Annotated in this window: 104 protein-coding genes (2 of these 104 cut by a window edge); 49 read left to right on the plus strand and 55 right to left on the minus strand. The window is 65.6% G+C overall.

What is annotated here, in order from left to right:
* Together CFB34_RS35150 and CFB34_RS35155 are read right to left on the minus strand one after the other, a co-directional pair.
* On the minus strand, positions 1–919 hold the 5' end (the start) of the coding sequence (locus tag CFB34_RS35150; protein WP_242808755.1) for an EAL domain-containing protein. 1,181 nt of this gene lie to the left of the window's left edge; only the first 919 of its 2,100 coding nucleotides appear in the window; the start codon lies at positions 917–919; its stop codon lies off the left edge, out of view.
* A gap of 388 nt (positions 920–1,307) precedes the next feature.
* On the minus strand, positions 1,308–3,005 hold the full coding sequence (locus tag CFB34_RS35155) for a M4 family metallopeptidase (protein WP_089444286.1): 1,698 nt from the start codon (positions 3,003–3,005) through the stop codon (positions 1,308–1,310).
* A gap of 647 nt (positions 3,006–3,652) precedes the next feature.
* On the opposite strand from CFB34_RS35155, the gene CFB34_RS35160 reads away from it, so the two are divergent.
* Positions 3,653–4,183, plus strand: a complete 531-nt coding sequence (locus tag CFB34_RS35160) for a toxin (protein WP_089444287.1) — start codon at positions 3,653–3,655, stop codon at positions 4,181–4,183.
* Positions 4,184–4,201: 18 nt separating this feature from the next.
* On the opposite strand, the gene CFB34_RS35165 is transcribed toward CFB34_RS35160, so the two are convergent.
* Entirely contained in the window at positions 4,202–4,951 is a 750-nt protein-coding gene (locus tag CFB34_RS35165; RefSeq protein WP_089444288.1) for an SDR family oxidoreductase, read from the minus strand.
* Between the two features lie 338 nt (positions 4,952–5,289).
* Positions 5,290–9,609 (minus strand): YadA-like family protein, encoded by a 4,320-nt coding sequence (locus CFB34_RS35170; RefSeq protein ID WP_242808804.1) that lies wholly within the window; start codon positions 9,607–9,609, stop codon positions 5,290–5,292.
* A gap of 840 nt (positions 9,610–10,449) precedes the next feature.
* Between CFB34_RS35170 and CFB34_RS35175 the strand changes: the two genes are divergently transcribed.
* Both CFB34_RS35175 and CFB34_RS35180 read left to right on the plus strand, forming a co-directional pair.
* A complete protein-coding gene (locus CFB34_RS35175) occupies positions 10,450–10,716 on the plus strand; it encodes a hypothetical protein (protein ID WP_143329560.1) in 267 nt (88 codons plus the stop codon).
* A gap of 61 nt (positions 10,717–10,777) precedes the next feature.
* Positions 10,778–11,584, plus strand: a complete 807-nt coding sequence (locus CFB34_RS35180; protein WP_089444552.1) for a response regulator — start codon at positions 10,778–10,780, stop codon at positions 11,582–11,584.
* 21 nt (positions 11,585–11,605) lie between these two features.
* On the opposite strand, the gene CFB34_RS35185 is transcribed toward CFB34_RS35180, so the two are convergent.
* A complete protein-coding gene (locus tag CFB34_RS35185) occupies positions 11,606–13,798 on the minus strand; it encodes a TonB-dependent siderophore receptor (protein ID WP_089444290.1) in 2,193 nt (730 codons plus the stop codon).
* A 397-nt stretch (positions 13,799–14,195) separates the two neighbouring features.
* Between CFB34_RS35185 and CFB34_RS35190 the strand changes: the two genes are divergently transcribed.
* Both CFB34_RS35190 and CFB34_RS35195 read left to right on the plus strand, forming a co-directional pair.
* Positions 14,196–15,152, plus strand: a complete 957-nt coding sequence (locus CFB34_RS35190) for a mannuronate-specific alginate lyase (RefSeq protein ID WP_089444291.1) — start codon at positions 14,196–14,198, stop codon at positions 15,150–15,152.
* Positions 15,153–15,273: 121 nt separating this feature from the next.
* Positions 15,274–16,266: an IS5-like element ISBmu2 family transposase gene (locus tag CFB34_RS35195; RefSeq protein WP_006412423.1), complete on the plus strand. Its 993-nt coding sequence runs from the start codon at positions 15,274–15,276 to the stop codon at positions 16,264–16,266.
* Between the two features lie 331 nt (positions 16,267–16,597).
* Here the strand turns inward: CFB34_RS35195 and CFB34_RS35200 are convergent, their stop codons facing one another.
* Positions 16,598–17,623, minus strand: coding sequence for an AraC family transcriptional regulator (locus CFB34_RS35200; RefSeq protein WP_089444292.1), 1,026 nt, complete (start codon positions 17,621–17,623; stop codon positions 16,598–16,600).
* A 353-nt stretch (positions 17,624–17,976) separates the two neighbouring features.
* On the opposite strand from CFB34_RS35200, the gene CFB34_RS35205 reads away from it, so the two are divergent.
* From CFB34_RS35205 to CFB34_RS35225, 5 genes are all read left to right on the plus strand, one after another.
* Positions 17,977–19,224 carry a dienelactone hydrolase family protein gene (locus tag CFB34_RS35205; protein ID WP_089444293.1) on the plus strand — a complete coding sequence of 416 codons (1,248 nt, stop codon included), beginning with the start codon at positions 17,977–17,979 and terminating at the stop codon, positions 19,222–19,224.
* A 40-nt stretch (positions 19,225–19,264) separates the two neighbouring features.
* Complete coding sequence (locus CFB34_RS35210) at positions 19,265–20,053, plus strand: SDR family oxidoreductase (protein ID WP_089444294.1); 789 nt, start codon at positions 19,265–19,267, stop codon at positions 20,051–20,053.
* Positions 20,054–20,123: 70 nt separating this feature from the next.
* Entirely contained in the window at positions 20,124–21,362 is a 1,239-nt protein-coding gene (locus CFB34_RS35215) for a styrene monooxygenase/indole monooxygenase family protein (RefSeq protein ID WP_089444295.1), read from the plus strand.
* Between the two features lie 5 nt (positions 21,363–21,367).
* On the plus strand, positions 21,368–21,895 hold the full coding sequence (locus CFB34_RS35220; protein WP_089444296.1) for a flavin reductase family protein: 528 nt from the start codon (positions 21,368–21,370) through the stop codon (positions 21,893–21,895).
* A 37-nt stretch (positions 21,896–21,932) separates the two neighbouring features.
* Positions 21,933–22,889 carry a transporter gene (locus CFB34_RS35225; RefSeq protein WP_089444297.1) on the plus strand — a complete coding sequence of 319 codons (957 nt, stop codon included), beginning with the start codon at positions 21,933–21,935 and terminating at the stop codon, positions 22,887–22,889.
* A gap of 36 nt (positions 22,890–22,925) precedes the next feature.
* On the opposite strand, the gene CFB34_RS35230 is transcribed toward CFB34_RS35225, so the two are convergent.
* The 23 genes from CFB34_RS35230 to CFB34_RS35340 form a co-directional block, all read right to left on the minus strand.
* A complete protein-coding gene (locus tag CFB34_RS35230; RefSeq protein ID WP_089444298.1) occupies positions 22,926–24,869 on the minus strand; it encodes a cation-translocating P-type ATPase in 1,944 nt (647 codons plus the stop codon).
* Entirely contained in the window at positions 24,866–25,909 is a 1,044-nt protein-coding gene (locus tag CFB34_RS35235; RefSeq protein WP_089444299.1) for a protease modulator HflK, read from the minus strand. The genes CFB34_RS35230 and CFB34_RS35235 overlap by 4 nt, the downstream gene beginning before the upstream one ends.
* Positions 25,906–26,949 carry a protease modulator HflC gene (locus tag CFB34_RS35240; protein WP_089444300.1) on the minus strand — a complete coding sequence of 348 codons (1,044 nt, stop codon included), beginning with the start codon at positions 26,947–26,949 and terminating at the stop codon, positions 25,906–25,908. Before CFB34_RS35240 ends, CFB34_RS35235 begins: the two co-directional genes overlap by 4 nt.
* Positions 26,950–27,042: 93 nt before the next feature.
* Positions 27,043–28,938: a protease modulator HflK gene (locus CFB34_RS35245; RefSeq protein ID WP_089444301.1), complete on the minus strand. Its 1,896-nt coding sequence runs from the start codon at positions 28,936–28,938 to the stop codon at positions 27,043–27,045.
* Positions 28,939–29,216: 278 nt separating this feature from the next.
* The gene (locus tag CFB34_RS35250; protein WP_089444302.1) at positions 29,217–30,191 is read right to left on the minus strand and encodes a hypothetical protein; all 975 of its coding nucleotides are present in this window, start codon (positions 30,189–30,191) and stop codon (positions 29,217–29,219) included.
* Positions 30,188–30,706 carry a (2Fe-2S)-binding protein gene (locus CFB34_RS35255; protein WP_089444303.1) on the minus strand — a complete coding sequence of 173 codons (519 nt, stop codon included), beginning with the start codon at positions 30,704–30,706 and terminating at the stop codon, positions 30,188–30,190. The genes CFB34_RS35250 and CFB34_RS35255 overlap by 4 nt, the downstream gene beginning before the upstream one ends.
* Positions 30,703–33,438: a molybdopterin cofactor-binding domain-containing protein gene (locus CFB34_RS35260; RefSeq protein WP_089444304.1), complete on the minus strand. Its 2,736-nt coding sequence runs from the start codon at positions 33,436–33,438 to the stop codon at positions 30,703–30,705. Before CFB34_RS35260 ends, CFB34_RS35255 begins: the two co-directional genes overlap by 4 nt.
* 861 nt (positions 33,439–34,299) lie before the next feature.
* Complete coding sequence (locus CFB34_RS35265) at positions 34,300–35,268, minus strand: type II secretion system F family protein (RefSeq protein WP_089444305.1); 969 nt, start codon at positions 35,266–35,268, stop codon at positions 34,300–34,302.
* 36 nt (positions 35,269–35,304) lie between these two features.
* Positions 35,305–36,282, minus strand: coding sequence for a type II secretion system F family protein (locus tag CFB34_RS35270; RefSeq protein ID WP_089444306.1), 978 nt, complete (start codon positions 36,280–36,282; stop codon positions 35,305–35,307).
* Positions 36,283–36,311: 29 nt separating this feature from the next.
* Complete coding sequence (locus CFB34_RS35275) at positions 36,312–37,682, minus strand: CpaF family protein (protein WP_089444307.1); 1,371 nt, start codon at positions 37,680–37,682, stop codon at positions 36,312–36,314.
* A gap of 18 nt (positions 37,683–37,700) precedes the next feature.
* Complete coding sequence (locus tag CFB34_RS35280) at positions 37,701–38,909, minus strand: AAA family ATPase (RefSeq protein ID WP_089444308.1); 1,209 nt, start codon at positions 38,907–38,909, stop codon at positions 37,701–37,703.
* A 22-nt stretch (positions 38,910–38,931) separates the two neighbouring features.
* Positions 38,932–39,375 carry a TadE family protein gene (locus CFB34_RS35285; protein ID WP_089444309.1) on the minus strand — a complete coding sequence of 148 codons (444 nt, stop codon included), beginning with the start codon at positions 39,373–39,375 and terminating at the stop codon, positions 38,932–38,934.
* The gene (locus tag CFB34_RS35290; protein WP_089444310.1) at positions 39,372–39,905 is read right to left on the minus strand and encodes a TadE/TadG family type IV pilus assembly protein; all 534 of its coding nucleotides are present in this window, start codon (positions 39,903–39,905) and stop codon (positions 39,372–39,374) included. The genes CFB34_RS35285 and CFB34_RS35290 overlap by 4 nt, the downstream gene beginning before the upstream one ends.
* A 13-nt stretch (positions 39,906–39,918) precedes the next feature.
* Positions 39,919–41,190: a TadE/TadG family type IV pilus assembly protein gene (locus CFB34_RS35295; RefSeq protein WP_089444311.1), complete on the minus strand. Its 1,272-nt coding sequence runs from the start codon at positions 41,188–41,190 to the stop codon at positions 39,919–39,921.
* 25 nt (positions 41,191–41,215) lie between these two features.
* Positions 41,216–41,512 (minus strand): hypothetical protein, encoded by a 297-nt coding sequence (locus CFB34_RS35300; RefSeq protein ID WP_089444312.1) that lies wholly within the window; start codon positions 41,510–41,512, stop codon positions 41,216–41,218.
* Positions 41,513–41,533: 21 nt separating this feature from the next.
* On the minus strand, positions 41,534–43,465 hold the full coding sequence (locus CFB34_RS35305; protein WP_089444313.1) for a type II and III secretion system protein family protein: 1,932 nt from the start codon (positions 43,463–43,465) through the stop codon (positions 41,534–41,536).
* A 104-nt stretch (positions 43,466–43,569) separates the two neighbouring features.
* Entirely contained in the window at positions 43,570–44,409 is an 840-nt protein-coding gene (gene cpaB, locus CFB34_RS35310; protein ID WP_089444314.1) for a Flp pilus assembly protein CpaB, read from the minus strand.
* A 35-nt stretch (positions 44,410–44,444) separates the two neighbouring features.
* Entirely contained in the window at positions 44,445–45,845 is a 1,401-nt protein-coding gene (locus CFB34_RS35315; protein ID WP_089444315.1) for an ATPase, read from the minus strand.
* Between the two features lie 32 nt (positions 45,846–45,877).
* Entirely contained in the window at positions 45,878–46,417 is a 540-nt protein-coding gene (locus CFB34_RS35320) for a prepilin peptidase (protein WP_089444316.1), read from the minus strand.
* A gap of 28 nt (positions 46,418–46,445) precedes the next feature.
* A complete protein-coding gene (locus CFB34_RS35325; RefSeq protein ID WP_089444317.1) occupies positions 46,446–46,652 on the minus strand; it encodes a Flp family type IVb pilin in 207 nt (68 codons plus the stop codon).
* 91 nt (positions 46,653–46,743) lie between these two features.
* Positions 46,744–46,926 carry a Flp family type IVb pilin gene (locus CFB34_RS35330; protein WP_089444318.1) on the minus strand — a complete coding sequence of 61 codons (183 nt, stop codon included), beginning with the start codon at positions 46,924–46,926 and terminating at the stop codon, positions 46,744–46,746.
* 140 nt (positions 46,927–47,066) lie between these two features.
* Complete coding sequence (locus CFB34_RS35335; RefSeq protein WP_089444319.1) at positions 47,067–47,258, minus strand: Flp family type IVb pilin; 192 nt, start codon at positions 47,256–47,258, stop codon at positions 47,067–47,069.
* A gap of 553 nt (positions 47,259–47,811) precedes the next feature.
* Entirely contained in the window at positions 47,812–48,108 is a 297-nt protein-coding gene (locus CFB34_RS35340; RefSeq protein WP_143329561.1) for a hypothetical protein, read from the minus strand.
* A 203-nt stretch (positions 48,109–48,311) separates the two neighbouring features.
* Here CFB34_RS35340 and CFB34_RS35345 point away from each other — a divergent pair, with 203 nt between their 5' ends.
* The 6 genes from CFB34_RS35345 to CFB34_RS35370 all read left to right on the plus strand — a co-directional run bounded on the left by CFB34_RS35345 (position 48,312) and on the right by CFB34_RS35370 (position 54,159).
* Complete coding sequence (locus tag CFB34_RS35345; protein ID WP_089444320.1) at positions 48,312–49,553, plus strand: glycosyltransferase family 87 protein; 1,242 nt, start codon at positions 48,312–48,314, stop codon at positions 49,551–49,553.
* Complete coding sequence (locus CFB34_RS35350; protein ID WP_089444321.1) at positions 49,550–50,929, plus strand: glycosyltransferase family 87 protein; 1,380 nt, start codon at positions 49,550–49,552, stop codon at positions 50,927–50,929. The genes CFB34_RS35345 and CFB34_RS35350 overlap by 4 nt, the downstream gene beginning before the upstream one ends.
* A gap of 24 nt (positions 50,930–50,953) precedes the next feature.
* The gene (locus tag CFB34_RS35355; protein WP_089444322.1) at positions 50,954–51,997 is read left to right on the plus strand and encodes a glycosyltransferase family 2 protein; all 1,044 of its coding nucleotides are present in this window, start codon (positions 50,954–50,956) and stop codon (positions 51,995–51,997) included.
* A 15-nt stretch (positions 51,998–52,012) separates the two neighbouring features.
* Complete coding sequence (locus CFB34_RS35360) at positions 52,013–52,396, plus strand: GtrA family protein (protein ID WP_089444553.1); 384 nt, start codon at positions 52,013–52,015, stop codon at positions 52,394–52,396.
* A gap of 303 nt (positions 52,397–52,699) precedes the next feature.
* Positions 52,700–53,203 (plus strand): inclusion body family protein, encoded by a 504-nt coding sequence (locus CFB34_RS35365; protein ID WP_011349899.1) that lies wholly within the window; start codon positions 52,700–52,702, stop codon positions 53,201–53,203.
* 65 nt (positions 53,204–53,268) lie between these two features.
* Entirely contained in the window at positions 53,269–54,159 is an 891-nt protein-coding gene (locus tag CFB34_RS35370) for an AidA/PixA family protein (RefSeq protein ID WP_089444323.1), read from the plus strand.
* Positions 54,160–54,187: 28 nt separating this feature from the next.
* On the opposite strand, the gene CFB34_RS35375 is transcribed toward CFB34_RS35370, so the two are convergent.
* A complete protein-coding gene (locus CFB34_RS35375; RefSeq protein ID WP_089444324.1) occupies positions 54,188–55,126 on the minus strand; it encodes an ABC transporter substrate-binding protein in 939 nt (312 codons plus the stop codon).
* Between the two features lie 99 nt (positions 55,127–55,225).
* The gene (locus CFB34_RS35380; protein ID WP_089444325.1) at positions 55,226–56,344 is read right to left on the minus strand and encodes a TauD/TfdA family dioxygenase; all 1,119 of its coding nucleotides are present in this window, start codon (positions 56,342–56,344) and stop codon (positions 55,226–55,228) included.
* A 435-nt stretch (positions 56,345–56,779) separates the two neighbouring features.
* Here CFB34_RS35380 and CFB34_RS35385 point away from each other — a divergent pair, with 435 nt between their 5' ends.
* Both CFB34_RS35385 and CFB34_RS35390 read left to right on the plus strand, forming a co-directional pair.
* Complete coding sequence (locus CFB34_RS35385; RefSeq protein ID WP_089444326.1) at positions 56,780–58,225, plus strand: MFS transporter; 1,446 nt, start codon at positions 56,780–56,782, stop codon at positions 58,223–58,225.
* Between the two features lie 44 nt (positions 58,226–58,269).
* Positions 58,270–59,538 carry an ATP-grasp domain-containing protein gene (locus tag CFB34_RS35390; RefSeq protein WP_089444327.1) on the plus strand — a complete coding sequence of 423 codons (1,269 nt, stop codon included), beginning with the start codon at positions 58,270–58,272 and terminating at the stop codon, positions 59,536–59,538.
* A gap of 52 nt (positions 59,539–59,590) precedes the next feature.
* On the opposite strand, the gene CFB34_RS35395 is transcribed toward CFB34_RS35390, so the two are convergent.
* Complete coding sequence (locus tag CFB34_RS35395) at positions 59,591–60,466, minus strand: LysR family transcriptional regulator (RefSeq protein WP_089444328.1); 876 nt, start codon at positions 60,464–60,466, stop codon at positions 59,591–59,593.
* 167 nt (positions 60,467–60,633) lie between these two features.
* Here CFB34_RS35395 and CFB34_RS35400 point away from each other — a divergent pair, with 167 nt between their 5' ends.
* Both CFB34_RS35400 and CFB34_RS35405 read left to right on the plus strand, forming a co-directional pair.
* Positions 60,634–61,578: a hypothetical protein gene (locus CFB34_RS35400; RefSeq protein ID WP_089444554.1), complete on the plus strand. Its 945-nt coding sequence runs from the start codon at positions 60,634–60,636 to the stop codon at positions 61,576–61,578.
* 49 nt (positions 61,579–61,627) lie between these two features.
* Positions 61,628–62,851, plus strand: coding sequence for an ATP-grasp domain-containing protein (locus CFB34_RS35405; protein WP_089444329.1), 1,224 nt, complete (start codon positions 61,628–61,630; stop codon positions 62,849–62,851).
* A gap of 70 nt (positions 62,852–62,921) precedes the next feature.
* Here CFB34_RS35405 and CFB34_RS35410 read toward each other — a convergent pair whose 3' ends face one another.
* Positions 62,922–63,431 carry a GNAT family N-acetyltransferase gene (locus CFB34_RS35410; RefSeq protein ID WP_242808757.1) on the minus strand — a complete coding sequence of 170 codons (510 nt, stop codon included), beginning with the start codon at positions 63,429–63,431 and terminating at the stop codon, positions 62,922–62,924.
* A 515-nt stretch (positions 63,432–63,946) separates the two neighbouring features.
* Here CFB34_RS35410 and CFB34_RS35415 point away from each other — a divergent pair.
* The 3 genes from CFB34_RS35415 (at position 63,947) to CFB34_RS35425 (ending at position 68,233) form a co-directional block, all read left to right on the plus strand.
* Positions 63,947–65,149, plus strand: a complete 1,203-nt coding sequence (locus CFB34_RS35415; RefSeq protein WP_089444330.1) for an AAA family ATPase — start codon at positions 63,947–63,949, stop codon at positions 65,147–65,149.
* 4 nt (positions 65,150–65,153) lie between these two features.
* Positions 65,154–66,866, plus strand: coding sequence for a cobalamin biosynthesis protein CobT (locus CFB34_RS35420; RefSeq protein ID WP_089444331.1), 1,713 nt, complete (start codon positions 65,154–65,156; stop codon positions 66,864–66,866).
* A gap of 257 nt (positions 66,867–67,123) precedes the next feature.
* Positions 67,124–68,233: an alpha/beta fold hydrolase gene (locus tag CFB34_RS35425; RefSeq protein ID WP_089444332.1), complete on the plus strand. Its 1,110-nt coding sequence runs from the start codon at positions 67,124–67,126 to the stop codon at positions 68,231–68,233.
* A gap of 28 nt (positions 68,234–68,261) precedes the next feature.
* Here the strand turns inward: CFB34_RS35425 and CFB34_RS35430 are convergent, their stop codons facing one another.
* The 4 genes from CFB34_RS35430 to CFB34_RS35445 form a co-directional block, all read right to left on the minus strand.
* On the minus strand, positions 68,262–70,031 hold the full coding sequence (locus CFB34_RS35430) for a histidine kinase (RefSeq protein ID WP_089444333.1): 1,770 nt from the start codon (positions 70,029–70,031) through the stop codon (positions 68,262–68,264).
* A gap of 80 nt (positions 70,032–70,111) precedes the next feature.
* A complete protein-coding gene (locus tag CFB34_RS35435; protein ID WP_089444334.1) occupies positions 70,112–71,533 on the minus strand; it encodes an HD domain-containing phosphohydrolase in 1,422 nt (473 codons plus the stop codon).
* A 111-nt stretch (positions 71,534–71,644) separates the two neighbouring features.
* Positions 71,645–72,094: a GNAT family N-acetyltransferase gene (locus CFB34_RS35440; protein ID WP_089444335.1), complete on the minus strand. Its 450-nt coding sequence runs from the start codon at positions 72,092–72,094 to the stop codon at positions 71,645–71,647.
* Positions 72,095–72,196: 102 nt separating this feature from the next.
* Complete coding sequence (locus CFB34_RS35445; protein WP_089444556.1) at positions 72,197–72,634, minus strand: hypothetical protein; 438 nt, start codon at positions 72,632–72,634, stop codon at positions 72,197–72,199.
* 386 nt (positions 72,635–73,020) lie between these two features.
* On the opposite strand from CFB34_RS35445, the gene CFB34_RS35450 reads away from it, so the two are divergent.
* Positions 73,021–73,512, plus strand: a complete 492-nt coding sequence (locus CFB34_RS35450) for a hypothetical protein (protein WP_089444336.1) — start codon at positions 73,021–73,023, stop codon at positions 73,510–73,512.
* Between the two features lie 172 nt (positions 73,513–73,684).
* The gene (locus tag CFB34_RS35455) at positions 73,685–74,308 is read left to right on the plus strand and encodes an ATP-binding cassette domain-containing protein (RefSeq protein ID WP_089444337.1); all 624 of its coding nucleotides are present in this window, start codon (positions 73,685–73,687) and stop codon (positions 74,306–74,308) included.
* 244 nt (positions 74,309–74,552) lie between these two features.
* Here CFB34_RS35455 and pntB read toward each other — a convergent pair whose 3' ends face one another.
* The 6 genes from pntB to CFB34_RS35485 form a co-directional block, all read right to left on the minus strand.
* Positions 74,553–75,965 (minus strand): Re/Si-specific NAD(P)(+) transhydrogenase subunit beta, encoded by a 1,413-nt coding sequence (gene pntB / locus CFB34_RS35460; RefSeq protein WP_089444338.1) that lies wholly within the window; start codon positions 75,963–75,965, stop codon positions 74,553–74,555.
* A 13-nt stretch (positions 75,966–75,978) separates the two neighbouring features.
* Entirely contained in the window at positions 75,979–77,571 is a 1,593-nt protein-coding gene (locus CFB34_RS35465) for a Re/Si-specific NAD(P)(+) transhydrogenase subunit alpha (protein WP_089444339.1), read from the minus strand.
* A gap of 521 nt (positions 77,572–78,092) precedes the next feature.
* The gene (locus CFB34_RS35470) at positions 78,093–78,401 is read right to left on the minus strand and encodes a pyridoxal-phosphate dependent enzyme (protein ID WP_089444340.1); all 309 of its coding nucleotides are present in this window, start codon (positions 78,399–78,401) and stop codon (positions 78,093–78,095) included.
* Positions 78,398–79,105, minus strand: a complete 708-nt coding sequence (locus tag CFB34_RS35475) for a PAS domain-containing protein (protein WP_089444341.1) — start codon at positions 79,103–79,105, stop codon at positions 78,398–78,400. The genes CFB34_RS35470 and CFB34_RS35475 overlap by 4 nt, the downstream gene beginning before the upstream one ends.
* A 52-nt stretch (positions 79,106–79,157) precedes the next feature.
* Positions 79,158–79,952 (minus strand): ABC transporter substrate-binding protein, encoded by a 795-nt coding sequence (locus tag CFB34_RS35480; RefSeq protein ID WP_089444342.1) that lies wholly within the window; start codon positions 79,950–79,952, stop codon positions 79,158–79,160.
* Between the two features lie 196 nt (positions 79,953–80,148).
* The gene (locus CFB34_RS35485; RefSeq protein WP_242808758.1) at positions 80,149–81,423 is read right to left on the minus strand and encodes an aminotransferase; all 1,275 of its coding nucleotides are present in this window, start codon (positions 81,421–81,423) and stop codon (positions 80,149–80,151) included.
* 172 nt (positions 81,424–81,595) lie between these two features.
* Between CFB34_RS35485 and CFB34_RS35490 the strand changes: the two genes are divergently transcribed.
* Together CFB34_RS35490 and CFB34_RS35495 are read left to right on the plus strand one after the other, a co-directional pair.
* The gene (locus tag CFB34_RS35490; RefSeq protein ID WP_089444344.1) at positions 81,596–82,741 is read left to right on the plus strand and encodes a succinylglutamate desuccinylase/aspartoacylase family protein; all 1,146 of its coding nucleotides are present in this window, start codon (positions 81,596–81,598) and stop codon (positions 82,739–82,741) included.
* A gap of 45 nt (positions 82,742–82,786) precedes the next feature.
* Entirely contained in the window at positions 82,787–83,911 is a 1,125-nt protein-coding gene (locus tag CFB34_RS35495) for a succinylglutamate desuccinylase/aspartoacylase family protein (RefSeq protein WP_089444345.1), read from the plus strand.
* A gap of 126 nt (positions 83,912–84,037) precedes the next feature.
* Here CFB34_RS35495 and CFB34_RS35500 read toward each other — a convergent pair whose 3' ends face one another.
* Positions 84,038–84,943 (minus strand): LysR substrate-binding domain-containing protein, encoded by a 906-nt coding sequence (locus tag CFB34_RS35500; RefSeq protein ID WP_089444346.1) that lies wholly within the window; start codon positions 84,941–84,943, stop codon positions 84,038–84,040.
* Positions 84,944–85,109: 166 nt separating this feature from the next.
* On the opposite strand from CFB34_RS35500, the gene CFB34_RS35505 reads away from it, so the two are divergent.
* From CFB34_RS35505 to CFB34_RS35530, 6 genes are all read left to right on the plus strand, one after another.
* Positions 85,110–85,652, plus strand: a complete 543-nt coding sequence (locus CFB34_RS35505) for a sugar ABC transporter (protein ID WP_089444347.1) — start codon at positions 85,110–85,112, stop codon at positions 85,650–85,652.
* A gap of 6 nt (positions 85,653–85,658) precedes the next feature.
* On the plus strand, positions 85,659–85,985 hold the full coding sequence (locus CFB34_RS35510) for a hypothetical protein (protein WP_089444348.1): 327 nt from the start codon (positions 85,659–85,661) through the stop codon (positions 85,983–85,985).
* Between the two features lie 18 nt (positions 85,986–86,003).
* Entirely contained in the window at positions 86,004–86,849 is an 846-nt protein-coding gene (locus CFB34_RS35515) for an MBL fold metallo-hydrolase (RefSeq protein ID WP_089444349.1), read from the plus strand.
* A 215-nt stretch (positions 86,850–87,064) separates the two neighbouring features.
* Complete coding sequence (locus tag CFB34_RS35520; RefSeq protein WP_089444350.1) at positions 87,065–87,811, plus strand: SDR family oxidoreductase; 747 nt, start codon at positions 87,065–87,067, stop codon at positions 87,809–87,811.
* A gap of 153 nt (positions 87,812–87,964) precedes the next feature.
* A complete protein-coding gene (locus tag CFB34_RS35525) occupies positions 87,965–88,819 on the plus strand; it encodes a DJ-1/PfpI family protein (protein WP_089444351.1) in 855 nt (284 codons plus the stop codon).
* A gap of 125 nt (positions 88,820–88,944) precedes the next feature.
* Positions 88,945–89,427, plus strand: coding sequence for a nuclear transport factor 2 family protein (locus CFB34_RS35530; protein WP_089444352.1), 483 nt, complete (start codon positions 88,945–88,947; stop codon positions 89,425–89,427).
* A 99-nt stretch (positions 89,428–89,526) separates the two neighbouring features.
* Here CFB34_RS35530 and CFB34_RS35535 read toward each other — a convergent pair whose 3' ends face one another.
* Positions 89,527–90,474 (minus strand): GlxA family transcriptional regulator, encoded by a 948-nt coding sequence (locus CFB34_RS35535; protein ID WP_089444353.1) that lies wholly within the window; start codon positions 90,472–90,474, stop codon positions 89,527–89,529.
* Between the two features lie 165 nt (positions 90,475–90,639).
* Positions 90,640–91,665, minus strand: a complete 1,026-nt coding sequence (locus CFB34_RS35540) for an AraC family transcriptional regulator (RefSeq protein ID WP_143329562.1) — start codon at positions 91,663–91,665, stop codon at positions 90,640–90,642.
* A 164-nt stretch (positions 91,666–91,829) separates the two neighbouring features.
* Here CFB34_RS35540 and CFB34_RS35545 point away from each other — a divergent pair, with 164 nt between their 5' ends.
* On the plus strand, positions 91,830–92,666 hold the full coding sequence (locus tag CFB34_RS35545; RefSeq protein ID WP_089444355.1) for an alpha/beta hydrolase: 837 nt from the start codon (positions 91,830–91,832) through the stop codon (positions 92,664–92,666).
* Between the two features lie 243 nt (positions 92,667–92,909).
* Here the strand turns inward: CFB34_RS35545 and CFB34_RS35550 are convergent, their stop codons facing one another.
* Both CFB34_RS35550 and CFB34_RS35555 read right to left on the minus strand, forming a co-directional pair.
* The gene (locus tag CFB34_RS35550) at positions 92,910–93,458 is read right to left on the minus strand and encodes a glutathione peroxidase (RefSeq protein WP_089444356.1); all 549 of its coding nucleotides are present in this window, start codon (positions 93,456–93,458) and stop codon (positions 92,910–92,912) included.
* Between the two features lie 304 nt (positions 93,459–93,762).
* Entirely contained in the window at positions 93,763–94,089 is a 327-nt protein-coding gene (locus CFB34_RS35555; RefSeq protein ID WP_089444557.1) for an EthD family reductase, read from the minus strand.
* A gap of 358 nt (positions 94,090–94,447) precedes the next feature.
* Between CFB34_RS35555 and CFB34_RS35560 the strand changes: the two genes are divergently transcribed.
* Positions 94,448–96,355, plus strand: coding sequence for a DUF3857 domain-containing protein (locus CFB34_RS35560; protein ID WP_089444357.1), 1,908 nt, complete (start codon positions 94,448–94,450; stop codon positions 96,353–96,355).
* Positions 96,356–96,485: 130 nt separating this feature from the next.
* On the opposite strand, the gene CFB34_RS35565 is transcribed toward CFB34_RS35560, so the two are convergent.
* Positions 96,486–96,950: a GNAT family N-acetyltransferase gene (locus CFB34_RS35565; protein WP_089444358.1), complete on the minus strand. Its 465-nt coding sequence runs from the start codon at positions 96,948–96,950 to the stop codon at positions 96,486–96,488.
* A gap of 150 nt (positions 96,951–97,100) precedes the next feature.
* Here CFB34_RS35565 and CFB34_RS35570 point away from each other — a divergent pair, with 150 nt between their 5' ends.
* The 3 genes from CFB34_RS35570 to CFB34_RS35580 all read left to right on the plus strand — a co-directional run bounded on the left by CFB34_RS35570 (position 97,101) and on the right by CFB34_RS35580 (position 99,532).
* A complete protein-coding gene (locus tag CFB34_RS35570; RefSeq protein WP_089444359.1) occupies positions 97,101–97,763 on the plus strand; it encodes a GntR family transcriptional regulator in 663 nt (220 codons plus the stop codon).
* Positions 97,747–98,988 carry a dicarboxylate/amino acid:cation symporter gene (locus tag CFB34_RS35575; protein ID WP_089444360.1) on the plus strand — a complete coding sequence of 414 codons (1,242 nt, stop codon included), beginning with the start codon at positions 97,747–97,749 and terminating at the stop codon, positions 98,986–98,988. The genes CFB34_RS35570 and CFB34_RS35575 overlap by 17 nt, the downstream gene beginning before the upstream one ends.
* A 139-nt stretch (positions 98,989–99,127) precedes the next feature.
* On the plus strand, positions 99,128–99,532 hold the full coding sequence (locus CFB34_RS35580; RefSeq protein ID WP_089444361.1) for a hypothetical protein: 405 nt from the start codon (positions 99,128–99,130) through the stop codon (positions 99,530–99,532).
* Between the two features lie 398 nt (positions 99,533–99,930).
* Here CFB34_RS35580 and CFB34_RS35585 read toward each other — a convergent pair whose 3' ends face one another.
* Complete coding sequence (locus tag CFB34_RS35585; protein WP_089444362.1) at positions 99,931–100,245, minus strand: hypothetical protein; 315 nt, start codon at positions 100,243–100,245, stop codon at positions 99,931–99,933.
* 90 nt (positions 100,246–100,335) lie between these two features.
* On the opposite strand from CFB34_RS35585, the gene CFB34_RS35590 reads away from it, so the two are divergent.
* From CFB34_RS35590 to CFB34_RS35600, 3 genes are all read left to right on the plus strand, one after another.
* On the plus strand, positions 100,336–100,662 hold the full coding sequence (locus CFB34_RS35590; RefSeq protein WP_242808759.1) for a hypothetical protein: 327 nt from the start codon (positions 100,336–100,338) through the stop codon (positions 100,660–100,662).
* 412 nt (positions 100,663–101,074) lie between these two features.
* On the plus strand, positions 101,075–102,100 hold the full coding sequence (gene pstS / locus CFB34_RS35595; protein WP_089444363.1) for a phosphate ABC transporter substrate-binding protein PstS: 1,026 nt from the start codon (positions 101,075–101,077) through the stop codon (positions 102,098–102,100).
* Between the two features lie 272 nt (positions 102,101–102,372).
* Complete coding sequence (locus CFB34_RS35600; protein WP_143329563.1) at positions 102,373–102,717, plus strand: hypothetical protein; 345 nt, start codon at positions 102,373–102,375, stop codon at positions 102,715–102,717.
* Here CFB34_RS35600 and CFB34_RS35605 read toward each other — a convergent pair.
* The 3 genes from CFB34_RS35605 to CFB34_RS35615 all read right to left on the minus strand — a co-directional run bounded on the left by CFB34_RS35605 (position 102,698) and on the right by CFB34_RS35615 (position 104,703).
* Positions 102,698–103,297, minus strand: a complete 600-nt coding sequence (locus tag CFB34_RS35605; protein WP_046547014.1) for a DJ-1/PfpI family protein — start codon at positions 103,295–103,297, stop codon at positions 102,698–102,700. The genes CFB34_RS35600 and CFB34_RS35605 overlap by 20 nt on opposite strands.
* A 408-nt stretch (positions 103,298–103,705) precedes the next feature.
* Entirely contained in the window at positions 103,706–104,152 is a 447-nt protein-coding gene (locus tag CFB34_RS35610; RefSeq protein ID WP_089444364.1) for a hypothetical protein, read from the minus strand.
* A gap of 14 nt (positions 104,153–104,166) precedes the next feature.
* On the minus strand, positions 104,167–104,703 hold the full coding sequence (locus CFB34_RS35615; protein WP_089444365.1) for a Tautomerase enzyme: 537 nt from the start codon (positions 104,701–104,703) through the stop codon (positions 104,167–104,169).
* A gap of 105 nt (positions 104,704–104,808) precedes the next feature.
* On the opposite strand from CFB34_RS35615, the gene CFB34_RS35620 reads away from it, so the two are divergent.
* From CFB34_RS35620 to CFB34_RS35650, 7 genes are all read left to right on the plus strand, one after another.
* A complete protein-coding gene (locus CFB34_RS35620) occupies positions 104,809–105,846 on the plus strand; it encodes a helix-turn-helix domain-containing protein (RefSeq protein ID WP_089444366.1) in 1,038 nt (345 codons plus the stop codon).
* A gap of 217 nt (positions 105,847–106,063) precedes the next feature.
* Positions 106,064–106,546 carry a MarR family winged helix-turn-helix transcriptional regulator gene (locus CFB34_RS35625; protein ID WP_089444367.1) on the plus strand — a complete coding sequence of 161 codons (483 nt, stop codon included), beginning with the start codon at positions 106,064–106,066 and terminating at the stop codon, positions 106,544–106,546.
* 74 nt (positions 106,547–106,620) lie between these two features.
* Positions 106,621–107,613: a carbon-nitrogen hydrolase family protein gene (locus CFB34_RS35630; RefSeq protein WP_089444368.1), complete on the plus strand. Its 993-nt coding sequence runs from the start codon at positions 106,621–106,623 to the stop codon at positions 107,611–107,613.
* Positions 107,614–107,664: 51 nt separating this feature from the next.
* Positions 107,665–108,702 carry an alpha/beta hydrolase gene (locus tag CFB34_RS35635; RefSeq protein ID WP_242808806.1) on the plus strand — a complete coding sequence of 346 codons (1,038 nt, stop codon included), beginning with the start codon at positions 107,665–107,667 and terminating at the stop codon, positions 108,700–108,702.
* Between the two features lie 106 nt (positions 108,703–108,808).
* Complete coding sequence (locus tag CFB34_RS35640) at positions 108,809–109,741, plus strand: NAD(P)H-binding protein (RefSeq protein WP_089444369.1); 933 nt, start codon at positions 108,809–108,811, stop codon at positions 109,739–109,741.
* 22 nt (positions 109,742–109,763) lie between these two features.
* Positions 109,764–111,116, plus strand: coding sequence for an epoxide hydrolase (locus CFB34_RS35645; protein ID WP_089444370.1), 1,353 nt, complete (start codon positions 109,764–109,766; stop codon positions 111,114–111,116).
* 201 nt (positions 111,117–111,317) lie between these two features.
* Positions 111,318–111,791, plus strand: a complete 474-nt coding sequence (locus tag CFB34_RS35650) for a DUF6130 family protein (protein ID WP_089444371.1) — start codon at positions 111,318–111,320, stop codon at positions 111,789–111,791.
* Positions 111,792–112,012: 221 nt separating this feature from the next.
* Here the strand turns inward: CFB34_RS35650 and CFB34_RS35655 are convergent, their stop codons facing one another.
* Entirely contained in the window at positions 112,013–112,396 is a 384-nt protein-coding gene (locus tag CFB34_RS35655; protein ID WP_089444372.1) for an ATP-dependent protease, read from the minus strand.
* Positions 112,397–112,528: 132 nt separating this feature from the next.
* Here CFB34_RS35655 and CFB34_RS35660 point away from each other — a divergent pair, with 132 nt between their 5' ends.
* Positions 112,529–112,948, plus strand: coding sequence for a hypothetical protein (locus CFB34_RS35660; RefSeq protein WP_081421337.1), 420 nt, complete (start codon positions 112,529–112,531; stop codon positions 112,946–112,948).
* A 371-nt stretch (positions 112,949–113,319) separates the two neighbouring features.
* On the opposite strand, the gene CFB34_RS35665 is transcribed toward CFB34_RS35660, so the two are convergent.
* Positions 113,320–114,347, minus strand: partial view of a DEAD/DEAH box helicase gene (locus CFB34_RS35665; protein WP_179243787.1) — the 3' portion only. Its footprint extends 418 nt past the window's final position; only the last 1,028 of its 1,446 coding nucleotides appear in the window; the start codon falls outside the window, past its right edge; it ends in the stop codon at positions 113,320–113,322.

Below are 114,347 nucleotides of genomic sequence, written 5' to 3' on the forward strand. Positions count from 1 at the left end.
CGTCGCCGGCGTGGTGGCCGCGCAGGTCGTTGATTTCCTTGAAGCGGTTCAGGTCGATGCCGATCAGCGCGAGCTTCGTGCGTTGTTCCTGCGCAAGCGCGATCTCGAGGTCGAGCCGCTCGTTGAAGCTGGCCCGGTTGGGCAGGCCGGTCAGCATGTCGCTCAGCGCCAGCCGGCGCAGGTGTTCGAGCGATTCGGCCCGCACGTTGCTGTCGATCACGTAGCTCACGAGCCCCGTGCAGACGATCACGAGCGACGTGCCCGCGACCGCCAGCGCGAGCGGACGCATCTCGCTCATGTCGGTCCAGTTGCCGTCGAGCGTCAGCGGCGTGATGCGCAGCGCGGACATCCCGGTGAAATGCAGCGCGAGGATCGCGAGCGACAGCACGCCGGCCATCTGGTTGACAGCGTGCGGCGACGGCCGCATCGCGAGGTGCAGCGCGAGCGCGGCGAGCGTCATCGCCAGGACCACCGACGCGATCAGGTAGCCGACGTCCCACGACACGATCCCCTCGACCCGCCACGCGAGCATGCCGGTGTAGTGCATCAGCACGATCGCGACGCCGACGATCGCGCCGCCGAGCGCGGGCGCGACCTTGACGATGCGACAGGTCGTCAGCGCGAAGCCGAGCGTGCTGCCCACGACCGCGATGAGCAGCGACACGAGCGTGAGCGGCAGGTTGAAGTGGACGGGCGCGCCGGCGTCGAAGCCGAGCATCGCGATGAAGTGCGTGCACCAGATCGCCACGCCGGCCGAAATGGCCGTCAGCACCTGCCAGCCGATCCGCTGCGTGCCGGAGGTGTTCACCGTGCGCTGGAACAGGCGCGCGGTGACCCACGAGCCGCCTGCGCACAGCAGTGCGGCAAGCAACACCAGCCAGTGGTTGTGCCGATGAACGATGCACCCGAAAACTGTCACCAAAACCTTTCTTCCCCTATCCGTCGCATGGGCCGATGCCATGCCCGATCGACGCGGCGGCGGCAAGCCGCCTCGATCGGGCGCGCCTTCACGATATCGGCATGCGATGAATAAACTGAACGCCGCGCGGCCGGGCGCAAACGATTGCACGGCAGATATTTTTTGGAAAAAAGTGCCGGAACGCGGAGGGATGGGGGAACGGGGGTTTGGGCGGCGGGTGGAATGAAAACCGGATGCTAAAAATCGACCGCCTGCAATCGCAGGCGGTCGATCAACGGCTGCCCTTTATTCGCCCGGGCATCGGGTGGCTTCGACTGGTTCGCACTACTCCGAAGCGAAGGGTCTGCCACGCGCGTTTCGGGCGTTCAACGCACTCACACGGACACTATCAATTCACCCCGACCGCACTCCACGCACGAGCGACCGCGGCGCTTTCGGCCGAGTTCGCGCCATACAGGTCGTTCGCCGCCTGGATCGACGCACGACGCGCGCTCGGGTAGCTGGAGTTGGCGTTCAGATACACGGTCAGCGTCCGGTACCAGATCTTCCCGGCCTTCTCGCGGCCCACGCCGCTGAAGGTCGTGTCGCCGTTGCAGACCAACTGCGCCTTCGTCAGGCCGGTATCGGTCGACGGCACCGTCGGGCCTTCCGCGAGCAGGTAGAACAGGCGGTTGCCGACGCCCGACGTGAAATGCGGATCGTGGCGCGGATTCGACCACGAGAATCCGCCGGACGGGTAACAGCTGAACGACCGGCCGTCGAGATCCTGCTTGTACATCTTGCGCAGGCCGCCGCTCACCACGCGCGCGCCGATCACGTAGTTGCCGGGATCGTTCGGGTTGTTGGCGTAGTACTTCACGAGCGTGCCGAAGATGTCGGACGTCGACTCGTTCAGGCCGCCCGCGTCGCCCGAGTAGTTCAGGTTGGCCGTGGCCTCGGTCACGCCGTGGCTCATCTCGTGTCCGGCGACGTCCACCGACACGACCGGTTTCGGCAGGCTGGTGCCGGGCTGGCCGTCTCCGTACACCATCACATGCGAATCCAGCCATGCCGCATTCGCGCCGGTCGTGCCGCTGCCCGTGTTGAACACCACGTGTGCATAGCTCTTCACGCCGCGGCCGTCATTGAAGATGCCGTTGCGGTTGTGCGCCGTCTTGTAGTAGTCCCAAGTCAGCGCGAGACCATAGTCGATGTCGGCGGCGACCGTCTGCCGGTCGGTGGTCGTATTGTTGCCCCACACGTTCGTGCTGCTCGTGAAGATCGGCAGGTCGGTCGCCTGCTCGACGTCGTCCGAGGTCAGCCCGCGGCCGTCGTAGACCGAGCCGGAGCCGCGGCTCGGATCGAGCATCCGGTACGCGTTCGTGCCTGTCTGGTCGGTGGTGAGCGTCAGGTTGCCGTAGTACAGCGAGCGGCCGGTGCCGGTCGCGGCGGCCGTCTTGATCAGGTCCTGCGCGTCGAGCACGGTGCCGGTGCGCGCATCGACGTAGTACAGCACCGCGTCGCCATGCACGTCGGTCGCCTTGCCGTAGACGCGCACCGCGTAGGCCAGCGTCGGCGCGACGTCGCGTGCGAACACGACGAGTTCCGCGTCCTCGACGCGGCGCACGTCCGAGTTGAAACGCGCGGCCGCGATGCGCTTGACCCGCGCAGCGCCGATGTCGGGTGCGTTGCGTACCACGGCGCGGTTTCCGACCTTGCCGATCGTGCCGGTGAGATTGATCGGCGCGAGCTGGGTCACGCTCGCCTGCTTCAACTGGCCGTTGCGCGAATGGACGACCACGTCGCCGCCGATCACGGGCAGGCCCGCGTAGAAGCGGTCGAAACGCACGTGCTCGGTGCCGTCGGGGTCGACGATCACGTCGCGCACCTGGAACTGATCGCCATCCGCCGGCGCGCTCGCCTGCGGCCCGGCGAACTTCAACGTGCGTGCTGCGCCGCCGGCTGCGAGGCTGAAGGCGGACGGGTTCTGCTGGATCAGTTGCAGTGCCTTGTCGACCGTAGCCGACGGGTCGCCGGCCTGGGCAAAAGCACTGAGACTCGCGACGGTAATCGCGGAGATGGACAGCAGACGAGACAGTTTCTTCATGTAATCCCCCGGCTTATAAGTGGGTGATGTTCGAGGAATGCATCAAGTACAGACTTTTGATGTAAGACGTGTCACGAACCGCAGAGGGATGCTAGAAGGACATTTTTATAATTACAAGATATTTTCTGACAGTTTAATTTTTTCTGTCATCGGTGTTAATCGAGTCAAGGTTTGGTGAGAAATTTGAAATGATCTCGTTGGTCGCGATGGCGGGATCGACAAGGTTGCATCGGGGGAATGTGTCGGAGAGGCTCGTGCTGTCTTGGCGAGGCGGCACGCGGCACGCGTCGGGGAGGACGGATGAGGCGAAGCCGGGATAAAGCGGCAGACACTCCTTGCTTTATTAAATATTTATTTGGATTGTTGCCATTGCCGGCGTGCCAATGAAAATTCCAACGGCTCTTCGCTTATCGCTTTAGACGACGATGCCTTTAAATTCGTAGTCAATGGCGGCCGAGCGGCGCACGAGATAATGCTTTCTACGAATCGTTCGTTCGAGTGGCGCGGCGCGGCGCAATCCATCGCATGTGGACGTCACACTGTCTTTTGCATCGGAAGGCTCATGCTCGGTCATCGGTGGCGCACGCGGTTGTCGCCCAGGCATGAGGCACAATACGCGGCTTCAACAATCAACCGCGGTCAAACCCATGCGCGTCGTCGTCGTTGGAACCAGCGGAGCGGGGAAATCCACTTTCTCCAGCGCACTGGCGGCAGCAACCGGCTGCCCTTACATCGAGCTGGATCGCCTCTACTGGGGCCCCAAGTGGACAGCCGTGCCGCCGGCGCAGTTCGAGAACGCCGTGCGGGCCGCGACGGCCGGCGAGCGCTGGGTCGCCGACGGGAACTACAGCGCCGTGCGCGACGTGCTCTGGTCGAGCGCCACGCACGTGGTCTGGCTCAACTTCGGACGCCGGACGGTATTCTCGCGGGTACTCTGGCGCACGTTGAGCCGCGGGCTCATGCGCACCGAGCTTTCGCACGGCAACCGCGAATCGCTGCGGATGGCGTTCTCCCGGGAGTCGGTGCTGCTGTGGTCGTACACCACGTTCGCCAGGAATCGCATCAAGTTCGCCGCCCTGCGGGACGACCCGGCCTTCGCGCATCTGCACTGGACGGAAATCACGCGGCCTTCGGACACCCGCGCGGTCATCGACAGGCTGGCCCGCGCCGGCGGATGAGCGAGCGCCATCGGGACGTCACTTCACGGCCGCATTGCCGCCGTCGGCGAACAGGGCCGAGCCGGTCACGAAACTGGCCATCGGGCTGGCCAGGAACAGCGCCGCGGATGCGATCTCGTCGGGGTGCGCGATACGTTTCATCGCGTGGAGCCCGGCCGCCCATTCCTTCTGGTCACGGTCTCCCGCCATCGCGGTATCCACCCCGCCCGGCATCAGTGCATTGGCCCGAATCCCGCGTGCCGCGTAGTCCGCGGTGATGCCCTTCACCAATCCCATCAAGCCGGCCTTGGACGCGCCATACGCAGCCATGCCGGGAAGCCCGACACTCGTTCCGACGAAGCTGGACGTGAAGACGATCGAACCGCCCCCGCGTTCGAGCATCACGGGAATCTGGTTGCTGGCGCCCAGGAAGGCCGCCGTCAGGTTGGTAGACAGCGTCTGCTGCCAATCGTCGAGCGACATGTCGGCGAGCGGTTTGAGCGGCCCGACCGTTCCGGCGTTGTTGATCGCGATGTCGAGACCGCCGAACTCGCGCAGCGCCGTTGCCACGAGCCGTCGATGCGTATCGACGTGACCGACGTCGCCCGCGCAGGCGCGCGCCTGGCCGCCCTGACGACGGATCGCGTCGGCCACCTGATTCAGCGGGGCTTCGCTTCGCGCGCCCAATACGACCGACGCGCCGTGCGCCGCGAACATCAACGCGATCGCTCGGCCGATACCGCTGGACGCACCGGTGACGATGGCGACTTTCCCTTCGAGCAAGGTCATGGTTTTCACATCCCGTGAGTGAGGTTCATCACGGCAATGTAAGCGGCTGCATACAGGTAGGCACTCCGTTTCTTGCTCTTGAAGTCCTGCCGAGCGGCAAACCGCGCGTCGGGTGGCGGGTGGTGCGGATCGGCGGTGTCGCGCGCTGCAACGATCGGAACTGGCGGAACACATCCGGCCTTCGCACACCCGCGCCGGCGGATAAACGCTGCGCGACGCATCAAGCGTCAATGGCCCGAGGGTGGCAAACCCACCCCAGGGCCACGGATTTCCCGCCGGTGCCGGACGTCACGACCACTGCCCGGCACCACCGGTCAATCATTGCTGCGCGAACAACGTCAGAACTGGTAACCCGCGCCCACCACCGCGCCGAAGTCCGAACGCGCATTGCCCGTCACCGACGCCTTGACGACCCAGCGGTTGCTTTCCGTCACGTACGAGTACCCGGCGGCGAAACCCTGCTGGCCGTGATAGTTCGACGTCGCCGCCGAGACCATCGAGCGGCCCGCGCCCGTCGGTTGCGGCAGGCCGGCCACGGCCATCGCCGAGGCCACGCCGCCGTACATGTCCTTCTTCAGGTCGTTGAACGAGTTGTACACCTGGCCGATGCGCTGGTCGGTGTAGCCCTTCGCCTGATTCGACGCGGCCGACAGGTTGTCGTTCAGCTGCTGCACGTTCACCGCGTCGGTCGGCGCGGTGCCGGCCGCGACGTTCGTGACCTGGCGCTCGCTGCCCTTCGCGCCGACCGAGAACGAATTGTCGCGATCGGCGACGGAGCCCTGGCCGACCGCCACCGCGTTCTTGCCGGTTGCGGTTGCCGTCGACCCGATCGCACCCGCATCGGCTCGCGCGATCCACGACGTGTTCGCATCGGTCACCGCCGCACGGATCTGGTCGTTGGCCGCGACATTCTTCAGCGCATTGTTGAACTGGCCCATGTTGACCGCGTCGTTGTCCTTCACGCCCGCCGCCACGCCGGTCAGCACGCGGTCGCCCGACGTGCCGGAGAAGTTCACGCTGGTGCCGCCGGTGTCCTTCCCGACCGTGATCGCGCCGTTCGGATCCTGCTGCTGCACGAGGCCCGCCTTGCCGTTCGCGATGTTGGTCACGTTCCCCTGCAGGTTCGTGATGTCGGTCGTGTTCTTCGCGACCTGCTGGTTGGTCGCGTAGAGCTGCGAACCGTTCACCGCGTCCGTGCTGGTTGCGCTGAGCGTGCCTGCCTGCACGTTGGTGATGCGCGTGCCGCCGGCGCCGCCGAGCGTGATCGAGCTCTTCGAGCTGTCGTCGTACTGCACCGCGAGCGCACCGAGCTGGTTGAGACTCGACTGCACGCCCTTCAGCTGCTTCACGTTCACCGCGTCCGTATCGTCGGTGCCCGCGGCGACGTTCTTCAGCACGACGGCCGCATTCGTGTCGCCGCCGATCAGCGATACCGAATTCAGCCGGTTGCCGTTCGTGTCGACGTCGTACTTGACGACGTTCTTCACGGCCTCGCCCGCCTGGTTGGACACCTGCGTGATCTGCTGTTCGAGCGACGACTGCACGCCCGACAACTGGCCGCCGTTCACCGCGTCCGTGCTGCCCGCGGCGATGTTGCCGTCGGCCACGTTCGTCAGCTTCGTCGGTGCGCCGCCGCGCGCCGCGTTGTAGGCGCCGGCCTTCGGGTCGAACTGGAGCGCGTCCTGCTGCAGCCCGGCGATCGCGGCCGTGTTGCCGGCGATGTTCGTTTCGGCGTTGCCGATGCGCGTTTCGTGATTCTCGAGCGTCGTCGTGTTGCTGCCGACGCGGCCGTCGAGGTTCGTGAGCGCGTCGCCGACGTTGTTGAACGAACCGCCGCCGACTTTATAGGCCGGCGCGCTGATCGAGCCGTCCGGATTCGCCGTCGCACCGCCGCCCAGCGCGGCTGCGGTGCCGTCGGTCGCGCGGCGCAGTTGCGCGCCGTTGACCGCGTCCGTGCTGCCGGCCGCGACGTTGCCTTCCGCGATATGGGTCAGTCGCACCGGGCTCCCGCCGTTGCCTGCGCCGAGCGAAACCTGCTTCTTGCTCGCGTCGTCGTACTTCACCGCGAGCGCGTCGAGCTGGCTCGTGCCGTCCTGAATCGCCGCGTTCAACTGGTCGACGTTGACGGCATCCGTGCCGTTCTTGCCGGCCGCGACGTTGCCGATGCGTTGCGGCCCGTTGCCGCCGTGGCTCGCGTCGTAGGTGCCGAGGGTCGCGTTCCACTGGAGTGCGTCCTGCTGAAGCGCGGCGATGTTGCCCGTGTTCGTCGTCACCTGGTTGCCGAGCGTCGTCACGGTGTTGCTGACGGTCGTGATCGACTGGTTCAGCGTGTCGGTGGCCTTGCCGAGCTGGCCGACGTTCACGGCGTCGCTCGCGGCGATGCCGTCCGCGACGTTGTGCAGGCCCACCGGCGACTGCGCGCCCTTCCCGCCGAGCGTCACGCCGCCGTGCGCGTCATCGTCGTACTGCACGGCGTTCTTCGTCGCGTTGCCGATCTGGTTGTTGATCGACGTGCTCAGGTTGCCCAGCGTCGTGCTGATGCTGTTCGTCACGCTCGTGCTGAGCGACGACAGGCCGCCGTTCAGTTGGCCGACGTTCACGGCGTCGGTGTTCGCGATACCGGCTGCGACGTTGTGCAGCGTCGTGCCGTTCGGGCCGGCGAACGTCACCGAGTCGAAGCCGCTTTGGCCGTCGTACTTCACGTTGCGTGCATCGGCTGCCTGCAGGTTGCTGATGTTCGTGGTCGCGGTGCTCAGCGATGCATTGATGCCTGTGACAGTGCCCTGCAGGTTCGTGATGTTCGACGCCGCCGTCGAGATGGACGATTGCAGCGGTGCGACGGTGCTCGTCAGCTGACCCACGTTCACCGCGTCGGTGGTGGCGACGCCGGCCGCGACGTTGCCGATGCGTTGCGGGCCGTTGCCGCCGTGGCTTGCGTCGTACGCGCCGAGGGTCGCGTTCCACAACAACGCGTCCTGCTGGAGTGCCGCGATGTTGCCCGTATTCGTCGTCACCTGATTGCCGAGCGTCGTGACGCTGTTGCCGACATTCGTGATCGACTGATTCAGCGTGTCGGTCGCCTTGCCGAGCTGGCCGACGTTCACGGCATCGCTCGCGGCAACACCGTCCGCGACGTTGTGCAAGCCCACCGGCGACTGCGCGCCCTTGCCGCCGAGCGTCACGCCGCCGTGCGCATCATCGTCGTACTGCACGGCGTTCTTCGTCGCGTTGCCGATCTGGTTCGTGATCGACGTGCTCAGGTCGCCCAGCGTCGTGCTGAGGTTGTTCGTCACGCTCGTGCTGAGCGACGACAGGCCGCCGTTCAGTTGCCCGACGTTCACCGCATCGGTATTCGCGACGCCGGCCGCGACGTTGTGCAGCGTCGTGCCGTTCGTGCCGGCGAACGTCACCGAGTCGAAGCCGCTCTGTCCGTCGTACTTCACGTTGCGGGCGTCGGCGGCCTGCAGGTTGCTGATATTGGTGGTTGCCGTGCTCAGCGACGTGTTGATGCCGGTGACGCTGGCCTGCAGGTTCGTGATGTTCGACGCTGCCGTCGAAATGGACGTCTGCAGCGGCGCGACGCTGCCCTTCAGCTGGCCGACGTTGACCGCATCGGTGTCGGCGACACCGGCCGCGACGCCGTTGATCGTCGTGCCGTTGGCGCCGTCGAGTGCGATCGCCGCATGCGAATCGTCGGTGTATTTCACGACGTTCTTCGTGGCGGTCACGATGCTCGTGCTGAGGCTGTTGCCCACGTTGGTCACGCGCTGGTCGACGTTCGAGATCGTGGTCGACAGCGAATTGCCGACCGACGTCACGCGCGCGTCGACCGTGGCGATGCTCGTGCTGAGCGTGCCGTTCACGTTCTTCAGCTGCTGGACGTTGACGGCGTCCGTATCGGCCGCGCCTGCCGCGACGTTCTTGAGCTGGCGCTCCTTGCCGATTGCGCCGAACGACACCGCGCCGCCAACCGGCGCGGCCGTGCCGCCGAACACCGGCGTGCCGCCATTGTTCGCACCGACACTGCCCGAACCGATCGCCACCTGGTTGTTGTCGTTCGTCTGCGCGCCTGCGCCGATCGCGACCGATTGCGTGCCGCCGGCACGCGTCTGGGTGGCCGCGTCATACGACGCGCCGGCCGACACGCCGTCGCTCGACGTCGGGTTGGCGCCGCCGATCGCAACCGAGCGGTCGCCGCTGGCGAGCGCCGAGTGGCCCAGCGCGATAGAACTCGTGCCGTGCGCATCGGCGACGTTGCCGAGCGCCATCGAGAAATCGCCGACCGCGGCCGACTGCCGACCGATGGCGAGCGCCGTGTTCCCTTGTGCGACGGCTACCGTGCCGATCGCCGTGGCCGAGTTCGCCAGTGCCTGCGCGCCGACGCCGACCGCGATCGCGCCGCCGCTGCTGGTGCCGCCATTGCTGCTTGCATTCGACTGGTCGCCGATCGCGATCCCGCTGGTGCCGGCCTTGGCATTCGTGCCCATCTTGACGTTGGCCGTGCTCACGGCCACGTAACTCCCGCTCTTGGTCGCGACACACAGCGGGTTCGTCCCGTCGATGCACTGACCGTTCAGCGCGTTGTCCGGGTTGCCGCGGTCGACGAAATTGTCCGCATGCGCGGCACCCGCGATCAGGACACCTGCACCCGTGAACATGGCGGCGGCAAGCGCCGAAATCTGCTTCCTCTTCATGGTCTTCTGCTCCGTTTTGTAGCGTTTGGTTTGAATACGGACTACTTACTTTTGTTGAAGACTTCAGCTGCGATTGCGATTGCGACTTCAGTGCGGAACCCGTTGCCCGTGCGCGGCTCGAGCGTGCCGAGGGCGACACGCATCGTCCGCCCGTGGCGACCGGACGTTCGAAAGCGCGGGCGCGCCGTTCGTGTGACGGCCCGTTCCGTTAATTCGGTTGATGCATTAGGAATGCATATCGTTTTATATGGGCGAATTCGCCCAGCGACTGAATCCGGAGATTCAACCCGCCGTTATGGACACCCCTGATTTGATGTCGCGCCGACCGCGACCCACCCCGCTTCTTTTATTTCACCCACGGCAACCGGATTTTCGCTCGCGCCCAACGGACCTGCGCTCGGAGTCACATCAATTGATGCCCCGGACCCGAACCGCACACCGTCCGTCACAACCCGCCGTGCCTTGCGTTGCTTGGTGCAACCCTGCACTCAAAGTTCGGACGAATTATGAGACACGATTTAAAATTATTGAAGCCGACATTCTTTATAGATTGTAAAATTCAATATATTCAAGGTGTTGCGATAAAAACGCGCATCTCGCAAACGATTTCGCGCCATCTAAATTAATCGAGATGTTTTATCGGGCGGATAAAACCTTTGCTGAAACGGATTGAAGAAAAATTCATCGCAAGGTTTTTCGCAAAAAACGCGGAACTGCGCGACCGCACGCAGAGGCGGAAAAGAAAATGGCGGAAATGGACAGGCATCGGCGTGCCGCACTGCAAACACACATCACGATATACGGATGAATCATCCGAAAAAAGACATGAAGCGAATAGAGTCCATGTGTCTGGCGAGAATTGAAATATGCCCCTACAATTCGGCTCGAATCGATACCGGCGGCGCACACCTTTCAGCGCGCGACGACGACAACACGCTGCGCCTTTACCGGATCGGTGATCAACACCCGCCATGCCGGGCATTACGCCGACCGGTTGTCCGTCGTGTAGCGGGGCGACATTCGACTATCGATGCGCTTGTACGTCGCCACAGCGCAGCTTCCGACGATTGATCCGAACCGGGCCGACCACCCGCAGGAACGCAGCCAGCAGCCATTCCAGAACAGGTGCACGATGCATCCATCGACCTCCGCATTGGGCGGCGCCCATATCCTGATCGTCGACGATCAGCCCGACCAGCTTCGCTTGCTGATCGACATCCTGCGCGGCACCGGCTGCCGGATCAGCATTGCATCCGACGGGCTGCAGGCGTGCCAGCGCGCGCAGGCGCTCGTGCCCGACCTGATCCTGATGGATGTCCGCATGCCGCGCATGGACGGCTTCACCGCGTGCCGGCTGCTCGGCGCCGATCCGCTGACGTGCGCGATTCCGGTGATTTTCCTGACCGTGGCCGGCGCGTTGCACGAGCGCCTCGAGGGGTTCGACATCGGCTGCGTCGACTATGTGGTGAAGCCGTTCGAGCCCGCCGAAGTGCTCGCACGGATTCGCGTCCAGCTCGCGCGCGCGAAGCGCGAGCGGCCGGTCGACATGGACAGCCCGTTCGTGGCCGGCAAGGACGACGACATCATCGTGCGCGCGGCCATCCGCCACCTGGCACGGACGCTGAACGATCCGCCGACGGTGGAGCAGCTGGCCCGCGCGGTCGGCACGCACGAAAAGCGGCTGTCACGCGCGTTTCGCGACAACCTCGGCCAGACGGTGTTCGAGTATCTGCGGCACGAGCGGCTGCGGATCGCGCAGGACCTGCTGGATTCGACGTCGCTCAGCATCGCCAGCATCGCGAAGGAGATCGGCTTTTCCACGCCGGCGAATTTCGCGACCGCATTCCGCGAACGTTTCGGCCTCACGCCGACCGAGTGGCGGCGCCAGCGCCACGCCGGCGAACGCACCGTGCGCCGGGAGCCGCAACGCGACGCGTAGAGCCGTTCCGCGCGTTCGCGATTACCAGTTGTATTTCGCGGTGGCCAGCACGGTCCGCTCGTTGCCGAACACGCAGACGGCGTACGACTGGCAGCCGCTGACATAGCGCCGGTCGAACAGGTTCGCGACGTTCAGCGCGAACCGCCAGTGCGGCATCTCGTAGTGCAGCGCCAGGTCATACAGCGTCACGCTCGGCACGGTCAGCGAGTTGTCGGGTGCGCCGGCCGATGCGCTCTGGTAGCGCACGCCGCCGCCGACCCCGACGCCCGACAGGACACCCGTGCGCCAGGTCCAGTCGGCCCACATCGACGCCATCTGCCGCGGCAGCGGCACCGCCACCGGCCAGTGGTTCAGCGACGCGTCGTTCGCCTGCACGTTCTTGACGTCCTGATACACATACGACGCGACGACCGACAACTCGCGGGTGACCTTGCCGAGCGCGCTCAGCTCGATCCCGCGCGAGCGCACCTTGCCGGTCTGCACGGACGTCGTGCCGGTCGGGTCGAGACTCACCGGTGTCGGCGTCGCGACGTTGGTCTGGTCGATCTGGTAGGCGGCCGCACTCAGCAGCAGGTTCCTGCCGGGCGGCTGCCAGCGCAGCCCGGCTTCCGTCTGCTTGCCGCGCGTCGGCTTCGGCATGCCGCCGCCATACATCCGCACGCCGATGACGGGATCGAACGATGTCGAGTAGCTCACGTACGGCGACAGCCCGGCGTCGCCCTGATAGGTGAGCCCGACGCGCCCGGAGAACGCACTGACGTCCTGCTGCGCCTGCGTGCCGGCCGTCCGGTCGTCGAACCGCGCATTGACGAAATCCTCGCGGCCGCCGAGCGTCAGTGTCCAGCGCTGCCAGCGGATCTGGTCCTGCGCATACACGCCGAACGTGTTCATCGCCGTGTACTGGTCGACGTGGCCGAGCGACGTCGGGCCGGAGAAAATCGCGTCCGTGACGGGCCGGTAGACGGGGTGATACAGGTTGAGCGACGGCGCGAGCGCGAGCCACACGCTCTGGGTCGCCGTCTGCCGGTCATATTGCGCGCCGAGCAGCAGCGTATGTTCGAGCGGCCCCGTGCCGAAGCGCGCCTGCGCATGGTTGTCGATGTCGAAGCGGCTGTAGTTGAGCTGGAACAGCCCCGCGTAACGCATCATGTCGGTGCTGCTGCGAGGCACGTAGCCGATACCGAACACCGTCGCGTCGTCGAGCGACAGGTGCGACCAGCGCACGTCCTGGTGCAGCGACCAGATCGCATTCACGCGATGCTCCAGCGCGTAGCCGAGCGACCACTGCTTCTTCCGGTAGTCGTTGAACCCGGGCGCGCCCATGTAGATATCCTGCGACAGGCGGCCGTTCGGGTTCGGTAACACGGTGCCCGACGCGGGCAGGAAGTTCGACGAAATATCGCTGCCGTCCTGCAGGAACGTCGCCGAGAGCGTCAGCGACGTATCGGCGGTCGGCCGCCACCGGAACGACGGCGCCAGCGCGACGCGCCGGTCGCCGTTCGGGCCGGTGACCGCGTTGCCGTCGCGTGCCACGCCGACGAAGCGGTATGCATAGCGGCCGTCCGGGTCGAGCGTATCGCCGACATCGAGCATGAACTGCTTGCGCGCGTCGTTGCCGATCTGCACGCCGGCTTCGCGGATGCGCTGGCCGTCGGCGAGCTTCGTGTGCGCATCGACGATCGCGCCGGGTTCGCCCGCGCCGTACAGCACCGAGGTCGGCCCGCGCAGCACGGCGATCGAGTCGATCGTGTACGGGTCGACGCGCCAGTTCGCGATCACCGGCGTATTCGGCGCGGCGACGCCGTCGACGTACAGCGTCGGCGTAAAGCCGCGCAGCGCCGCATACCAGTCGGTGCGGCTGTCGGCGCCGAACGTCGCAAATCCCGGCACGTAGCGCAGCGCCTGGTTCAGGTCGGTCGCGCCGGTCATCTCGATCTGCTGCGCGGTCACGAGATTGATCGTTTGCGGGATCTCGGCCACCGGCGTGTCGGTCTTCGTGCCGGCCGTGGTGCGCAGCCCGACGAGCCCGCTCGACGCGCCGTCGGCCTTCCCGGTCACGTCGATCGTCGGCAGCACGGCCGCCGCCGCGCCGGCCGGCGGCGTGACTGCCGCACCCGATGCCTGCGCGTGTGCGCCGCCCGCCGCCGCCACGACCCATGCGCTCCCGGCCGCGATCGCCCTCGCGCGTCGCGCCGCGCCCGTCCCCGTTACCATCGTTCCTTGCTCCGTCGTGCTGGTGGCCGATTCGGCCCGATCGCGGCGCGACGCGCCGTCGGCGTCCGCCCTGCGTTGTCTTCCTGGCGATGCTGGTTGCGCGCGAGTCGGCATGCACTGGCCCATGGCGTCGGTCGCGAGCGCAGCGATGATACCGGGCGAACGTGGCGCAGTCTCGAAAAAGAAAGTGCGTCGTCGCCGGCGCCGGGCAAGGCGGATGAAAGATGGGGACGCTAGACTGCGTGCGCTACCGGAAACCGCCGCGGGCTGCACGGCCCGCGCGCGTCACCGGGGTTCGTCGTGCCTTGGCGGCCGCGCGTCCTGCATCGCGAGGGGGTCCGCCCCGGTTCGGCTTCCGTGTTTGCCGCGTCACCGTCACGTCACCACCGAGGACCGTATGCGCCGCCTGTCGACTCGCCCCCTGTTCGCCGCGTGGCTCGCGGTGAGCGCGCTGTGCTGTGCCGTGCCGCCGGCGCGCGCCTGTGACGTCCCGGCCGCCGTCACGACGATCGATCCGCCCGGCTACTATGACGACGCCGCCGGCTATGCGCGCGCGGTCAAGCCGATGCGCGATTTCATTTCACGGCTCAATGCGTCGGCGGACAAGGGGGACTGGTCATGCGCAGTGAGCCTGCTGGAAAGCTGGGCGCGGGCCGATGCGCTGATGGGCCGGATCACCGGTTACCAGGGCGACTACGAGCGTTCGTGGGCCGGCACCGACTTCGCGATGGTGATCCTGCGCATGCCGCGCGACGTACGCGACGCGAACCGCGCGCGGTTCGACGCGATCGATCCGTGGCTCGAACGCATCGCGATCGCCACCCGCGATGCGCAAGCGATCAACCATCTGCACAACAACCTGGTGTACTGGGCCGGACTCGACCTGATCGCCATCGGTACCGTGACCGGCAACGCGAGCCTCGTCGATTCGGGGCTGCTGCGGGTACGCGAAGGCATCCGCGACATCGGCCCCGACGGTTCGCTGGCACGCGAAGTCAAACGCGGCAACCGCGCGTTGCACTATCACACGTTCGCGCTGCTCCCGCTCGTGTTCGCGGCGGAACTCGTGCAGCGGCGCCATATCGATCTCTATCGGGAAAACGACGGCGCGATCGGCCGCCTGGCGAACCTGGTCATCAACGCGGTCGACGATCCCGCCAGCTTCACGGCCATCACGCCGGTCAGGCAGGATCTGTTCCCGTGGACGTTCCGCGATGAACTGAGCTGGGTCGAGCCGTACTACGCGCGCTTTCACGACGCGCGGCTGCCGGCGATCATCGCACCGCGCCGCCCGTTCACCGAATGGCGGCTCGGCGGGGACGTGACGGCAGTCTGGGGCGTGCCGCTGCCGTAGCGGATCGGCGAGCGGGCTGCCGCGCGAGCCGCTAGGGAAACGCTGATTTATTCGGCTCGGCGGTCATCGCAGACGTAGCCGAGGACGTTTAGAAGACAGCTCACGGAACGGACCCACGACGATGAAGAGGCAGATCGGCTTCGCGGAAGCGGAAATTGCAGGCAAGAAGCGAGTGACGAGGCGCCAACGCTTCCTGGAAGAGATGGAGAAGGTCGTTCCGTGGCAGCGCTTGCTGTCGGCCATCGAACCGCACTATCCGAAGGGCACGCGAGGTCGCCCGCCGATTGGCCTTGAGCGGATGCTGCGAATCTACTTCGTGCAACAGTGGTACGGACTGTCGGACGAAGGACTGGAAGACGCGCTGTATGACAGCATCACGCTGCGAGCCTTCGCCGGCATCGATCTGGCGATCGAGAACGTGCCTGATGCAACCACGCTGTTGAAGTTCCGGCGCCTGCTGATCGAACACGAACTGACACGGAAGTTGTTCGACGAGATTGGCATCTCGCTGTGCGAGCGTGGGCTGATGATGAAGGAAGGCACGCTGGTTGACGCGACGATCATTGAAGCGCCGCCGTCGACCAAGAATGCCGGGAAGAGCCGTGACCCGGAAATGCATCAAACGAAGAAGGGCAACGAATGGCACTTTGGCATGAAAGCCCACATTGGCGTCGACGCCGACTCGGGCCTGATTCACAGTGTGGTTGGCACGGCGGCCAACGTGTCGGATGTATCGCAAGCTCATGCCCTGCTGCACGGGCATGAAGAGCAGGTGTTCGCCGACGCGGGCTACATTGGCGTCGACAAGCGCGAGGAAATGGCGGGCAAGGCCGTGAAGTGGCACGTCGCTGCCAGGCGGGGAAAGATCAAGGCGATGCAAGAAGGAGCGCTGAAGGACCTGGTGATCGCGCTCGAGCGAACCAAGGCGCAGATCCGTTCGCGGGTTGAGCATCCGTTTCATATCGTCAAGAATCTGTTTCAGCATCGCAAGACCCGATACAAGGGCTTGGCCAAGAACACCGCGCAACTGTTCAGCCTGTTCGCTCTGGCGAATCTGGTGATTGCGCGAAATCTGTTGCGATCGGTCCATGGGAGCAGTCCGTCATGCGTATGAAAAATGCGAGCAGGGGAGGCTCGCTTACGCGCCAAATTCACTGAATTGAGCGCCGATTCGCTTCGTCATCCAGAAAATTTGAAGCCATCTCGCCTGCAACTTCGGAAGTTGGTCCATTGATCAGCGTTTCCCTAGGGCCTGTTCACGCTAATAACGGGCTTGCGAACGTGCCTTTCCGCCCGCAGTGCAAGGAGAGAGGAGGCGCAATAGCCGTAGCTATTGCAACGACGAACGACGCCGCAATGCGGGCGGAAAGGCACGTTCCCCTGTTTGGAAAAATGCTCTCGTGGGGCTGGCCCCCAGAAGGGCCCGTTATTAGCGTGAACAGGCCCTAGGCGCGCCCCCGCCGCATCCTGAGCGTCGCCGACGGCGACTCGCCGAACGCCCGCTTGTACTCGATCGCGAACCGCCCGAGGTGCGCGAAGCCCCATTTCAGCGCGATATCCGTCACCGACGCGAGCCCCGGCGACGCGTCGGCCAGCAGTTCCTCGCGCACATGTTGCAGCCGCAACTGCCGCACGAAGCCCATCGGCGTGGTGCCGTGGCGATGGCGAAAGCCGGCGAACAGCGTGCTCGGGCTGACGCCGGCGAGTTCGGCGAGCCGTTCGATCGTCAGCGGCTCGTCGAGATGCGCGCGGATGTAGTCCTCGACGCGCCGCACGTAGAACGGCGCGATCGCCACCGGCAGGTGCCGCGTGCCGTTACGTGCGCTGTTCGGGTGGCCGTGCAGCAGCAGGTTGAGCAGCGTCGATTCGAGCTGCTCGAACGCGAGCGGATGACGCAGCGGATGCGCGTCCGTCGCGATCGCGCCGGCGAGGATCGGCAACATCTGCATCAGACACGCGCCCTGCGACGACGACAGGCTGAATTCCGGCTCGAATTCGACCGGCGCGCGCCGGTCGTCGCCGAAATGCCGCTGCGCGTGGCGCTCCATCACTTCGCGCTCGATCCGCAGGATGACTTGCGGACACGCGTCGCCCCAGCGCATCTTCAGCGGCAGCGTCGGCGAGATCAGCGACGCGGTGCCGGGCGACGACACGAAACGCGCCGATCCGCACTCGATCTCCGCGTCGCCGCGCAACGGGATCTGCAACAGGAAGAAGTGCTCGAGCGGGCCGGGCTCGATGCTGACGCCCCCGCCATAATCGAGCAGGTTCAACGACAGGTTGCCCCAGCGCGCGTGATGCATGCAGCTGTGCAGCGCGCGCGATTCGCCGGTCGGCGTGAGCCGGTGCGGCTTGAAGACGTCGGCGACGCGTGCGCGCACCTCGTCGACGTCGTTCGACTGCAGCAGCAGGTTGTCGTGATTGAAACAGGCCGTATCCGGCAGCCAGCCCGTTTCGGAAAATTGCGCCATCGAAGTTCTCCCGTCATGCTCCATTGCACTCGCGCCGTGCATGCATTCCCGATGTGGGGGCATCCGCCGCACGATCCGGATAGCGTCCGGAGTATCCGGACAGTCCGGACGCCCAAGCACGCGAGTCCCGCCCACATGACGCAAGAAGCGGACCGTTCGCGCATCGTAGAAAACTGTGCGGGGCTTCCGCATCCGCACATACCCGCAGTCAGCCGCGCGCCTGCCCACGCGCGGCGGCCGGTGCAACAGGTTTCCGGAATTCGCGGATATCGGCCGAAGAAAGCGGATAGAAGTGCCCATTTCGTCCGCCAATACTGGGCCCGTCGCAGCAAAGAACTGGAATGGAGGGACATATGCAAGGACGTCACATCGAGATTCCGTCGCCGGACGGCGGCACGTTTCGCGCGTACCTGAGCACGCCGGCCGGCGGCACCGGGCCCGGCATCGTGCTGTGCCACGAGATCTTCGGCGCAAACGCGACGATGCGGGAAGCGGCCGACTATTACGCGGAGGAAGGCTATACGGTGCTGGTGCCCGACCTGTTCTGGCGCCAGTCGCCGGGGATCGAACTCGGTTACACAGCCGCCGACATGGAACGCGCGATGGCCCTTTATCAGGAATACGACGAGAACAAGGGCGTCGAGGATGTCGGCGCTGCGCTGGGCGCACTCAAGCAGTTACCGGAATGCACCGGCGAAGCCGGCGTGCTCGGCTACTGCCTCGGCGGCAAGCTCGCGTATCTCGCCGCGTGCCGGCTGCCGGGCGTGGCCGCGGCCGTCAGCTACTACGGCGTGGGCATCGAGCAGGCGCTCGACGAGGCGTCGCACCTGCACGGCCGGCTCGTGCTGCAGATCGCGGGGCAGGATCGCTTCTGCCCGCCCGACGCGCAGCAGCGCATCGCCGGAGCGCTCGCCGGGCGCGACGGCGTCGAAGTCTATGTGTATCCGGGTGTCGATCACGCGTTCGCACGCGCCGGCGGCGATCATTTCGACAAGGCCGCCGCGAGCATGGCCCATCAGCGCGCGATCGCCGCGTTCCGTGCCGCGCTCGGCCCGCACTATGACCTGTCCACACTGTGGGAAGCACATCTGCAACACGAATTCGACACGCGCAACGTCGATGCCACGATGGCGACGATGGTTGCCGAACCGTACGTCAACCATATTCCGACGCTGACGGGCGGCGTCGGCTATGACGAGCTCAAGCGCTTCTACACGCATCATTTCGTACACGTGAATCCGCCGGACACGACGATCACGCCGATCTCGCGCACGGTCGGCGCGAGCCAGATCGTCGACGAGCTGCTGTTCTGCTTCACGCACACCACCGAGATCGACTGGATGCTGCCGGGCGTCGCGCCGACCGGCAAGCGCGTCGAGATTCCGCTCGTCGCGATCGTCAAGTTTCGCGGCGACAAGCTCTATCACGAGCACATCTATTGGGACCAGGCGAGCGTGCTCGTGCAGATCGGCCTGCTCGATCCGGCCGGCCTGCCGGTCGCGGGCGTCGAAACGGCTCGCAAGCTGCTCGACGAAACCGTGCCGTCGAACGGCCTGATGCGCCGTTGGCAGGACAGCGAACCATCGACCGGCGCGCATTGACGTGCCCCCTCCCTCACCCAACGATTTCCGGAGACACCCCATGACTGCCCTTGCTGGCAAAGTCGCGATCGTCACCGGCGGCGCCACGCTGATCGGCGCCGCGGTCGCGCAGGACCTGAGCCGCGCCGGTGCGTGCGTCGCGATCCTCGATCTCGATGCGCAGAACGGCGCGCGCGTGGCCGATTCGCTCGGCGAGCGAGCGATGTTCGTCGCGCTCGACATCACCGACGATCGCGCGATCGAGCATGCGGTCGCGGCCATCGTCGAGCGGTTCGGCGCGATCGACGTGCTCGTCAACCTCGCGTGCAGCTATGTCGACAATGGCATCCAGGCGACCCGCAACGACTGGCTCGCCGCGATGGACGTCAACGTCGTGTCGGCCGCGATGCTCGCGAAGGCCGTGCATCCGCAGATGGTCCGGCGCGGCGGCGGCGCGATCGTCAACTTCAGCTCGATCTCGGCGCAGTGCGCGCAAACCGGCCGCTGGCTGTACCCGACGTCCAAGGCGGCGATCCGCCAGCTCACGCGCAGCATGGCGATGGATCTCGCGCCCGACCGCATTCGCGTCAACTCGGTGTCGCCGGGCTGGACGTGGTCGCGCGTGATGGACGAGCTGACGCACGGCGACCGCGCGAAGACCGATCGCGTCGCCGCGCCGTTCCACCTGCTCGGCCGGGTCGGCGATCCGTCCGAGGTCGCGCAGGTCGTGACGTTCCTGTGCAGCGATGCGGCGAGCTTCGTGACCGGCGCCGACTACGCGGTGGATGGCGGCTATGCCGCGATGGGCCCCGAACAGGCGGTGCCGGCCATTCCGCGTCTCGCGGAGTGACCGTTCGTCAGCGCCGCTTCCCGCCATCATTTCGATTCCGGCCGGCATCCGGCCAACCAAGGACACATCCATGAGACGCATCGCCATCGTCGGCGCCGGCCAGTCCGGCCTGCAACTCGCCTTCGCCCTGCTCGACCAGGGTTATCACGTCACGCTCGCGACCAACCGCGACACCGAACAGATCCGCACCGGCAAGGTCATGTCGAGCCAGTGCATGTTCCACACGTCGTTGCAGATCGAGCGCGACCTCGGCCTGAACGCGTGGGAGGAAGCGTGCCCGTCCGTCGAAGGGATCGGCATCGCGGTGCCGCATCCGGACGGCAACGGCCGCAAGGTGATCGACTGGTCGTCGCGGCTCACCCGCTATGCGCAGTCGGTCGATCAGCGCGTGAAAATGGCCGACTGGCTCGACGGCGTGAAGCGCCGGGGCGCGGACGTGCGCATTGCCGACGTCGGCGTACCCGAACTCGAGGAGCTGGCGCGCAGCCACGACCTCGTGCTGCTCGCGGCCGGCAAGGGCGAGATCGTCAACCTGCTCGGCCGCGACGATGCACGCAGCGCGTTCGACCGCCCGCAACGCGCGCTGGCCCTCACCTACGTAAAAGGGATGACGCCGAGCCAGCCGTATTCGCGCGTGCGCTTCAACCTGCTGCCCGGCATCGGCGAGTATTTCGTGTTCCCCGCGCTGACCACGACGGGCCCCTGCGAAATCATGGTGTACGAAGGCATTCCGGGCGGCCCGCTCGACTGCTGGGCCGACGTGAAGACGCCCGAGCAGCATCTGGACCGCAGCCTGTCGTTCCTGCAGCAGTACGTACCGTGGGAATTCGAGCGCTGCCGCGACGTCGAGCTCACCGATCCGAACGGCACGCTCGCCGGACGCTTCACGCCGACCGTGCGCAAGCCGTTCTTCCGGTTGCCGTCGGGCCGCACGGTGTTCGGGATGGCCGATGCGGTGGTCGTCAACGATCCGATCACCGGCCAGGGATCGAACAACGCCGCGAAATGTGCGAAGGCGTATTTCGATGCGATCGTCGCACGCGATGCCGCGCCGTTCGGTGAAGACTGGATGCAGCAGACCTTCGAAGGCTACTGGGCGTATGCGCAGCATGTCGTGCGCTGGACCAACTCGCTGCTCACGCCGCCACCGCCGCACATCCTCGAACTGCTCGGCGCGGCCGGCCAGTTGCCGTCGCTCGCCGCGGCGATCGTCGACGGCTTCGACGATCCGCGCCGCTTCTCGCCGTGGTGGTTCGAGCCGTCGGCCTGCGCGGCGATGATCCGCGAACACAGCGTGCGCGCGGAGTGACCGACATGGAAACGACCGCTACCGATCGCCCGGCCCTCGACCCGCTGCAGTTGCGCGCCGCGTTCGGGCAATTCCCGACCGGCGTGACCGTGATCACTACGTGCGCGGCCGACGGACGCAAGGTGGGCCTCACCGCCAATTCGTTCTCGTCGCTGTCGCTCGATCCGCCGCTCGTGCTGTGGAGCCTGCGCAAGGTCGCGCCGAGCCGCCCGGATTTCGTCGCGGCCACCCATTTCGCGATCAACATCCTCGCGCACGACCAGATCGAGCTGTCGCGCCGCTTCGCGACGCCCAGCGCCGACAAGTTCGACGGCGTGCTTCACGTCGATTCGGAAACCGGCGGCGTGCCCTGCCTCGACGGCGCGAGCGCGCGCTTCGTGTGCCGCAACGTCGGCCATTACGAAGGCGGCGATCACCTGCTCTTCATCGGCCAGATCGAGCAGTTCGACACGTTCGGCCGTGCACCGCTGGTGTTCCACGCGGGCCAGTATCGCGCGATCGCCGATCATCCCGATCTTTTTCGCGCCATTTGATTAGTTATACAAATAAATACACCAGGAGGTGGTGAACATGAAACTCGGCTCTCGCGTGCTCGTCGTCGCAGGCCTCACGATCGCCGGCATGGCCGCAAGCGTGCCGGCCGGCGCGGCGGACCTGCCGGCGGTCAACCTCGGCATGACCAGCTTCCTCGACGGGATGCCGCCGGCCGGCGCCGGCTGGTACGGCACGCAGTACCTGCAGTACTACACGGCCGGCCGCGTCAACGACAATGCGGGCAACAAGGTCGGGTTGCCGAAGCAGGACATCGACCTGTTCGCGGGGCTGAGCCAGCTCGTCTATCAGTCGCCGCGGACGTTCGCGGGCATGCATCCCGGCCTCGACGTGATCCTGCCGTGGATCGCGTCCGCGCGAACCGACGACGGCATCGGCAACGTCGCGCTGAATGCACGCGCCGGCTTCGGCGACCTGCTGATCGGCCCGTTCATCCAGTTCGATCCGGTGATGGGCGCGCAAGGCCCGCGCTTCGCGCAGCGCGTGGAATTCCAGTTCATCGCGCCGACCGGCGCGTACGATCCGTCGCGCGCGATCAATCCCGGCAGCCATGTCTGGTCGTTCGATCCGTACTGGGCGGCGACGCTGTGGCTCACGCCCAAATGGACCGTGTCGTGGCGGCTGCATTATCTGTGGAACGCGACCAACCATCAACCGGCCACGTCGCTCGGCCCGGACGTGACGTCGACGCAGGCCGGCCAGGCGATCCACGCGAACTTCGCGACCGAGTACGAAGTGCGCCCCGGCCTGCGGCTCGGGCTCAACGGCTACTGGCTGCGCCAGACCACCGACATGAAGGAAAACGGGCAGGACGTGCCGGGCACGCGAGAAGCCGTGTTCGCGATCGGCCCGGGGGCGATGGTTAGCTTCTCGCCGCAGGATCATCTGATGTTCAACGCGTACTTCGAGACCTATGCGCGCAACCGGCCGCAAGGCGCGCGGATGGTGCTGCGGTACGTGCATCACTTTCAGTGACGACCGCAGCCGGCTACGGCGGGCCCCCTGCACCGCTCACGCGCCGTGCACGTCCTCGTCGATCCGCAGCAGCCGCCCGGCGTTCGCAATCACGATGAACGTGCCGACGTTGTGCAGGATCGCCGCCCACACCGCGCCGAGCATGCCGGTCGCGGCGAGCGCGATCACCGCGAGCGTCCACGCGAGGCCGATCGCCGCATTGGTCGTCGCCGTGCGACGGCATTGCCGGCCAAGGCGGATGCAGGTCGGAATCCGCTTCAGGTCGTCGCCCAGCAGCACGACATCGGCCGATGCGATCGCGATGTCGACGCCACGCTCGCCCATTGCAATGCTCGTCGAGCCGGCCTTGATCGCCAGCACGTCGTTCAGCCCGTCGCCGACGACGAGCGGATGCAGCCCCGCGCCGATCTCGCGCATCACGTAGTCGAGCTTGTCGTGCGGCAGCGCCTGCGCGACCACCGTCTCGATGCCCGTCTCGGCCGCGACCTTGCTCGCGACGCGCTCGAGGTCGCCCGTCAGCAGCGTCTGCCGCCCAAGGCCCAGCGTCCGCAGTTCGGCAAGCGCGTCACGTGCGTCGGGCCGCAAGGTATCCGCGAAACCGAACCACGCGAGCAGCCGCCCGTCGAGCACGAGGCCGACGAGCGGCCCGTCGAATCCTTCCGGGGGCGGCGGCAGGTCACCGGCATGGTCGGCGAGCAGCGCGGGCCGGCCGAGTACCGCCGTGCCGTCCGGCGTGTCGGCGACGACACCGAGCCCGCGCAATTCTCGCGTGCGCTCGAACGGCGCAACGGCTGCGCCGGTCAAGCCCGACGCGGCGGCATCGCGGACGAGCGCGCGGCTCGCCGGGTGCGCGCTGCTTTCGCCGAGCCGCGCGGCCAGCGCACGCGCGTGCGCGCCGTCGACGCCGGGTTGCAACCACACCTGCCGCACCTGCAATTCGCCGCGGGTGAGCGTGCCCGTCTTGTCGATCACGAGCGAATCGACTTCGGCGATCTTGTCGAGAAACGCGGCATTGCGAAACAGGATGCCGTGCCGCGCGCCAACCGCGATTCCCGCGATGGCCGTGGACGGTGCGGCGAGCACCAGCGCGCACGGGCACGCCGCCACGATCACCGCGAGCATCGCCGAGGCATTCGCGGACGTGAACCAGACGATCGCCGCGATCAGCAGCACGAGCGCGAGATACGCGCCCATGTGCCGCTCGAGCACCTGCGTGACGGGCGGTTTCGCCTGTTCCGCGTGCTGCATCAACGCGATGATCTTGCCGAGCGTCGAATCCTTGCCCGTGTGCGTGACGTCGATGCGCAGCACGCCATCGAGATTCAATGCGCCGCCATACACGGCGCTGCCTGCCTCGACGTCGTGCGGTACGGATTCGCCGGTGATCGGCCCGTTGTCGACGCTCGACGTGCCCGCGACCACCACGCCGTCGACCGGAATGCGCGCGCCGGCCACCACTTCGATGCGGTCGCCCGCACGCAGCGCGTCGTACGCGACTTCGACGATACGGCCGTCGGCACCGATGCGCCGCACGCGGCCGGCCGTCAGCCGGCCGAGCGCGCGGATCGCCTCCTGCGAACCGAGCACGCTGCGCTCTTCCAGTGCATGGCCGAAGGTCATCACGATCGGCAGCAGCGCGGCCGTCGTCATGTCGCCGATCGCCCACGCGGCCAGCATCGCGAGTGCGATCAGGCGATCGGTCACGCCGTGCAGGCTCGGCGCGCGCAGGCTGTGCCACGCACTCGCGAACACCGGCCCCGCGACGATCAGCGACGCGAGCGCGGCGAGCAGTTGTGCAAGCGTGTCGCCGCCGGCCGACAGCATGCGCCATGCGAACGACAGCACGAGCAGGCCGCCCGCGAGCAGCGCCAGCGCGATCTGCCGCGTGATCGTGCGGCGCTCGTCGGAGGACAGCGCATAGGCGGTCGTGCCGGCAGGCGCGGCGTCCGGCTGCGTGGCCGGTTCGGCGAGCGAATTCATCGGGCGGTTCCGGGCAGGATCAGGTTCGAGGTGTCGTGCGGATCGATCGTCGTCACGCGCCCCGCTTTCGACAGCACACGCTGCACGCGATCGCGATACAGCCGCGCCAGCAGCCCCGGATCGCCGTTCTCGCGGAGCGTCGCGTCGAGCTGCCGGATGTCGAGCGTATCGGTCTGCGCGGTCGCGACGCGCTCGGCCGCGTGGGCCTGCGCATCCTGGACGATGCGGTCGGCGTCCTGCTGCGCATCCTGGCGCCGCTGTTCGGCGGCGGTGCGGGCTTCGGCGATGGTCCGCTCGGCGACCTGCAGCGACGTCAGCACCGCGTTGAACGCATCGGCGGCCGCACCGGGAAACGCAGGCTGCACGTCGACGCGCGCGACTTCGACGCCGAGCCCCGCGTGCGCCGCGTCGAGTGCACGCAGGTGCCGCGCGATCGCATCGGCGAGATCGCCGCGCAACCGTTCGCGACGCGCGGCCATCTGCCGGTCGGCGGCCAGTTGCTCGGGCCGGGCGACCAGGATCGCGTCGAGATCGCGGGTCGCCGCAACTTCGACGGCCGACGCGGACACGATCCGCTCGAGCGCCGCGTCGAGGCGAGCCTGCTGCAGCACGTACGCGTACGGATCGCTGACCCGGTAGTAGAGCACCGCGCTCAACGCGACCGCGCCGCCGTCGCCCGTCAGCACGTAGCCGGAACCGGCCAGCGCGTCGGACAACCGCGCGACGCCCTTCGCGGACAGCGCGAGCGCCCGCGGATCGCGGTCGAGCGAGCGGATCCGCTGCTCGAGCACGCGGGCGGCACCCGGCACGAGCAGGACCGATTCGAACGGCTGCGGCCACGCGATCACGAGCCCGGCGTCCTGGGTGCGCACGAGCGCGCCGAACCGCATCACGACCGCGCGGCTGTCTGCCGGAATCCGCCGGATGTTCGAGCCGGCCCACGCGCAGGCGGCGAGCACCGCGAGCGCGGCGACGAACCAGAACGACAGGCGCACGGCCTGCGCGCCCGGCCCGAGCGGCGGTGCGGACGGCTCGCTCATCGCGCGGCCTTGTGCGCGTTGGGCGCCGGCGCGGCCTGCGCCGACGCGTCGCCCGGGCCCTGCACGAGCACGCGGAACGGCGCGGCGTCGGTACGCAGGATCAGGTTCGTATTGGTGCCGACCACCGCGTTCAGCGTGTCGAGCGACCGCAGCATCGTGTACAGATGCGGGTTGCCCGCATAGCTCTTGCCGTAGATGTCGGCCGCATCCTTGCGCGATTGCGCTTCGATGCCGGCCGCTTTCACGTTCGCGTCGGCCAGCGCGATGCGCGCGTCGCGCTCGGCGTCGGAACGGATCTGCGCGGCCTCGCGATTGCCCTCCGCGGTACGCTGCGCGGCCACCGTCTCGCGTTCCGCGCTCATCCGGTCGACCGTCGCGGCAAGCGTGACGGCCGGCAGCGTGAGCCGTTCGAGCCCGACCTGGGCAACACGCACGCCATAAGCCGCATAAAGCTGCGCATCGATCTGCCGGCGCAGCGCCTCTTCGAACTCGCCGATCTTCACCTGGGCCGGATCGGTGTTCACGAGCGACGCGAGATCGTATCCGGCGGACGTCGTCTGCAGCGCGGAGCCGACGAGCGAGCGGATCTGCCGCGCCGCTTCGTCCGGCTCGTTGCCGACCGCGCGCATGAAGCGCCCGATGTCGCGCGCATCGGCCGGCACGCGCCACGCGACGTACGCCTCGACGATGATGCGCAGCCCGTCGCGGGTGCCGACGTCCTGCAGGCCGCTCGACGTGGTGTGCAGGCGCAGGTCGACGGGCGTCACCGCATCGATCGGCGCAGGCAGGCGCCACGCGAGCCCGGGTTCGAGCAGCACGCGCACGGGCCGCCCGAAGCGCGTGATCACCGACGCCTCGCCGGCACGCACCTGCACGAAGCTCGCGACCGCGAGCGCGACGAGCACGCAAAGCACGGCAACGGCCACGCGCAGGCGAAACGCGCCGGGCGGCTGCGGCGCACCGTGGTGCGCGTGATGGTGGTGGCCGTGGCCATGGCCGTGGTGCGCATGGTCATGCGCGTGCGAATGAAACAGACTCACGATGTCGCCCCGGGTGCGGCGTCGCCCGCGCGCGGTGCGGCGACACGGCTGGTTGCCGTGTCGCGCCGTCCGTGCGGAAATCGCCGCGACATGTCAATGGATGCCGGCGAGATCGCCGGCAGGCGTATTGCGAAGATCGACGGTCGCCCGCGTGCCGTCGGCCAGCCGGTCGTCGATGATCGTCATGCGCGCGTCGCGCAGGCCGCGTTGCAGCCGGTCGAGGTAATACTCGAACGGAAACGCAGGGCCGCCGAGCCGGTATGCCACCTGGTCGGCGTCGAAATCGATCTGCTGCACGCGCGCCGACGATACCGTGTCGCCGGCCTGCGCTTCGGCGTGCGCGACCCGTTCGAGCGCCTGCTGCTGCGCGTTGCCGAGCAGGCCGGCCGCGAAGCCGCGCGCCTGCGCGACGCTGCCCTGCGCGCGGATCTGCGCGGCCTGCACGTCATGGAACGCGGCGGCTGCGCCGGTCGGCGGATGCACGCTCTCGATCACGACCGCGATCACGTCGACGCCGCTTTGCAGCCGGTCGAGCTGCTGCTGGATCGCGCGCTTCAACTGATCGGCCATCGCGGCCTGATTGGTTTCGAGCAGCGCTTCGAGCGTATGCGACGCGAGGTAGTGCACGAGTTCGCGATTGGCGCTCGTGCGCACCGTGCTTTCCGGGTCGATCGTGCGATAGAGCGCCGCGCGCGCGTCGGCATCGGTCAGGCCGAGCCGGTAGTCCACCCGCACGTCGGCGTTGACGATCTGGAAGTTCTGGCGGTCGCCGTTCGCGCCGGCAATCACCTGGGTGGTTTCCCACGGATGCGGCACATCCCACAGACGGTCGAGGCGTTCGGGTGTCGGGCCGTCGGCCGGCACGGGCGACGTATCGGCGCTGCCGTCGTTCGCGCTGCCCGCGATCGCAACCTGGTGCACCGCGCCGTTGTCGACGATGCGCGCGCGCCCGAACGGCCAGGGCAGGCCGACGTGCAGGCCCGGCTGCCAGACGGCGACCGGCGCGCCGAAGCGCTCATAGACCGCGCGCTGCTCCGGGTTCAGTACGACGACGGCGGTAAGCAGCCATGCACACGCGACGGTGGCGGCGAGCGCGCCGGGCAGCAGCCGCACGAAGCTGCGCCAGCCCCAGCTCTGCCGCAGGTCGATGCCGTAACGATGGCGCAGCTCGGCGCCGAGCGACGCGAACGGCGACGGGCGCCGGCTCAGCAGCCCGGCGATCGCGCTGGTCGGCACGATGGCGCCGCGCGGCACCGCAAACCACGACAGCACGCCGCGCAGCGCCAGTTCGGCGGCAACAGCTGCATTGAGCAGCGCGACCGCCTGCACGAGCCCGTCCGCGGTGCGGTGCCGGAACGCGAACCATGCAGCGGCCAGCGCACCCGCGAGCGCGGTGACGAGCGCGACGCGCAGCACCCGCGTGAGCGACGCGGACACCGCCGAGCGGCTGGCGGCCGCCGCATGGTGGCGTTCGGCGACGAGTGTGAGGAAGGCGAGCACGATGCAGGCCGCGCCGGCTGCGAGCGTCGGCTCGGGCGCAGCCATCGCGCGCACCAGCATCCCGGGCGACGGCGGCTGCCACGCGAGCGCGGCAAGCGCGACGGAGAGCACGCCGCCCGCGGCAACGGCCCACGGCCGCCAGTCGATCGCGGCGGCGATCGCCGGCCACGGGTTGGCGTCGTGTTCCGGCTCGTGCTTGCGGCTGAAGGCATCGCGCAGCCACTCGCCGAGCAGCGTGGCGGCCGATATGTCGGGAGGATGGCGGCGTGCGCGGCCGGCGAGCAGCACGCCGATCGCGACGACGAGTACGTTGCACCAGGCGCTGGCAAGCGGTGCGCACCAGCGCAGGTCGGCGGGCAGGAAGTCGACGGCGCCCAGCGCGCCGAGCGTGGCGACCAGCAACGCGGCGGCGCCTGCGACCGGCGCGACTGCGTCGCGGCCGGCCGGGTTGCCGGGAATGTCGTCGTTGCCTTCCGCCTGTTGCCCCATCGGGGATTCCTTACGTACGCGTTACAGGATGCGCAGGAGTCCGTGCGGAATGCTGCGAGCGGCAATGTAGCGCGGCGGATGATGAAACTCAAGGCATCGATGCGATTGGCTCGGCGGATGAGACAGTCGTGTGGGTGGAACCTTTCCGACACATTACGCGCAACGTGCGCAGCCAATATCCGGCGCGGCGCATCGTCCGGGATTCAGATGAGATGCCGGCCCGCGGCCGACTCGATCGCCAGCATGCGGGCATGCGGAGGGTGCCGCTCGTCGGCCCCCTACTTCGCCGCCTGCGCCGCCGGCGTGAACGAGCACTTCGGATCGTTCTTGCCCCGCGCCGAACAGCACTCGAGCAGGTCGCTCACCGACTTCACGTTGGCCGCGTTCCATTCGTCGCGGCTGCGGTTGTTGTCGATCGGCATCCAGTGCGTCAGCGGATAGCTGCTCGCCAGCTGGTTGCTGCCTTTGGGCGGCGGCAGCAACCCGGCGGCGAGCGGCACGTAGATCTTGCAACTGTTCTGGTCGCCGATCCGGTGGCAGCCGATGCAGGTGTTGCCGGGCGTGCTGATCGCGTGCGACGTCCATGATGCGAAGTCGGCACCGAGATTGACGTACTTGCCCCACGGATCGGTCGGCACGCGGTTCCATACCTGCCCGATCCACGGGCTGTACATGACCGGGCTCGCGTCATGGCACGACACACAGCGCTTCGTCGCGGTCGCAGCCGGTTTCCACCAGAATTCCGCGGCCGACGGACGACCGGGCGGCGGGGTCTTCTCGTTCGGCGGCGGCACACGCGACGCGTCCATGCCGCCCGTGCCGCCCTTGTCCGCATGAAACCAGCAGGTCTTGCCGTTGCGCACGTGGTGCAGCACGATGTCGACTTCGTCGTAATACGGGCTGCGGTTCTCGCGGATCTGCTTGCGACGGCAAAACGCCGAGATCTGCGTGTCGCCGTGCGACAGGTCGAGGATCTTCGAGTAAGGCGTGCATTGCCCGGCGGTCGGCGCATCATACGGCAACAGCGCCGGCCGATCGCAGGTCATGTGAGCCGTGTACCGCGCGGGCACGCTGCCGTTGACGGTAATCGGCACGTCCGTGCCGCTGTTGCAGTCGAACGCGGGAATCTCGCCGATTTCGTCGGTGCATTGCTGCGCGTATTCGTGCAGGGAGGCATCGGCGCCTTCCGCGGCAAACGAGGCGGGCGCGGCCAGCAGCATCGCCAGCGCCGCGATGCAGGTCCTGATCGTCATGCCGCCTCCTTCGTGTAGCGCATCGCCACCTTGCGAATGGCCTCGATGTACTTGACGTAGCCGGTGCAACGACACACGTTGCCGCCCACCCACGTTTCGATCATCGCGTCCAGTTCGGCGGCGGGTACCGGTTGCGCGCGCAGATGATCGAGCATCGCGGTCGCGGCCATCAGGAATCCGGACGCGCAGTAGCCGCACTGGAACGCGAACGATTCGAGAAAACTCTGCTGCAGCGGCGACAGCGTGCCGTCCTGCGCGAGCCCTTCGATCGTGTACACGTGCATGCCGGCCATCGCGCTGACCGGCGTCGAGCACGACAGCGTCTTTTCCATCGGCGCGTCAGGCGTGTTGCGCACGCCGACCGTGCACGCCCGGCACACGCCGATGCCGCAGCACAGCTTCGTGCCGGTCAGGTCCTGTCGTTCATGCAGGAAGTCGATGAGGTTCATGTCGGCGTCGGCGGCGGGGGCCTCGACGGGCTGGCCGTTCACGACCATGCGGACCGGATCGCTCATTGCAGTGCCTCCCGAATCTTGTCCGGCGTGACCGGCGTGACCCTGAACCGCTTCCCGGTCGCCATCGCCAGCGCATTGAGCAGCGCCGGCGCGATCGGGCACATCACCGCTTCCGCGATGCCGCGCGCATTCGCGGGATCGTTGCCGGGCGGCGGCAGCGCGATCAGCTCCTGCTCGGGAATGTCGGGCAGGCGCGTCACCTCGTAGCGGTCGAGGTTCCATCGGCCGCCACCCGGGCCGTCGGAACCCAGCGGACACGTCTCGGTCAGCACGTTGCCGATCCCCATCGCGACCGCACCCTGCGACTGTCCTTCGACGAGCTCCGGCGATAGTTGCCGCCCGACGCTCACCGCCGACACCACGCGCTCGACCTTCACGCGCCCGTTCGCCGGATCGACGGACACGCCGACGAGCGACGCCGACGGCGCATAGGTCGTGCGTCCGTAAAGGCTCGTGTCGACCGGCGGCGGCTGCAGCGTGCGGTACAGCGGCGTCAGGAAGTAGGGATCGAGGCCGACCGCGACGTAGTCGTAGTCGATTTGCGCACTGCCCGACGCGAACGGATAGGTGCCCTTCCAGAAGTAGCCGGCATAGCTCGCATGAACGGCCGCCACCGTCTGCAGGCCCAGCTTCGTGATGGTGCCGAGCAGCGCCGGCCACGAAATCGGCGCGAGGCCGTTCGCGACGAGCGCACCATTGGCCCAGCGCACGTCCTCGGCGCGCACGGGCACGCCCCACCACGCACGGGCAGCCGGCAGCACGCTTTGCAGGAACAAGGCCTGTGCCGCCCCCTTCACCGCGTGATACTGGTGAAAGGCACCGAGACAGGCGCTCGACGAACCGTACGTGTAGCGCACCGTCTTCGGATTGGCCGACGGATTGCTCGAACGCGTGAGCCCGAGTGCATTGAACGGCCCGATCTCGCTCATGGCGATCGTCTGCGCGTTCTGCCCGAGAAATTCTGACGGTGCGAGCCCCAGCGTCGTGGCCGCGCCATTGCCCATGTCGGTGTACGGCGTGACCACGCGCAGCCGGCTGTCGGGCAGGATCTGCACCATCCCGAACATGCCGTCGCCGGAGGTGCCGTAGGCTTCGTTCGCCATCGCGAGTCCCACGCCGTAGCGGAGATGGCGCGCACCGCGTTCCGCGCGGGTACGCTCGCGATCGCGCCACAGCGGGTGCTGTTCGAGCCGGTCGAGCAGCGCGTCGAGCTGCAGGTCGAACAGGATCGGCGCGCCCGTGATCGCGCGCCCCTTGCCGAGCCCGGGCGTGCTGCCGAGAAAATTGGCGCGACGGATCGCGAACGGCGAGAGCCCGAGCCGGCGCGCGGCCTCGTCCATCAGCGTCTCGACCGCCATGAACGCCTGCGGGCCGCCGAAGCCGCGCTGCGATCCGCCGAACACTTCCCGCGTATAGGTGGACGCCGCCTGCGCGCGTGCGCGCGGAATCTCGTAGCAGTTCATCGCGCTCAGCGCGGCGAGCTGCGCGACGTACGGCGACAGGTTCTTCTTGCCGCCGCCGTTCATCAGGAAATCGCACGTGATCGCTTCGAGCTTGCCGCGCCGGTTGAACCACAGCGATTCGGAGAACTGCGTTTCGCAGCGCTTCAACCCGACCTGGAACTGCTCGTAGCGCGACTGCTGCCAACGCAGCGCACCCTTCGCGAACGGCGCGGCGAGCGCGAGATAGAGCGGGAAATAGGACTTGTCGCGCCCGCCGAAGCCGCCGCCCGGATAGCACGCGATCACGTGGGCCTCCTTGGCCGCGACGTCGCTGCCCTGGAACAGCGCGAGCGCGCCGGTCGCATCGTCGTTCGCCGACTGCGTCCCGAGCACGAGGCTCATTTTCGCGCTGGACGCGTCGTACCATGCGAGCCCCGCTTCGGGCTCCATGAACATCGGGTCCATCGCCGGCGTCTCGAATCCTTCGTTGCCGGTCGCACGCACGCCGATCCACGCGCCGGCGGCCGCGTTGCGGGCGATCGTCGCATCGATGTTGGCGACCGCCTCTTCGCGTTGCTTCAGGTATTCGGCGGTCGGCTTGCCGCTGCCGTCGGTCTGGTAGTTGTCGACGTAGTTGAAGCCGCGTTCGTCATCGCGCACGTAGATCGTCACGGGGGAAAACGGCACGGCCTGCGCGGCCGTCGGGCGCGTGACCGGCGCGCCGTAGCGGATCACGCCGCGGTTGAAATCGAGCAGCTTCTTCGCGCGACGATAGACATCGAAGTTCTCGAACACCAGCAGCGCGGCCGGTTGTCCGTAGCAATCCGCCGGGTGGCCGGTGCGCGCGAGCCAGTAGATGTCCTGGTTCGCGATCGGATCGGCCTCGGGTGCCAGCGGAATCCGGCGCGCGCTCAGCAGCGCGTTGTCGACGACGGCGATCGGCCGCAATTCGGCCGGCAGCACCCCGAGGTCATAGCCTTCGTACACGGCGTCGACCCGATCGCACCGCAACGCATAGAGCCAGTTCTCCTGCTGCGGCCAGCCGGCGAAGTCGCGCGACTTGAAGTCACGTGCGTAGATCTTCTGGCCCGTGACCTTCGGGATGCCGTCGATGCGCCAGCGCGCCTTGCCGGGCACCGGCGCCCAGCTCGGCCCGGCCGCATCGTCGTCCGCCTGCCCGGCGGCGCCGAGCGCCAGCGCCGGCAAATGGGTGATCGAGATCGCGACGAGCGCGCCGCTCCCGGCCAGCTTCAGAAAGGTCCGGCGTGTCACAGGCACATCGATGGCCATGCTGGGTCCCTCGTTCGAATAGTCGTGCCGGCACGGCCGACGCGCGACACGACGCCGGCCGTGTGCGGGCCGCTTCGCGTGTGCTTCGTCGTGCGGGATGTCGGTGCGGAATCGGTCTTGCGGACGCGGTCGCGTGCCGGTGGTCAGGAATCGGGGGGAAGCGGACCGGGGAACGTGCGCGGCGGATTCGCGCGGGCGCCACGGGAGCGCGGATGTCTGCTGGATGAAGCGTCAGGCCGCCTGCTTGCCATTGCTTGCTTGTTCATGTTTCCCCCGGCCTTGATCGTGCGTGACTGGCCTGTTTTCCGTATTGTCGGGCAGTCGCTTGATTTTCAAGTGTTGTTGTTCGGTATTTGCGGCACGTGTAACGTTTGCTTCGTCAGTACCGTGATGCAGGCATGATTTTCAATAATGTAGAAATTCGAACCGGGTATTTCAAGGAGATTTTCGGATGGCGCGCAGCGGTGCGCAAAAAACGAACGAGAAGCCATTGCCACAAACAACGAAGTCAACAATCCCGCGGATCATTGCCGTCTTTCAATATCAGGCGAGGTATCGCCGTGCCGTTTCAATCGAGCGCACAACGCGATGCCGGCAAACTTCGCCGGCATGCAGGTTAGCAGTAGGGGGCAGCCGCTGAGGCGGTGGACTACGGCTCGTTCCATGGCCGACCATGGGTCCAGGATGCCTTGACGCCGCTATGGTCAACCTGTCTCGCGGCGCCGCCTGGGGAGGGAGCCTCCATGAAGCCTGTTATCGTGCCGGCCGGCGGGGGTGGCCGTCCAGCACGCAACACCTTGATCGGCGATTCAGACGATCCGGACGATCCCGTCGCCCCCGGGCATGACGCCTGTTCGCCGCTCACGGCGACATCCCGACGAACGTCGGCAGCAACACGCGATAGACGTGAATCATCGCCGGCCCGAGCAGCACCAGCATCAACGACGGAAAGATGCAGAAGATCAGCGGAAACAGCAGCTTCAGCGCGATCTTCGCGGCCCGCTCTTCCGCGCGCATCCGGCGTCGAGTGCGAAGCAGGTCCGACAGCACGCGCAGCGATTCGCTGATGGCCGTGCCGAAACGATCGGCCTGGATCAGCATCGCGCAGAACGACTCGATATCCTCGACGCCGGTGCGCAGCGCGAGATTGCGCAGCGCCGTTTCCTTCGTGAAGCCGGAGCGCATCTCGAGCAGCAGCAGGTCGAGCTCTCCCGATACCACTTCGCTGCTGAAGCGCAGTTCCTCGCTCACCTTCATCAGTGCGGCGTCGAGCCCCAGCCCCGCTTCGACGCACACCGTCAGCAGATCGAGCGCGTCCGGGAAATCCTCGAAGATCTTCTGCTGGCGCACCTTGATCCGCTGCGACAGCACGATGTTCGGGATGTAATAGCCGATCCCGGCCAGCACGACGAGGATCACCGACAGGATGGCGCGCTCGTCGCCGAGCCGGGTCGTGATCAGCACCAGCAGCGTCGCGCACGGCAGCGCGAGCGCGAGTACCGTCTTGGCGGTGAAGTACAGCGCGGCCGCGCTCTGGTTGCGCCAGCCGGCATTCATGAGCCGGATGCGCAGCGGCGAACTCTCCCAGCCCTCCTTCGGCACCGACAGCTTCGAGATCGGCGTGGACAATTCCACCAGCTTCGCGACCCAGCGCGACGCCATGTCGTCGCCGTCGCCGGACGCGACACCGGCGCCACCACCGCCGGCCTGCTGGATACGCCGCTGGATATTACGCGGCGCGAACAGCAGCATCGCGGCGAGCGCGCCGCCGGCCACGAAGAGGAACAAGCCGCCCAGCATCACGGCGTGGACAACGCTCAGGTTTTGCATGACACCCTCGCAACGGTTCGTGATTCGGTTCGCGCGTCAGACGCGAATCCGGACAATGCGGCGGATCCAGAGCAGACCGAAGACCATCGACACCAGCATCACGCCGACCATCCTGATCCCTGCCGGATCCTGCCAGAGCACCGACAGGAACTCGCGGTTCACCAGTGCGATCATCCCCGCAGTGCCGAACGGCAACAGCCCGAGGATCCATGCGGATAGCCGCCCTTCCGCCGACAGCACGCGCACCTTGTCGAACAGCTTGAAGCGCTCGCGGATCAGCGCGGAGATGCTGTCGAGCAGTTCGGCCAGGTTGCCGCCGGTCTCGCGCTGGATCAGTACCGCGATCACGAAGTAGCGCAGATCCTGCACCGGCACGCGTGTCGCGAGGTTCATCAGCGCGTCGTGCAGCGACACGCCGTAGTTGACCTCGTCGAACGTGACCCGGAACTCGCCGCCCATCGGATCGGGAAACTCCTCGCTCACCATCCCGAGCGTGCTCGTGAACGCATGGCCGGAGCGCAGCGCGCGCGCGATCATGTCGCAGATGTCCGGCAGTTGCCGTTCGAGCTTGCGCATGCGCCGCCGGCGGCAGCGCATCACGTACATCATCGGCAGGCAACCGGCAAACAGCGCGATCGGCAGCGCGGCCAGTTGCGGCAACGTGGCGAAGCTCAGCGCCAGCCACGCGAGCGCCGGAAACACCGCGCTGAGCACGATCAGCTTCGGCAGCGTCCAGTCGAGGCCCGACTGCTGGATCATGAGATCGAGCGCATGCACACGCGGTACACGCAGCAGCAACTGATCGAACGGCTTCGACTCGTCGAGCATCCGCTTCTTCAGGATCGACAACCGCTCCTGCTGCACGTTGCCGCCGGCCGACATCGCGCGAATGCGCGACTCGATCCGGCGCGCGGCGGCGCCATGCCGCGCGTTCCACCATTGATAGGCGCCTTCGATCGTCAGCACGACCGCGACGAACGTGAGAATCACAAAGGCGTAGAAGATCGTGTTCATGAGGCCTCCCGGCAGCCAGCGCCCTGTCGTCAGTTCGTCTCGTACCGCTGAGACGGGTCGTACAGCGAATCCGGCAGGTTGATGCCGAATGCCTGAAGCCGCTCGACGAACTTCGGCCGCACGCCCGTCGCGCAGAAGTGGCCGCGTACCGTACCGTCGCGGTCCACGCCCGTGCGCTTGAACGTGAAGATCTCCTGCATGTTGATGATGTCGCCCTCCATCCCGGTGAGCTCCTGGATGCTGACGATCTTGCGCCTGCCGTCGGTCAGCCGCGCGGCCTGCACGACCACCGAGATCGCCGACGTGATCTGCTGGCGCATCGTCTTCGGCGGCAACGTCAGGCCGGAGATGCTGACCATGTTCTCGAGCCGCGTCAGCGCATCGCGCGGCGTGTTCGCGTGGATCGTCGCGAGCGAGCCTTCGTGGCCGGTGTTCATCGCGTTGAGCATGTCGAGCGCCTCGGCGCCGCGCACTTCGCCGAGGATGATCCGGTCCGGGCGCATCCGCAGCGCGTTGCGCACCAGCGTGCGCTGCGTAATCTCGCCCTTGCCCTCGATGTTCGGCGGTCGCGTTTCGAGCCGCAGCACGTGCGGCTGCTGCAGTTGCAGCTCGGCGGCGTCCTCGATCGTCACGATCCGCTCGTTGCGCGGAATGAAGCCCGACAGGATGTTGAGCAGCGTCGTCTTGCCGCTGCCGGTGCCGCCCGACACCAGCACGTTCACCTTCGCGCGCGACAACGCGTCGAGCAGCTCGGCCATCGGCGGCGTCAGGCTGTGGTAGCGCACGAGGTCGTCCATCTTCAGCGGATTGACCGCGAAACGCCGGATCGACATCAGCGGCCCGTCGATCGCGGACGGCGGGATGATCGCGTTCACGCGCGAGCCGTCAGGCAGCCGCGCATCGACCATCGGGCTCGATTCGTCGATGCGGCGCCCGACGCGCGACACGATCTTCTCGATCACCTTCATCAGGTGCGCGTCGTCGTAGAACGTCACGTCGGTCAGTTCGAGCTGGCCGAAGCGCTCGACATAGACCTGCCGGTACGTGTTCACGAGGATGTCGGAAACGGTCGGGTCGCGCAGCAGCGCTTCGAGCGGGCCGAAACCGAACATCTCGTCGTACACGTCGATCGCGAGCTGCCGCCGTTCGATGTCGTTCGCGGGCATCCGTTCGTCGTCGAGGATGCGCGAGATCAGCAGGCCGATCTCCGTGCGGACCGATTCCTGCGGCATCCGCGACAGGCGCTCGAGCTCGACACGTTCGAGCACGGCCAGGTGGATTTCGCGGCGCAGCTTCTGGTATGCGTCGCGCACCGACGAATGGGCCGGGCCGGTCGGTTCGCTGCCCGTCGCCAGTGGCGGCTGGGCCCGCTGCAACGACATCTGTTCGCGCAATGACATGATGGTTCCCCGAAAGACTTACATGGACTTGAGCTTCGGCGTGGCCTTGCGGCCGAACAGCCGGGACATCAGCGGTTCGCTGTGCGTCGCGCCGTGCCCCGCGCGCACCTCCCCTTCGACGAGTTGCTTCGCATACCCTTGCAACGCACGGACGACCCCCGTGCCGCGCGCGACCCGCGACACCGGATGGCCCTGGTTGATCGCGTCGAGCACGGTGTCGGCATCGTCGGGAATCGTGCAGGCCGCGTGCAGGCCGAGCACTTCCTCGAGCGCCGCCCGAGTGCGGTCGCTCGCGCGCGTCGCGCGGTTCACGATCAGGCGCATCTGGTCGGTCGAGTAGCCGAGCGACACGAGGATCTCCAGCAGCCGGCGCCCGGCCCGCACGTGCGGCATCGCGGGCTGCAGCACGAGCGCGATCTGGTCGCTGCGATCCAGCGCGACCATCGACAGCGGATTGATGCAGACGCCGACGTCGAAGATCACGAAGTCGTAACGCGGCGCGGCCACACCCAGGATCCATTCGAGCGCGTCCTCGCGCATCTCGGCGGCCTTGACCGGGTCGCCGGCGCCCGCGAGCACGTGGAAGTTTTCCGTCACGTGCGCGACGCTCGCATCGAGGAACGCGCTGTCGAGCCGTTCGATCTGCGCGCACAGCTGCGGCAGCGTCGACGGCGGGGTTTCGTCGCTGACGAGGAACGCCGCGTCGGCGAACTGCTGGTTCAGGTCGATCAGCAGCACGCGGCGCTTGAAGCCTTCCGCGATCTCGAATGCGAGGTTGCTGGCAGCGAAGCTCGTGCCGGCCCCGCCCTTGCACGACATGAACGACACGATCCGCGTGTCGTCGGTGTCGCGCCGCGTGCTTTGCGCGGCCGCGCGTTCGAGCGCATTGCCAAGCACCTGTGTGTCGAGCGGCCACTGCAGCACGTCGCGTGCGCCTGCGCGCATCGCGTCGAGCAGCACGTGCGGCGACGTGTCGGCCGTCACGAGGATGCAGGTCAGCCCGGCATGCGCACGGCAGATCCGCTCGATCGCCGCCCGCTCGGGCGCGTCGAACGACGTACCGTCCACCAGCAGGATGTCGAACGCGTCGAGCCCGTCGGTGCGATGTTCGATCTGCGATGGGCGCCCGGTCGCGCGCGTTGCACGATAGCGTCCGCAGTCGGCCACGAGGCGCGCGATCTGCGTGAGTCGCGCGGTGTCGTCGGAAGCTACGAGGATGTTGATCATGTCGTGTGCCTCGCCTGTTCGATCAATTGCAGTTGGCGCCGCCGGTCGCGGAGGTCAGGCTTTCTCGCGGCAGTGTCGTCGTGAACGGCGGCATCGTCACCGTGACGTTCACGAACGGGATCATCGTCTTGACGGTGACGTTCGTGACGCTCACGGTCACGAACGAACACGTGTTCACGGTGCAGTTGGCCGGGGTGTAGTTCACCGACACGTTCGCACTCGACAGCAGTGGCAGCAGCGCGGTCACGCGCTTCGCGACGCCGGCGGCATTGACGTCGCACACCACCGCAGTGCGTGCGCCGAGGCGCACGGCTTCGCTCGCGGTGTTCCAGTAGAACAGCACGCGGCCGAATTCGAAGATGCCGATCAGCAGCATGACCAGGGCCGATGCGATCAGCCCGAACTCGACGAGTGCCGAGCCGCGCTGGCCGCGCCGGCGCGACAGCGGGAAATGGCGCGCGTTCATGACACCTGCCTCATCACGGTGACGATGTTGCCGAACGTGATCGACGAGAGCCCTGGGTACACGGGGATCGGCTGATACCTGTAGCCCTTGATCTTCACCTCGACGACGTTGATCGCGCCCGATGCCGTGCCGCTCGCCGCGTTGTTGTTCGCGTCGTAGGTCGGCAGGTTCGCGAACTGCGACGGGTCGGACGGGTCGCTGCAGCCGGTCGTGCGCTGCGCGTCGCAGATCGTCACCATCGACGTCTTGAGCCCCGGCACCAGCTCGGTGCCGGCCGCGCCGCACGTCGTGCTGCCGTAGACGACCAGGCACTGCGCCGCCGACACCGGGTACGCGCTATCGGTCGGCAGCCAGACCGACAGGTAGCGCGCCGCATCGCGCGTCGCCTTGGTCAGCGTCTCGTACTGGTAGATCGCGCGGCCGAACTCGGCCACGCCGGTCGCGAGCAGGATCATCGGCATCAGCACGATCGCGAATTCCACGGCGACGACGCCACGGGTGCGCGAACGGCGAGACGGGGGCTTGTTCATGATCCGCTCTCCGCTATTGAACGAGCATCGGGACCTGGGTCCCGGACGCGCTGCCACTGCCCGGCAAGCCGTGCGTCGCGCACGGGTTGTTGCCGGAGACCGACGAGCCGAGGTACTCGAGATGCGCGACGATAGCGCCGCTGCCCGCGCTGAACGGCAGCGGATCGAGCATCAGCACGCAATCCCATTGCGTGACGTGCACCTTGCCGCTGCTGCCCTTCAGCGTCGAACAGTCGCCTTCCGGCGCAAGCGCGACACGGCGGTCGCTGCCGTAAGTCTGGTAGTTGCTCGCCGTCGCGGTGCCGTTGGTGTTGATCCCGCTGCCCGAAGGCGGCGCGCCGTCGCCCTGGTAGGACTTGAAGGCTGCGCGGTCGGCCACGAACTGCGTGTACGCGTCGCCCTTGATGCCCGCCGTTCCGGGCGGCCCGTAGTTCGGGCCGACATACGCATAGCCGGTGAAGTCGGGCTGGCCGCTCGAGCCGTTCGCGCCGTTCGTATAGATGCCGAAGCGCGTGTTCCAGGCCCGCAGCGACGCCGACTTCAGGCCAGTGGTGGCGAGATCCGGCGGGCTCGTGATGTTGCAGGTGTTGCCCGACAGCTCGCTCGCGAGGGTCGGTTCGTTCGTCGAGCCGTCGAGCGCCGCCCAGCCGAAGTTGCCGGGCCCGTACGTCGACGACGACCCGGACGGCGACGCGATCCAGTCGCCGACCTTGTAGACCGGATCGGACGGGCCGCGACACACGAACACCGGAATCGCGCAGGTCGTCTGCCCGCCGCCCACCGTCGCGATCGCACTGGCGGACACGGTCGCCGCGTTCGCGAGCTTCGTGCCCGGCAGCACGTTCAGCACCTCGATGAACCAGTTCGCGATGTTGCTCAGCGACGCGGTGCACTGCACGTACTTGATGTTCGCCGGCGTCGTGACCGAGCCCTTCGTCACGAACGGGTCGGTGAGCGAATCGCTGAACGTGACGTTCGCATTCGTCGACATCTGCACCGACTGGTTCTGGAAGAACACGAAGTTCAGGTGGCCGGCGGCAATGCCGTCGGCCTCGGCCACCGACAGGCTGATGGCCCCGGTCAGGTCACGCGCAGCCGACAGCGCGCACGCATCGGCGCTGTTCTGCAGTTCGCTGCGCGTGACGTACAGCTTGCCGAGATCCAGCGCGAGACCGACGAACCCGATCATCACCGCCAGTGCGAGACCGACGACGATCGCGACGGCACCGCGCTGGCGATGCAGGCTGCGACGCATGACTTTCGGACGACGAACTGCGCGGTTCATGGCGTTCTCCCTGAGCGTGCCGTCGTTACTGGGTAGCCTTGCCGACGCCGATCACGAACGCATTGGCGGGCGGATCGATCTGCTTGAACGACTTGTCGTAGTTGTCGAGCGCCGACGCGGCCGCGCTGCCGCTGACCACCGTCGTCGCGGCCGCGTGTTCGACGGCATGCGGATCGATGATCTGGGCCTGCGTCACGGCGCGGACCGATTGGCCGAAGCGGGTGTCCCACACCGGCGTGGACGACATGCAGCCGGCAAGCGCGAACGCGAGCGGTGCGGCGAGCGCCGCGCGGCGCACGAATACGAGGTAGGCGGATTTCATGAGTGTCCCCTTGGAATGGCATCAACGGTCGGTGGACTCGGGTTCCGAGCGCGCGATCTGCGCGTGGGCAGCCGCCGGGATCCGGTGCTTCGGTCGCGCCGGCGCAGCCGGCTGGGCCGATGCGTCGGGGCCGGTCGCCGCCAGGCGCGCGGCCGCGGCTTCGATGGACGCGATGCGGGCCGCGTCGGCTGCGCCGGATTGCGACACCGCGGCCGGCGCCGGCGCCTTCTGCGGTTCGGCAGGTACCGGCGGCTGCGCGTCCGCCCCTTGCGGCGCGCGCGGGGCGGGCAGCACGGCGCTCGGGCCGGCCGGCGCGTCCGATTGCGGCGCCGGTGCGGGCGCTTGAGCCGGTGCCTGCTGGGCGTCTGCCGCGCCGTTCGACGGTTGCGCAGCAGGCTTGCGAACCCCGCCACGGCCTTCCATGTTGCCCGTCGCATACACGTCGGCTTCGTTCGGCTTCGAGAAGCTGTCGGTCGGCAGCGGCACGTCGGCGGTCTGCAGCGGCTTCACGAGGTGCGGCGTGATCAGAAAGATCAGCTCGGTGCGGTCCTGCTGGAACGACGTGCTGCGGAACAACGCGCCGAGCACCGGCACTTCGCCCACGCCCGGGATCGCCTTCAGCGCGCCCGTCACGTTGTCCTTGATCAGCCCGCCGATCGCGAACGATTCGCCGTCGCTCATCTGGACCGTCGTCGATGCTCGCCGCGTCGTGATCAGCGGCAGGATCGACGTGCCGCCGATGTTGGCCGCGCTCAACGTGACGCCCGTCTGCGAAAGCTCCGACACTTCCGGAGCCACCTTCAGGCTGATCCGGCCGTTCGCCAGCACGGTCGGCGTGAACTTCAGCGCGACGCCGAATTCCTCTTCCTGCAGCGTGATCGACGACGTGCCGTTGCCGCTGCTCTGCGGGATCGGGATGAAGATCTTGCCGCCGGCGAGGAACGTCGCTTCCTGGCCGCTGATCGTCACGAGATTCGGTTCCGCGAGGATCTTGACCAGGTTGTCGGTGTTCTGCGCGTCGGCCGCGAGGTTGAACGGCTTGTTGTTCGCCTTGCTGAACGCGACCCCGCTCGCCACCCCCGCGAGCAGGTTGCTGACCAGCGCGCCGCTCCACGAACCGAAGCCGCCCTGGATGTTGAGCGCGCTGCCCATCTGGTTCATCAGCGTCTTCGACACCTCGGCCACCTTCACCTCGAGCATCACCTGCTGCGGCGAGGTGACGGCCAGCATGTTCAGCACACCGCCGCCGCTTTGCTTGCCGCCCGCGCCCGCGGCCGGATCGCCGCCGCCAGCGCTGTCGCCGTAGGCATGCGCGATCTGCACGGCCTGTTGCGCGGCCTGCGAGCTCGACACGGTGCCCGACAGCACGATCGTGCCGGCCGCGGTCGTCACGCGGATGTCGCGCTCGTTCGGCATCAGCTGCTGCAGCGATGCCTGCAGGCCGCCGGCATCCGCACCGACGGCCACGTCGATCACGCGGCATGCACCGCTCCGGCCCTGCACGATCATGTTCGTCGTGCCGACCGACAGCCCGAGGATGTACAGCGTCTGCGGCGACACCATCGTCGCCTGTGCGACGGCCGGATTGCCGATCGTCCGATTGCGCACCGGCTCCGGCATCGGCACCAGCAGCGACTTGCCGAGCGGCACGCTGACACTGGTCGAATCACGCACGGCGCCGACGCAGTTCGGCCCGCGCAGCGGCCCCGCCGACGCGGCGGGTGCGGCGGCCGCCACCGGCCCCATGCTGATCGTCATCTGCATCGGCCCCTTGCCGAGGGTGGCCGGCGCGCCGGCGCCGCCCTTCGTCAGTGCGCCCGCTTCGACGCCTTCCTGAGCCAGTGCGCCATAGACGGTCAGCCATCCCGAACAGAGGATCGCGGCCATCATCGTGCCCCGTGCGACGCGTGTACGCAGCGGGCCGGACCCGGTGCATTGCGGTTTGGTCTTCATTTCGTCTGATCCCCCGAGAGACCGGCGCTGCGCCGGTTATCGACTTCCAAGGCCGCCGTGTCTCGCTGACGGCCGTTCTGTTTATCTGGATGCGTGCCGCTGCATCAGAAGCATTCGACGCTGCCCCTCACGCCCGTCAGCACGCCGACGCAGTCGCGCCGTACTTCCGGCCCCGCGTGCGATGCGACGTGCACGCGCACCGTCTTCACACGGGCCGGTGCCGGCGGCGCTTCCGGTGCGGGCTCCTTGCCGAGCAGCGTCAGCTTGGTCGCCCCGTCGGTGTTCAGCGTCTTCTGGTCGACCTGGTTGCGCAGCACGAGCGACAGCGTGCCGACGCTGCGCGCGAGGTCGAGCCGTTCGGCCTGGTCGGGCGTGACTTCCAGCGTCACCGCGTTGACGACCTTCGGCGCCGTGTCGTCGCGGCTCACCTGCTGCGCGACGGCGAGCACGAGGATGTGCTCGAGCACGATCTTCGAGATGCTCTGCCCGTCGGTCTTGCCCTGTTGTTCCTGCGTGTTGACGATCACGTCGACGTAGTTGCCCGGCAACGCGAAGCCCGCGACGCCGACCACGTCGTTCACGCGCACGGTGATCGCGCGGCTGCCGTCGGCGATGACCGCGGACAGCCCGCCCTTCGTGCCGACCGGCGCGAGCTTCGACTCGATCACCGGCTCGTCGCGCGACAGGCTGGTGCGGACCACGCGCCCTTCAAGCGCCTTGGTATCGGTGAACGCGCCGGTCGGCACGCTGCCCGACGGCCAGCTCACCATGCGGATCTGGTTCGGCCCGAGCGGTTCGCCCAGGTTCAGGTCGGTGGCCGCCACCGCAACCGGCGTGACCGCGCTCGTGGATGTCTGCATCAGCCAGTGGGACGCGAACACCACCGCGGCAAGACCCGCGACCATCGCGACGACCAGCATCAGGATTGCTCGACTGTTTTTCATGGCAATGCTCCTCGACGAATCGTGAAAGAAACCGCTCAACCGGTGACGTAGGTGCGCCCGCCGCGCTCGACGGGTGGCGGATGGCCGCCGTCCCGTTCAGGCACCGTGCCGAAATAGCTCGCCCAGGCGTCGTACAGCGCGTCGTGGGTCACTTCGGGCGGATCGCCGCGGTAACGCGCGCCGGCGGCGACGAGACGCAGCAGGTCCGCCGGGAAGCAGGCGAGAAACGCCTTGCCGGTCGGCAGATGCAGCCGATGCAGCAGATAGTCGAACGCATCGCTCGCCGAGACGAGACCGAGCGATGCGCAGGCCGCGTGGTACACGGCGCGGTAGTCGTCGATCGACAGCGCACCGACGTGCAGCTTCGAGCCGAGGCGGCGCAGGAACGCGTCGTCGCCCAGTTGCTCCGGCGACAGGTTGCTCGAGAACACCGGCCAGACGTCGAACGGCATCACGAAGCGGTTGCCGGATTCGAGCGTCAGTAAATCGACGCCGCGATCGAGCGGGCGCAGCCAGCGATTGAGCAGGTCGCGCGGCTCGACGCGCTGGCGGCCGAGATCGTCGACGACGTACATGCCCATGTTCGCCTTCATGTGCGGCGGCGCCTGGTAGAAGCCGGCAACCGGATCGCGGCGCAGGTCGAGCTCGTCGAGCGTCAGTTCGCCGCCGGACATCACGACCGGCCGCTCGCACAGGCGCCAGCGGCGATCGACCGCCTGGCCGCCGGGTTGCGACGCCGCGTCGACATGCACGAGCGGGTCGTAGACCTGAATCACTTCACCGGCCACGCAGATCGCATGCGGCACCGGCACGTAGCCGTGCATCAGCGAGCCGAGCCGCTCGGCGAGAAAGGTCTTGCCGCTACCGGCCGGGCCATGGATCAGCAGCGGACGGCCCGCATTCAGTGCGGCGGCCGCCGCGTCGAGCACCGACGTGTCGATCACGATGCCTTCGAACGCGGCCCACACGTCGTTCTGGCCGATGTGCAGCATGCGTACCGAATGCGCGGCCACGCAGGCGAGATATGCGTCGAGCGTCACCGGCGCAGGCCCGCTGTAACCGTTGCGCGCCTGCTCCTCGAGCGCACTCACCCGGCCCGCATCGGTCAGGCGGAACGTCACGTCGAGATCGGTCGCCCCGCGATGCGTGAGTTCGACGAGGCGCTCGCGCACCAGGAACGCAAAGACGTCGTCGAGTACCGCGAGCGGCAGGCAGTGCCGCTCGACCAGGTCGCCGTAGGTCGGGCGGCCGAGCATCAGCGTCGACTTCAGCACGAGCCCGGCAACGAACGTCTTGCTCAGACCCGTTTCCTCGAGCGTGCGCGGCGCCACCGGCGGCTGCGCGCCCAGCTTCGTATGCGCCTCCCGCGACGGCAGCGGATCGGGCAGACGGGCCACCTGCGCGTCGCGTCTCGGTTCGGTAGGGTTCGTGTTCATGGTCGCTCCATCCTCGTTGCGGATGCGTCGCGTCACGCGTACGACGCGAACAGCATGCCCAGCGTGCCGGCCGCGATCGCCACGCCATACGGCAGCGAGCCGACCGACGTGATTGCCGCGGGGCCGTCGGCGGCCTCCGCACGCGTGCCTCGCGCATGCCGCGCGAGCAGCGCGCGGACATTCGTCCACATCTGGCGCATCCGCCCGCGCAACAGCACGACCGCGAGTGCACCGACCCCGCCGGCCACGAAGGTGGCCAGCACGATGTACACCGTCATCTGCGCGCCGACCCACGCACCGATCGCGAGCATCAGCTTCACGTCGCCGGCGGCCATCCCGCGCAACAGGTAGAACGGCAGCAGCAGCGCGAAACCGGTCGCCGCGCCGGCAAGCCAGCCGAGTGCGCCTGCCAGGACACCGTGCAGCAGGCACTGGGCGACCAGCGCGCCGGCGAGGCCGAGCACGACGAGCGGATTCGGAATACGGCGGGCGGCGAGATCCGTGCCGGCCGCGGCGACCGCGAGCAGCGTCACGCACAGCGGAATCGGGTAAGGCGGCGCAACGGGTAGCATGGCGAACCTCGCGAAGCGAATCGAAGGATCAGGAAACCATCGCCAGTGCGGTGGCCGCGGCAGCCATGACGGCCGTTGCGATCACCGCGTACGTATCGGCAAGCGAGCCCGTCAGCGTGACTGCGCTGCCCAGCAACGCGACGACGAACGTCGCGGCGAGGAACGCATACTCGATCGACGCCACGCCCTGCTCGTCGCCGATCTCGAGGCTTGCGACACGCGCGCTGGTTCGCATGATGGTCTCCGGTTCCGGGTGATCAGATGCGTGGGAGCGGCTCGAACGCTGCACCGGCCGAGCCGTCCGCACGCTCTGCTTTCCAGCGGCCTCAAACGGCCGCGGTCAGGTCGGCAGCGATCGTGGTGAACACGGTCTTGAGCTGCGTGCCGACCGCGGTGACGGCGACGATGATGCCGACGGCGATCAGCGCGGCGATCAGGCCGTATTCGATGGCGGTCACGCCGTCTTCATCGCGAACGAAACGGGCGGCTTGTTGAATGAACTTGGACATGGTGTTCTCCTTGCGTGGTGACTTTCAAAGCCCTCGCGTGCCGGCTGGTCGGATGACCGTGCATCGGTACGTCGAGGTGGTGTGTTGATGCCGTGTGGTGCCGACGCGCGATTCGGATGCACCGTTCGTCGTACCGTCCTTCAAAGTGCTGTAACTGCTGAATCCAGACTCGAGGCGATCGTGCTGAACACGGTCGACAGGTCCGTACCGACCGCCGTCAACGCGACGACGAGGCCGAGCGCGATCAGTGCAGCGATCAGGCCGTATTCGATGGCCGTCACGCCGTCCTGATCCCGATCGAACCAGGCGATCTTTTCGATGACTCGTTTCATCCGTAATCTCCTTTCGGACTGCTATGAATTACCCTTCGTCGTTCACGACGTCGGGACGGGCACCACCGGCACTACTCGAGAAAAACGGAACGCTCCGCTCAGTTGCGGGAACGGGGATGTAGACCCCTGTCCGTGCGAACGGGTATCAGCGAGGCAGAAGGCGAGAGAGTCGTGTACGGCGCGACCGGCCGGATGAACCGGGCGCCCCGATCGACCCGAACGGCACGACGGCCGTTCGACGCATGGAATCCGGTTGAACGGGAAACAAACTCCCGGCAAAGCTGCAATATGTCTTTAACGCGGCTTGCGAGCCGCGGTGCGCTGTGGTCTTTCATTTTTATTCCCCGTATTCGGTCATGCCGATTTCTTGTTGCCCTGAAGACACCGGGTCACAACGGTCATTCGACGAATGCTTGCGAAGTGAATCGACCTGGAGCTGCATGTTCTTCGACGCGCTCCGGCCGTCCTTTCCGCAGGCGATTTCGAAGCCGGTTCCTTTTGTCCATTTGCCGGAACCGCCCGGTCGTCACCTCGTCGACTGCCGTGCCAACGCTTACGCAAAGAGCAGGCCACCTTGAGCGAAATCGAGGCGCAGCAAGGGTTCCGGCGATGCCGGTGCGGCCCGGCCCGGGGCCCGATACGCAAAATGTTTCAAAATTGATCTATGTTTTTTCGCAAGCGTTGTAAGCCGGAATGCCCGCCGCCGCGCTGCGACAAGGAGCAAAAATTTCTGCTCGGGATTTTCCCGAACGCGCGAAGCGGCCTGCGTTGCCCGCGACCGCCGCGATTCGGAGCCGGTCAAAATGCCCGAATGTTTCAAAGCAGAAACATGAAATCCGGATTTGCGCATTTCTCATACCTGAAAATCCGGTTTTTACGCGCTGTCCCGAGAAATCCAAACCTCGGCTTTCAGCGGGCGGTTTGCATCACGCGATTTTTTCTTCAACAATGAATTCACCGGACAGCGCCATTTGAGCGCGAATCGATCCGCAGGCACGACCACATCGAACGGCTGCATAAAGCCAGGCAGCCTCTACACACAGACGGGGAATCATGTACACAGCCAATCGTGGGACGCGCATTCGCGCCATACGCTGTGCTCAATGGCTGACAGCCGACCGCATCGTCCCGTACAGCTGCATCATGCTGATGCTCTTCGTCGCCCTGGTGATCGTGTGGGGTGTCGTGACCGACGGCTTTACCTCGAGCGACGTGACCCGTCCGGGCATGGACTTCTCGGTCTTCTGGACCGCATCGCATCTCGTATTGCAAGGCCATGCCCCATCGGCCTACGACGCTTCCTCCTTCCTGCAGGCCGAGACCGCGCACTTCGGTGCGTATCTGCAGCATCGGCCGCTTCCCTGGCTCTATCCGCCGACGATGTTGCTGTTCATCGCGCCGGTTGCCCTTGTGCCTTTCCTGCCCGCTTACTTCCTCTTTTCCGCGGGCAGTCTTTTATGCTACGCGTTCGCCATCTCGCGGTTGTCGGGATTGCGCGCGCATCTTCCCGTGCCGCGTGCCGCGGCGCTCGTCGTGGCCGCGTATTCGGCCGTGTGCATGTCGGCGCTGTTCGGCCAGAACAGCATCCTGACCGCCGGCCTCGCCGCACTCGCGCTGCATCTGCTCGGCAAGCGTCCGGTCGTGGCCGGCGTGTTGATCGGGCTGCTCGCGATCAAGCCGCAACTCGCCGTGGTGTTCCCGTTCGCGCTGATCGCCGCGCGGGCGTGGCGCGCGTTCGGGGCCGCGGCCATCACCGCGATGCTGTTCGCGGCGGCCGGGGTCGCGCTCACCGGTACCGGCGCACTGCATGGACTCGGCCAGGCCGTGGCGACGGTGCGCGACCAGCATTTCATGCTGCCGTCGTACTGGCTGGCGTCGCCGACACCGTTCGCCGCGCTGCGGCTCGCCGGCGTCTCTGTGCCGACCGCACTCGCCGCGCAGGCGGCAATCGCGCTGCTCGCCATCGCGGCGACCGTCGACGTGTGGCGCCGCACGCCCGACCTGCGCTTGAGGAGCGCCGTACTCTCCGTCGCCACCTTGCTGACTACGCCCTATCTGTGGCACTACGAACTGACCTGGCTCGGCATCGCGATCTTCTGCCTGATCGCCCATGGTTTCGATGAAGGCTGGCTGCCCGGCGACCAGGCCGTGATCGTGCTCGCGTGGCTGCTGCCGATCTTCGAGATGCTGAACCGGTTGATGAAGCTGCCGCAGATCGGCCCGATCGTCCTGCTTGCCGTGCTGTTCGTCGTCGTTCGCCGCACGGCCCGGCGCTCGCCCCGGGATTCGCAATGAAGGTGCCCCTTTTCGTTCGCCATGCCCATCCTTCAATGGCTGCGCATCCCGAACTCCCGATCGCCGGCCCGCGCCGCTATCCTCACTGGCTCAATCGCGATCGCGTGCGCATCTATGCCTTCGGCGTGTTGCTGACCGAACTCCTGTTCATCGGTATCTACATTGCGCGGCTGGTCCTGCAGCACGGCGCCGCACTGGTGCCGCTGTCGCAGGATTTCTCCGCGATCTGGAGCGCGGCCTGGCTCGCCGCGCACGGGCGCGCCGCCGACGTCTGGCATTTCAATGCGTTGTTTGCGGTCCAGCAACTCGCCGTACCGAGCATGAATCTCGAGGACGGCGCACTTCTGTGGCTTTATCCGCCCTCCATGCTGCTGCTGGTCCTGCCGCTTGGCTGGCTTCCGTACACGCTGGCGGTCGTGCTCTGGCTCGGCGTCACGTACGTGCTGTTCGCCGTCGTCATTCAATCGACCGTGCAGCGCGGCACCGCGTGGCTGTGCGCGCTGGCCTTCCCCGCCGCGTTCGTGACCCTCGTCGTCGGGCAAACCAGCCTGTTTACCGCGACGCTCGGCGGCCTGGGCCTGCTGCTCCTGAATCGCCGCCCCGTATGGGCCGGGATCTGCTTCGGCATGCTGATGATGAAGCCGCAGATGGCCATCCTGTTTCCGCTCGCGCTGCTGTGTGCCGGCCAGTGGCGCGCACTGGCCGCATGGGCGGCGACGATTGCCGCCTGTGTCGTGCTCGCCACGCTCGCGTTCGGCGTCGATTCGTGGATCGCATTCGCACACGGGATGCACGGCGTGTACCAGGTCGTCAGCGCCGGCCATGCGAAGCTCCCGCGAATGCCGACCGTGTTCGCGCTGGCCGCAATGGCAGGCTGGCCCGCCACCGTCGCCACCAGCCTCCAGCTGCTGTCTGCCGCGACCGCGGCCCTCGCCGTCATCTATACCTGGCGCGGCGCCTGCTCGTACGCACTGCGCGCCGCGACCCTCGCGTGCGCCTGCCTGCTCGTCAGCCCCTATCTGTACGACTACGACCTGACCTGGTACGGCATCGTGATCGCGTGGTACGCGCGCTATGCGTGGACGCACGGCTGGCGCCGCTTCGATCGCGAATGGCTGCTGCTGCTGTGGCTGATGCCGCTCGCGGGCCTCGCGGTCGTGCCGCATCTGTCGTTCCAGTTCATGCCGCTCGTCACGCTGGCGTCGCTCGCGCTGCTCGTCAGCCGGGTCGCCCGGGAGCGACACGACGTGCCGTCGATGCCGGACACCCACGACAACTCGACCGAAACCGCGTTCACCCATCAGGCCCGAACGCATCACCGCCCGGCGTACGGAATGCGCCGCACCGGCCGACCGACCATCGGCGCGCATCGGTGAAACGACATCACAAGGGGAATCACCATGCGGGAACCACTCTATACACCGCTCATCTCGCTGGTCGTGCCGTTCTACAACGAAGGCGAGGCCGTCGAGCATTTCTTCGACGTCGTGATGCCGCTGATGACGTCCATCGACGCGATCCGTTTCGAGATCGTCTGCGTGAACGACGGCAGCCGCGACGACACGCTCGACCGGCTGATCCGGATCAGCAGCGCCGAGCGGCGCGTGCGCGTGATCGACCTCACCCGCAACTTCGGCAAGGAAGCGGCACTCACGGCCGGCCTCGACGAAGCGCTCGGCGACGCGGTGATCCCGCTCGACGCCGACCTGCAGGATCCGCCGAGCCTGATTCCCGTGATGATCGAGCACTGGCGCGACGGCGCGGAAGTCGTCGCGGCGAAGCGCAGCAACCGCGCGTGCGACTCGTACGCGAAACGCACGGCGGCCGCGATCTACTATCGCGTGCACAACCTGCTGTCGGACGTGAAACTCCCGGAGAACGTCGGCGATTTCCGGCTGATGGACCGCAAGGTCGTGCACGCGCTGCGCAACCTGCCCGAGCGGCATCGCTTCATGAAGGGGCTGTTCGCATGGGTCGGCTACCGCACCGTGATCGTCGAATACCAGCGCGACGCGCGCAGCGCCGGGCACTCGAAGTTCTCCGGCTGGAAGCTGTGGAATTTCGCGCTGGAAGGCATCACCAGCTTCAGCACCGTGCCGCTGCGCAGCTGGACCTACATCGGCGTCGGCATCGCCACGCTCGCGTTCCTGTACGGCGCGTTCATCATCGTCCGCACGCTGCTGTTCGGCAATCCGGTGCTCGGCTACGCATCGCTGATCTCGGTCACGCTGTTCATCGGCGGGATCGAGCTCATCGGGATCGGGGTCGTCGGCGAATACGTCGGGCGGATCTACGACGAGTCGAAGCAGCGGCCCGTCTACCTGATCCGCCGCCGCTACCAGGCGCACGGCAAGGTGATCGAACTCCCGGTCGCGCGCGATGCGCGCCGCCAGATCGCCCGCCGGCGCGTGCAGCCGACCCGTGCGCGGATCGGCGCACGCTGACCCGTGCCGACGGTCATGATCGCCCTGCTCCATGCCGAGCGCACGCGGCTCGTGCGCTTCGGCGTGTCCGGGCTCGGCTCGACCGCGATCCACACGCTGGTGGCCGCGGCGCTGTTCGCGCGGTCCGATGCGACGCTGGTGACGGCGAACGCGATCGCCTTCCTCTGCGCGACGGCCTTCTCGTATCTCGCGAATACGCTGTGGAGCTTCTCGTCGACGATGCGCACGCGCAACGCGCTGCGCTTTCTCGCGGTCACGCTGGCCGGCTTCGTCGAAACGATGCTGCTCGCGCGGGCGGCCGAAGCGCTCGGAAGCTCCCGCGGGATGAGCATCGTCGCGATCGCACTGCTGGTTCCGCCGACCACGTTCGCGCTGCACCGGCTGTGGACCTACCGGTAAGCCATCCCGCGCCCTTTCCGCCACGCCCGGAATTAATCGGCTGCTCCATTAACAGGTTCAATGTCGCTATATTTATGTAACGCATCGAGCCGATTGAATCCGATTTCAAAATTACCGTCCGAAATAATATTAATACCCTGTTTACCTTTACAGCTTCCGGAATTAACCGAACGGGATAATCTGCATTCGCCATCTCGCCTGCACTTGCCTTGATCGGCACGAAGCCTTGCAGGACAAGGCGATGGCGGCCGCACGAAGAAATTCGCGCAACAATAAGTCCCATTCATTCAAACGGGAGCTTCTATGTCACGCGTTACCGATGTGCTCGTCTCATTCGACACCGAAACCATTCTCAAAAAATATCCGAATCCCAGCAAAAACCCGGCCGCACCGACGCTGATCGACTGGCGCTATGTCTATATGGTGACCAACCAGGACAACGTCATCTCCGGGCAGGCGGGCGGCGAACTCGACCTGAAGGCGCAGGTCGGCGACCTGATCCGCTGGCGTGAAACGAGCCTGTCGCTGGGCTTCGAGAACCAGGTCGTGTTCTACAAGTTCGTCGGCAACGTCGGCAACGAACTGATCTCGACGCCGACGCCGCGCGTCGCGGAGGCGTCCATTCCGGTGCCGAACACCAGCAAGCCCGAGGTGCCGACCTGCCAGAAGGTCGCGAACTACTACTGGTCGTCGGAATGCCTGAAAGTCGGCCGCGTGACGTACCACTTCCAGTTCCAGATCATCGATCGCAACTGTCAGAGCCAGGGCTGCTTCTCCTGGGATCCGTTCATCTCGATCCATAACTGATCGCGGCAGGCGGGCGGCCGCGCGGCGGTTGCCCGCGTCATCCCCTTGTTGCGGAGGAAGCGCTCATGTCTGGTCTTCGTTGCGATGTGCTGGTGATCGTCGACGCCGTCACGTTGCTGTCGGCCTACCCGGAGGCAAGCCGGGACCCGGCCGCACCGACCGTGATCGACGGCCGGCACCTCTATGTGGTGAGCCCCGGCGGCGGCGCGCAGCTCGGCCACAACGACAGCCGCCTCTTTACCGGCCTGTCGCCGGGCGACCAGCTGCGCCTGCGCGAAACCGCGCTGGCCCTGCGCGCCGAGGTGAGCGTGCTGTTCGTCCGGTTCACTTTGAAGGAGGCGGGCATCGTCGCGCCGATCGAACCCGAAGTGCGCGACGCGGCCACGCCCGTGCCGGATGCCGACGACCTGCTGCATCCGCCGTGCCATCCGATGAAGGACCACTACTGGCGCAGCGACGTGCTGGCCGCGGGCGCCACCACGTGTACGGCCGACTTCGGCGTATACGACCGCGACGGCAACGTATCGGGCTATTTCCGCTGGGAAACGTCGATCGAAATCGCGGGGAGCGGGCCGGACACGAAGCAGCCCGGTTTCAAGCCGTCGTCGGATCGCAATGGTCACTTCACGCTGCCGCCGAATACGGCGTTCAAGGCGATCTTCTACGCGAATGCCGCCGACCGGCAGGACCTGAAACTCTTCGTCGACGATGCGCCGGAACCCGCCGCATCGTTCGTCGGCAACAGCGAGGACGGCGTCAGGATGTTCACGCTGAACTCGAAGGGCGGCAAGATCCGGATCGACGCGTCGGCCAACGGCAGGCCATCCGCGACCGATGCGCGCCTCGCGCCGCTGTCCGCGGGCGACTCCGTCTGGCTCGGCTGGCTGGGCGCCGAGGACGGCGCCGATGCCGACTACAACGACGGCATCGTGATCCTGCAGTGGCCGATCACGTGAGCGTCGCGGCAATCGGCACGCGGGCGGTTCAGGTACGCGGCAGTCCCGGCGGATTGGTCTGCGACCGCTCGATCGCTTCGGCGTCGAGGCTCCAGCGGCCGAGCACCTTCCGGTAGCTGCCGTTCGCGATCAGCGCATTGATCGCGACCGTCAGCGGATCGGCGAGGCCGCTGCCCTTGCGCGTCGTGATCGCGATGTCCGCGGTGCGCGGCCAGCCGCCGCTCACCGTGCCGATCAGCTTCGCATCGCCGCGCAGCGACGCCTGGTAAGCGAGCATCGAATTCACGCTGAAGATCGTGTCGACGCGCCCCGACTGCAGCGCGACCCAGCGCTCGGCCGCATCCGCGTAATACTGGATCTCGACCGGTGCGAGGCCGTGCGCGACGTTCTGCCGGTTCCACTCGAGCAGGATCTTTTCCTGGTTCGTGCCCGAATCGGTCACGACGCGCAGCCCGGCAACATCTTTCGGCTCGCGGATCGCGGCGATCCGGCTGCCGTTCTTCACGTAGAAGCCGAGCTGATCCTTCCGGTAGGTCGAGAAGTCGAATTTCTCCTTGCGCTGTTCGGTTACCGTCACGTTCGAGATCACCGCGTCGACCTTGCCGGACTGCAGCGCGAGCGGCCAGTCGGCCCATGCAAGCGGCACGAGCTTGAGCTTGCGGCCGATGCTGTCCGCCACGAGCTGCGCGAGATCGGGATCGAAGCCGACCACCGTTCGCGCATCGGTCGCATAGGTGCTGAGCGGCGGCAGGTTCGGCGCGATGCCGATCGTCAATGTGTTCGCTTCCGCAAACCGGAAGCCGGCCGGCAACGCCTGCTCGACCGCCGGGTTCAAGCTGCCTCGCAGCCGGCCGGGCTGCTCGGGACTCAGGTCGAACGTCGCGGCCTGCGCGGCCACGCTGCTGCCGATCAGGACGGCGGCCAGCACGCGAACGACGTGCGCAACGGGGAATGCTGTTCTTCTCATGTCTTATGGATTCCTTTATTTTTTGATGGTGCGGGCGAGGAACGCGGGCGGAACAGAACGATTTTCACCGTCCGTCGCCGCCTGGCGTTCGCGGCCCGCTCAGGCGGGCGTCGCTTCGAGTTCGGCCGCGGCCGCGCGTTGCGTCACCGGTTGCGCAACCGGCGCTGGACGCGTTGCTTGCGACTCGCCCGCATACAGCGCCTTCGGATCGAACACGCGCGCCTGCAGCGGCGTGAATGCGCGGAAGTTCCACAGGCTGCGCGCGACGAACACGCGCTGCACCCAGCGGAATGCGCGGTCGTTCTCGTCGTATTGCGGATCGAAGCGGTCGCGCGAATGCAGCGTGAAATGATTGTTGATCAGCACCAGCTTGCCCGGTTGAATCTGCACGCCGAACGACACCTCGCGCACCGCGCGATACAGGTTGGCCAGCGCCTCCTGCGCGCGCGTGTTGACCGCCAGCACCATGTCCGGATAGAACGCGACCGTCACGCGCGGCGCCTCGAGCGGCCCCGACAGCACCGCGCTCAGGTCGGTGTTGTCGCGCGGCGTCGGCGCCGCCCCGCGCCACCGGTACGGCACGCGGATGATGTAGTGCTCGCCGTAGAGTTGCGCGATATCGTCCGGCGACAGCAGTTGCAGCGCACGACGCGCATCGGCGAGCCGCGTGTACGGGCCGCCGCCGGCTTCGCTGCGCACGCCGAGCAGCAGCAACGCGAACGGCGACGTATCGCCCTCCGGCATGTGCGCCTGCGCGGCGTTCTCGATATGAAAATCGAGCTCGACCTCGGAGCCCAGGCCCGTATAGTCGCGCGCGGTCGCCTTGTGCGGCGTGAGGTTGTTCACGAGCTCGCGGCCTTCGTGCGCAATCGAATACGGCTCGCCGGCCAGCGTGCTCAACGCGACCAGCACGTTCTCGCTCAACACGCCGGCCTTGAACGAGCGGCCGGTTTCCTCGAACCGCGGGCTGCCCGTCACGTCGTCGTCGATCGGCAGGTTGTCGATCTCGATCGAGCCGTGCGCATCGGCGGTGGGCGCCTTCGCGCGATCGAACGCGTCGACGACCCGGTCGGGAAACGCGGTGTAGGCAAGCTTGCGCACCGCGCTGATGTAGCCCGCGCCGCCCGCCGGATCATAGGGCAGTGCGCCGAGCGTCGTGCGGATGTGACTGGATTCCGCTGCCGTCAAAACGATGCGTTCATCTGCGAGATAGGTCATAGGTCTCTCGTATAAAGATCGGAGGTCGATAAGCGGTATGGCACTACCGCCGCGCGTGGCCATCCTCGGGGCCCGGCGCTCGACAAGACTAGGAGACCGTCATTGCATTTCGAAATGATATTAATTCGATTGCAAACAAAAATTTTCGATATAAGTTCAGCAACGCGGCGAGCGGCGGGCCGCGTCGTTCGCACCGTCGCTTAACACGAATGGTTGTTAAATAATCGACGGTTATTATTTGTATTCGCTAACGGGTCGATGCTAGTTTTCTGTCGGATTCGACGATGCGCCGGCCGTCGATCGGCAGCCGGCGCCTTTCCTCCGCCCCATGGATACCCGTTAGATGAACCGATTCCATCCGCTGCGCAGTACGCCCGGAAACGACGCGCCGTTGGCTGCGTTCCGCCCTACCCGCCACGCGGTGCGGAGGGCGCGATGAGCGATCGCGCACCGGCACTCGAGCGCACGCTGGCCGCCGGCGTGCCGCCGCACCGCACTTCGCTGCGCGCGATCTTCCCGACCGTCGCGGCCGCGAGCCTCGGCTTCGCGATCGTCCAGCTCGACGTGACCGTGGTCAACGTCGCGATTCCGAGCCTCGGCCATTCATTCGGATCGAGCGTCCACGGGCTGCAATGGATCGTCGATGCGTACACGCTGTCGTTCGCCGCGCTGCTGCTGACGTCCGGCACGCTGGCCGACCGCTTCGGCAGCCGCCGGCTGTTCGCGTACGGCCTCGCGCTGTTCCTGCTGGCATCGCTCGGCTGCGCGCTCGCGCCGTCGCTGGCCGCGCTGATCGCCGCGCGTGTCGCGCAGGGCGTGGGCGCCGCGATGATCCTGCCCACGTCGCTCGCGCTCATCACGCATGCGTGCGCCAACGATGCGGCCGCCCGGGTGCGGGCCGTCGCGTGGTGGAGCGCGACGGGCGGCGCGATCAGCGCGGCCGGGCCGACGCTCGGCGGCCTGCTGATCGACTCGCTCGGCTGGCGCGCGATCTTCTTCATCAATCTGCCGATCTGTGCGGGCGGCCTGTGGCTCACGCTGCGCCATGTGCGCGATTCGGCCGCCGCGCGCACGCGGCTGTTCGATCCGGCCGGCCAGATCGTCGCGATGCTCGTGCTCGCGCTGCTGACGGGCGGGATCATCCGGGCCGGCGCGCAGGGGGTGAGCGATCCGTATGCGGCCGGTGCGCTGGCCGCGTCGCTCGTGCTCGGCGCGCTGTTCATCGCGATCGAGCGGCGCGTGGCCGCGCCGATGCTGCAGCTCGCCTTCTTCCGGATCGCGCGCGTGCCGGGCGTGCTCGCGATCGGCGCGATCACGAATGCCGCGTTCTACGGGCTGATCTTCTCGCTGAGCCTCTATTTCCAGAACGCGCGCGGCTTCACCGCGACCGAGTCGGGGCTCGCGCTCGCGCCGCTCACGATCATCATGCTCGCCAACATCGCGAGCGCGCGTCTCGCCGTCCGCCATGGCTTCCGCGCGACCGTCATCGTCGGCCTCGCCGTGTCGCTCGCGGGCTACGTGTGGCTGTGGCAGACGCTCGGCGCGCACACGCCGTATGCGCGGCTGGCGCCCGGGCTCGCGGCGATGGCGATCGGCGGCGGCATCGCGATTCCCGCGCTGACGTCGACGATGCTCGGCAGCGTCGAGGCCGGCCGCGCGGCCACCGCGTCGGCGATCCTCAATACCGCGCGCCAGGTGGGCGCAGCCGTCGGCGTCGCGGCGCTCGGCGCACTGGTCGCGGGCCAGGGCGCGGCGATCGTGGCCGGCGCGGCACGCGGGTTCGCGGTCGCGGCTGGGCTCGTCGCCCTCTGCATCGTGCTGGCCGCGCGCTGGCCCGGCGATGCGCCCCGCGGTGCACCCGATAGCGGCCCGCGGGCCTGAGCCCGAGCCCCCTTCAACCGATCCCCCAGCCCAGCGAGGAATCCATGCCGCATCGCTTCATCGATACCGTCCTGATCGTCGACGGCGCGTCGACCGCCGCCTATCTGGCGCCCGCGTTCCGCGCCTACGGCATCCGTTGCGCGCACGTGATCAGCGACCCCGACCTGCCGGAGATCTACCGGAACCAGTTCGTCCCGTCCGACTATATCCGCCAGGTCCAGCATCACGGCGATATCGACGCGACGCTCGCGCAGTTGAGCGACCTGCGGATCGGCGCGGTGCTGCACGGCCTCGACGCGGCGCTGGAGCTGGCCGACACGCTCGCCGAACGGCTCGACGTGCCGACGCGCAATCCGCTCGCGACGTCGGCCGCGCGGCGCGACAAGTACGCGATGAACGAGCGCATTCGTCAGGCCGGCCTGCGTGCGCCGGCTCATTTCCACAGCACGTCGGTCGACGCCGCCCTCGAATGGGCGCGCGCATACGGCAAGCTGCCGCTCGTGGTGAAGCCGGCGCGCAGCGCCGGCGTGGCCGGCGTGAAGATCTGCCGCACGCTCGATCAGGTCGAGGCCGCCGCGCGCGACGTGCTGGCCACCCGTTCGCTGTACAACCAGCCGAACGACGACATCGTGATCCAGAGCTATTCGGAGGGGCAGGAATACATCGTCGATTCGGTGTCGTTCGAAGGCCGCCACCGGGTGGTCAGCCTGTGGGAAGTGCACCGCGACCGCACGCATGCGCCGCGGCTCGACAAGATGCTGGTGCTGAATCACGCCGATCCGCGCTACGCGCCGCTGCTCGACTACGCGGCCGCCGTGCTCGACGCGCTGGACGTGCGCTTCGGGCCGACCCATCTCGAACTGTTCGACACGGCCGACGGCCCGACGATCGTCGAGCTGAACGCGCGGCTGCACGGCAGCCTCGATCCGCGGCTGACGAGCGCGGTCAGCGGCGAGAATCATGTGTCGGCTGCCGTGGAAGCGGTGCTGCATCCGGAGCGGCTGTTCGGTGACGTCAACGCGCCGACGGATTTTCGCGGCTACTGCGGGCACGTGTTGCTGCTGTCGTCGCGCAACGGCGTGCTGCGGCAGGACTTCACGTGGCAGGCGATCCAGGCGCTGCCGTCGTTCGTCGGGCTCAAGCAATGGGCGAAGGTGGGCGACACGCTACGCGTGACGACCGACCTGCAGACGGCGCTCGGCACGGTCGGTCTCTACAGCCCGACGTTCGAGCGGCTGCTGGAGGATTGCCGGCGGATTCGCGAGATCGAGGCTGAATTCTTCGCGGATGAACGGGCGGTTGCGCCGGCGTAGCGCGATCGGCGCCGCGCGCGGTGTGCCGAGGCGCGCGCCGAGTTGCGCGCCGCTAGCGCCCGAGCAACGCCCCCGCCTGACGCCCCAGCACCGCGCGCAATGTCTCGAGCTCGGGCAGCTCGGGCGCTGCTTCGGACGTGACGAGATAAGTCGTCACACTGTCGAGATCGTCGAACGCATGCGCGCGCAGTTCCTTGCGCGCCACGTGCTCGGTCGTGATCCGCTTCGGCAGGATCGCGACGCCCATGCCAGCCGCCACGCAGCCGAGGATCGCGCCGAACGTGCCGAACGACGCCACCGACTCGATCGCGATGCCGCGCGCCTTCAGCCAGTGCTCCGCGACCGCGCGATACGGGCAGCCGTCGTGAAACGCGAGCAGCCGCACCGGGTGGTCGGCCAGCACCTGCCGCCGCGTGGCCGTGGTCGCGCTCACCAGCACCATCTCTTCGGCGAACGCCGGCTCGTAGCGCAACCCGGGGCGCACGACCGCGCGCGCGGTGAGCGCGGCGTCGATCCGGCCGCGCAGCAGCGCGTCGGCCAGATCCGGTTCGCTGCCGATCTGCACCGCCAGGCCGAGTGCCGGGTCGCGCGCCTTCAGCGCAGCGGCGAGCGCCGGCAGCCGCGTGGCCGCCGTGCTTTCCATCGAGCCGAGCCGGAAGCTGCGCGCGACCGGTGCTTCGCGCACCACCTGCGTCGCTTCGTCGACGAGGCGCAGGATGCGGTCGCAATACGGGATTAGCCGGCGCCCGGCGTCGTTCAGCACCAGCCGCTTGCCGTGCCGGTCGAACAGCGGCGCGTCGAGCGACGCTTCGAGCAGGCGCAGCCGCGCGGTGACGTTCGACTGCGTGCAGCCGAGCCGTTCGGCCGCGCGCAGCGCGCTGCCTTCCTGAACGACGGCCCGGAAGGTTTCGAGCAGAGGGATGTTCATATCACTTTCTCTTGTTACTGATCGCGGTAATATCATTTTACTTCGCCAAAATTCCGGATTAGCCTTGCGGATACCCGGTGCCCGACGGCCCGCTCCCGAGGAATCCGCATGCCCTTCTCCGCCTGCCCAGGTCGCACGACCGTCCGCCGTCGCTCCGAGGCGTGCCCGTGCGCACGCTGATCGCCGCGCTGGTGCGGCGCGGCCCGACCGTGCTCGCGTGCGGCGTCTGTCTTGGGCTGCTGGTGCCGCCGCTCGCGGATCTCGCGCGGCCGCTGATGCCCGTCACCGTGTTCCTGTTCGTGCTCGGCACGCTGCTGCGCGTCGAGCCCAGCGCGGTGCGCGCGGTCGCGCGGCGGCCGGCCGTGTCGCTGCTGCTGCCCGCCGCGACGATGATCGCGTGCCCGGTCGCGCTCGGCATCGCCGCACGGCTCGCCGGCATGCCGTACGACTGGGTCGTCGCGCTGGTGATCGCGTACTGCGCACCGCCGTCGAGCGGCACGTCGACGATCGCGCGGATGCTGTCGCTCGATGCCAGCGTCGCGCTCGTCGCGACCCTCGCGTCGATGGTGTTCGTGCCGCTCACCGCGCCGCTGCTGACGGCCTGGTTCAGCCACGATGCGGCCGTGTCGATTTCCCCTCTGACGCTCGCGTTACGGCTCGCGCTGCTGATCGGCAGCGCGGAGGGCGTCGCACTGCTCGTGCGGCGCTTCGCCGGCTCACGGCTCGATCGTTATGCGACGCCGATCGATGCGACTGTCGTCGCCGCGCTGCTGGTGTTCGCGCTCGGCACGATGGCCGGCATGCAGCAATCGATCATCGATGCGCCGCACCGCGCGCTGAGCGCGATCGCCCTCGCGTTCGCCGTCAACGCGGGCTTCCAGGTCATCGCGTACGGGCTCACGCCCGGCGATGTCCGCACGCGGCTCAATGTCGCGCTGATCGTCGCCAATCGCAACGTTGGCCTGATGTGGGCCGCGCTCGGGCTCGCCGCGACGCCCACCATGGCGCTCGTGTTCACCTGCGCGCAGTTGCCGATCTACACGCTGCCGCGCGTCGTCCAGCATCTGCTGCCGCGCCTCGAAGCACAGCGCCTGCGCCGCCGTGCGCGCTAGCCGGCACGCGATGCCGCTCCCTTCTTCCGCCTTCGATCAAGGATCCAGCATGAAGCGACTCATCGTGATCGGCGCCCGCGCCACCGGCAGCAGCCTCGCGCTCGTGCGTGGCGCGCTTGCGCGGCAAGTGGCCGTGACCGTGATCACCGCCCCTGGGCACCGTCTCGACGGCGTCTTTCCGGCGGGCGTCGAGACGATCAACCTCGAACCCGATGCCGGCCAGCTCGCCGGCTGGCTGCGCACGCGCTATCCGGACGCGCTCGACACGCTGCGCGTGACGACCGCGCACGACACCTACGCGCGCACCGCCGCGTGGGTCGCCGATACGCTCGGCCTGCCCGGCCCCGATGCGCGCCACGTCGCGCACGCGGTGTCGAAGTCGAACCAGAAGGCGCTGCTCGCCGCGCACGGCATCCCCGCCGCGCAATTCGTCACGGGCACGCTGGCCGCGCCGGCGGCGCTCGCGGCCGCGGCCGACCCGCTGCGTTTCCCGGTCGTCGTCAAGCCGTCGGAAGGCTCGGCAAGCGACGGCGTGCGGCGCTGCGAGAGCATCGCCGAGGTCCGTGCGCAGCTCGACGCCCTCGCCGCCGGGCAAGCCGACGCGCAAGCGCGCGCGACCGAGCGCGTCGTGATCGAGGAATTCCTGAGCGGCAGCGAATACTGCGTCGAGTATTTCGACGGCCGGTACGTCGGCGCGCTGCGCAAGCTGAAACGGCACGGGGCGGGCTTTCTCGAGCGCGGCTATACGTCCGAACTCGACCTCGATGCAAGCACGCTGCGCGCACTGATCGACGTCGGGTCGCGCGCCACGGCGGCCGCCGGGCTGACCTGGGGGCCGGTGCACCTGGACTGCATCGTGCACGACGGCGTGCCGCACGTGATCGAACTGAATCCGCGCATCGCGGGCAGCTTCATCTGCGACATCGTGCGCGACGCCTATGGCTTCAACGTGGCCGAAGCGTTGCTCGACAAGCTCGACGGACGCCCGGTGGAGATTCCCGTGCTGTTCGAACCGCATGCGTATGCGCGCGCCGAATTCCTGCTCGACAGCGATCCCCGCGCGTGGCGTTTCGCGCAGGCGGGTGAGATTCACGACGGCACGGTCACGATCAGCTACGGGCCGCAGGTGCTGCCCGATCGCGAGCGGCGTGCGTTTCTTTATGTGCGGGTGGCGCTGCCGGTCGCGCACGGTGTGGAGGGTGCGCCCGCGCATTCCGGTTCGTCGGCCCACGGGCAGCCCGTCGGGCAGCCCACCGTTTCCGGCCAGGCGTAAGTCGATCGACTCGATGCCTTCCCGGGCTCGGCCGCAAGCCGCCGTGCCGCGTGGCTTCGGTCAGGCACCGTCACAAACGACGCCCCAGCAACTGCCCCGGCCACCCTTCCACGTCGAAGGGTGCAATTCGCTCATAGCCGCACGACTCGTAGAAACGCACCAGCGCGCCGGTCCCGCCGCCATAGCAGTCCACCCGCAAGCGCGCGACCCCGGCCGCGCGGGCACGCTCGTCCGCGAAGGCCATCAGGCGCCGGCCGATACCCCGCGCCCGCGCATCGCGCGACGCCACCAGCACACGCACGTAGATTTCCGGCTCGGTCGCGGGCGGTACGTAGGGCATCGACTCGCCGAGGATCAATGCGCCGAGGACGCGGCCGTCCTGATCTTCTGCCACCCACGCGTCGGGCAGCGCGCAGGCGTCGGTCACGAGCGCGATCCGCCGGGGTTGCGTCGACCAGGGCTCGCGACCCCATTGCCCGTCGTTGCCGATGGAGACGAACCACGCAATCACGTCGTCGAAGATCGCCAGCACGGCCGGGGCATCGAGTGCGCTGGCACGACGAATCGTCACCTTGTCCACGCCTGTCGCCGTCACGTTCAACACTCCTTCGCCAGCGTCATCAGCCGGCGCGCAATGGGATGTCATGCCGGGCTGCCCAGCGACACGCGATGGTAGCTCGACGATCAAGCCTGCTACGGTACTGACATTCCACCCGATTGATCAAGGTGTGGCGGAACGCGATTCGACATGACGGGTTGTTTTCGTGAAAAACCCGGGAGATCGGCGCAAGGCCGAACGGGGTCGATCGACCTTCGCATGCATGAGCGTGGCCGCCCCCTACCAACGAGCCGCTCCGCTGCAGACGAATCAGCACGGCAAACGTGGTTCGAGGCGTAGCAAGGAAACCGAAAGATCGTGCTGCAGCGCATTGCCCCCGGCGCGCCCCCGATTTGGCGCAACGACCCGCCGCCTGCTCCGCCCCGGATCGCAGCGGATCGATTCCCGCGCGAATGTCGCCGTTCACGGCAAAAATATACAATCGACGCGATGCATCGCAGGCATGAAGCGCCAGCCGTCCACTCTCGCTCGCCACCATGAACGCACCCGCTGATTCCACCTCTTCCGCCCCGTCGGTACTCGGCGTCTATCGTCAACCGGCGGACCCGTCCGCCGGGCAATGGATCGTCAGCCGCGCCGAACGCGCGCACCTGTACCGCATCCAGCATCACCGGCCTGACGGCAGCACCTCGGTCGATACGGTCGTCGATGCGGACAACCTCGATGCGAAGCTGCACAAGTGGATCCGGGAAGGTTTCGTCCAGCGTGAAGCCGGCGATCGCGCGGCGCCCGCTCATCGCGGCGCGTTCATGCAGGCGCTGCGAAGCGCGCACGCGTCGCGACCGGCGGCAGCCGGCGACGCGGCCCACGTCGCGCAGGTGGGCGGCGTGCCGATGCCGCGCGGCCCGGGCGGGCCGCTCGTGCCGCCGCTGAACCCGGCCTACCTGTTCACCGCGCGCGTGACGAACGTGCTGGAAGACATCGTCGAGAACCGGCGCATCCTGCTGATCGGCCACACCGGCACGGGCAAGACGAGCCTCATCGAGCAGGCCGCCGCGCTGACCGGCCACGGCGTGCTGCGCTCGAACATGAACGGGCAGACGACGGTCGGCGACTTCGTCGGGTTCTGGACCGTCAAGGGCGGCGAGACGATCTGGGTCGACGGCGTGCTGCCGACCGCGATGCGTGACGGGCTGTGGCTCATCGTCGACGAGATCGACTTCGCGGAACCGGCGATCCTCGCGGTACTGACCGCCGTGCTCGAACCGGCGGGCCGCTTGTTGCTGAAGGAGAAGGGCAACGAGATCGTCGTCCCGCATCCGTCGTTCCGGCTGTTCGCGACCGCCAATGCGGTGGGCGCGATGGGGCAGTTCCGCCATCTGTACCAGGGCGCCAACGTGATGAACGAGGCGTTTCTCGACCGCTGGCGCGTCTACCGCCTCGACTACCTGCCGCCGCCCGACGAGGCGCGCGTGCTGCAGCGCACGTTCGGCCCGGCCATGACCGCGGCGATGGCCGACACGCTCGCGGCCATCGCGGCCGACTGCCGCGCCGCGTTCGTCCGCGAGGATCTGGCCAGCGCGTTCTCGACGCGGCGCCTGATCGACTGGGCCGAGCTGATGCTGCGCACCGGCGATCCCGAATCGGCCGCCGGCCCGACGATCTATGCGAAGGTCGGCACGGAAGACGCCGACCTGATCCGTAGCATCATCCGCCACTACATCGACGTCGAGGCCTGACGCGATGGACCGGGACGACGACGCACGGTCGCTCCACCTGACCCGGCTGGCCCGCACGCTCGCTCAACGGCACGGCCTCGAGGTGCGGTTCGCGCGTCACGCGCCCGTCGCGCAGCGCGACCTGCTGGTGCTGCCCGACACGCTGCTTGCCGGCGACGACGACGTCGACGACGATGCGATCACCGGCCTCGTCGACCTCTACGCGGCGCGCATCCGCTTCGGTGCGATCGATGACATTGCCGCACTGTCGTCGCCCGCGGTGCGGGCCATTGCGCAGACGATCGACGACCGGCGCGCGGCCGGCCGCCTCGCCGCGCTCTATCCCGGCGCGATGACCTTCCTGCGGCGGATGCGCGCGACGACGGCCGCCGACACGCTGCATCGGTGGCCGCGCATGGCGTGGCGCGACAAGCTGGTGTGGCGCATCGAACGGGCGCTCTGGGACGAACCGCTGCCTGCCATCGAGCGTGTGCCGTCGCTCGACGCGACGATGGCCGCAGCGGGCGATCTCATCGACGCAGCGCGCGCAGCCACATCGACCGCCGACAGCATCCGCGCCGCGCACCGGATCGTCGAACGCGTGCGCGCGCTGGCGTCGGCCGGTGCGAACAACATGATGTTCACCGCCGATCCGGGCAGCACGATCGACAGCGACAGCATCGCCGCCGAATTCGAATCGGACGGCCAGCACGCGCCGGACGACTCCCGTGCGCCCGTTTCCGCCGAATCGGGCGCCGGGGCGATCGCCGACACGGCATCGTCCACCGAAGCACCGACGCCGGGCGACGCGATGCCGCCCGGCACGATCCGCCTGTCCGCGGACAACCGGCCGCTGCTGTCGGTCCCGCTGACCACCGCGTTCGACACGGTGACGGACTTCACCGGCAACGGCGAACCGGCGCGCTGGCACCGCCTGCGAAGCGCGGCCCGCGCGCAGACCGAGCCGCTCAAGCTGAAACTCGAACGCGCGTTGAAAGTGGACGAGCAGACGCGCTGGAAACGCGAACAGGAACGCGGCGAGCTCGACCGGATGTCGCTCGCCCGCCTCGTCACGTCGCCCGGCTATCGCACGCCATTCCGCGTCCGGCGCGCCGCACCCGGGCGCGACGCGGCTGTGAGCCTGCTGATCGATTGCAGCGGGTCGATGGCCGGCAGGAAGATCGAACTCGCCACGCTGTGCGCGGCAGCGCTGTGCGATGCGCTGACGCAGCTCGGCTTCGCATGCGAAGTGCTCGGCTACAGCTCCGTCGAGGACGCGGCGATGCGCGCGCACTACCAGCGCTGGATCGACGCGGGCCGCGACACGTTCGGCTATAACCGGTTCGTCGAACGGCTCGACCTGCGCGTCTACAAGCGGTTCGATTCCGACAATCCGAGCGGCCTCGCGTGCATCGAATGCGGCCACGAGAATCCTGACGGCGAGGCGTTGAGCTGGGCCGCCGAACGGCTGCTGGCGAAGCGGGCGCGGCGGCGAATCCTGATGGTGCTGTCGGACGGCTATCCGGCCACCGGCGACGGCAACCCGGCGATCCTGCGCACCGACCTGCGTGCCCGCGTCGATGCGCTGCGCGAGCGGCGCGTCGAACTGATCGGTGTCGGGATTCTCGACGATGCGGTGGAAACCTTCTATCCGGTCAGCAGCGTGGTCGAGCATCTGCACGAGTTGCCGGGCGCGGCGTTCAGCGTATTGAGCGATACACTGCTGGATCGGCGCTAGCCGCGCGCGCGACAGGGTCGAAGCCCGCTTCGATTCGCGGGCGCGTCACATCGGACGGTTAGCATCGCCGATGGCCGGCTCGAATCGCCACGCGTACGCAGCAACCCGCGTTCCGTTGCATTCGACCGGCCGACCGGTTTCGATGTGCACGCGGCCGGCAGCACGATCCTTGCTCCGCGCCTCCTTTCGATTGTCAACGCGACGGCGGAGTCGGCCGCATCTTCCTGCCACGGTCGGCCGCCGGCACGAAACTGTACATGCCCAGGAAAAAAACCAGCCTCTGGTTGCGGCCCCTCGAACTGCTCTCCGTCGCGGCCGGCGCGCGCCCGACGAAGCGCACGAGCAAGCCGCGGCCGGCCGCCAAGCGGGCGGTCAAGCCCGTCGCCCGGCCGGCCGTCACCGTGCGTCCCGCCCGACGCACCGGCACCGGCACCGCGCATCCCGCTCGCGCCCCGGCGGACAAGGCGCCCGGCACGTGGCTCCGCTCGTTTCATTCCGCCGGCCCGAGCGCCGGCCGCTACGTGAACCATCTCGCCTACGCGCTGTATCTCCCCACCGCACCAGCGACGACAGCCGGCATGCCGGTCGTCGTCATGCTGCACGGCTGCAAGCAGAGTGCGGAATCGTTTGCCGCGGGCACGCGCATGTGCCGTCTCGCCGAGCGCTCGGGGTTCGCCGTGCTGTTCCCCGAGCAAGCCAAGACCGCGCATGCGCACCGCTGCTGGCACTGGCATGGCGACGCGACGGAGTCGGAAGCCGCGGCCGTCACGTCGCTGGTCGACGCCATCGTGCGACAGCACGGCTTCGACCGCGACCGGATCTACCTGGCCGGCATGTCCGCCGGAGCCGGGCTCGCCGCGGCACTGGCGATCCGGTATCCCGACCGCTTCGCGGCCGTCGGCCTGCACTCCGGCCCGGCGATCGCCCCGCCGTCGTCGGCGTTGGCGGCGATGAACCTGATGCGTCGCGGCCTGCGCGACGACGCGATCCGCGCGGTCGAGGCCTGCGCCGACGTCGCGTCCTATCCCGGCATGCCGGCCCTCGTCATGCACGGCGCACTCGATACGGTCGTGACCGACCGGAACGCGACGCAGCTCGGCATCGCGTTCGCGCGGCTCAACCGGCTCGTCGACGAGCACGGCGCGATACGGGTGGGCGAGCAGCGCACCTATGCGCGCGACGATGCCGACTATGTCGACTACCTCAAGGCCGGGCGTCTCGTCGTCAGGGTCTGCATCGTCCGCCGGCTGCCGCATGCGTGGAGCGGCGGCGACCCGCGCGAGCCGTTTCACTCCGCCACGGGGCCGGACGCCACCGCGATGTTCTGGCATTTCTTTCGTCGCCAACGCCGCAAGCGGCTGCGCTGACGTGCAACCACCGCGCCGGCCCGTGGCATCACGCCCGGTGCGCCAGCTCCGCCGTGTTTTCGCGATCGCCGGCGCGCCGTATCGGTATCCGGACGCAGAACGTCGTGCCCCGCCCGGGCTCGCTCGTCACGTCGATAGTGCCGTGATGGCGCTTGACGATGCCGTGCGAGACCGACAAGCCCAGCCCCGTGCCCTGCCCGACCGGCTTCGTCGTGAAGAACGGATCGAAGATCCGCCGGACGACGTCGGGCGTCATCCCCGTCCCGGTGTCGCTGATCGCGATCGACACCTGCTCGCCGTCGCTCGACGTGCGGATCGTGATCACGCCGCGCTCGGGAATCGCGTGCGCCGCGTTCACCAGCAGGTTCATGAAAACCTGGTTCAACTGCGACGGCAGGCATTCGACCTGCGGCACGTCGCCGTAATCGCGCACGATGTCGGCCTTGTACTTGAGTTCGTTGTGGACGACGTTGAGCGTGCTTTCCAGGCCCGCGCGGAGATCGACCACGCTCCACTCGTCGCTGGCCGGACGCGAGAAATCGCGCAGGTCCTGCACGATGCGCCGCACGCGCAGCGCGCCGTCGATCGATTCGTCGATCAGCGTCCCGATCTCGCCGCGCACATAGTCCAGATCCGCCGCGCGGCCCGTCGCCGCCAGCGCGTCGCGCGCGGCCGGGCCGAGCTGCGGCAGCGCGGCTTCATGCGCGGCGATCACGTCGAGCAGGCTACGCACCCATATCTTCAACGTGTTGAGGTTCGCACTGACGAAGCCGATCGGATTGTTGATCTCGTGCGCGACACCGGCCGCGAGCTGACCGATCGACGCGAGCTTTTCCGACTGCAGCAGCTGCACGTGGGTTTCCTCGAGCGCATGCAGCAAGCGCCGCTGCTCGTCCTTCTCCTGTTCGAGCCGCGCCTGCGCGGCCTTGCGTTCGTCGATCTCGGTCGCCATGTTCTCGCGCGTGCGCTGCAGCATCGCCGTCGTCTGCTCGTAGCGGTGCAGCGCGCGTTCGAGTTCGACGGTGCGCAAGCGCACGAGCCGCTCGAGCGTATCAGTCATCCCGCGCAAAAAGGTTGTGCGCGCATCGAAGCGGCTCAGCAACAGCGTGACGACGAGGGTTCCCGTGGTGAACAGCGCGACGGTCGTCGCGAGCCACGGCGTGTCGACCCCGTTCGCGGCCCCGCACCGCGCGTCCGGCGCGAAATGCGCGGCCGCCATCGCCGTGTAGTGCATGCCGGTGATGCCGACACCCATGATGAAAGCCGCACCGACCCGCTGGGCGGTCGCATGGCGCGCCTGCTGCGCGCGCAACGCCTGTGCGATCCAGAGCGCGGCCGTCGACGCGATCACCGCGATGCCGATCGACGCGGTGAACAGCACGGCATCGTAGCGGATGCCGGGCTGCATGTGCATCGCGGCCATCCCCGCGTAATGCATGCCGGCGATCCCGGCGCCCATCAGTACGCCGCCGACGAGCAGCCGCCGCCAGCCCAGCCGTGCGCGCGTGACGACGGTCAGCGCGAAGTACGACACGAGCACGGCAATCGCCAGCGACGCGGCCGTATCCGGCCATGCGTAGCCGAGCGGAATCGGCAGCGAAAACGCAAGCATGCCGACGAAATGCATCGACCAGATGCCGGTGCCCATGGCCACCGCGCCGCCGCCCAGCCACGCATGCTTGAGCTTCGGGTTGTCGAGCAGCGCAATGAAGGCGGCCAGGTCGAGTGTCGTATAGGAGGCCAGCGTCGCGATCGCGAGCGACAGCAGGACGAGCGGGAGATGGTAGGTGCCGTGCATGATCGAGCACCCGGATCGAGGTGAGTGCGTTGCCGCGGCGCGCCGTCGTGCACCGCGGCCATCAGGCCGCGCGGCCGGGCTCAGGCCGGCGCCGCGCCCGCAGTCGGCGCGCCCGGCGCCGGCTTCGCCGCGGCCTGGCCGGCCAGCACGAGGATGTCGAACGACGTCCCCTCGCGCGTCTCGAAGCGGCGCACGAGCTCGATCTGGTGCGCCGACATCACGCTGCCCTTGGTCATCAGCAGCACGCCGCGATGCGTGCGCAGATCGTCGGCGAGCTGCATCCCTTCGCGCAGCTGCGCGGACTTGATCTCCGCGACCGACGCCGCGATGCCGAGGCTCGCCGGGTCCCGCATCAGTTCGATCAGGCCGTCGACGATCCGCGGGTCGTAACGCACGCCGGCCTGCGAGCGCAACGCGTCGAGCGCCTGCTCGACCGAATGCGGCGCCCCGATGTCGCCATTGCGCAGCCCTTCGAAGTCGCGCGCGATCGCCAGGATTCGCGAGCCGAGCGGGATCGCGTCGCCCGCCAGGCCGTCCGGCGTGCCGCGTCCGTTGAAGCGCTCGTACTGGTGCAGCACGATCGACGCGACCTTGTGCAGTTGCGCCACCGGTGTCAGCACCATCTGCGCGCGCAGCGGATGCTGCAGGAACAGGCCGTGCTCTTCCGCCGTCATCTTCGCGAGCGGCTTGCGCAGCAATTCGTCCGGCAGCGACAACTTGCCGATGCCGTGCAGCAGCCCCGCGAAATAGACGTCCTGCGCATGCAGCTCGCTCATCCCGGACGCCAACGCGAGCCGCCGCGCGATCTCGCCGACCCGCATCGCATGACCGCTGGCCGACCCGCAGCGGATCTCGATCATGCTCGCGCAGACCTGGACCATCGCGGTGAAGCTGCTTTTCAGGTCGCGCTCCGCGGCTTCGAGGAACATCACGGTCTGGCCGAGCTCCTCCGTGCGTGCGCGCACCTGCGTTTCGAGTTCCGTGTTGAACCGGCGCAGCGCTTCGTTCTGCGCTTCCGTCAGCGCGGCCAGCCGGGCCGCTTCACGCCGCAGGCGCCGTTGCTCCAGCGCCTGTTCGAGGGTCAGCAGCAGGTCGTGATCGTCCCACGGCTTGTTCAGGTAGCGATAGACGCCGCCGTCGTTGACGGCCTGCATGACCGACGCGATTTCCGCATAGCCGGTCAGCAGGATGCGCATCGTGTCCGGGTAGAGCGCTCGCGCGCGGGCCAGGAACTCCGCGCCGCTCATGCCCGGCATCCGCATGTCGGACACGATCAGGTCGACTTCGGTCGACGCCAGGACCTCGAGGGCCGCCTCGCCGCTTTCCGCGGTCAGGATCGCGTAGCCGGCGGGACGGAACACGCGCCTGAGCGCCGACAGCACGCTCGGCTCGTCGTCGACCAGCAGGATCGACGGTACGCCACCCGCATCGTCGGATGTCGCTGCCGCCCCGGTCGTTTCAGGCGATACCGCATTCAGTCCGTTTGTTGCAGATGTCGTCATGATGGCCTCGGACCATGTATTTATAGTCTCTCTGCATCAACGGCATGCGCCGCGCATTCCGTATCCGGGAAAACGCTGATGTGCTCGCCCGGATCGCACCGCGGCTGCGAGCTACCCCGTCGCCGAACCCGGTGCGCGCACGTAGTAGATGTCCCACTCCGCTTCGTCGGCCTGCACGAAGCCGTGCCGCGCATAGAAGCGGTTCGAATCGCTGCCGCGCAGCGCGCCGACGCGAACGGGCATGCGCTGCGAGTCGGCGTCGGCCAGGATCCTGCGCAGCACGGCCGCGCCGATCCCCTGTCCCTGATGCTCGGGCACGATGTACAGATGGTCGAGCAGCCAGTGATCGTCCTGCGGCCGCACCACGAAAAAGCCCGCGTTCACGCCGTCGACTTCGATGAAGCGGCATCGCGCCGGATCGAACGACGCGAGAAACCGGTCGCGCGCACGCTGGGGATCGAAGCGGCCGATGCGCTCGAGGCTGTCGCGCATCGCGGCGATGCGGATGGCGACCAGCGTCTCGGCGTCGGATCGGGTGACGAGTGGAAAGGTCAGGTTCATTGGCAAGTTGCGCTCATGCGGAGAAACGCCCAGCATCCCGGCGCGGGCGTCGAAGCCTGCTCGCGACGCCGGCCGGCGGGCAGGCGGCACGAACCACGCGCGTCAGGGCGTCTCGATGCCGTCGGCTCGCGTCGCCAGGAATCGCAGATACTTGCCGTCCTCGTCCTCGAACAGCTCCGGCCCGCCGCTCGCATAGGCGCGCATCAACTCGTCGGCCGCGCGGTCGAGATCGCCCAGCTCGAACTGGCACTGACCCAGCCTCAGGTGCAGGAACGGGTTGCCGATCGCGTTGGGGAAATGCATCGACTGGGCGAGATTGTCGCGTCCGGCCGCGTAGTTCGCTTGATGGAAATTCACGTCGCCGATGGCGGCCATCAACCAGGTGCCGGCTTCCCAGTTGGTCTTGGGTTCGGGAAGCAGGTCGAATCCCGCCCAGAATTTCTCGAGCGCGCCTGCGTAGTCGCCCTCTTCCATCAATGCATCGCCCGCGTCGCTCAGCGCGCCGATCCGTTCGTACAGCGCGTTGTCCAGTTCTGCCATGTCGAGTTCCTGTTCCGAAGTTGAAATCGGCCCGGTGCGGCCGGTGATTGCGATGCAATCGCGGTGATTGTGTGCAGTTTTGCCGTGCGGGTCGGTCGTCCGAACGGCATTCATCCAGCATACCCGAGCCGTATGACGCGCGTGCCTCGACTTTCGGCGTAACAGCACGTGCGGGTTGGGAAACGATCGCCCAATCCTGGGGGATGCGCCTGAATTTGCTTGCAGGCGGCACCGTTCTACAATTGGCTGTTGGCCGAGATCGCCTGCAACTGACTCGATGGCCGACGTCGAGTGCACCCTTGCGGGCCGCGGGCGAACTCGGGCCGCCAAGGCAACCTTTCGCAGTCACATGAGCGCCCAACCCCCAACCTATCCGCCCCACCAACATGCTCACCGCCTTTGAACTCGCTGGTTTTGTTGCTGCGCATGCCGTCTGGTGTATCTCCGACGCAGATGGCCTTGTCCCGATGATGGCATTTCAGACTGACGATGGTCAGCGAAAATTCGAGCGGCTGGTGTTCGATGACGTAGGCGAGGCAGTCGAGCACGGCCGAAAGCAGCTCGAGAGCGACCCGTTCAATGCAAATGACGGTGTGCTGGCATACGACGGCCGGATCGCCACGCCAGAGGGCAAAAAGGTTGACGCGATCATTTTGGAAGCGCGTTCCTACGCTTTCCCGTGGGCAAAGGCGGCCATTGCGGTGGCATACACACCGAAGAGCAGCGGCAACTTCCGTGTACACAAGCCCAAACTCATCTTGTGGGACAAGTGTGATGACTTTGATATCGGCGCCGCCATTGACTCATTCTTCAACGGCATTGCTTCACATCAGCAGGGCGCGAAGATTTGGAACGATGCGCTGGACGAGAGCAAGTAGGAATCGCCCGCTGCTGTTCTTCACTGACGGCACGTGGCCGCGGGCGCGTCGCGTGTCGCATTACACTATCGGCCGCCACGCTACGCGTCCCGACCCTCCGTGTTGCCGGGCATGCTGCCGACCGTGATGTCGGTCGCGCTCACCCGGCGAATTTTCGTTTGACTACCGACCCATGCTCCGCTTCGACAATCTCGGCAAGCGCTACGACAAGCGCGTCATCTTCAACGGACTCCACTACGCATCCGGCGCCGGATGCGTCGCGCTGTGCGACGAAACCGGCAGTGGCAAATCGACGTTGCTCGCCATGCTCGCGGGCACGCTCGACGCGGACGAGGGCGAGGTGTGGATCGGCGGCCATTCGCTGCGCACCGCGCCGCACGATGCGAAATCCGCGCTGGCATACGTGCCTGACGATTGCCTCGCCTATCCGCTCCAGACCGGGCGCGCGTTTCTCGATCTCGTGGCGGCCGGCAGGAAGACCGTCGTCGACGCCCGCACGCTCGAGCTGGCCGATCGATTCGGGCTCGGCCCGCATCTTGAGAAGCGCTTCGAGCAGATGTCGTTCGGCACGCGCAAGAAACTGTTCCTGACGGCGACGACGCTCGGCGCGCCCGCCGTCGTGATCGCCGACGATCCGGACAGCGGGCTCGATGCCGCGTCGCGTGCGGTGCTGATCGATCTGTTCAAGACACTGGCTGCAGACCGTGTCGTCTTTTTTTCGACTTACGATCCGGCGTTGGCGCGCGCGTGCGACGCAAGGGTCGTCACTTTTGCGGAGCTTGGATTCGCGGGATAGACGGTAGCGTCGCGGGCGCAATCGCGGGGAAGGATCCAGCGTGGTGGCTGGCGGAGGGAGATCGGCGCATCGACAATCGATCGCCGTCATTTTATGGAAGGAAGTGCGAAACGGACCCACCCGCCCCGCACTTCCGTGACCGTCGCGATGCGCCTACCCGGCGCGCCGGGCCCCGATCAACCGACTGTCCAACACCGCAGCCGGTTGTCGTTCGCCCCGCGCACGCACCGGGCCATGCGCGCCGTCAGGCCTTCAACGCGCCGAACACCTCGTCCAGCATCTTCTTCGCGTCGCCGAACAGCATCCGGTTGTTGTCCTTGTAGAACAGCGGATTGTCGACGCCCGCATAGCCGGACGCCATGCTGCGCTTCATCACGATCGAGGTCTTCGCCTTCCACACCTCGAGCACCGGCATGCCGGCGATCGGGCTGGCCGGATCTTCCTGCGCCGCCGGGTTCACGATGTCGTTCGCGCCGATCACCATCGACACGTCGGCTTCGGGGAAGTCGCCGTTGATCTCGTCCATCTCCATCACGATGTCGTAAGGCACCTTCGCTTCGGCGAGCAGCACGTTCATGTGCCCCGGCATGCGCCCGGCCACCGGATGGATCGCGAAACGCACGTCGACGCCCTTCTCGCGCAGCACCTTCGTGAGTTCATGCACGGTGTGCTGGGCTTGCGCCACGGCCATCCCGTACCCCGGCACGATGATCACGCTCTTCGCATCGCGCAGCAGCTCGGCCGTCTCCAGCGCGCTCACCGCCACCACTTCGCCGGCCGGCTGCGCACTGCCGCCGGCCGCCGCGGGCGCACCGCTGCCCGTACCGAAGCCGCCGGCAATCACGCTGATGAAGTTGCGGTTCATCGCGCGGCACATGATGTACGACAGGATCGCGCCCGACGAGCCCACCAGCGCGCCGATCACGATCAGCAGGTCGTTGCCGAGCATGAAACCGGTGGCGGCTGCCGCCCAGCCCGAGTAGCTGTTGAGCATCGACACCACGACGGGCATGTCCGCGCCGCCGATCGCCATCACCATGTGTATGCCGAACAGCAGCGACACCACCGTCATCACGATGAGCGGCGTCATGCCGTCCTGGACCGTCTCCGCATGCAGGAACGCGCGACCGAACACGATCACCACCACCAGCGCGGCCAGGTTGAGCCAGTGCCGGGCCGGCAGCAGCAGCGGCTTGCCGCCGATCTTGCCGGAGAGCTTGCCGAACGCGATCACCGAGCCCGCGAAGGTCACCGCACCGATCAGGATGCCGACATAAATTTCCACTTCGTGGATCGCGTGCTCCGCGCCCGTGTACTGCACCGACGTATCGATGTAGCTCGCGAAGCCCACCAGGCACGCCGCCAGGCCGACCAGGCTGTGCATCAGCGCAACCAGTTCGGGCATCTGCGTCATCTGCACCTTCTTCGCGGCGTAGAGCCCCACCGCGCCGCCGACGACCAGCGCAGCCACGATGTACGGAATGCCCTCGGCCGACACGCGCGGGCCGAGCACCGTGGCGAGCACGGCGATCAGCATGCCGATCATGCCGAGCAGGTTGCCGCGCCGTGCGGTTTCGGGATTGGCCAGCCCGCCGAGGCTGAGAATGAAGAGGATCGCCGCGCCGATGTAGGAGACGGTAGTCAGATTGGAAGTCATTGTTATCGTCTCCTTACTTGCGGAACATCGCCAGCATGCGTCGCGTCACCGCGAAGCCGCCGAACATGTTGACGGCCGTGAGCGTCAGCGCGCCCACCGCCAGGCCCAGGATCAGCCCGGACGGACGGCCCTCCGCCGCCGCGTCGCCCAACGGCGGCGCGACCTGCACCAGCGCGCCGATCGCGATGATCGACGAGATCGCATTGGTGACGCTCATCAGCGGCGTATGCAGCGACGGCGTGACGTTCCAGATCACCATGTAGCCGACGAAGCAGGCCAGCACGAACACCGTGAAGTGCGCGAGGAACGTGGCCGGCGCGAACTGGCCGACCAGCAGGAACAACAGTGCGCCGACCGCGAACGTGATGGCGAGCGACTTCGCCGACATCGGCGCGCCGCTGCCGTGGCCGTGGCCCTTGGACGCGGTTGCCGCGACCGGCGGCGTGGCGGGTTTCGGGGCGGCGGCCGGCTGCTGGATCGGCGGCGGCGGCCACGTGACGTTGCCTTCCTTGATGACCGTGAGGCCGCGGATCGCGTCGTCGCTGAAGTCGACGTTGATCGTGCCGTCCTTGCCCTTGCACAGCTCCTCGACCACGCGCAGCAGGTTGGTCGCATACAGCGTCGACGACTGTCGTGCCAGGCGCGACGCGAGATCCGTGTAGCCGACGATGGTCACGCCATGACGCACCACGGCTTCGCCCGGCACCGTCAGTTCGCAGTTGCCGCCCTGTTCGCCGGCCATGTCGACGATCACGCTACCCGGCTTCATCGACTGCACCATCTCGGCCGTGATGAGCTTCGGCGCCGGCTTGCCGGGAATCAGCGCGGTGGTGATGATGATGTCCGCCTCCTTGGCCTGCTGCGCGTACATCGCGCGCTGCGCCTGCTGGAAGCCTTCGCTCATCACCTTCGCGTAGCCGCCGCCGCCCGAGCCTTCTTCCTCGTAGTCGACCTTGACGAACTCGCCGCCCAGCGACTTGACCTGGTCGGCCACTTCCGCGCGCGTGTCGTTGGCGCGCACGATCGCGCCGAGGCCCGCGGCCGTGCCGATCGCCGCGAGGCCGGCGACGCCCGCGCCGGCGATGAACACCTTGGCCGGCGGCACCTTGCCCGCGGCCGTGATCTGCCCGTTGAAGTAGCGGCCGAATGCATGGGCCGCCTCGATGACGGCGCGGTAGCCGCTCACGCCGGCCATCGACGTGAGCGCATCCATCTTCTGCGCGCGCGACAGCGTGCGCGGCAGCGAATCGATCGCCAGCACCGTGGCCCGCTTCGCGGCCAGCTGCTGCATCAGTTCAGGGTTCTGGGCCGGCCAGACGAAGCCGATCAGCGTGCCGCCCTCGCGCATCAGCGCGACTTCATCGCTGCTCGGCGGGCGCACCTTGAGGACGATGTCGCTGCGGCCCCATAGATCGGCGGCCGTGGGCACGACTTCGGCGCCGGCCGTGCGGTAGTCGTCGTCGCTGAAGTTCGCGCCGGTGCCGGCGCCGCTTTGCACGGCCACCGAGAACCCGAGCTTGATCAGCTTTTCGACCACGTCGGGAACGGTCGCTACGCGCCGCTCCTCGTGGGCCGTCTCCAGAGGGACCCCAATCTGTAATGTCATATCCTGAACTGTCAGTAGTGGCCGTCGCGAGGAATTACGGCCTGCGTTTCACGTCACCCAACTCAATCCGTGTACGACCTTGCTCCGCGCGCAGCTTGGCACTCCCGCGCGAATTTCACAAACGATCGATCCTCTAATCGATGGTGTTGTCAGGGCAAACCAGTTCATGCTCCTGCCTGATTATGCTGACGAATATCCGGCGCAGGTTCCGAGCGGATAAAACCCGTCAAGCATATCCCGTGCCAGAGTCTTTCCAAAATTTATCTTTTGAATCGGCGCGCATTCAATCCATGAATCCCCTGTCTGGACACGACGAGGCGGGCACCCTCGCGCTCACCGGCCGGAACCGCGCGGCACGGGCCGCCAGCACGTGAATCCGTTTGAAACGTGAATAATCGGCGATCGGCACACGAGCACCGGAATCGGTTTCATCGCGAATCCCCTTGCTTACCGGAACAATGCCATTTGTCGCGCGCCAACGACATAATCCGTGTGGCTGACGCGCTTCGGTGCCGGCGAGTTTAATGGAGAATGCTGACTGACTCGTCGAACTGATTTTCGTCAGGACACGGGAAGACCGATGAAAACGCTCCCGGTGAAGCCTCAGCGGTCTTGCCGTTCCGCCGCGTCTTCGCATCCGGGAGCCGCACCGGGTTCGTGGCGCCGCGAAACGTGAACGAGCCTGCATGTTGCAGGTGCTCGCACTTCAGATATCCGCGACGCCCGGAGACCGCGGACAGCATCGGGCTGAACGCCAGGGGCGTCACCGCCGCCTGAGGGCGAATCGCGCGATGTGCTTTCTCGATCCGGTCAAACAAACGCTCCGTCACCCTTCACCTCTGAGCTCCTTCAGATAGTTGAAGATCGTCGCGCGCCCCAACGCCAGGACCTTTGCGACATAGTTCGCGGCGCTCTTTCCGTTGAATGCGCCTTCCGCATACAACGCCGCGACGAGTTCACGCTTATGCTCTCGTGTCAGCATCGACAACGTGAGCTTGCGCTCCTGCAGCCAGTGATCGAGGAAGACATTCACCCGATCCTGCCAATCGTCGCGGAACAGCTTCTCCGGTTGCGGCTGCAGCACCGCGCTCGACAGCAATAGTTCGAGTGCCTGCTTTGCCTGATCGAGCGCGGCCTGGTGAAAATTGATGCACATGACCCCGACAGGCTCACCCGACTCGGTCCGCAACACGGCACTGATCGAGCGGATCTTGCGACCGTCCCAGCCGAGCTTTTCGTACGGGCCGATCACATTCTCCTGTTCGTCGAAACCGATTTCCTCGAGTGCCGAATCGTCGCCCACCTCCCGCTTGGACAAATTGTTCGCAACGTATGCGACCGTTTGCGTCGAGAGGTCGTGCAGCACGACTTCCGTATAAGGCTGGAACAGTAGCGCGATCGCATCGGCAACCGCGTGGTGCGGGGCGACCTGCCCCGTACCCGCCTGCCGTTTGCCGCGCTTCGTCGCGCTCGTCCTGGTTCGATCGCCCGTCTTGCCGGTGGATCCGTTGGCGGGCGATGGTGCTCTGCTCATGTCTGTTTTTCCAAATCGATGCAGACCTGACGCAGTACACGTCCGTCTCCGGTCAATGCACTGCCAGGTCCACCGTAAAATACTTTTTCAGAAGCTGTTGATAGGTGCCGTTGCGCTTGAGTTCGGCAAATGCCCCATTGAGCGCCTCGCGAAGCGGGTGGTCGCCCTTGCGCACCGCAATGCCGACACCCGTGCCGATGATTTTCGCATCATTGACGGGGTTCCCGGCGAATGCGAAATCCTTTCCGTTCGGTTTGCTCAGGAACCCGAGGCTCGCCGCCGTCGCGTCCACGAACGTCGCGTCGATACGCCCCATCACCAGGTCCGCATACACCTCGTCCTGGGTCTGATAGCTCTGGACGCTCACATGCTTCGGCGCCCACATCTGTTTCGCGTACTGTTCCTGGATCGACCCCTGCAGCACGCCGACGCTATGCCCCGCGAGTGCCTCGGGCGTCGGCCGCAGCGTGCTGCCCTTGCGCGCGACGAGCTGGGCCGGCGTCAGATACAGCGGCACCGTGAAATCCACCTGTTCGGCCCGTTTCGCGTTGATGTTCATCGCCGAATCGATTGCGTCGAACTTGCGCGCCTGCAACGCGGGAATCAAGCCGTCGTAGGCATTCTCCACCCACACGCATTTCGCCTTCAGTTGTGCGCAGAGCGCATTCCCGAGGTCGATGTCGAAGCCCTCGAGCTGTCCGGACGTCGCCTTTGATTCGAACGGGGGGTACGCGGCTTCCAGGCCGAACCGAATGGTCTTGACGCCTTCCGCTTGAACCCCTTCTCCCCACATCGCCATCGCCGCAAGCGCAACCCCGAACACCGCTCGAACACCTTGCTTCCTCATCACCGTCTCCTCACACCAGGTTAGGTCCATGCAACGATCGGTGCAGCGAGCACGTCGCGTCTTCAGGCAAGCGACCGGAATGACCGACCGCCTTGCCGTCGACGTCGATTGATCGTCATGTACTTTTTAGTCGGGCTCGAATGAAGGATCCGGCGCCGCCTCGGCACCGGTATCCGCGGGTCGATACCCGTGCCCGTCAGCTTGCCTTCGTACGCAGGTAATCCGATACGCGTGCCAGCCCCTTCTCGAGGACATCGCGGTGGTTTGCATAACCGATCCGGACGTAACCTTCCATCTCGAGCGCGCTCCCCGGCGTGAACATCACACCCGTCGCCTCCAGCAATTCAACACAGAACTCACGCGACGGCATGTCGAACGCATATTTCAGCAGCGCGGTCGTGCCCGATTTCGGCTTGATCCAGGAAATCGCGGGCTCCCGGTCGACCCACGCCTCGAGGATCGCGAGATTGGTGCGGACGATATCGAGATTGCGCTTCATGATCGCATCGCGGTGCTCGAGCGCCAGGGTGGCGAAGTAGTCGTCGATCATCCCCACGCTGATGGTGTTGTAGTCGCGATGGACGGCGACTGCCCGAATCAGGTCGGTCGGACCGGCAATCCAGCCCAGACGCAACCCCGCAAGCGAATAGGTCTTCGACATGCTGGCCGTGCTGATGCCCTTTTCGTAGAGGTCCGCGATCGACGCGCTATACCCGCTGCCCTCCTGATCCGTGCCGCGATACACCTCGTCGCAAAGGACATGGGCATCGCAACGGCGAGCGATCTCCGCGACCTTGCTCAGAAAGGCTTCGTCCATCAGCGATCCTGTCGGGTTGTTCGGGTTGTTGATGGCGATGAGGCGCGTTTTTCCGTCGACGAGCGACTCGAGTTCGGCAAGATCCGGCAAGAAGCCGTTCTCTTCGCGGAGCTTCAGGACCTTGACGTTTGCGCCATAGCTCTCCGGAATCGAGTAGTGCTGCTGATAAGTCGGCATGACTGAAACGACGGTGTCGCCGGGTTCGACGAGCGTTTCGTAGATCAATGCATTTCCGCCGATTGCACCGTGCGTCACGATCACGTTCGCCGCCGACTGCTTCGAATACGTGCGAGCGATCGCCTCGCGCAGCCGGGATGTCCCTTCGATCGCGCCGTACGTCAGCTTCATCGGCCGCAGGTCGTCGAGTACGGACTCCTGACGACCGGTCAGCGTGAGCAACTGGTCGACGGTCAGCGATTCGACACACGTTTCCGCAAGGTTGTAGGCGCAGTGGTGCTCGTAGAGATCCATCCAGCGCTCGACACCGAATTCCTTGATTTTCATGTCAGTCCGTTCCTTTGATATGGATTGCGCGGTCTGCCATCGGCCGCGTGTATAGAAAACGAGTAGGTCAGCACTCCAGCCGGCGCGACATCTCCGTTGCAGGCGGCTTCCGCCTGTTGCCCGATCGCGAATTCCACTGCGACCCGACATTCCTGTGGGACAACCTGCCCAAAGTATCCGCTTCCTAAACTCAAATGTCCATAGTAGACTGAAAAATCCATTTTTCAATCATGGAACCCGGATCCAGCCGGGGATCGACGAACGAGCACCCGGTCGGTGCCCGCTCTCCCACGGCACCGAACCACACGAGAGGAAACCACGCATGACCTATCGACGCATCGAGATTCCCCTGCCGTCGCCGGCGCCAGGGGTTGCGCTCAGCCTGACGGCGCACCGGTTCGGCAATATCGATCACGGCCGCAGCATCTATTTCCATGCCGGCCTGCATGCGGACGAGCATCCCGGCCTGCTTGTCCTGCAACACATGCTCGAGGCACTGCACGCGCTGGACCGGGACGGGCGCATCGACGGTTGCGTCACGGTCGTCCCGTTTGCCAATCCGATCGGTCTGTCGCAGCGGCTCTTTGGCCCTGTCGTCGGGCGCTTCGATTTCGAGAACGGTGAGAACTTCAACAGGAACTTCCCGGCACTCGGGCGAGCCGTCGCACAGCGTTTGCGCGAAGGCGATGCATCGAGCCTCAAGCGTTCCGAGTGGAAGCGTTTCTTTCGCGGCCTGCTGGACGGCGGCAACGCAATGAGCCCGGCGGCCGCGATGAAGCTTGAATTGGCCAGGCTGGCGATCGAGCATGACATCGTCATCGACCTTCACTGCGACACCGATGCCATCGCCCACGTCTACGCATCGACGCTCCAGCGTGAACGCGCAATGAAGGTGGCGTGGTGGGTCGACGCCCCGGTCGTTCTGCTGGAACCCGCCAGCGCCGGAGGGGGCGCGTTCGATCAGAGCCATTCGGGCGCATGGGGCGAACTGCAGCGGGCAGGCCTGTTCGACGGCGGGGCGAGCGGCTTTTCCGCGACGATCGAATTGCGCGGCCAGTCGGACGTCAACGACGCGCTCGCGTCGACCGATGCCACAAGATTGCTGCGCTTCGCCGAATCCGAAGGTGTCCTGTCCTTTCCCGACCCGTTCGACGACTGCGCAGGACTCGCGTCACCCGAAGCGTTTCCGCTGGAAGGCGCGGCCCACGTTCGTTGCCCTTGCGCCGGCGTGATCGTGTATCGGCGCGCCCCTGGGGACCGGATTGCGGCGGGCGAGACGTTTGCCGAGATCGTTCGACTCGACGGTCCGGAGATCAATTCGCGCGTTCCGGTTGTCAGCCCGATTGACGGCGTGATGGTTGTGCGTCAACTCCAGAAACTCGTGCGTCCGGGACAACGCGCGGCACTGATTGCCGGTGATGTCCCGCTCGTCGGTCGCGATCCCGGCAATTTGCTGCTGGATTTCTGACCGCTCGTCGACACGCATCCCATTCGTCTCAGGCCAGGACCAAACATGGAAATCATGGATCTCCCGCTTCCCGATCTCTCGCCCGGGACGCGGATGACACTGCGCGAGTACACGTTCGGCCCGAAGGATGCGGAACATTCCGTCTATTTCCAGGCGGCCTTGCATGCCGGTGAAGTGCCGGGGCTTCTCGTGATCCAGCATCTTCTGGCGAGGTTGGAATCGCTCGAATTCGACCGGGCATTGGCCGGGCGCGTCACCGTCATGACATGGGCCAATCCGGTCGGCATGCAACAGTTCGTCGGCGGAACGCTGACCGGTCGGTTCGACTGGGCGGGCAGCGGCAATTTCGATCGCCGCTTCCCCGATATCGGTTCGGAAGTCGTGCGGCAATTCACAGGCGGAAGCTACCCGACGAATCGCGACGACGCGAAATACCGGTTGATGGAATTGGCCAGGCCTGCCGAACAGGGAAGCGATCCGGTCGCGTATCTGAAGGCGATCTTGCTGTGGCGCGCATTTGCGCACGACATGGTTCTGGATCTGCACTGCGACAAAACTGCCGTGATGCACGTGTACGGCAACTGGGCGCACGAACAACGTGCGGTCTCGCTATCTCGGTGCCTGAATGCTCCCGTGTTGCTTCTCGAGGACAGCGCCGGTGGCAGCACGTTCGACCAGTCGTTTCATGACGCATGGTCTGCTCTCCGGCGATGCGGCCTGCAATGCGGATCGCGACAGGGTTTCGCCGCGGTCGTCGAACTACGGGGCCAGCGGGACGTGTCCGACACACTCGCCGCTTGCGACGCAGGCGCGCTCATCGACTTCCTGAGAATCGACGGCTTCGTCGTCGACGGCCGACCACCGGCGCACCGCGAGCCTCCTGTCATATCTGCCCTCGAGGCGGTCGATCACCTGAAGGCAACGCGAACAGGGATCGTCACGTGGAGCGCGCCCGTCGGCAGTTTCGTCGCCAGAGGAGCGGAGATCGGCGCGATAACCGCTTTGACGGACGGCCAGGCCGAGTCACGCACGGTGGTGCGAGCAAGCATCGACGGCATGCTCGTCGCCCGCATGCATGTCCACTTTGTACTTGCCGGCCAGCGGATTGCAATGATCGCGGGACAGGACCAAGTTCCGGGGCGCGTCAGCGGGGCACTTTTGCCGGATTAAGCCCTCTCGGAGCGGCGAGCATCAACGCATCCCGTCTCGCTTACCGATATTGCACTGTGCATCCTGCCAGGTTCAGGCGTTGCGCCATGCGCCAGTTGCGCAGGCCGGCACATTCACCGGTGCCCGTCACGCACCACCGCCCGGCTCCGATCCCCGCGCTTCATCCAGCATCCAGGTCGCGAAGGCCCGCAACGGCCCGTCGGCCAGCTCGATCGGTTCGGGCAGCACGAGGCAGAAGTTTTTCGTCACCGTCTTGCCCTCTGGCCAAGGCGCAACCAGCCGCCCCTGCTCGAGCTCCGCGTCGATGTACAGGCGTGGCACCAATGCGACGCCCAGGCCCGCCAGCGCCGCTTCGATCAGCATCGAATGGAGGTCGTAGCGCGCGCCCACCGCTGAATTGGTCAGCACGATGCCGGCCGCCTGCGCATAGGCCTGCCACGCGTCGGGATTCTGTCGCCGATGAAGACGCGGCAGTGCGTCCAGCGACGGCTTCGCCCCGGCGCCGGCGAGCAGCGCCGGACTGCAGACGGGCACCAGCACTTCCTCCAGCAGCGGATGCGGATGCATCCCCGCCCATGCCGGATGCTCGAAATGAATCGCTGCGTCGAAACCGCTCCCGGCCAGCAGGAACGGCTCCATCCGCTCGGCGATATGCACGGTGATGTTCGGATGCCGGTCCTGAAAGCGTTTCAGACGCGGGATCAGCCAGCGCGTCGCGAAGGTCGGGATGGCGGCGATATCGAGGCTCGCGCCTTCGATCGGCTGCCCCATCAGGTACAGGCTGTCCCGTTCGAGCCGATCCAGGATCTCGCGAACCTGCACCGCGTATCGCGCACCGTTCGGCGCCAGCCGTACCCGGTTGCCGATCCGCTCGAACAGCGTGACGCCCAGGAACGCCTCCAGCCGGCCGATCTGGCGACTGACGGCGCCTTCGGTCCGCGCCAGTTCCTCGGCGGCTCGGGCAAAGCTGCCGTGTCGGGCCGCGGCCTCAAACGCCTGGAGCGCGGAATTGCTTGGAATCTTGCGGGACATGGACGTCTCGTTGGTCGGAGTGTGTTCGCCATCAGCTTGAGCAAATGTCACTGAAGGCTGACTTTATTTCGTTTTATGGCACGGTATCGCGAGCTTAGCATTACGTTACCGCACTGACCATCACACCTCCCCAGATGAATGTGCCTCCTGCCCAAAGGACGATCCCATGATCTATACCGTGGAATGCAGCTTCGCCGACCTCGACAGCGAAGCCGAATGGAACGACTTCTACAGCCTTGAAAAGCTGCCCGCGCTGATCTCGGTCACGGGGTTTCACACGTCGCAGCGGTTCAAGGCGATCACCGGCGGTTGCCCGGTTTATCTGGCGATCCACACGATCGACGGCCTCGATGTCCTGACCGGCGATGAATATCGCCGCAAAGGCGGCGGCAATTTCGCGAAGTGGCAACGACACATCACCGACTGGCACCGGAATCTCTACGGCGATATCGGCTTCGCGCCGGCGGTAAACGACGATGAACTTCTCGCCCTGAGCGCCGGCGGCCCCGATTCGCTGATTCGATTGGGCCTCCACCCGCTGGCCATGCAGGCCGTTGCGCTGGAGCAGTGTCCGGCGCGCCGTTGGCTCGCCGTCGTGCCACGGAACAGTGCGCAGTTTGTCGAGGTGCTCCCGGAAGGCATTCACCTTTACGCGCCGATGACGGCGCAGTTGACGAGCACACGCACCCTTTCGATTGCGCAGGAGTAGACCGCGATGCCGAACGTCACTTTCTCGATCGATGCGACGCGGATGCCGGCTGATGAAAGCCTTGCCGCGCTGTCGCGCGATTGCGTCGAACTCTGCACGCAGGTGCTCGAGGCTGAACTCAAGAACGTCCATGTCATTTTCCTGGCGGTTCGGCACGGGCATGGACATCCCGTCTTCGCCGACATCCGGTATCGCGTCGGCACGCCGCGCACGCCGGAGGTCATGAACCGGTTCATGGACGCGCTGGATCAGGCGATCGTTCGCCGCACCGGCCTCACCGCACGCATTCGGTGCTTTGGTTACACCGCGTCGACCATTCACGCTCGCAATTAGCCGATTCGGAGCAACACGATGTCCACCCTTACCTTTCCTGTTCAGCAAGTCGGGGATTTCACGATTACCGCCATCAGCGATGGATATCTCACTGCCAGTCTCGACTTCCTGTCGAATATCGATTCGGATGACGCATCAAAAATGCAACGTGATGCCGGACAGAAAGAACCCGCGGCCGTTCATGTCAATTGCTACGTCGTACGCGGAGCGGGCCGCACCGTTCTCATCGACGGTGGGGCTGGCGGGTTCAAGCAATGGGGCGGCCAGCTCAAAACGAACCTGGTGCTTGCCCGCATCGAACCCGCTGCGGTCGACACCATCCTGCTGACCCATGCGCATCCCGATCACGTCGGCGGGCTGGTGAATGATGCAGGACAGGCCGCGTTTCCGCATGCGGAACTGGTCGTGCATCAGCGAGAGGTCCAGTTCTGGCAGGACGACGGAAATCTCAGTCGCGCGAGTGAGCGGGCTCGCGGCAACTTTGCGAAGGCGCGTCAGGTGTTCGATGCCTATGACGACCGACTTCGCCTGTTCGAAGACGGACACGTGCTCCCCGGTATCCGCGCGCTGCCGCTGCCGGGACACACCGATGGACACACCGGATATGTCCTTGAATCCCGCGATCAAGGCCTGCTGGTGTGGGGGGACGTGGTGCATTTCCCGCATATCCAGATTCAGCGGCCGGACGTATCGATTGCGTTCGATCACGATGCGTCGCTGGCAGCAGCGACACGGTCACGCCTTCTCGATCAGGTCAGCGCGGACGGTCTTCTGATCGCGGGGATGCATCTGGGGGAACTCGGGTTCGCACGTATCAAGCGGACGAGCGGCGGCTATGAGTTGCTTTACGAGAACGAAGGCTGAAGCCACACGTGTACAGATGTGCGATGCCGCCACCTCACGCCGACATGCATGAGTCACTCGTTGATCCAGATGGCGTTTTTTGAGGGTTATACGACCTTTGCGCCATCCACTTCGCGTTCCATACTGCACGTGGAAGATCGAGCAGCGAAAAACACAAACGCCATCGCGTCTTGCGCTTTCGGCCCGATCAATCACGACGTAGAAAGGAGCAGAAGATGAGGCTTAAAGACAAGTCGGCGTTAATCACCGGTGGTACCAGTGGCATCGGTCTTGCCACCGCGAAGCGTTTCATTGCGGAAGGCGCCCGCGTCGCAGTGACGGGCCGCGACGAGGCGGTGTTCGAGCGCGTGAGGGCCGAACTCGGCGAGCATGCGCTCGTTCTCAAGGGCGACGTGCGTTCGATCAACGACATGCGGGCGATTGCCGCTGAAGTCGGCGAGCAGTTCGGCGGCCTGGATATCGTGTTCGCGAACGCCGGCTGGGCGTTCCCGTCCGCAGTCAACGATATCGACGACGCGCTCTACGACGAGATCATGGACATCAACGTCAAAGGCGTGGTGTTCACGCTTCAAGCGGTGCTGCCGCACTTGCGAGCGGGTTCGTCCTTCATTCTCAACACCTCGTTCGTCGCGCAGACCGGCAAGCATGGCATCTCGTTGACCGCAGCCGCGAAGGCCGCCGTGCGATCGCTCGCCCGCAGTTGGTCCTACGAGTTTCTCGACCGGAAAATCCGCTTCAACGCGATCGCGCCCGGTGCGATCGACACACCGCTGCTGACCAAGTGGGGCATGCCGGACGAATGGGTGCGCGACCGCAAGGCCGAGTTCGCCGACGCCATTCCGGTGGGCCGCATGGGCAACGTCGAGGACATCGCCAACGCCGCACTCTATCTCGCCAGCGACGAATCCGCGTACGTCGTCGGCACCGAACTGGTCGTCGACGGCGGCGCCTCGCAGCTTTGAGCCTGCGGCGCCCGATTCCGGCGCCCTGCGTGTCATCGCGGCTCATCCACCTGTCTGATCTCACGTCCGCCACGCTTTGAATCGCGGCGGCGATTTCATGCGGCCCAGCCTGGTAGCACTCTTAGCAGGGCCGCCCCGCAAGGAGAAATAATCTTGACCGACAGTAGCGAAAACAGTACTCCCGGATCGCCACTCACCCGAGCTGGCCAATCACGCCGCGATGTGCTCAAGTTCGGCAGCATCGCGACGCTCGGCGCCGTCCTCGGCGGCGGCGCCCTGCTTGGAAACGCCCCCTCTGCGCTTGCACAGCCCGGCAGCGACGGCGCACTTGCCCCGAACGACCCGCTCGATATCCTGATCGTCAATTACGACGGCGGCACGCTGCTCGACTTCGCCGGCCCCAGCGAGGTCTTCCATCGGCTACCGAATACGAACGTTCGCTACGCGAGCCTCGATGGCGGCAACGTGACGCTCGAATTCGGCGTCGTGTACGGCAAGACCGAGCGGCTGGCCGATATCGACAAGACAGACGTGCTGCTGGTCCCTGGCGGATCGAATCTGTCGGCGCCGATGCGCCCCGCGTATCAGGCGCAGATCCGGCGCCTGGCGGAAAGTGCCAAGCATGTGACGTCGGTCTGCAACGGATCGCTCGTGCTGGCCGCAACTGGCATTCTCAACGGCAAGCGAAGCGCCTGCCACTGGGCCTTCGTCAACAAGCTGGCCGAATACGGCGCCATTCCCGTGCCCGATCGCTTCGTCGAAGACGACAACGGCCGGTTCATGAGCGGCGGCGGCGTGACGGCAGGCATCGACTTCGCCCTTCGCGTGGCAGCGAAGCTGCGCGGTCAACAGGCCGCCGAACTCGCGCAGCTCGTGATCGAATATGATCCCGCGCCGCCGTTCCACTCCGGCCATCCGAGAGAGGCGCGGCCGGAAGTCATCGCGATGGTCGACAAGAAACTGCCCGGTGCATCCAGGGGGCTCGCACGCGTCCCGGGCGTTCGTTGAATCGCTTGCAGGCAATGTGGGCCAACCCATCGAAAGACTGCGATGAACACTGCGACCGACATTGCCTGTTTCATCCTATAACTTTCGCAGTCCTTTACATTAAAACCATGCACGGAAATCACTCGATGCCACAGACTCGTATTTTCACGGCTGCCCTTGCGGCCTGCGTCACTTTCTTCGCGTTCGCCGCGCCCGCGACTGCCGGTGGTTCGCCACGTCCGCCCGAAGCGGCCATCAAGGCCGAGAATGCGCGGTGGGCGGATGCCTTTGCGCGAGGGGATTACGAGGCGATCGGCCGCCTCTACACCCGCGACGGCACGCTCTTGCCGCCCGGCGGCAACAAGATCACGGGACGCAACGCGATCGTCGGGTACTTCACCAAGGGGTATGCCGGATCAAAGCCCGCCACCGTATCGTTCAGCAATGACGAGTTCTACGGTAACGACCGGGTCGTGACAGAGGTGTCGGATGTGGAGGTCCGCGACCACGACGGACAACTCAAATTCCGCGGCAAACAGACCCTTGTCTTTCTGAAAGAGGGCGGCGCGTGGAAGTTGCATCGCGACATGTGGAACGATGACGGCCCGCTGACGGCGGATGGCCATTGAGCGTCTGGTGAAACGCTTGGCGATCTACCCAACGCGCCGCTAGACCGTGAGAGGGACCTCGCCCAGGCAGCGCGGATCGCGCCGGCTGAGGATAGTCGATCAGCGCGCGCCGTTCGCTCGGCTCTCGCGTCGAATCGCTTGCGGCGGGTGCCCATGCAGTTTGATGAAGGCCCGCCGCATCCGCTCCGGGTCGGTGAACCCGACCGCCAGCGCAATCTGTTCGATCGGTTCGCTGCCCCCCTGCAGGCGCAGCCGTGCCGCTTCGACACGCAAGCGCTCGACCGCCTTCGCTGGTGTCTCTCCGGTTTCCCGGCGAAATGCGCGCCCGAACTGCCGCGGACTCAAACTTGCGGCCTCGGCGAGCCGCTCGACAGGCAACGCTTCCGCCAGATGTTCCCGCGCAAAATTCAGCGCGATGCGGATGCGATCCGATTCCGGCTCCATCTGCGACATCGCCGAGAATTGGGACTGACCGCCCGGCCGACGATACGGAACCACCAAAAGCCGGGAGACAGCGCGCGCAACCTCCGCGCCCAGATCTTTTTCAATCAGGCCGAGCGCCAGGTCGATGCCGGACGCAATGCCCGCCGATGTCCAGATGCGTCCCTCCTCGATATAAATGCTATCGCCCTCGACCTTGGCGCGCGGAAAGCGCGACTGCAATTGAGCCGCGTATCGCCAGTGCGTCGTCACCCTCACGCCGTCCAGCAAGCCGGTTTCCGCGAGCAGAAACGCCCCCGTACACACGCTTGCGACCCGCGCAGCCCTGGCGCCCAATTTTTTGGCGACGGCAATGTTCTCCGGCGTCTGCATCGGATCGATGTCGCCGCCCACGAAAATGACGGTGTCGAACGTGCGCCTTCCGATCGGCTTCGTGTCGACCGACAGGCCCGTATTGCCCGGAACCGGGCCGCCGGACTGCGAAATGACGTGGAGATCATAGGGCGCGTGGCCCGCCGCCGTGGCGACCTGATTGAAGGCCGACAGCGGCCCGCCCAGATCGAGCGCATCGTAGCCACGGCAAACGAAGAATCCGATTCGATGCATGACGAAGTCGTTAACTGAAAATCCCGTAAAGCCGCATTTTACAAGGAACCCTCAAATAGCGCCATTCAGCCGGAAATGAGGGAAATACGTCGTTTACGTCGTGATCGATTGTCCGTATGTCTAACCGCCGGCATCTGCCGGGCCGGGATGGCCGTCACGCCCACCCTACTCCGCATTCACCTTCCGCCACTGCATCGGCGACATCTCGTACCGCCCTCGAAACGCGCGACTGAACGCCGCTTCCGACGTGTACCCAACCCGACCGGCAATATCCGAAATCGGCGCACGGCTGTACCGCAACAACTCCGCCGCCCGATCCAGGCGCCAGGTCGTGAGATAGCTCAACGGCGCCTGCCCCACCACACGCTGGAACCTGTCCGCAAAAGCCGACCGCGACAGATTCGACAACTCGGCAAGATCACTCACGCTCCACGCCCGCCCGGGATCGGCATGAATGGCCGACATCGCCGGGTTGATCCGGCTGTCGATCGCGCCGGACAGCCACCCGTGCCCTGCCGAGCCCTCCGTCGCCCAGGTGCGCAGCAACTGGACGAAGATGACGTCCAGCAATCGGGAGATCATCGCGGCGGCGCCCGCGCGCGGGCTCAACGCCTCGTCGAGGATGAAATGGCAGCTCAGCTCCAGCCACTCGAACGGCCGCTCCCGCAACCCCTTCAGCACCAGCACCGGCGGCAGCACGGACAGCAACCGTTGCGACAGCACGCCGTCGAATCCGAAATCGCCGCACAGCCACGTGGTGTCGCCGCTCCCGATCGTCAGGCGCTCGCGATCGTAGTACTTTGGCGCGAGATCCGTGACGAGACTCGCGGAGCGGCCCGGCCGGTCGGAGATGACATGGCCGTGGCCATGCATCAGCATGACCAGGTCTCCCTGCGACGCGTGATAGCGCTCGTCGAGCCCCTCCACTTCGATCGCCACGCTGCCGCTACGGATGATGTGCAGACGATACTTGCCGGCAGGAAAGCGCAACCCGAAAGGCGCCGAGGCCGCGCACGTGAAGACCGTATTGCCGCGGATGCGGATCAGCTCCAGCACGTCGGAAAAGGCATCCCGCTTGAAGGCGAACGGATCTGCTCCATCGTCCAGCGTCGTCGGCGTTTGAGCAAAGAATCCCGGCTTTTTGGCCATGTCGCGTACCCGGATGGTCTTTATGATGGGCACATCATTCACGCTGAATGACGCCGGTGTCAAAGACTATTCTCGAGGTGCGCGGCATACGGCAATCGCGTAGTACCCCTTGTTTCGTTGCTGGCAAGCACGGGGCAGACGGCTCCGGAAATACCGCGGTGTCGTGGGCGTGATGTTCGTCATTCAGCGATCACAGGAGCAGGGATGTGAATCCGGAAACGCGTACCGACACGGTTGTACTGATTCACGGTCTGTGGATGACACCGTTGTCGTGGGAACATTGGGTCACGCGCTACGAGCAGCGCGGCATGCGCGTCATCACGCCGGGGTATCCGGGCGTCCAGCCGGGCACGGCCGGCGTCGAGGCGCTGCGTCGCGACCCGTCGCCGCTGGTGAATCTGGGCGTGCGCGAGATCTTCGACCACCTGGCCCGGACCATCGCGGCACTCGACACGAAGCCGATCATCATGGGGCATTCGTTCGGCGGCGCGTTCGCCCAGCTTCTTCTCGACGCGGGCTATGGCTCAGCCGGTGTCTCGATCGACGGCGCCGGGGTGAAGGGTGTATGGGCGCTGCCGTTCAGCCAGATCAAGGCGGCGTTCCCGGTCCTGCGCAACCCGGCCAACGTGCATCGCACGGTGCCCATCACCGAGCAAGCGTTTCACTACGCGTTCACGAACAACCTGAGCCTCGAGGAATCGAAGAAGGTCTATGACCGCTACGCGGTGCCCGTGTCGGGGCGGATCCTGTTTCAAGGCGCGTTCGCGAACGTCAACCCGAATGCCCCGACGCGCTACAACTTCGCGAACGACGAGCGCGCACCGCTGCTCTTTATCGCCGGCGGCAACGACAACATCCTGCCGCCTGCCGTGCAGCGTGAGAATTTCGAAAGGAATGCGAAGGGTTCGCGGGCCATCTCGGCGTACAAGCTGTTCAACGGCCGCAGCCACTACACCTGTGGCGAGAAAGGCTGGGAGGAGGTTGCCGACTTCGCGCTCGACTGGGCGCAGGCGCCTGCGGCGGGAGATCTCGGCAAGGGTTGAGTTGCCGGTCAATGGCCCAATTCCCGAACGGTGTCGTGCAACGTCGACAGGCCGTTGAACGACTTGTCGGTCTGACGCATTCTCCGGTTCGCCAGTCAAGGCGGGCACCCCGGCGCGTTCCGTTTTCAATGCGCGAGTGGCATATCGGCAGACATGGTGTGGGATTGCCCCGTCCTGGCACCCTCGACCACGGGTGCAGGTCAGGCAATCCGTCCCGGCACGGCACGCGTCACGCGCGCCGGCTTACGCGGCCTTGGCCAGCTCCGCGTCGATGGCGGCGACCAGCTTCGGGTCGTCCGCGGTCGTATCGGGCGAGAAGCGCGCGACCACTTCGCCCGTGCGGCTCACGAGAAACTTCTCGAAGTTCCACAGCACCTCGGGCGCCGGGTTCGGTTGGATGCCGTAGCCTTCGAGGCGCGTACGGAACGGGCCGTCACCGGTCGCCTGCGGCTGCGCCTGGGTGAGCGAGCGATAGAGCGGATGCTTGTCGTCGCCGATCACGGAGATTTTCGAGAACAACGGAAACTTCACGCCGAAGGTGCCGGTGCAGAACGACTGGATCTCCGCATCGGTGCCCGGCTCCTGGCCCTTGAAGTTGTTGGCGGGGAACGCCAGCACTTCGAGACCTTCCGCGCGCTTGCCTTCGTAGAGCGCCTCCAGACCTTCGTATTGCGGCGTCAGCCCGCATTTGGACGCCACGTTCACCACCAGCAGCACTTTGCCTTCGTACGCGCGCAGGGTTGTTTGCGCGCCGTCGATGGCGTTGACGGGAATATCGTAAATCGTGCTCATGTCTTCATCCTTCAATGGATCAAATTGATGGCGAGCCGCGGAAATCGCGGTGTATCGCGTTCATTGGAAAACCCTGGACGTCGGTCAGCGAAGGCACGTAATCGACGCTCGTGATCTGCGCGTAGCAGAGCCCTATCCTACTGCGAACGGTCAACTTCATGCTTGCAGGCGCGGACCGTGGGGTCCGACAGGCGACCTGGAAAGGCCAGGCTTCGATACAACGGCGGAATGGCCGCATAAGCATCGCCCCGTTGCGGGGGTACGCCATCAGCGGATGCGGTGCGTGGCGATATCCGAGCCTTGGTCAGACTTCCGAACGCTCTACGACCACCTCGCTGATTTGAAGCACGGGCTGTATATCCGTGTAATTGGCGATGTCGGCCATGATCTCCTGCGCGTGCGGGTCGCGCGCCGCCTGGAAGGCTTCGACAGACGTGCAGACGAAGTCGCACTTGGCCACGTAGACAGGCTCAGTGCCCGGAGCACCGCCTGCGATGCCCTTGTCGACCGTGTAGTACAGACATGCCGCGCCGAGCCGCTGCTTCACCATTGGCATGTGCTTGTCGCGGTAGTAAGCATGATCGAATCGTGCGCCTGCGGCGTACGGGTACATGACACTGACTTTGATCATCGGGTTCTCCTGTTGCTGCATGGGAATCGAGGCGCCAACGCTCGCGAGACGACATCGAGGCTGCCGAGATCGGGCGTGGCGAACGCTTCTTGCTGAATAGACGTACTGACTCTTCCGATTGCGCGCCGATGAACCCGTCTCGCCGTTTTGGCGGCACTGAGTGTACCCGGCAACGACATGTCGCGGATGCTGGCGACATGGCTTGCAATCAACCGACAACTTCCTGTCGATGCAGACAAGACACGCGCAAGTCAAGTTCGCACGCGCACCGCGATTCGTAGCGGTATGCTCGTCGTCGTGGTAGTTTCTTGCTTCCCTCCTCGCAAGAGGAAGATAAGAAACCACGAGGGCAATCCACATGCTGATTGCACGAGACGGCCGATCCATTTCAATCGGCTGCATGCGACTGTCACACCTCGCGGTGGCGGTAGTCGCCATGCACGCTGCTGCCGCTTTTTCCGCTGATTTCTCTCCACCCGCTACCGTCTTGTCCGACGACACGGTCTACACGGTGAATCGCGACAGTTCGTCGATTCGTGACCAATCCAGGTCGATCCGGATAGAGACGGAACAGGGCGTCAGGTCGTACGGTCAGGTTTCGTATCGATATAGCCCCGAGTTGCAGAAGTTCGACGTGATCGAGGCTTACACCACCACGCGCGACGGCGTACGGATCGACGTCCCGTCCAATGCAATTTTCACTCGTCAAAGCGCGTCGAGCATCCACGCCGCCACCGTCGACGACAACCTCGTCAAGACGATCGTCTTTCCCGGCGTAGAACCTGGCGCGACCGTGACCATGCACACGCGTGAGACGCAGGTCACGCCGCTTTTCCCCGGCAACTTCTCGGCCGACGACACGTTTCCGAACAACAAGCCGATCCAAAGCGCCAGCATTACGATCAATGCGCCATCCTCGATGAAACTGTATACCGATGTGGTCGATATGCAGGGCGGACGGGTTGCAGCGGATGTCGACGGCCGGCAGACATGGCGCTGGACGATAAAAGGTGCAACTGCGCAGCCACTCGAAGCCAATGCGCCGAGCATCGAGGATCGCAGCCCCCGGATCGTGGTCACGACGTTCCCGGGTTACGCGGCGCTCGGGCAGGCATACGCCGCCCGTGCGCAGCCGCAGACGACCATTACGCCCGACGTGCAAACGCTGGCCGACGAGGTCACGAAGGGAATCGCCGGCCGGCGCGATCAGGCAGATGCGCTCTATCAATGGGTCAGCCGAAACATCCGCTACGTCGCAGTGTTCCTCGGTTTCGGCGGCGTCGTTCCGCATAGCGCACAAGACGTCCTGCATGCACGCTATGGCGACTGCAAGGACCATACGACGCTGCTGCAGGCGCTGCTGGCAGCCAAAGGCATCGCGAGCGACACGGTGCTCGTGAACGCGGACAGCCGCTATTGGCTGCCTTCGGCCGCCAGTCCGTTGGCCGTGTTCAATCACGCGATCACCTACGTTCCCGAGTTCGATGTCTACCTTGACTCGACCGCCGGCACGGCGCGATTCGGCACGCTTCCTTTCAACGAGCAGGGAAAGCAGGCGTTGTTGACCGGCGGCGGCAATGAGCAGTCTCGCTTGGTCGTCCTTCCCGTTGCACGCCCCGATGCCGACACGGTGACGGTCGTGACGCACGTCGCGCTCGACAAACTCGGCACCGTTCGTGGCGATAGCGAAGTCAAGAACGGCGGCGAATACGACTGGGTCGCGCGCTCCATATTCTCCCGGCTGCCGGCGGGTTCGGAACCGGTGTTTGCGCAGGCGTTTCTGACTGCGAGCGGGTTGGACGGCACCGGCCGCTACATCCATGGCGACATCAATGATCTCTGGATGGCGTTTTCGTTTTCCAGTGTGTTCGAACTACCGGACTACGCCGCTCTCCCCGGCCCCGGCGCGATGCGCGTCCCAAGAGGATTGGGCGGCCTCAACACGATATCCAGTGCCATTGACGGGGTAGGTTCGGCCAGGCGCAAAACTCCGTTCCTGTTCAAGGCAGGACACTTCAGCGAAATCACGAAACTGGAATTGCCGGCCTCGATGAAAGTGTTGAGCCTGCCCAAGCCCGTCACCGTTACTTCGCCGTTCGGCACTTATACGTCGTCCTATGCGATGGAAGGCAGAACCATCAACGTGACCCGAACGCTTGATTTGACATCGAAAGTGCCGTATTTGCAGCCGGACGAATATCCCGAGCTCGGAAGAATGGCGACATCGATCAAGCGTGACCTTGCAGCGCAGATCGTCTATCAATGAGCGGTTTTGCGGCGCGACAAACCCATCGGTCAACGTGCCACGAATAGGCACTGAGATTGAGAGGTCGAATGGCCCTGGACTAGACCACGCATAAACCATCTAGTCGTCAGACGTCGTTAGCAACCGAAAATCAACCCTCGATCTGGCGCTGCATGAGATAGAACCTCATGTCGTCGCGACCTTTCATTGAAATCGGTTTCGGATCGCGATTAAAGCCGAGCATTTCATAAAATGGGTATGCCGATTCCCGCGCCGTACACCAGAGCAATAATCCACGCTGTTCGCGGACATAACGAATGGATAGATTGACCAGAAGGCGTCCGAATCCCAGACCACGCACCGATGGATGGACAGCCATGCCGCGAAGGCGCCAGGCTTCAGCATTCAAAACACCGGATTGTCCTTCTTGACACACCGACGCCACAGCCACAATGCCGTCGTTATCACGCACGGCAAAGTGCATGGTCGTCGGGGCGAGGTCTCCGGGTAACGCACTCCCTTCTTCATCTCCGGCCATCAAGATCGCGGCCCTGAGGGGATAGGTTTCTTCCGCGCGAACGGCGCAGATGGTAAAGCGCACATCTTGTGAAGTCATCTAATTGTCGGCTCGCTTCTGGACGCAAATAATCTTCCGGTTCGCTTTCAGCATACCCACTCGCAAAATTATCAGTTGCCGGGCGTTACCAGTAAGGGTAATTTTCTATCCGTTATCTCTTTTTCAATCATACGCTAACTGCGATCACAGATGACGTCGAAAGTCTCGACAGATGCGGAGCTTGCCTACGACGAGATCCGATCGAGGATCTTTGACGGCCGCCTTGCGCCTGGACAGAAAGTATCGCATCGAGGCCTGTCGGACGAACTCGGTTTCGGCCAAATGCCGGTGCGCAGCGCATTGCATTTGCTCGAGTCCGAAGGGCTGGTCGTCGTGATCGAAAAGAGTGGGACCTATATCGCGTCGCCGACTACGAGCGATCTCCGCGAAATTTTTGAAATGCGGCTGGCCCTCGAGAGTACAGCCGCGTTTCTTGCAGCCAAGTCGGGCGTAACGGCAGACCTTCGCGACGCGGCAGAGAAAATGCAGGTGCTGATCGACCAGGACGTCGCGGACATCATGCTCGAGCAACGCGTCGGTTGGGTCTTTCATCAAGCGTTATTTGCTGCAGCAAGGAACTTCCGAATCTCGTCCGCGTATAGTTTGTTGCGCGCCCAAACCTTGGCGCTAAACGAACTTCCGCGTAGCGATGCCGAAACCGTTCGGCGCGGCACGATCGAGCACCTGAAAATCTTTCACGCAATCGAAGCGAACGACGGCGAGCTTGCGCGTCAGCATATGTGGAATCACATCGTTGACGGTACGCCCGCACGGATAAAACTACTCAAGGCGCGGCATGAACACGAAAAATAAGGGCCTTTCCCTCCCGCTGCAAATGCTTGGCGGGCTCGTCCTGGGCGTCGCTTGCGGCGTATTTGCTCCCGGCTTTGCCGGGAAACTGGGCTTTCTCAGCGCGATGTTCGGCCATGCGATCAAGATGGTCGTCATGCCGTTGATCTTCCTGTCGGTCACGGTCGGTGTCTTTCGTGCGGGCCGACTGCGCGAACGGCTCGGAAAGGTCGCACTCGCCAGCATCGTCTTCTTCGTTTTGATGACTGGCCTGGCTGCGTCGCTCGGCCTGCTGCTCAACTTCGCATTTCGGCCGGGTCTCGGTGCGAGCCTCACTCCCTCCGGATCGATGCCCGCAGCACTCGCATCCAGCATCGACTGGACGAAATTTCTCGTTGACTTGATCCCCGCGAACATCGTCGCTGCGCTCGCTGCCGGGAATTCTCTCCCGGTACTCGTTTTCGGCGTCATTCTCGGTGCCGCATTGGCGGCTGCCCCGGAGCGTGCCGAGCCCGCGATTGCCGTTTTCGAGGCGCTGCTGTCCGGCCTGTTCAAGATGACCCAGTGGGTGATCGCATGGTCGCCGCTCGCGATCTTCGCCGCGATCGCGCAGCTGTTGTCGGCCAAGGGTTTCAGCGGCGTGCACTCGCTCGTCGAGCTCCTGGGCGTGGCCTATCTCGGCATGGCGGTGCTGGCGGTGGTACTCACCGTCGTCATCCGCGTCGCCGGTCAGTCGCCTCTCGCCGTTCTCAGGAAAGTGAAGGAACCGCTGATCCTCGGTTTCACGACGCGGTCCTCCGAAATTACCTACCCGTTGCACCTGAAGAAGCTGGTCGAATTCGGCGTTCCCCACGGCGTGGCGTCCACGATTTTGCCGCTCGCCTATATTTTCAATCGCGACGGCGCGGTCCTCTACACGGCCCTCGCGGTCGGCTATCTGGCCGACGCCTATCATCTCGCCTGGTCCTGGCCGCTCGTGATCACGATTTTGATTTTGACGATCATCACCATCGACGGAGCCGCCAATGTGCCGTCCGGGGCGATCGTCGCCATCACCATCGTGCTGACGTCGATCGGGTTGCCGGCCGATGCGGTGCTGCTGCTGTTGGGCGTCGACGCGTTTTTCGACATGGGGAGAACCGCTCTGAACGTCTACGGGAGCACGGCGGCGGCGGCTGTCGCGGTGAGACTTTCCGGTTCGGAGGACGGTATCGCCGCCGAATCCGTGACGCGTCAGGCGAGCGTGTAGGGTTTGGGAAGCGGCGGGCACAGGGCGCTTCACTGTTGCGCCCGCCCATTGGTACGGCGAAGTGAACAGGATTGGATGAACGTTCGGTTTCGTTGATCTTCAGTTCGCAGAACGACAGATCTTTTGCAGGAGAAACAGTATGGTTGGTTCAGAGTCCGCAGAGTATTTCATGCTGCGCCTAGGCACGCCGCATCCGACATGGGCATTGACTGATGACAGCAACATGATTGGCATCGGCGATTGTGACGGCGTGGTGAGTGCCCTGTTCGAGCTGGATCGCAACCAGATCGCACGGATTAGAGCCTTGGGCCAATCGGTCGAGAGAATCAGGTGCATTTGCGACCGCGCCGGCCGGGAGCTGCACTTTTATCTCCACGGCAGACAGGTGTCTCCCGGCATGTGGGCCGGCGTCGCGTCGGCCGACCCCGACTATCTGCCGACCGCCGCGATGATCGCAACATGGACAGTACCGAAGCAGCCCTGCGATGCCTTCAAGTTTCCGAGCGCGCGTGCACGTCTGGTCGCATCCGTTAGCCCAGCCTAAACTGCGATCACAGATTATTGCGCAAGGTCGAGCCGGATAAGCCCCGACTTTCGGGGCCGATCGTTTGACATGTTCGTCCGGCTGCGCGCACGCCGTTCAGTGCCTTTGGTTCTGGCACACTCAACCTCGGATCGCCAGGACCATTTTGCTGGCCAGTTCACCGGCCAGCACTTTTCATTCATGGGTATTCGGTTATCGAGCGACGCCCTTTCATCGCGACGCTCAGGCTCAAGCTCAAGCACGAGACTACGCGGGAGCCCGCAAAAAACATCCCGCCAACACTGCAGCAGACCCTGCGCCGCACGTGACGAGACGCAACGCGGGACGCACGCCAAGCCCCACGCCCGTCCGTTTCAAGACCGGGAACGCCGCCGCTCTTCTCAAACGCCTTGCGGCGCTCAGCGCATCACCGCCCAAGCCCCCTGCTCGCCCCGAGCGCTCCCCGTTCGAACAAAATCCGAAACATTCAGCGAAACCGTATCGGCCTTCGCCTTTGAGCGCGTCTTCCGCGCGACTGCCAGGATCGGCGTCAGATGCTCGTAAAAGCATTCGAGCTGTCGTGCGTCAGACGCCAGTCGCTCGAGGTCGCACGCCTTCTCGAGAATCGATCGAGCGATATGAAAACGCTGAAGGCCGTTGCCGACCCGAACCTGAAACACGACGCCATCGCTGCTATGCGGCACCCCCGCCCACACAAGCGAACTGCGATCCATAAAGCCTCCGGAAAATCCCAATCGTCACATCAATATGCCAGCCATCGCCGACGTTGCATATTTGTATTTCAAAATTGTGGCGTTTCACACATGGGCATTTTCGTAAAACTCGAATATTGCGCCGCAGCAAAAGTGCTCGTAGACTGGGTTCGCGCGTCCGATGTAGTTGCCCGCAGTCGTCCCATGACGGGAGAGCACGCGATGACGACTTCTTCACCAGCACTGAACCCAGCACCCCCTGCGCTCCACGTGTTCCAGCAAGATGGCGGCTGGCACTGGGGCATCACGGTTCCTCGCTCCGCGGGATCCGGCTTCAAACTGATCGCATTCAGTACCGACATCTTTTCCACTGAAGACACCGCACAACGCGATGGCGATCGGGCATTGGCCTCCATCGTCGCCCGCGACGTGCATTGAATCTGACGGATCGGGCCATTGCGCCTTCCTTGAATTTTCACAGCCAACTGCAATACTCCTAACACCCTTCGTTGCGAGACCGCTTACCGCACACGATGACGGACTTCGCCACTCGCCTGAGCTACCCGATCGTCAGTGACGATCCAGGCCAGCCGGTCGCTACCTGCGGCCCCGGTTGCGGTACGGTGCAATCAACCTCCCGGCGGATGTCATACGAGAAAAATGCGGCACGGAGGCGGCTGCCCCCAAGCAACGGCGCAACGTGCCCGAAAGCAATCGAGAGACGATCATTGCCGCGGTCAATCGACAGGCGTTGCCGAAAGCCGGCCGACAGCCCCGACCCGACCCGTCAGACTTCCCAACCGAGGCCTGCTTGCGGGCCGACATGCCGATAGCAGACAGGAGGCGTTACATGAACATCCGGATTTTGATGCCCTGCACCCTGGTTCTTGTTGCCCTCAATGTTCATGCGGCAGATATCACCGGCGCAGGCAGCACTTTCGCAGCACCGATTTATGCAAAGTGGGCAGATGCGTACCAGAAGGCGGGCGGCGGCAAGGTCAACTATCAAGGCATCGGCTCGTCGGGCGGCCTGAAGCAAATCAACGCGAAGACGGTCGACTTTGCCGGTTCGGACGCTCCGCTGAAGGACGACGAGCTCGCGAAGGCCGGCCTGTTCCAGTTCCCCACGGTGGTCGGCGGCGTGGTGCCGGTCGTCAACGTGCCGGGCGTGAAGGCCGGCGAACTGACGCTGTCGGGGCCGGTGCTCGGCGACATCTACCTCGGCAAGATCAAGAAGTGGAACGACCCGGCAATCGCCGCGCTGAATCCGAAGGTCAAGCTGCCGGACACGGACATCGCCGTGGTTCGCCGCGCTGATGGCTCGGGCACGAGCTTCATCTGGACGAACTACCTGTCGAAGGTCAACGGCGAATGGAAGTCGAAGGTCGGCGAAGGCACGACGGTCAACTGGCCGACGGGCACGGGCGGCAAAGGCAACGACGGCGTCGCAGCGTTCGTGCAGCGCCTGCCGGGCGCGGTCGGCTACGTCGAATGGGCGTATGCGAAGAAGAACAACATGGTCTACACCGCGCTGAAGAACTCGACGGGCACGGTGGTCGAGCCGAAGACGGAAACGTTCAAGGCCGCTGCTGCAGGCGCGAACTGGTCGAAGTCGTTCTATCAGATCCTGACGGACGAGCCGGGCAAGGACGCGTGGCCGGTCGTCGGCGCGACGTTCGTGCTGCTGCACGCAACGCAAGAGAAACCGGCACAAGGTGCGGAAACGCTGAAGTTCTTCGACTGGGCGTTCCACAACGGCAACCAGGCCGCCACCGAGTTGGACTACATCTCGCTTCCCGAATCGGTGGTGTCCGAAATCCGCACGCAATGGAAAGCGAAAATCAAGGATGCGTCCGGTAAGCCGATTGCGAACTGACGGGTCCGGACGAGACGCGCAATTGCGCACATTCGCCGCGCAGCGCAGGAGGACGCCCCGTTGATGACTACCTGCCGGAAGGTTCGTCACGACCGCCGATCGGCGCACACCGCGACGGCGAGCGGGCCTGATTCAAGCATGGGACGAGCGCACTGCCGCTCACGTTGCAATCAGCGGACAATTTGAACGATGAGCGAAGAAGTGATTCACCGCGCCGACGCGTTCCTGAAAGGCTGACGCACATGCGTTGCGAAGCCTGCACGAACATGCGCATGATGTCCGATCCCGTCGCACATCGCGGACTGGTGGAATTGCACAAGCCCACGAAATTGCGGCCGCTGGGTCGGCCTGCAATCGTCGTGCGACAGTATCGCTGCCGCCTTTGCACGACGAACTGGCTGGTGGAGTCGGATCCGTTGCGGTCCGGCGCCACCGAATGGCTCTGCCTGAACGAGTCATCGAACATTCTCGCCCCCTCTTCCATGCGGCAGCCGGACGACGTCGAAACCGGGCACGTGGGAGAAGCCGGCGTCGGGAACCCGACGTCACCGCCGAACCCGGCTCACTGCGATGGAGGCAGCGCGATTTTTTTGCGCGCTACGGCAGGTAAGGCGTGATGTTCGACAACGCACGAGAAACGTACGCCTCCTTCTCCCCGACCGGCGCCACGTAGTGCAGTGCGCTCCGCGCGGCTTCCTCGCCCTCCAGGCGCGCAATGATCCACGCGGCCAGATACTGCGAAGCAAAGCAGCCACCTGCCGTTGCGACATTGCCTCGTGCGAAGAATGGCTGATTGAGGACTTCGACGCCCGCCTCGACGACCCAGGGTTTGGTCGTGAGGTCCGTGCACGCCGGAATGTCGTCGAGAAGGCCAAGCTTTGCCAGAACCAGCGTGCCCGAACATTGGGCACCGATCAGTTGCCGCGTCGGATCGAGATTCAGTTGCTCCATCAACGTCGCATCGTTGACGACATCCCGGGTCTGAATACCGCTCCCGACGATGACGGCATCCGCCGCGCGAGCGTCCGCCAACGTCGACTGCGCCTGCACGGTCACACCGTTCATCGATGTGACGAAATGCTCGGGGCATGACAGCGTCACCCGCCAGTCGGGCTTCTTGATTCGATTGAGCACGCCAAGCGCGATGAGGGAATCGAGTTCGTTGAAACCCTGGAAGGTCAGAATGGCGATGTGCATGGGGTGCCCTGGCTGAGGTCGGTCGATGCATATTGCCAGATCGGTGCGATGTATGGATTCACGTTGGCGAAAACTGACGACTGCTGTTTCGGGCACGGGGGGCTGGTCGGAAGGTGCGCGTCGTGTTCTCACATCGGTGCTGCTTTCAGCGTCGGCAGTTATCGGCCCACATCGATCGGTAGTGCAAGCTCGGACGCGAGGACGGCTCGCGCGTGCAGAGCAAACGTCCGCTCGGCACTTGACGAGTCAGTCGAAACGCAAGCCCCATGCGCGAGTCGGTGAAGTTGAGAAGAAACCGTTTCATCCAACGTCCGGCACCGAAGTGTCGGCGGCGATTCCGGCCACGCAAAATCCTCACCGCTTCGATCGATAGATCGTTCGTTACCGCAATGCTTCAATACAAGGCGGCTAGCGCGAGTCCACCCCCGGCGCGGTATTCAGCGCGGCGGCTTCTGGTCCCGTCAGATAGCAATCGCGGAAGCGCTCATCGACGCGTTCCCCCATCCGTTTCGAAAACAGCAGCGCTGCGTTGAGCGGGCGATGATTGATGACCACGGAATCCGTCTCGCCCTGTTCGTTCAGGTGCGCGATCACCACCGTTTCGATCGGCACGCCCTGGATCTGCGACCGATAGGATTCCATATACAAGCCGTTTCCGATCTCGCCCTTGTAGCTGTGATGCTGGAACTCGTAGAGCGAAACCGCGTGTTTGATCACGGCGAGAATATCGGCTCGCCCCTCGATCGGGCGCTTCAGGACGGTGGCTTCGAGCGTCGCGTTTTCTGCGAGCCTCGCCAGCCAGAGCGGCGGACCGCCTGCAGGCGTCAGCACGGGAGCTGTGTCGTTGAATTTCATGTTGGGCGCTCCAGTTACGATTTGCTCGTCATGCCTGCGCGAGCGGCATCGAGCGTTGCTTCGAGCGTGATGCGCGCCTTCTCCAGACGGCGTCGCGCGAGGCGTTCAACGCCCGCGCCGCGCTCGGATTCGCCCGCCAGTAGCGCGTGAATATCGGGCAGCGTCCAGATTGCGCCGCGTGTCCCCCAGGCGCCATCCGGAATCTCGGTCGGGAACACCCAGACGCGCGTCGCGACGTCATCGAACGGCCGGCCCTCCGCGCGCGCCACCGCTTCCGTGACGTTTCTGACGAGCCAGCGACGCGATTCGTCGGTGTATTGACCTTCCGGTACCGACGGAATGATCCGGTAGCGTATCGTGGTCGTGCGTTCGCCCCCGATGTAGATCGCAGCCGGCCGATGAAGATGGAAAACGGTGACACGCTGTGCGGTCGGATTGGAGGCGTCGTACCCTTCCGCCTTGATGAGGATGTCGGTCAGTTCCTTGACGAGGCGCGCCTCGGCCTCGGGCGTCAGGGCGTCTTCGGGCCACAGTGCATCGATCATTGGCATGGTGCTGCTCCTGCTTTCAGGTCATTGGATGCGGCCATCTTCGGGGTTTACGCGTGCGGCCGGAAGTGGCAGCATCGCCATTATTCGTGGAATTTCAGACATGCCATGACCATCGTCCGCATCTGGGTCTATGACGGAATCCTCGCATCCGGCGTCGCAGGCCCTGTTGACGTCATCAGCGCGGCGAATCAGTTCCATGCGCGTACGGCTGCACCGGGCGCGACATCCGCGCCCCTGTTTGCATGGCGCGTGGAATCTCTCGACGGACAACCCGTCACGGCTGCGTCGGGCCAGGTCATTCACGTCGACGGCAGGATCGACCCGCGCAAACGGGCGGACGCCGTTCTGCTGACGGCACCGTTTATCTCGAACATCGACGAGTTCATCGGCCGCCGCGAGCATTTGAACGCGCTGTCTTCCGCACTGCGGCGTCAACGCAAGGCAGGTGCCGTGCTGGCGGCTTATTGCACGGCCAACTACCTGCTCGCCGAGGCAGGCCTGCTCGATGGCCGCGCCGCAACGACGCACTGGGCGAGAGCCGCGGACTTCGCGCGCCGCTATCCGCGTGTCGAAGTTCGCGCGCAGGAACTGCTGATTGCGCAAGACGGCATCATCTCGGGCGGTTCCGTGACGTCGTATCTGAATCTCGCAGTACGCCTCGTCGAAACATTCGCCGGCGAAGCACTCGCCACGATGACCGCGAAGGCGCTGTTGATCGACATGAACCGCACTTCGCAAGCTTCCTTCGCAACGCTTCTCGACGAACATGGGCATACGGACACGCTCGTCGCGCGCGCCCAACGGCAGATGGAAGCGACGTTGCAGCAGGGATTCCGGTTGAGCGATCTGGCGGCGTCGCTTGCTGTCAGCGAACGCACGCTCAATCGTCGTTTCAAGGAAGCCGTCGGGCTTGCACCGTTGGCGTATCTGCAGAATCTGCGCATCGAGGTCGCGAAAAGGTTGCTGGAAACGCGGCCAATCGGGCTCGAGGCGGTGAGCCAGCGGGTCGGTTATGGTGACATCAGCACGTTTCGGCAATTGTTCAAGCGCAAGACCGGGTTGTCGCCGAGTGAATATCAAATGCGGTTCTCGCGTGCCGCGGCCGAGAATAGGGAAACCGGGTCAGGCCGCAACGGCGACTGAGACCTCGCGGGATCATCGCGCCGCAACCCTCGTCGCTTCCCTCCCTCTTTACCCGCACTGCCCTTTTGTATCTCAACGTATCTGCAACAGATAGGGATACGCACGCTTACACACAAGCGACTTTCGCACACAAGCGGGATACGTTCGTCCGCTCAAATACGCCCATCGCGAGCAAAACACCGCACCGCAAGAAACCGGGCTTACCGAGGGAGTGCATATGCAACACGAGTCGAACGGAACCGTTGAACCGGATCGCACTGCGAATGAACCGCTGAGCAGCCAGATCGCGCGCAATTGTCTGCTGACGCGCGCCCGGCAGATCTCCCGCGTCTTGACCTCCGTTTATGACGATGCGTTGCGTCAGTTCGGCATCGTGGCGCCGCAGTTCTCGTTGCTCGTGCTGATCGCGGAGTTCGGGCCGATCAGCCGCTCGGATCTGGGCCGACGAAATCATCACGAGCGCTCGACGCTGACCAGGAATCTGCAACCGCTGATCGCGCAGGGCTGGGTCGCCGAGGGCGTCACGGCAAGCGATGGTCGAAGCCGCCCGCTCTCGCTCACGCATGAAGGCAACGCGCTGCTCAAAACCGCCGCGAGCGCGTGGTCGGCGGCGCAGCGCCACGCGACGCACCTCCTCGGCGAAGGCTGCACCCATGAACTCATGAATATCGCGCGGAAATTGCCGCTGCGCATGGTCTGAAATTTTCGGTCGGTGTTGCATATGCAAGATTGACCAACGTCTGGTACCCCTTCCCCCCTCGTCAAGGAGTTGTCATGAAAGTCGTCAAAGCCGCCGCCGTCCAGTTCAGCCCGGTGCTATATAGCCGTGAAGCAACCGTCGCCAAGGTCGTGCAGAAGATCCACGAACTGGGCCAGAAGGGCGTGCAGTTCGCCACCTTCCCCGAGACGGTCGTGCCGTATTACCCGTACTTTGCGGCCGTCCAGACGGGCATCGAGCTTCTTTCGGGCACCGAACATCTGCGCTTGCTCGAACAGGCCGTGACTGTGCCGTCCGCCGCTACCGACGCGATCGGCGAAGCCGCGCGAAAGGCCGGCATGGTCGTGTCCATTGGCGTCAATGAGCGCGACGGCGGCACGCTGTACAACACACAGTTGCTCTTCGATGCGGACGGCACGCTGATCCAGCGCCGCCGCAAGATCACGCCGACGCATTTTGAACGCATGATCTGGGGCCAGGGAGACGGCTCGGGCCTGCGCGCAGTCGACAGCGCAGTCGGCCGCATCGGCCAGCTCGCATGCTTCGAGCACAACAATCCGCTCGCCCGCTACGCGATGATCGCCGACGGCGAGCAGATCCACTCGGCGATGTACCCGGGCTCGGCCTTTGGCGAAGGCTTCGCCCAGCGGATGGAAATCAATATCCGCCAGCATGCGCTCGAGTCCGGGGCCTTCGTCGTCAACGCGACGGCGTGGCTGGATAGCGACCAGCAGGCGCAAATCATGAAGGACACCGGCTGCGGAATCGGTCCGATCTCGGGCGGCTGCTTCACCACGATCGTCTCGCCTGACGGCATGCTGATGGCCGAGCCGCTTCGCTCGGGTGAAGGCGAGGTGATCGTCGATCTCGACTTCACGCAAATCGATCGCCGCAAGCTGCTGATGGACTCGGCCGGCCACTACAACCGCCCCGAATTGCTGAGCCTGATGATCGACCGCGCGCCGACCGCGCATGTTCACGAACGCGCTTCGCACCCGATGATCGTCGACGATCAAGGCTCCGACGATCTGCGCGCCCAGGCGGCATGACCTGCGAACTTTGAATTGCCCCCTATCGATGGAGAATTTGCCTTGAAAGCAATGATGAGGACCGGCTGCGCGAGCATGGTCGTTGCGGCGCTGATGGCGGCCGCTTCCCCCGGCTACACGCAGACGTCCGCAACAGATACGCCAGTGGCAACGCATTCGCGCAGGCAGGCGGCCGCAAAGACCGACGTCTCGGACAGGGCGCTGGTGAAGTCGCTACCCGGATTCAGAAACGGCCATGCAACCGTCAACGGCGTACGGCTGCATTATGTGGTCGGCGGCAAGGGCGAGCCGCTCGTGTTGCTGCCCGGTTGGCCCGAAACCTGGTGGACCTTCCACAAGATCATGCCGGCGCTCGCCGAGCACTACACCGTGATCGCGGTGGATCTGCGCGGCATGGGCGCATCGTCGAAACCCGTTGATGGCTATGACAAGAAAACGATGGCCGCTGATATCCATGAACTGACGCAATCGCTTGGATACGACAAGGTTGCGATCGCGGGACACGACATCGGCTCGGCTGTGGCGTTCGCCTACGCGGAGAACTATCCGGAAGCCACCGACAAGCTGGTGATGATGGAGTTTCCGCATCCCGACAATAGCCTGCAGACTTTTCCGCTTCTACCCGCCGAAGGCGCATATGGCGACAGACTGGGTTCGGCGCGCCCGAACCTGTGGTGGTTCGCATTCAATCAGGTCAGAGGTTTGCCGGAGAAGCTGCTGGCAGGCCGCGTCCGGCTCGAGCAGGACTGGCTCTTCCACTACTTTCTCGTGAATGAGAATGCTGTCGACGCGCGCGACCGCGCCGTGTACGAGCACGCGTATGACAGCGCCGCCGCGATCCGTGCAGGCAATGCGTGGTATCAGGCCTTCCCTCAGGACGTCAGCGACAACAAGGGTTATGGCCAGTTGCAAATGCCGGTTCTCGTGATGGGCGGTCCCGCATACAGGTGGATGAAAATGGTCGTCGGAGAAAAGGCGGTCAATCTGAGCGCCCGCGAAGTAGAAAACAGCGGACACTTTATCCAGGAAGAGCAGCCCGAGCTGGTGACGAAGACCATGCTCGGCTTTCTGGAAGGCACACGCGAATAACGACTCGATCGTCGCGTTGGTCAACGTATGCACACGCATGTTTTCATACAGAAATGTGTACATGCATACATAAATGGAATGAAGTTTTTCCTTGAAAGGATGTGATATGACAACGAAACCTGCCCATGATCGGCCCATTCTCGTGACGGGTGCCGGAGGCGCAATTGGCGGCATTGGCCGCAACGTCACGACGTCATTGCTTGCGAAGGGCTATAAAGTGCGGGCGCTGGTCCGCAAAGAGGACGAACGAGCGGACGAGTTGCGCCGCCTTGGCGCCGAAGTCATGGTCGGCGATCTGACCGATCTCGCCTCGATGCACCGTGCGATCGAAGGTTGTTCGCGCGTCTATTTCGGCATGTCCGTCTCTCCAGCCTATCTCGAAGCGACCGTCAATTTTGCCGCGGTTGCACGTCATCATGGTGTCGAAGCCATCGTGAACATGTCGCAGATGACGGTCACGGAAATGAGCATCACGGAAACCACCGACAGTCCCCAGCACAAGCTGCACTGGCTCGCCGAGCAGGTCTTGCAGTGGTCGGGGCTGCCCGTCGTCACGGTACGGCCCACGGCGTTTCTCGAAACCTTCTTCCTGACGCTTGGCGCAACCGGCGTGCGCGACAACGACGAACTCGCACTGCCGCTCGGCAATAGCAGGACTTCGCCCATTTCAGCCGTTGACGTCGCACATGCCGTATCGGTGATTCTCGAAGACCCGGCGCCGCATATCGGCAGGATTTATAACCTGACGGGTCTCGAATCAACCGATCTCGAGCACGCCGCGCGCGTCTTTTCGCACGCGCTCGGCCGGCCCATCCGTTACCGGAATGTGCCTGTCGCGCCATGGTCGGACAAATTACGCGAACTCGGCATTCCAGCTCACGTCGTCGATCATCTGGCCGTGATGGCCGACCTGCACGTTCAGGGGCGGTATGACCGCATCACGAACGACCTGTTCGAACTCACGGGCCGCAAACCCATGAGCATGTACGACTTCGTGAATCTGCACATCGCAGCGTTCACGCGCAACACAACACGCTGATCCAGGGCAGGAGACCGATCCCATGTCAAAAGACACGCCCCAATCCTCATCGCGCCGGCACTTTGTCGGTATGGCGGCCGCGACGCTCGCGGCAGCCTCGCTGAGCCGGCTTGCCCTCGCGGAAACGCCCCGCGCACTCGGCAAGATCACCGAACCCGCGAACGGCGACAAGACGGCGATCCGGCCGTTCCGCGTTCATGTCCCCGACTCGCAGCTCGTCGACATGCGGCGCCGCATCAAGGCCACGCGCTGGCCGGATCGCGAGACGGTGCCCGACGAGTCACAGGGCATTCAGCTCGCCACGATTCAGGGACTCGCGCAATATTGGGCAACCGGCTACGACTGGCGCAAATGCGAAGCGCGTCTGAATTCGTATGCGCAGTTCATCACCGAGATCGACGGACTCGATATCCATTTCATCCACGTGCGGTCGAAGCACGAAAACGCGATGCCGTTGATTGTGACTCACGGCTGGCCCGGCTCGATCATCGAACAGTTCAAGATCATCGACCCGCTCGTCAATCCGACGTCGTACGGCGCGCCGGCTTCGGATGCCTTTCATCTCGTGATCCCGTCATTGCCCGGTTACGGCTTTTCGGCGAGACCAACCACAACGGGCTGGGGACCGGAGCGCACCGCGCGCGCGTGGGTCACATTGATGAAGCGCCTCGGCTATCAGCGCTTTGCTTCGCAGGGCGGCGATCTCGGCGGGATCGTCACGAACATCATGGCCAAACAGGCGCCGCCCGAACTGATCGGCATTCATGTGAACTTCCCTGCCTCCGTTCCGCCGGACATCCTGAAGTCGCTGGCCGCGGGCGACGCGATGCCTGCCGGCTTGTCGGACGACGAACAGCATGCGTACGAGCAATTGAGTGCCAACTTCAAAAAGAAGCGCGGCTACGCTTTCGAAATGGGCACGCGCCCGCAGACGCTGTACGGACTCGCCGATTCTCCCGTCGCGCTGGCTTCCTGGCTACTCGACCACGGCGACGGCTACGGCCAGCCCGCGGCGGCGTTGAGCGCAGCCGTGCTCGGCCATCCCGTCAACGGTCATTCAGCAGGCGCGCTGACGCGAGACGACATACTCGACGACATCACGCTTTACTGGCTGACCAACACCGGCATCTCGGCGGCGCGCTTCTATTGGGAGTCGCACGCGAATTTCTTCCTCGCGGCCGACGTCAACGTGCCAGCCGCGATCAGCGCCTTTCCAGGAGAAAACTACCAGGCGCCGAAGAGCTGGACCGAAAAGGCCTATCACAACCTGATTTACTTCAACAAACCCCAAACGGGCGGGCACTTCGCGGCATGGGAAGAACCGACGATCTTCGCGAACGAAGTGCGCGCGGGATTGAGGCCGTTACGCGCCTGAAGGGCGAAGCGCTCCGACACGCGTGCGTCGGAGCGCTCCTCGATGTAATCGTGCTGGTCGGGTTCATGCGATGTCGTTCACATGGATCTGCCGCTGGGTTTGACCTCGGGGCCGCGCGTGCACCCGCCATGACACCCTCGGCGAATTCTGGCCAGGTTGACCGAAAACCGTCCCCTTGGGGATCAGATAGTGAGAACGAAAATGAACAAGCTGATCAAGACGCTTGCCGCGGTCGCGGCTACTACCGTGCTCGCGACGAACGCCTTCGCCCAGAGCGCGGCGGAGGTAGGCGTGGCCTCACCGTACGTCGCCATCGATAACGAGCCACCACCCAGACTGATGGTGGATCCCACGCCGCTTGCTCCAGGACTGGCTCACGGCATCGTCTGGATCCGATACCGGGTGGAGAACGTGCATATCGTTCCGGTGTTCGGGCCAGGCGCCCTCAACGTTTCTCCCCGAATCGGGCATCTGCACGTACACATCGACGACCTGCCCTGGGGTTGGGTAGAAGCGAACAATGTCAATACGATCAGCGTGGCGGGTCTGCCACCCGGTCAGCACAAGATGCTTGTCGAGTTGGTCGACGCTCAACACCACCTGTTCGCCGGATGCACCGAGTGCAGGAAGACGGTGACGTTCACTGTCCCGGAGGGCTCGTCTCATTCACACTGAAGGTGATGACAAGAGCCGCTCCGTTAGTCCGTCACGAATGACGCCCGACGCATCCTGAATTTTCATGCCGGCTTCGCTGTCGAACATCGGCGTCAATCCGGTTTACTGGACGGCGAACGCGGACACTTGCCAGTCGCCGTCAGCGTGTCGCTGGCCTGCACGCGGGGCAGCTTGCCGGTGGCCGGCCCGGCACGACCTGCGACTCCAATGGCAAGCAACGATCAGAGATCTCCGCGCACTTCACCGGTTCCCAGCGCGGTCCGCTGCCGGTTGACCTCCGCCCAAAGCTCATCGCTGTCGTCGTCGCGCAGCACGACCATCCAGTCCAGTTGATCGTCGGTCACGTCGAAGTATTCCAGGATTTCCCGCCGAGCCGCGTCGATGAACTGCGCGTATTCCGGGGTTGCCTGGGCCCGCGCGTGCAACGCGTCGTATTCGGCATCGTCCGCGCCGCCGCCGTGCTCGTCGATATAGCGCGAGATCCACTGGTCCCGTTCGCGGTCGTAGTCGGCCTCGGCGCGCATCGCCTGCAACGCCGTGTAGAAATCCAGTTGGGCAAACGCGGCGATCGCCGCCGTTGTCGCCTCGTCGAATGGTGTCGTCATTCCATCTCTCATGTCGTTCAACGCACATCATCGCACGGGTCGCACCCGGGCAAGCGCCTCGAATACGGACCGCACGCACATGCCATAATTCGCCCGTTCCCGAGCTACCGGATACATCGTGTCATACGCGAAATGATTTTGATCAGATCACTTGCCGCCTGTCTGCTGATGGCTGGATGTCTTGCTGCGGCGCACGCCGAGACGTATCCACCCGAAGTATCGAGAAGTATCGACAAGCTTCAGTCCCAATGTGCCCGCAAGTCCAACGATCCGAAGGCGCCAGCCTGCATCGAATACAAGGCCACGTTGGCGCGCACCATTCCCGCCGACGTCCAGGCATTGATGCATCAGGAAGAAGTCGCCAATGACAAATGCCGGAACGGCCCGGCACCCAAATTGTTGCCTGACGGGCAATATGCACCGGGAAGCGCCTGCGCACAACGCGAACAACTGATGAAGACCCTCCACCAGCACAACTGGTGCTGGGGCCATACGGACATGGATAGCTATCTTCCCGGTTGGGTGATCTGTCATCCCGGTGAATGGCAGTAAGGCCGCACCAATAGCGGGGCAGAATGCCGCAAGGCTGGGGAGCGGATTGCAGGACCCAGGCTTCACCGGCGATGCTCGCACCCGCTGTCGCCGCAGCAAACAGTCGAACAGGTTTCCCGGCAATTCGTCCAGTCTCTCGATCCGCCTTTGCAGCGCGAATCCTCACCGCCGCCCTGGCATCAGCAACAGGCGCTCGTCCCGGCGGACTTTCCTGAACCTTCCGTTTCAGCCTGAAACGGTAGTCCTGAAATTTGCGCCGACGGATCGCAATTGGCTGCAGATTCAACCCGACGACGTCACACGCTCGAGGCTGCCTTCAGCCGCCGAGCCGCCAGCCAGACTCAATGGCTGGCGAGCGGCATCCCCACGCATCAGGACGGACGTTTCCCGCGGGCACCCGCGGGTTTGCCAGCCGGCTTGCGCGCGCCCGCCGCCGGCTTGCCGGCAGATTTGCCACGCGGCTTCTGCACGCTGAACGGGCTGCCGATGGTGTAGTCCGGTCCGTTACTGGCCGGCTTCGCGTGCGGCACCGCAGCCTTGCGCTTGTTCTCGCCGCCTTGCGGACGCGGCTTCTTACCCGCCACCGGCATGGCCGCCGACGCAGCTTGCGGCACTTTCGGCTTCTTCGGCTTTTTGGGTTTCTTGATGATCTGGCCCGTCGCGCTGGTTTCCGGCACGCGGTGTTCGGCCTCGAAACCCGGCTCTTCCTCGCGGCGCAGCGTTTGCTTGATCAGCGCCTCGATCGCGGCCAGTTGCGGCGCTTCATCCGCACACACCAGCGACACCGCCACGCCACTGGCGCCCGCGCGGCCGGTACGGCCGATGCGGTGCACATAGTCTTGCGCCACGATCGGCAGGTCGACGTTGATCACGAGCGGCAGGTCGTCGATATCCAGCCCGCGCGCCGCCACATCGGTGGCCACCAGCATCTGGACTTCGCCCGTCTTGAAGCGCTCCAGCGCACGCAGGCGCGCCGGTTGCGGCTTGTCGCCGTGAATGGTGTCGACTGCATAGCCCGCTTCGTCCAGCATCGCCGCCAGGTAATCCACGCCGTTGCGCGTCTTGACGAACACCAGCGCATGCTCCCACTTGTTCTCGGCCACGAGGTGCATGAAAAGATCGGGCTTGTTCCGCTTGTCCACCGTCACCACCCACTGCTTGATCTTGCTGGCCGTGGCATTGGGCGGACTGACGCTGATGTTGACCGGACTGCGCAGAATCGTCGCCGCCATCGCGCGGATATCGTCGGTAAACGTGGCCGAGAACAGCAGCGTCTGACGCTGCGCGGGCAGCGCGGCAAAGACGGCGTTGAGTTCGCGCGCAAAGCCGAGATCCAGCATCCGGTCGGCTTCGTCCAGTACCAGCGTCTGCACCTGATCGAACTGCACCGCGTTCTGGC

It is taken from the genome of Burkholderia sp. HI4860, from assembly GCF_002223045.2.
GTDB lineage: Bacteria > Pseudomonadota > Gammaproteobacteria > Burkholderiales > Burkholderiaceae > Burkholderia.

Excerpts from the sequence above, each read along its gene's own strand:
- CFB34_RS35575 (WP_089444360.1), top strand. The coding sequence starts at position 97,747 with ATGAACACGAAAAATAAGGGCCTTTCCCTCCCGCTGCAAATGCTTGGC.
- CFB34_RS35305 (WP_089444313.1), bottom strand. The coding sequence starts at position 43,465 with ATGAAGACCAAACCGCAATGCACCGGGTCCGGCCCGCTGCGTACACGC.
- CFB34_RS35195 (WP_006412423.1), top strand. The coding sequence starts at position 15,274 with ATGAAGAGGCAGATCGGCTTCGCGGAAGCGGAAATTGCAGGCAAGAAG.
- CFB34_RS35255 (WP_089444303.1), bottom strand. The coding sequence starts at position 30,706 with ATGAGCGATCCGGTCCGCATGGTCGTGAACGGCCAGCCCGTCGAGGCC.
- CFB34_RS35280 (WP_089444308.1), bottom strand. The coding sequence starts at position 38,909 with ATGATCAACATCCTCGTAGCTTCCGACGACACCGCGCGACTCACGCAG.
- CFB34_RS35510 (WP_089444348.1), top strand. The coding sequence starts at position 85,659 with ATGCCGAACGTCACTTTCTCGATCGATGCGACGCGGATGCCGGCTGAT.
- CFB34_RS35230 (WP_089444298.1), bottom strand. The coding sequence starts at position 24,869 with ATGAATTCGCTCGCCGAACCGGCCACGCAGCCGGACGCCGCGCCTGCC.
- CFB34_RS35440 (WP_089444335.1), bottom strand. The coding sequence starts at position 72,094 with ATGAACCTGACCTTTCCACTCGTCACCCGATCCGACGCCGAGACGCTG.
- CFB34_RS35270 (WP_089444306.1), bottom strand. The coding sequence starts at position 36,282 with ATGAACACGATCTTCTACGCCTTTGTGATTCTCACGTTCGTCGCGGTC.
- CFB34_RS35225 (WP_089444297.1), top strand. The coding sequence starts at position 21,933 with ATGAAACTCGGCTCTCGCGTGCTCGTCGTCGCAGGCCTCACGATCGCC.
- CFB34_RS35160 (WP_089444287.1), top strand. The coding sequence starts at position 3,653 with ATGCGCGTCGTCGTCGTTGGAACCAGCGGAGCGGGGAAATCCACTTTC.
- CFB34_RS35450 (WP_089444336.1), top strand. The coding sequence starts at position 73,021 with ATGCTCACCGCCTTTGAACTCGCTGGTTTTGTTGCTGCGCATGCCGTC.
- pntB (WP_089444338.1), bottom strand. The coding sequence starts at position 75,965 with ATGACTTCCAATCTGACTACCGTCTCCTACATCGGCGCGGCGATCCTC.
- CFB34_RS35610 (WP_089444364.1), bottom strand. The coding sequence starts at position 104,152 with ATGAAATTCAACGACACAGCTCCCGTGCTGACGCCTGCAGGCGGTCCG.
- CFB34_RS35600 (WP_143329563.1), top strand. The coding sequence starts at position 102,373 with ATGATGTCCGATCCCGTCGCACATCGCGGACTGGTGGAATTGCACAAG.
- CFB34_RS35290 (WP_089444310.1), bottom strand. The coding sequence starts at position 39,905 with ATGAACAAGCCCCCGTCTCGCCGTTCGCGCACCCGTGGCGTCGTCGCC.
- CFB34_RS35585 (WP_089444362.1), bottom strand. The coding sequence starts at position 100,245 with ATGGATCGCAGTTCGCTTGTGTGGGCGGGGGTGCCGCATAGCAGCGAT.
- CFB34_RS35265 (WP_089444305.1), bottom strand. The coding sequence starts at position 35,268 with ATGCAAAACCTGAGCGTTGTCCACGCCGTGATGCTGGGCGGCTTGTTC.
- CFB34_RS35555 (WP_089444557.1), bottom strand. The coding sequence starts at position 94,089 with ATGATCAAAGTCAGTGTCATGTACCCGTACGCCGCAGGCGCACGATTC.
- CFB34_RS35395 (WP_089444328.1), bottom strand. The coding sequence starts at position 60,466 with ATGAACATCCCTCTGCTCGAAACCTTCCGGGCCGTCGTTCAGGAAGGC.
- CFB34_RS35175 (WP_143329560.1), top strand. The coding sequence starts at position 10,450 with ATGAATCATCCGAAAAAAGACATGAAGCGAATAGAGTCCATGTGTCTG.
- CFB34_RS35430 (WP_089444333.1), bottom strand. The coding sequence starts at position 70,031 with ATGCACGGCACCTACCATCTCCCGCTCGTCCTGCTGTCGCTCGCGATC.
- CFB34_RS35315 (WP_089444315.1), bottom strand. The coding sequence starts at position 45,845 with ATGAACACGAACCCTACCGAACCGAGACGCGACGCGCAGGTGGCCCGT.
- CFB34_RS35205 (WP_089444293.1), top strand. The coding sequence starts at position 17,977 with ATGCAAGGACGTCACATCGAGATTCCGTCGCCGGACGGCGGCACGTTT.
- CFB34_RS35285 (WP_089444309.1), bottom strand. The coding sequence starts at position 39,375 with ATGAACGCGCGCCATTTCCCGCTGTCGCGCCGGCGCGGCCAGCGCGGC.
- CFB34_RS35295 (WP_089444311.1), bottom strand. The coding sequence starts at position 41,190 with ATGAACCGCGCAGTTCGTCGTCCGAAAGTCATGCGTCGCAGCCTGCAT.
- CFB34_RS35565 (WP_089444358.1), bottom strand. The coding sequence starts at position 96,950 with ATGACTTCACAAGATGTGCGCTTTACCATCTGCGCCGTTCGCGCGGAA.
- CFB34_RS35325 (WP_089444317.1), bottom strand. The coding sequence starts at position 46,652 with ATGCGAACCAGCGCGCGTGTCGCAAGCCTCGAGATCGGCGACGAGCAG.
- CFB34_RS35275 (WP_089444307.1), bottom strand. The coding sequence starts at position 37,682 with ATGTCATTGCGCGAACAGATGTCGTTGCAGCGGGCCCAGCCGCCACTG.
- CFB34_RS35505 (WP_089444347.1), top strand. The coding sequence starts at position 85,110 with ATGATCTATACCGTGGAATGCAGCTTCGCCGACCTCGACAGCGAAGCC.
- CFB34_RS35425 (WP_089444332.1), top strand. The coding sequence starts at position 67,124 with ATGCCCAGGAAAAAAACCAGCCTCTGGTTGCGGCCCCTCGAACTGCTC.
- CFB34_RS35350 (WP_089444321.1), top strand. The coding sequence starts at position 49,550 with ATGAAGGTGCCCCTTTTCGTTCGCCATGCCCATCCTTCAATGGCTGCG.
- CFB34_RS35620 (WP_089444366.1), top strand. The coding sequence starts at position 104,809 with ATGACCATCGTCCGCATCTGGGTCTATGACGGAATCCTCGCATCCGGC.
- CFB34_RS35330 (WP_089444318.1), bottom strand. The coding sequence starts at position 46,926 with ATGTCCAAGTTCATTCAACAAGCCGCCCGTTTCGTTCGCGATGAAGAC.
- CFB34_RS35415 (WP_089444330.1), top strand. The coding sequence starts at position 63,947 with ATGAACGCACCCGCTGATTCCACCTCTTCCGCCCCGTCGGTACTCGGC.
- CFB34_RS35580 (WP_089444361.1), top strand. The coding sequence starts at position 99,128 with ATGGTTGGTTCAGAGTCCGCAGAGTATTTCATGCTGCGCCTAGGCACG.
- cpaB (WP_089444314.1), bottom strand. The coding sequence starts at position 44,409 with ATGAAAAACAGTCGAGCAATCCTGATGCTGGTCGTCGCGATGGTCGCG.
- CFB34_RS35245 (WP_089444301.1), bottom strand. The coding sequence starts at position 28,938 with ATGGGGCAACAGGCGGAAGGCAACGACGACATTCCCGGCAACCCGGCC.
- CFB34_RS35375 (WP_089444324.1), bottom strand. The coding sequence starts at position 55,126 with ATGAGAAGAACAGCATTCCCCGTTGCGCACGTCGTTCGCGTGCTGGCC.
- CFB34_RS35435 (WP_089444334.1), bottom strand. The coding sequence starts at position 71,533 with ATGACGACATCTGCAACAAACGGACTGAATGCGGTATCGCCTGAAACG.
- CFB34_RS35210 (WP_089444294.1), top strand. The coding sequence starts at position 19,265 with ATGACTGCCCTTGCTGGCAAAGTCGCGATCGTCACCGGCGGCGCCACG.
- CFB34_RS35650 (WP_089444371.1), top strand. The coding sequence starts at position 111,318 with ATGAACAAGCTGATCAAGACGCTTGCCGCGGTCGCGGCTACTACCGTG.
- CFB34_RS35660 (WP_081421337.1), top strand. The coding sequence starts at position 112,529 with ATGATTTTGATCAGATCACTTGCCGCCTGTCTGCTGATGGCTGGATGT.
- pstS (WP_089444363.1), top strand. The coding sequence starts at position 101,075 with ATGAACATCCGGATTTTGATGCCCTGCACCCTGGTTCTTGTTGCCCTC.
- CFB34_RS35655 (WP_089444372.1), bottom strand. The coding sequence starts at position 112,396 with ATGACGACACCATTCGACGAGGCGACAACGGCGGCGATCGCCGCGTTT.
- CFB34_RS35380 (WP_089444325.1), bottom strand. The coding sequence starts at position 56,344 with ATGACCTATCTCGCAGATGAACGCATCGTTTTGACGGCAGCGGAATCC.
- CFB34_RS35635 (WP_242808806.1), top strand. The coding sequence starts at position 107,665 with ATGATGAGGACCGGCTGCGCGAGCATGGTCGTTGCGGCGCTGATGGCG.
- CFB34_RS35490 (WP_089444344.1), top strand. The coding sequence starts at position 81,596 with ATGACCTATCGACGCATCGAGATTCCCCTGCCGTCGCCGGCGCCAGGG.
- CFB34_RS35385 (WP_089444326.1), top strand. The coding sequence starts at position 56,780 with ATGAGCGATCGCGCACCGGCACTCGAGCGCACGCTGGCCGCCGGCGTG.
- CFB34_RS35260 (WP_089444304.1), bottom strand. The coding sequence starts at position 33,438 with ATGGCCATCGATGTGCCTGTGACACGCCGGACCTTTCTGAAGCTGGCC.
- CFB34_RS35615 (WP_089444365.1), bottom strand. The coding sequence starts at position 104,703 with ATGCCAATGATCGATGCACTGTGGCCCGAAGACGCCCTGACGCCCGAG.
- CFB34_RS35640 (WP_089444369.1), top strand. The coding sequence starts at position 108,809 with ATGACAACGAAACCTGCCCATGATCGGCCCATTCTCGTGACGGGTGCC.
- CFB34_RS35390 (WP_089444327.1), top strand. The coding sequence starts at position 58,270 with ATGCCGCATCGCTTCATCGATACCGTCCTGATCGTCGACGGCGCGTCG.
- CFB34_RS35520 (WP_089444350.1), top strand. The coding sequence starts at position 87,065 with ATGAGGCTTAAAGACAAGTCGGCGTTAATCACCGGTGGTACCAGTGGC.
- CFB34_RS35480 (WP_089444342.1), bottom strand. The coding sequence starts at position 79,952 with ATGAGGAAGCAAGGTGTTCGAGCGGTGTTCGGGGTTGCGCTTGCGGCG.
- CFB34_RS35365 (WP_011349899.1), top strand. The coding sequence starts at position 52,700 with ATGTCACGCGTTACCGATGTGCTCGTCTCATTCGACACCGAAACCATT.
- CFB34_RS35190 (WP_089444291.1), top strand. The coding sequence starts at position 14,196 with ATGCGCCGCCTGTCGACTCGCCCCCTGTTCGCCGCGTGGCTCGCGGTG.
- CFB34_RS35155 (WP_089444286.1), bottom strand. The coding sequence starts at position 3,005 with ATGAAGAAACTGTCTCGTCTGCTGTCCATCTCCGCGATTACCGTCGCG.
- CFB34_RS35340 (WP_143329561.1), bottom strand. The coding sequence starts at position 48,108 with ATGCGCAAATCCGGATTTCATGTTTCTGCTTTGAAACATTCGGGCATT.
- CFB34_RS35200 (WP_089444292.1), bottom strand. The coding sequence starts at position 17,623 with ATGGCGCAATTTTCCGAAACGGGCTGGCTGCCGGATACGGCCTGTTTC.
- CFB34_RS35170 (WP_242808804.1), bottom strand. The coding sequence starts at position 9,609 with ATGTTCACGGGTGCAGGTGTCCTGATCGCGGGTGCCGCGCATGCGGAC.
- CFB34_RS35420 (WP_089444331.1), top strand. The coding sequence starts at position 65,154 with ATGGACCGGGACGACGACGCACGGTCGCTCCACCTGACCCGGCTGGCC.
- CFB34_RS35485 (WP_242808758.1), bottom strand. The coding sequence starts at position 81,423 with ATGTCGGGTCGCAGTGGAATTCGCGATCGGGCAACAGGCGGAAGCCGC.
- CFB34_RS35360 (WP_089444553.1), top strand. The coding sequence starts at position 52,013 with ATGATCGCCCTGCTCCATGCCGAGCGCACGCGGCTCGTGCGCTTCGGC.
- CFB34_RS35445 (WP_089444556.1), bottom strand. The coding sequence starts at position 72,634 with ATGGCAGAACTGGACAACGCGCTGTACGAACGGATCGGCGCGCTGAGC.
- CFB34_RS35345 (WP_089444320.1), top strand. The coding sequence starts at position 48,312 with ATGTACACAGCCAATCGTGGGACGCGCATTCGCGCCATACGCTGTGCT.
- CFB34_RS35185 (WP_089444290.1), bottom strand. The coding sequence starts at position 13,798 with ATGGTAACGGGGACGGGCGCGGCGCGACGCGCGAGGGCGATCGCGGCC.
- CFB34_RS35300 (WP_089444312.1), bottom strand. The coding sequence starts at position 41,512 with ATGAAATCCGCCTACCTCGTATTCGTGCGCCGCGCGGCGCTCGCCGCA.
- CFB34_RS35550 (WP_089444356.1), bottom strand. The coding sequence starts at position 93,458 with ATGAGCACGATTTACGATATTCCCGTCAACGCCATCGACGGCGCGCAA.
- CFB34_RS35630 (WP_089444368.1), top strand. The coding sequence starts at position 106,621 with ATGAAAGTCGTCAAAGCCGCCGCCGTCCAGTTCAGCCCGGTGCTATAT.
- CFB34_RS35455 (WP_089444337.1), top strand. The coding sequence starts at position 73,685 with ATGCTCCGCTTCGACAATCTCGGCAAGCGCTACGACAAGCGCGTCATC.
- CFB34_RS35645 (WP_089444370.1), top strand. The coding sequence starts at position 109,764 with ATGTCAAAAGACACGCCCCAATCCTCATCGCGCCGGCACTTTGTCGGT.
- CFB34_RS35500 (WP_089444346.1), bottom strand. The coding sequence starts at position 84,943 with ATGTCCCGCAAGATTCCAAGCAATTCCGCGCTCCAGGCGTTTGAGGCC.
- CFB34_RS35560 (WP_089444357.1), top strand. The coding sequence starts at position 94,448 with ATGCTGATTGCACGAGACGGCCGATCCATTTCAATCGGCTGCATGCGA.
- CFB34_RS35475 (WP_089444341.1), bottom strand. The coding sequence starts at position 79,105 with ATGAGCAGAGCACCATCGCCCGCCAACGGATCCACCGGCAAGACGGGC.
- CFB34_RS35220 (WP_089444296.1), top strand. The coding sequence starts at position 21,368 with ATGGAAACGACCGCTACCGATCGCCCGGCCCTCGACCCGCTGCAGTTG.
- CFB34_RS35515 (WP_089444349.1), top strand. The coding sequence starts at position 86,004 with ATGTCCACCCTTACCTTTCCTGTTCAGCAAGTCGGGGATTTCACGATT.
- CFB34_RS35495 (WP_089444345.1), top strand. The coding sequence starts at position 82,787 with ATGGAAATCATGGATCTCCCGCTTCCCGATCTCTCGCCCGGGACGCGG.
- CFB34_RS35530 (WP_089444352.1), top strand. The coding sequence starts at position 88,945 with ATGCCACAGACTCGTATTTTCACGGCTGCCCTTGCGGCCTGCGTCACT.
- CFB34_RS35180 (WP_089444552.1), top strand. The coding sequence starts at position 10,778 with ATGCATCCATCGACCTCCGCATTGGGCGGCGCCCATATCCTGATCGTC.
- CFB34_RS35605 (WP_046547014.1), bottom strand. The coding sequence starts at position 103,297 with ATGCACATCGCCATTCTGACCTTCCAGGGTTTCAACGAACTCGATTCC.
- CFB34_RS35535 (WP_089444353.1), bottom strand. The coding sequence starts at position 90,474 with ATGCATCGAATCGGATTCTTCGTTTGCCGTGGCTACGATGCGCTCGAT.
- CFB34_RS35570 (WP_089444359.1), top strand. The coding sequence starts at position 97,101 with ATGACGTCGAAAGTCTCGACAGATGCGGAGCTTGCCTACGACGAGATC.
- CFB34_RS35235 (WP_089444299.1), bottom strand. The coding sequence starts at position 25,909 with ATGAGCGAGCCGTCCGCACCGCCGCTCGGGCCGGGCGCGCAGGCCGTG.
- CFB34_RS35165 (WP_089444288.1), bottom strand. The coding sequence starts at position 4,951 with ATGACCTTGCTCGAAGGGAAAGTCGCCATCGTCACCGGTGCGTCCAGC.
- CFB34_RS35370 (WP_089444323.1), top strand. The coding sequence starts at position 53,269 with ATGTCTGGTCTTCGTTGCGATGTGCTGGTGATCGTCGACGCCGTCACG.
- CFB34_RS35405 (WP_089444329.1), top strand. The coding sequence starts at position 61,628 with ATGAAGCGACTCATCGTGATCGGCGCCCGCGCCACCGGCAGCAGCCTC.
- CFB34_RS35465 (WP_089444339.1), bottom strand. The coding sequence starts at position 77,571 with ATGACATTACAGATTGGGGTCCCTCTGGAGACGGCCCACGAGGAGCGG.
- CFB34_RS35625 (WP_089444367.1), top strand. The coding sequence starts at position 106,064 with ATGCAACACGAGTCGAACGGAACCGTTGAACCGGATCGCACTGCGAAT.
- CFB34_RS35355 (WP_089444322.1), top strand. The coding sequence starts at position 50,954 with ATGCGGGAACCACTCTATACACCGCTCATCTCGCTGGTCGTGCCGTTC.
- CFB34_RS35335 (WP_089444319.1), bottom strand. The coding sequence starts at position 47,258 with ATGAAACGAGTCATCGAAAAGATCGCCTGGTTCGATCGGGATCAGGAC.
- CFB34_RS35250 (WP_089444302.1), bottom strand. The coding sequence starts at position 30,191 with ATGACGATCAGGACCTGCATCGCGGCGCTGGCGATGCTGCTGGCCGCG.
- CFB34_RS35320 (WP_089444316.1), bottom strand. The coding sequence starts at position 46,417 with ATGCTACCCGTTGCGCCGCCTTACCCGATTCCGCTGTGCGTGACGCTG.
- CFB34_RS35590 (WP_242808759.1), top strand. The coding sequence starts at position 100,336 with ATGGGCATTTTCGTAAAACTCGAATATTGCGCCGCAGCAAAAGTGCTC.
- CFB34_RS35215 (WP_089444295.1), top strand. The coding sequence starts at position 20,124 with ATGAGACGCATCGCCATCGTCGGCGCCGGCCAGTCCGGCCTGCAACTC.